Source organism: Marinomonas sp. 63XJN7_9_ISO-PGPR-S23-217, from assembly GCF_056173515.1.
The window spans coordinates 4,484,933-4,600,275 of sequence record NZ_CM149678.1 but is presented as its reverse complement, the minus strand read 5'-3'; the positions used below and the strand labels follow the sequence as shown (position 1 = coordinate 4,600,275).

Below are 115,343 nucleotides of genomic sequence, written 5' to 3'. Positions count from 1 at the left end.
CATTATTTGATTTGTTTTCTTTTTTTTAAAATTTTATGTTAGATAAGTGAGCGGGTGTAAACATAGTGCTAAGAGGCTTTATTCGAGTGTGAATGTCTCTAATATGGTGCCTTTACTTAATCGGAGAGTCTGTTATGTTGAAAAAAACGATTTTAGTCACGATGTCCGTTGCTTCTTTTTCTTGCTTTGCTGCCTCACCAACTGCCCACTCTATTTTTGCTACCATGAATAAGCGCTTGAGCTATATGGAGGATGTGGCTTTGTATAAAGCACAGCATCATAAGGCGATTGAAGATCTGCCTAGAGAAGCGATTGTGATCAAAAAGGCGGGAGCGTCGGCGAAGCAATATCATTTAAATGCCCGAAGTGTCGAACGACTGACTAGGGCGCAAATTAACGCTGCTAAAGCCATTCAATATCGTTACCGTGCGGATTTATTGACTAAAACCACCAAGCAGACACCAAAAGATCTGAACAAAGTCGTACGACCCGCTCTCATTAAACTCAATAATGAGTTGAACCAAGAGTTGTCGGCGTATTTAAAAACGGGACACACTATTCGAAACAGTGACTGGCAGCGCTTCCAAGTAACCGTAAACAATCGTTATTTGAGTCGATCTGACAAGCGTATGCTGTTCAATGCGCTTGAACATGTGAAGAGATAGTCGCCGAGACCTTTGCCCATCGCATCGAGCAAAGGTCTCTAGCAATGTCTACTCGATAGTAATAGTCTTAGGTGTGTGATGAACCACTTGAAGTCGGGTACCTGCGATGGCGGTTTTTATGGCCTCAAGAATCGACATTTTTCCTTCGACTGAATGGACTTTGACGTCTCCAGTCTTGGCTAAATCGGTTCTTATAAAACAGCCACTAGCATGGGCCAGTTGCTGGGCCATTTCATCAAAACGCGAAAAATCTTGATTGCTTAAATGGTAGTCATATCTATCGTTGCAGCTTCTGTGTTCTATTAATGCTGGCGATGAAGGAGGGGTAACCAGGTTTTGTTTGGCTTCAGATTCAGAGTGCATGCTAGAGCATCCCGATAACGCTAAGGCGCCAAATAGAAGACTGAGCTTGGTGTTCATAGTGCTTCTCCTTTTTATTTTTCGAGTCGATATAGAGACTCGTTGTGGCTAGGTAACGCTTAAAAGCCTACCATCCATGGCTTCCAAGCGTTACCACAAGATTAATTTTGCCCGTCAAGTAGCGTTGAAGGTTTGCCGTTTAACAAGGCTTTGCCTTGTTTCACACTGATATCTAGGTGATACATACCATCTTTTGTTACCACGGCTCCTTGATCCATCGCTTGCTTGATCAACACGTCCGCTTGATGGCTGACTAACTGATTGTATTCTTGTGTGGTCAGTGAGTGGATGTTGGGGTTGTCGGCAAGTTGATCTTCGATTGCGAATTCGGCTAAGGCTTTGACTAATGCTTTATCCGCATTGATAGCTGTGCTGACGTTAGCATTGGCTAGCCAGTAATCAGGTTGGCTGAGTTGCTCAAAGGTCATTTTGTCATGGGGATTGGTAAGGTGTCCATCGAACTGGGCGTTGAATTTACCGTTCGGTAATGTTCCCTTAACGTTATTAATCACCAGTTCTGGGGTCGTTTTGAAAAATTCACCAATATGATCGTGCATAAAGTGGGTCATTGCTTGGGTTCGATCTGCGGTGTTTTTTGGGTCAAGTTGTTGGTTAAAGGCGACATAATCTTTAAAGAACTGATTGTTTAATTGGTTTAAGGTGACATCCATGGAAAAATCGGAGACGTTTTCATCTTGATAGTCAAGCTGGTTAATATTGGTTTTAAGAGCTAGGTTTCCCACTTGGTTGGCCTTGTTTAATTGACTGTTGGCTTGGAAAACCAATCCTTTAGCAGTGAATAACGGGTCAACCCTTAGCTCTGCCATTTTGATTGTCATGTCACTGTTTTTGAGTCCGCCCGAGGTCAAGTCATTTAGGTCTCCCTCGAAGTTGAGTGTGGTGGTTAAACCTTTCACTTCTAGAGTTGAAGTATCTTGAATGGATGCATGGTCTAGTTTGCTGTCGTATGTCAGATGGTGATTTGCCCAGCTACCATGACCTTGGTAACCACCGAATATAACATTGCTTTTAGACTCTGAAGGCAGTGTTGCGGTAAAAGGCGCGATGGTATCTTGGAAGGTGAGTTTTCCACTAAGGGTTTGGAGACCAGATAGGGTGAACAGCGGTGTGTTTTTGTCCCATTTTATGCTGTTACGTAGGTCGTTTCCTTGGATGTGACCATCGAAAGAAAACAGCGCCAATTTAAATCCCTTATCCATGATAACGGGGCCATAGTGAGCCTGAAGGGTGAGCTCGCTTTTAAAATCACTTTTCTTGAGTTCGTTAGCTAGGCTTGGATCGACTTTTTTCAGATCCACTTCGATTTGTAGCGTGGTTTGAGAACCAAACCAGCCATTTTTTGAACTGACGATGGTGGCATGATAAGGGGGAGTGGCATTGATGGCATTGACCACATCGGTTAATTGTTTTTGGTATTGTGATCCCATTATTTTAGGGGTGATGACAGCCACGGCTGCAACAGCTATAAGGAGAGCGATTAGTAATTTTTTCACTGACAGTTCCTTTGAATTTTCCGTCTTAGATGGCCGCATTTTAGCGAGAATTCATGACCAAAAGGGGATTGTGTCGGTGAGTTTTGAGATTGTTCTACTTTGATTCTCAATCATGTCTAAATATAGAGAATCATTGCTAAATATAGAATGTTGTTGCTCTATGAAAAGGTGCCGTCAAAGGCACCTTTTCATATATTAAATAGTGGGTTCTCTATTGAAGTTTTTTGTTTACCTTCTCTAGGAGGGCGTTTAAATCTTTGCGGCGACCAGCTTCTGCCACGGGGCGGTTTTCTCTTGGGGCCGCTTGTTGAGCTATTTCTAGATATTTTTTGGCTTCTTTATAATCGCCATCGTCGTATAAAAATTCTGCATAGAAGAAGTTATTATCCAATCCTTTTGGGTTAATCGCGATGGATTTTTGTAATAGTTCTTTGGCTTTGCTATCGCTGCCAAATCCAATAGGCCAACCTGGTACTTTATGGTACAAAACGCCTAAGGTAGTGTAGGCGCTGCCTTCGGAGGCATTGGGGTTGATCTTGATGGCATGTTCGAGGTTTTTCTTGGCTTCTTTCGCGAAAGATAATGCGCCGAGCCCTCCTTTTGCCTGCGCCGTACTGGCTTGAATAATACCCAACCAAATATAATCATCGGCATTATTGGGGTTTGCTTTTACCATGGCTTCCACCTTAGTGGCCAAGGCTTTAAAGGCATCAACCTTTTTATCGTTATCTGTCATTTGATAATTGATATGGGACCATTGGTGTTGAATATCGAGCAGAGTGTTGTTGTCTTGAGCCCAAGCGCTGGATAAGAAGCCAAGGGTTATAAGGGCAACAAATAGGGACTTCATAATCATACCTCTTCTTATTGTGTGTTTAAGAAACGTTTTATCACAGAGAGCTTTTTAAAGAGAGCTTTATCTACAATATTAGGAAAAGAGCCGTTAATTTTGACAAAAAGTCGTTCAGGGAAACCAACGAATTGACGGGGATTACCTGTTTCCAACTGTATAATAAGCGCTTGGGCAACCGTTTCAGGTGAGTCAACGGCGTTGCCAAGTTGTTTATTCATCGCCATGGCTTTTGCACTGTTAATTGTTGTTGCGGTGGCGCGAGGGGCAAAATAGGACACCTTGATATTCGTATCCGCTAATTCCCGATAGAGGGCTTCAGAGAAACCGCGTATCGCAAATTTGCTGGCGCAGTAAGTTGCTTGACCCGCAAAACCAATACTGCCAAAGGTGGAGCCGACGTTGACAATATGGGCCTGTTGTTGGTTTAAAAGCGGCAATAGCGCTTGAGTCAATAAAATAGGGGAAATCACGTTAGTGCTAATAGTGTGGGTGATTTCCTCCTCTGAAAGCTGCTCAAATGGGGAAAATTGTCCCACCCCTGCATTATTAATCAGCATGGTGAAGGGGCCAGACTCTGCCATTGTTTGACGGATTTTTTCTCTGTCATCTGCTTGGTTGATATCCGCCACGAGAATATGATGTTGACCCTTAAGGGACTGGGTAAGCGTTTCTAAACGCTGCTTATCGCGGCCTTGTAGAATTAAAGTGGCGCCTCTGTCAGCGAGCTCTTTCGCGATGGCCTGACCAATGCCGCCTGTTGCTCCTGTTAATAGGCAGCGTTGTTGTGCCCAGAGTCCTTTTACACCTTGTTTTTTCATTTAGCCTCCTTGGACTCGGCGTTCATCTGCTGATCTACATGGCCTATTTCGCGAAAAATATTCGCATATAAGGTAAAGAACATATTGGCACTGTGGATGATCATATCTTGTTCTTCTTTATCGGTAATCTGATTCATGAGATTTTCAAAAAAAACAATATGTTCTTGATCCAGAGATCCATGTGAACGCAAATAACTAAACGCTTGTGGGGGTAAGTTTAGCTTATCTTGAATATGTTGTGCGGCATTATCCGCTAAGGCAATGCTTGTTCCTTCCAGTACGAATACCATGCCGAAAAAGCGCAACGGGTTACGCCGCTGAATCGCGTCGTAAGCATAGGCTACCATTAATTCTGTGGATGCATTGGGTTGGCTATGACGGGCCGCGTTTTTATCGCCGCCAGCGGCCGCGATGTCGTTAAGAATCCATTCTTGATGTCCCATTTCTTCTTCGATGTATTCCCCCACGGCCTCACGCAGCCACTCTTTCTCTTCGGGAAGGCGGCTGCCCGTCGCCATTAACAAGGGCACCGTATGTTTGACATGATGATAAGCTTGCGTCAGAAAAGCTAAGTAGTCGTTAAGGGTAATGGTGCCATGAAAACAACGTTCAATAATGGGCGATGTGACCAAATAGTGGCGTGCTGCTTGGGTTTCTTGCTGTAGGCGTTGATAAAGGGTCATCGTATGTCTCCTATGGAAGAGGGTTAGATACACTGTCGTAAGAAGAGACATACAAGGCGTCAATCTCCTGCTGAAAGTGCGTTAATATTTTGTCTCGAATTGGTTTGCCTGTGGCCGTAACCAGCCCATCTACCGATATAAAAGGCTGCGACAAGGTGATCCAATGAACAATCTGCGCATAGTCAGGCAGACTTTGGTTGGTGATTTGAAGGCAGTGCGCGATTTGCTGCTCGCTGATGGCTTCATGGAGGGGGGTTAATAAAGCGCCACAGCAGGGCAGTGCATCCCCAAAGACGAGCACCTCACGAAAACAGCCCGTTGCCATGAGTTCCGCTTCTACCCATTCTGGCGAAATATTACGGCCAAAGGAGTTGATCAACACATTTTTGCGACGACCTTCTATGGTTAAGAAGTGCTTATCCAAGCGGACTAAATCGCCCGTGTGGACTTCCTGAGGATAAAAGCTGTCTGGCTGATTTAAATAACCTAAAAAGAGGTTTCCTGAGACGATGAGTTCATCATCTTCAATGCGTAATTGATTCTGTGGTAAGACTTTTCCGGCGCTCGATAACACCTCTTCTTGGGGGGTATTAAGGGCCACAACGGACGCACATTCTGATAGCCCGTACCCTTGATAAACGGGTAAGCCCAAAGCGCGTGCTTTATTCAGTAAACCTGGGGCTACCTTACCACCTCCGACTGCGATAAATAGCAAAGAGCTTGGGGGTTGCCAACCTTGTAGACAAGCACCGACGAATAGAGACAGCAACTCCGGTACTAAAATGACGCTATGGGGCTGTTGCTGACTGATAAGCGCAAGCATATTCTGTGGCTGAGTGAGTCGGCTTCCGCTAAAGCCGCGATCAGATTGGCTAGCAAGAATAACCGTACCGCCGACCAGCAGCGGCGCATAGACCCCTGCTACGTTCTCTAATAAGGTCGTTAAGGGTAACAAACACAAATGACGAACTTGGGGAATCGCGACGGTTTCTGCCAAAGATTGTGCGACAGTTTGCTGTGATTGAGAGCTTAAACAAACACCTTTTGGGCTGCCCGTGGTGCCAGAAGTAAAGGTAATTTTGTGAGTACCTTGAGGCATGACTGGCGGTGTATCGACTTGAAAGCGCTGCATGAACACCTGTTGAAAAGGCGTCTTGTTTGTTTGCTCCGATGAGTCTTCTGTTAACAGCAGCTCAATACCGCTTTGTGTTAATAAATGGGATGTTTGTGCTGGGCTAAAGAAGCTGGGGACTGGAACGCAGCACAGGCCAGCTTGTTGGCAGGCAAGATCAAATAATACCCATTCCACACAGTTGTCCATAGCGATTGCAAGCGTTTGGATGGATTGCGCTTGTAACCAAGTCTGACGAGCGGTGACAGCGTCTGCCAATTGCTGATAGGTCAGCGACTGTTGGGAGGATTCTAAGGCAATTTTATCGGCCCAATCCGGTGAAGAAAAGTACCACATTATAGCGTCCTCATCTGTTGTAAAAGTGCTGAATGATTGGCTTGAACTAGGCCAAACAGTGCCTGTAACTCGGGTTGCATTAACGCTGTTGCGACAGCTTTTGCCACATCAATAAACATGACTTTTGGCTGACTGGTGTAATAGTTTCCCCAATTGGCCTGATCTTGCAGCTTGCTAGGATCTGCATCCGCTAAAAAGGTGAGTTTGAGTTTGAGTTTCTCTAACAGTTGACGAATTTTATCGGTGCCAGAAAAAACTAAATATTGAATCTCGGAGAGATATAAGCTCATTACCACGGTCATTAATAAAGGCAAGGTAAAACGTTGGTTTTGGCTGTATAAGTTACCCAGTTCGGCTATGGCATGACGTTGTGTCCAAACACCATGTTTTTGCAGCATATTGGTAATGGGAACAGGTAAATATTGCTCAATAAAAAGAGGTTGAGTCGCTCGTCTTACGCCCACTACCGCTCTTAAGCGTTGTGCATGAATCCCTAACAACAATGGCATAAAGTTTGTGACATGGGCTTGGTATTTTTTGGCGAAGCCCTCTTGGACAAAGGTTTCTAGGTTTCTTCTTTTTGGGTCTTCCATGGCAGCAGAAAGAAACTCGTAAGGCAGAGTAGGCGTGGGAATAAGAGATTGCTCTGGCATTACATAGAGTGCATTGGATGACTGCATAATGGTTTCACTTGGCAAGTTAACTCAGGTAAGCGACTCAGATGAAAAGGAAAAGAGTTTGCTTGTTTTTACAGTAAAGGGAGCCCAGTGAAAAAAAGGTTTATGAGAAAAAGTCCGCTTTAATTTGTCCGCTTTAATTTTTAACCAATTGAATTATTTAAATAAAAAATGATGAGAAGCAGAAAAAGAGTGAGCTTTAGAAGATCTTCTTAATAAAAAAGTGAATGGACTTTTTATATAATGAGGGCCTAAATTGAGTGAAAATGGTTATTTTTTTAAGCTATTTTTCATCGTATTAAAGAGAAAGGTCTTTACATGCGTTAGGTGACATTCCGCAGGTTGTCGAGTCTGACGGGTCATAATGATCAGACTTAACGAGATATTTATTTGGCTTTTTCCGACGTTTGTTTGATGAGCAGCTCCCGCATGGTACGGATAAAGACTTCTTTGCTGCGCCCCCGTCGAAAGATCAAAGAGAAAGGGGCTTGATAGCCAAATTCACTGGGGAGAAGGGGTCTAAGTCGCCCCGATTTCACCAGGTGCTGTGCATAATGCTCAGGCAAATATCCCACAAATTTTCCAGACAGAATCAATGTGAGCTGAGCCTCCATGCTTTCCACGGTTGCCGTACTGTGACCAAATCCCCGCTTGCGTAAATCCGCTGTATTCCAGTAGCTTCGTGTCACCAAGCCACATTTGATGACTTGCTCGCGTGTTATCTGCTTGATGTCAAAAAGCGGGTTCAAATCACTGCAATAGAGCCAATGTTGTTCGCGATACAGCTTCTCCTCGACCACGTTATTTACACTGGAAGGGAAGTTACCAATGGCAAGATCGAGCTGATTATTGAGGATGCCTTGCACTTGCTCATACGGACTGCGAATTTGTAAATTCAAATGTACGGCGGGAAAGCGTTCGCAGAATTGACGGATGACTTCCGGCATAGACAAAGATTCGTCCATGACGGTTGCGTCCAAAACGGCGATCCGAAATGTACCGCCTAAGTCACCTTTGAGTGCTTCCGCGTGGCGCTCCAATTCATTCATTTCATCCAGCAGTTTGATGCTCTGATGCAAAAATTGTTGGCCTTTTTCCGTCAGTGAAAACCCTGCGCGACCACGTTGACATAAGGTAAAGCCTACCTGGGCTTCTAAGTCACTCATGTAGTTGCTGATGGCGGAAGTGGTAAGGTTCAGATCTTGCTGGGCACCCGAGTAACCTTGGTTTTGCACCACAGAAACAAAGACTTCTAATAATCGGATATTTATTCGTTTGTCTGGGCGCATAGAGCTCACTCGTTTTAGTTCAGTAAAAGCTGAACTAATTATTTGTGATTTGCTATTTAACGGTCAAGTTCTCTTTTCTAGTATCGAGTTAGGTTATTGAACTGGCGCGGTTTGCATTGCGCTAAAAACGAGGATTTTTGTTTATGTCTAAAGTGTTATACCAACCTCAAAGTGGGAACGAGATGCCTCGCTTTGGCGGCAGAGCGACCATGATGAGGTTGCCATTCGTTGACGTGCTAGAAGGCTTGGATGCCGCATTTATCGGCATCCCATTGGATGTGGGAACCTCTCAACGAGCGGGAACACGCTACGGACCTCGCCAAATACGAGCAGAATCGGTAATGATTCGCCCTTATAACATGGCCACCGGAGCGGCACCATTTGACTCGCTTTCTGTGGCAGACATTGGTGATGTGCCAATCAATACTTACAACCTGCTTAAGTCTGTTGACATCATCGAAAAATATTACGATCAGCTCAACTCTTATCCTGTCATTCCACTGACGTTGGGCGGCGATCACACACTCACTTTACCGATTCTTCGCTCCATCACCAAAAAGCATGGCCCAGTGGGTCTGATTCATGTGGACGCGCACACCGATACCAACGACAACATGTTTGGCGAAAAAATTGCCCATGGCACCACATTCCGCCGTGCCGTGGAAGAGGGCCTGCTGAATTGTGAGCGAGTGATTCAGATTGGACAGCGTGCCCAAGGGTACTCTGCGGAAGATTTCAAATGGGGGGAAAACCAAGGCTTTCGTTTGGTCACTGCTGAAGCGTGTTGGCACAAATCCTTAGCGCCTTTGATGGAAGAAGTCCGTGACATGATGGGAGATCGTCCGGTGTATTTATCGTTCGATATTGATGGCCTAGATCCTGCTTGGGCACCTGGCACCGGTACGCCTGAAGTCGGGGGGTTAACCTCCATTCAAGGGTTGGAAATTGTTCGGGGTTGCAAAGGCTTGAACTTGGTTGGGGGCGACCTTGTGGAAGTATCACCACCGTACGATGTCAGCGGCAATACCTCCCAGCTGGCCGCGAACCTGTTGTATGAGATGTTGTGCGTATTGCCAGGTGTAGAGTACCGGCTATGAAGCACTGACTATGAAGCACAAGCTATGAAGTACCGATAAACCGTCAGAAATGAGAGGCATCGCTTATGGAACTATCATTGTTCAGGACATTATGGGGCGTGCAGCAAGAAATGTGCTCCTATGTGGACGCATTACGCCAAGCAGGGTTTGTTGGCGTGGAAGCGCGAGTGCCTTTAGAGCTTGAGGCTCGACGTACTTTTAAACAATCACTGAAAGAGCTGGAGATGAAATACATTGCGATTTTGTTTTCAGGCGGCGATGTGATTCCAAATCAAGCCGAAAGCCCAGACCAACATTTGGCGCGTTTGGCAGAGCAGTTAGATTTTGCGGCAGAGCTGGAACCTAAGTTTGTTAATGTGCTCCCCGGCAATGATCGCTGGACCATGACGCAACAGGTCGATTTCTTTGGTCGTGCCCATGAGTTGGCCAAAGAAAAGGGCGTATTCTGTAGTTTTGAAACCCATCGAGCGACGTCTCTTTACAGCCCTTGGGTGACGCTTGAGCTGATTCGACAACTTCCCGAGGTGCGATATACCGCTGATATCAGTCATTGGGTGCTGGTATGTGAGCGTTTGCTAAATGATCCTGTTGATGATTTATCACGCTTTATTGAACGTGTTCATCATATACAGGCGCGTGTTGGTTATCCGCAAGGGCCGCAAACGCCACACCCAGGCGCGCCGGAATACAAAGAGGCGTTGCTGTTTCACCAGAATGTTTGGCAAGCCATTTGGCAAAAGCATCTTGATGCTGGCCGGACAGAAACCACCATGACCACCGAATTTGGCGCCGATGGTTACCTTCACCACCTTCCGTTTACGAATGTCCCCGTGGCCGATTTATGGGCTTTGAATGAGTGGATGGCAGTGGAGGAGAGAGCGCATTTTGAACGTTTTATTCATCAACATCATTCTTTGTTAAGTGAGTCCGTCTTATGAATTCGTCTACTCCGTCAGCCTTTACTTCCATCCCTGTTGTGAATATTGCAGGTTTATTCAGTGAGGATTTAGAGCGTCGTCAGAATGTTGCGGAACAGTTAGGTAAAGCTGCAAAAGAAGTGGGCTTTTTGTATGTCACCGGTCATGGTATGGACCCAGTGTTAATTACGGGGTTGCGCAAAGCCGCGAAAGCGTTTTTTGCTCAGTCTATGTCACAAAAAATGAATTATTACATTGGTGCCTCTAAAAGCCACAAAGGCTATGTGCCCGAAGGAGAAGAAATTTATGGGACTGGCAAACCCGATCATAAAGAGGCGTTCGATGTAGGCTTTCCCGCCCCTGAAGATCACCCATTAGTGTTAGCAAACACGCCTTTGATCGGTGATAACGAATGGCCAACTCTACCCGGTTTCCAGCAAGATATTCGTGCCTATTACCACGCTATTTTTGCCCTTGGTCGCCGCCTGTTTTCCGGTTTTGCTTTGGCGTTGGGTTTGCCGGAGCACTACTTCGATGACATGGTTACCTGTCCTCCTTCCAAGTTGCGGCTTATTCATTACCCCTTCAACCCTGATGCACAAGACCGCCCCGGCATTGGTGCCCACACTGATTATGAATGTTTCACGCTTTTGCTAGCAGACCAAGCGGGGCTAGAAGTGATGAATGAAGAGGGTGTTTGGATTGATGCCCCACCAGTGGAAGAAGCGGGAGAAGAAGCCTTTGTGGTGAACATCGGCGATATGTTGGAAGTATTGACTGCAGGGCAATTTGTCGCGACCGCCCACAGGGTGCGTAAAGTGAGTCAGGAACGTTATTCCTTCCCGCTGTTTTTTGCTTGTGACTATCACACGCAGATTCGCCCTTTGCCACAATTCGAAGGGGCAGAGTCGGAACAGGCGTATGAGGCCATCAGTATTGGGGATCACATGTATAGCCAAGCACTGCAAACCTATCGTTATTTGCGAGAAAAAGTGGCTAAGGGGGAGTTGACCTTACCAGAAAAAGCGCGAGGTGTGGCGACATTCGGGCATTTAAAAAAACACGCCAAGTGATAAAGACATCATTCAATAAGACCTTTGCACGATGTCACGAGCGACACCAAGATGCGGCAAAAACAGACGAGAAAGCGAAGTTTATCGCGATAAATGAGCATTTTGAGCCTGTTTTTAACAAAGTATTGGCAAGCGCAGTCGTCGTGCAAAAGTCTCTCAATATAAAACACAAAAGAAACAAGTATCACCAAGGAGCACAATCATGAATACATCGAAAAAAGCGTTAGTCGTCGGTTTAACGTCGATTGCATTAGGCTTAACGAGCTTAGCCGCTTCTGCGACTGAACTACTGTCGCCGGGGACATTAAAAGTTGGCATGGAGGTGACGTACCCTCCTTTTGAGTCATACGACGGTGACAAAATTGTTGGTTTTGACCCAGATGTTGCGGAGTTATTGGCAAAGCAAATGGGAGTCAAAGTGAGCTTTTCTGATACCAAGTTTACGGGCTTGATCTTGGGGTTAGCGTCGAACAAATTTGATGCGGTCATTTCTGGCATGTACGTGACGCCAGCACGTCAAAAGCAAGCGGATGCCATTCCTTACGCCCGTACTGGCGCCTCTATCATGGTATTAAAAAGTGGCTCATTGCGTCCCAAAACAGAAAAAGACTTATGTGGTTTAAAAGTTGGCCTACAGCAAGGGACCACTTGGGTGAAAGCGCTTAATGAGCTGTCTGCCAGCTACTGTAAAGCGAACGGAAAGCCTGCTATTCATGTGATGGAGTTCCCAACAGCACCGGAAGTGGCTCAAGCATTGATGTCTAGAAACGTGCAAGCTCAGCTCGAAATCAATGGCGCTGCCAAAATGATTGTGGAAAAGTCACGTGGGCGAATGGTGATCAGTTCGCCAGATTTGGTTTACCCACAAACCTTGGGAATCTACGTGAAAAAAGGCAATGACCAACTTCGCGATGCGCTGACGAAAGCACTAGCAAAGATTACGGAAAATGGCTCCTTTCCTGCCCTACTTAAAAAATACGATCTATCCCCTGTCTCTAAATGAGACAGGTTTTTATCGGTAGTTAGGAGCTAGTATGAATTTAGATTGGGGATACTTTTTCTCGCTTTTCTCAATGGCATCGTTTTGGCAAGCGAGCATCACGGTTGTAGAAATCAGTACCTTGTCTTGGGGTATTGGCTTGGTACTGGGGTTTTGTGTGGCCTGTGCGAAAATGTCGACATCGCGCTGGCTCTCATTGCCCGCCGCTGTTTATATTTGGTTTTTTAGAAGTGTCCCGTTGCTGGTGGTCTTGGTGTTTGTCTATAACTTGCCGCAATTATTTCCATCGACCAGTGCGTTCTTAGGCGTTCCTTTTATCTCTGGATTACTCAGTCTTGTGGTCACGGAAGCCGCTTACATGGCAGAGATCCATCGGGGTGGCTTATTGTCTGTTGCAAAAGGTCAGCGTGAAGCGGGCCATGCGTTGAATATTGGCTTTCTAGGCATTCAGCGCTTAATTGTGATTCCTCAGGCGTTCCGTATTTCCTTACCGTCTTTGATCAATGAATATATCACCGTGATCAAACTGAGTTCCTTGGTGTCCGTTATCTCGCTACCGGAATTATTGCTCACGGGTCAGCGCCTTTACACTCAGAACTTCTTAGTGCTCGAAACGCTGTTGGCGGTTGCTGTGTATTACGTATTAATTGTGACGGTCTTTAGCTCGATTCTACAATGGGTGGAGAAACGTTTGGACGTATCATCACGCAAACCAACCACCTTGTCCGATGGAGAGTGTGAAGAAGTAAGAAAGGCGGCACTGCCCATGCCGCTTAAGCAAAATCAACGTTCTGCGGGGGCGCCACCAGCATTGAGTCTTAAGAGTTTGCGTAAAGCCTACGGCAATCACGTGGTGCTAAAAGACGTGGATCTAAATATTAATATTGGTGACGTGGTCAGTGTGATTGGACCGTCTGGTTCGGGTAAAACGACCTTGATTCGTATCATTAATCGCTTGGAAACGCTCGACGCCGGTGAAGTGATTCTCTTTGGTGAAGATTTCCTCAAAGGGGGACAGTCACCTGCTCGTAAAACGCTGAAGTCAGGTATGTTGCGGATCGGCATGGTGTTTCAAAGCTTTAACCTGTTTCCGCATATGACGGCGCTTGACAATATCATGATGGCGCCACGTTATCATGGAAAAGCGCCTGACCAAACCACCAACAAGGCGCAAGCTTTGTATTTACTGGATCGAGTCGGCTTGCTCGCTCACGCAAACAAATACCCACATCAGTTATCCGGGGGGCAACAGCAGCGGGTGGCAATCGCTCGGGCTTTGGCGTTGTCGCCAGACATTATCTTGTTTGATGAGCCGACTTCTGCGCTTGATCCAGAAATGGTCAATGAGGTGCTGAAAGTCATCCAAGATCTTGCCAAAGAAGGGATGACCCTAGTTATTGTGACCCATGAAATGGAATTTGCTCTGTCTGTTTCCGATCGTGTGGTTATGATGGAACACGGTATTATTCAAGTGAACGCGGCACCGAGTGATATTGTGGATGAAACACACAAGACACCAGAAATGGTGAGAATGAGAGAGTTTATGGGGAGGCAAGCATGAGCGACATGATAACAACGGATGAGGCGACGTTACGGCGGGATCTCGCGGCGTCCTATCGGTTAGCGGCCATGATGGGATGGGAAGACACCCTGTATACCCATTTCTCAGTGCGCTTACCGGGTGACGGAGATCCCCGTTTTTTGATCAACCCTTTTGGCTTAATGTTTGATGAAATCCGTGCCAGTGATTTAATCGTTGTGGATATGCATGGGCGAGTGCTAGAAGGCAGTGCAGACTATAATTTGGCAGGGTTTACCATTCACAGTGCGGTGCATATGGCGCGTGACGATGCGCACTGTGTGATGCATACCCATACGCTTGCAGGTATGGCGATGGCGGCATGCGATAACGGCTTATTGCCCCTTAATCAGATCAGCGCGGAGTTTCACCAACGTCTTGGTTATCATGATTACGAAGGCGTGGCCTTTAATTTAGACGAGCGAGCACGCATTCAACAATCGCTCGGCGACAATATGGCTCTGGTGCTGCGTCATCATGGTCTGCTTAGCGTAGGGGAAACGGTTGCCGATGCCTTTCAAATTATGTATTACTTAAACAAAGCGTGTGAGATTCAACTCGCAGCCGCGCAAATGGCCAGTCTAACGCCCGTTTCTACTATCCCTGAAACGTTAGCAAGCTATGTATGCGAGCAGTTTAAGAAAGTAGAGCATGAACGTCATTTGGTTTGGCAGGCATGGCTAAGAAAGTTAGACCGTATTGATCCATCGTACCGAGAGTAAACATGAAGATACCTATTTTATTGGTTAACAATGATGCGGCGTTTACCGAGCAATTGATAGCGGCGTTTCAGCAACGACATCCTGAGGTGGATGTTCTACTGCCTGGACAGCCCGGTTCAGACAAGGTGCAGGTAGCCGCCTGTTGGTTCCCAGATGATACGCTTTTAACGAATTATCCTAACATCAAGTTTATCCATGCTTTGTCAGCCGGAGTCGATCATTTGGGGGAATCATTGCTAAGCTCTGGTTTGCCCATTTGTCGCATCGTTGATGAGCGTCAGAAGCAGGGCATGTTTGAGTATGTTCTGTGGGGCGTATTGAATGTTCATCGTTATTTTGATCTTGCCGCTCAGAATCAAAGGCAAAATTGTTGGCAACGGTATAAACAAAAGGCCGCGCAGGATATTCGCGTCTCGGTTCTCGGGCTGGGAGCGTTAGGGGAGTACGTTGCAAAAGGCTTAGCAGACTTGGGTTACAGTGTCTCTGGCTGGTCCCGAAGCCAAAAGGCGATGGCAAATATCACCTGTTATTCGGGGGAAGCCTCTTTGTCCGACATGCTTGGTCAAACCGATATTCTCATTAACTTGCTGCCTTTAAGTCCGGTGACGAAAGGCATCCTAAGTCGCAAGTTATTCGATCAGCTTCCACAAGGAGCCTATGTGATTAACTGTGGTCGTGGTGGTCATGTGAATGAAGCAGACCTGATTCAAGCGGTTACAAGTGGTCATTTGCGTGGTGCCATGTTGGATGTGTTTGACGAAGAGCCTTTGCCAGAAACTAACCCGCTTTGGACAACTCAAGGGATAGTGATTACCCCACATATGGCTTCCGATGCGGGGGAAACCGTCGTAGTGGATCAGGTTGCAGAGAATGCCGCGAGGTTTTTACGAGGGGATGTGTTGCTAAACCCCATCAACCTTGATCATGGCTACTAAACCAAGCGCCATTCGGTTCTTGGTTTTTCTAACAGCCCCATCATTAAGCCGATGGCACGCCGAATAAAAACACCATTAAGCAAAGCAATGACACTACGCTATAGAGAGCCGCTTTTTTGGTGTTCTTTTCGACTGATTTCGTTTGCAGTGCCACAATGGCGGCGACGGCGGATTGTAGTGTATAGAACAGAGCAAATGCCCGTGAGGCATAGGCGATAATGCCATTCACATCGGTGGCCCAGGTTAAGAAAATAGTGACGATCAAAATCAGCATATAAGCATAACGCACGGGAATCTTCTCGCGCGCGATGTCGACCACCAATCCGCCCGCGCCAGAGGTATCAGCAACGGAAGCCGAGAATTGGCTACCAATCGCGGCGACAGAAATTAAGATCGGCAATAGCACTGCCACTGGTGCTACCATACTGGTAATCGCGGTGACATCGGCCCCCATACCTTTATGAAATAAGACGGTCATCAGGGTTAAAAATACTAGGTAAATGGCCGCTGAAATCCACTGGGCGATGCGCATGGTTTTGATACGTAACTCAGCAGGGTGTTCGCTTTGCAAATAACGGGAAGTTTCAAAGCCTTGTACCACGATTAATAGCCCCAGTAAAACACGTAAATCATGTAGGTCGATACTGGAATCCAGAGTGGGCAAATGCCATTGGCCAGACTTTAAAAGTTGAACGTTGTATACCGCGAGTGAGAAAAGCAATCCAGCGATCATGCCAAGGTTTAGGCTCACTGCATAGGTTTCGATTTTCTCTAATTCCCCTAAGCCGCGCCATATTCCCACACCGCAGATAAAGATCAAAATCAGTGTGGTGATAATGTTTGCTACAAGGCCGCTTTCGTAGCCAAAGGCTTTGAGTAAAAACGCTGACAACAGCTGAAGGTAATAGGTGACGGAAATAAAATAGGCGCCTGCCAAGACAATACGTGAGACGAAGGAAACGGCTTGGGCGGGGCCTTTTTGATGTTCGATGGGCTCAAAGTGACGAATATTGAAGCGAATCGCGCTGCCCACTGCATAGGCTAACATAAGCAATAAGCCCATACACAGTACGGCAAAGTACCCCACGGATTCTGCCAGTAACGGTGCCACCACCAAAAAGCCACTGCCCATAATCGAAGCCAATGGCGTGACGGTGGCTTTCCAGCCCTCAGAATGGGCGAGCTTACGGGAAAAGGCCAGAAAGAGAGTGACCACTAGGGCAATGGCAATAATATAAAAATTCAACATCGTGGGTGCCTGTTCCTTTTGTTAAAACTAATGTGCCTCTTTATTCAGAATGTCTTTCATCTGAGCCTTTAGCGAGGGGTCCTGCTGATCCAAATACTGTCGAATACGTTTGATGTAAGCCTCATTTTCATGGGCTGGTACGCCTGTTTTATGAGCATCTGCCACCGACACCATGGCCATTTGATCATGTTTGTTGTAAAGCTCAATGATCTCTTCGGCTTGTTGACGTGAGCTTCCTAGGGCTTCTAAAACAGAACGGCTCATACGTAAGCTGCTGTCGTAGTTTTCACGCACAATATCACGACATCCATAAGACCACAGGTCATAAACGTGATGACGATCAAACGCACGGGAAATAATGTGAACGTGTGGATAGGTGTCAATAACATACTTGACCAGCTTGGATATTTGTTCTGGATTATCAATGGCGACGATCAATATTTTAGCGTCTTTAATGCCCGCCGCCTCTAAAAGCTCTGGACGTGTGGCGTCACCAAAGTAGTTTTTCACACCGAAACGTTGTAAGGCCTTCAAGCGTTTTACACTAAAATCGATGACGGTCGAATCATAACCCGCTAAACGAATGACTCGGTCAATTTGACTGCCAACGCGGCCTGAGCCAGCAATGATGATTTTATTGCTATCTGGAATGTCTTCCTGCTCCCCTGCTGGATGATCGGTTAGATAATGGGGGGTCACTAGTCGGTCGTAAATGATAAACAGCATAGGTGTCAGTAGCATCGACAAGGCTACTACTAGGAGCAACTGATCCGCGATTTCTTTGGGTAAAATGCCATTAGCAACAGTGAAAGACAAAAGCACAAAACCAAATTCGCCGGCTTGCGCCAGACCCAAAGCGAACAGCCACTTATTTGCCCCACGAATATGGAAGATGGCACTGAGTAAGCGAAGAATAAGAACTTTAATCAGGATGAGGCCCACTGTGAGGCCCAAAATGGTCGCAAAATGACTGAACAATAAGTGGAAGTTGATAGCGGCACCGACCGTCATGAAGAACAGCCCTAACAGCAGACCTTTGAACGGTTCGATATTGCTTTCCAATTCATGACGATAGGGGGAGCGGGCCAGCACTACGCCCGCTAAAAATGTGCCTAAGGCAGGGGATAGGCCAACCGCAGACATAAGTAAGGTGATGCCAATGACAAACATGAGAGCGGCGGCGGTAAATAATTCGCGCAGTTGGGCGGTGGCAATAAAGCGCAAAATGGGTGACACCAGAAAATTGCCCCCTAAAATCACTGAACCAATGGCACCTAAGGTGATGAGCGTTTTTTGCCAAGCGTTAAACTCGCCGAGTAAACTGCTGTGATGGCTCGCGCCTGAGCTGGTTAAGGCGTGTTGTAAGTTAGCCAGTAGATCTGGTGTTGCCAGCAGTGGTAAGAGCGCCAGCATGGGAATGACAACAATGTCTTGAGCGAGTAACACGGCAAAAGAAGACTGACCGCCATCAGAGCGCATCAACCCCTTTTCTCCCAGTGTTTGCAACACAATCGCCGTAGAAGATAAAGAAAACAACATGCCGATGGTCAGGGCTATGCGCCAGGGCTGTCCTAGTAACATGGCACTTCCCATGACCAAGAGCGTTGTTAAGATAATTTGTCCACCACCTAAGCCCGCTAGACGGCTTTTCATTTCCCAGAGTTTCTGAGGCTTTAACTCTAAACCGACTAAAAACAGCATCATGACGACGCCAAGCTCTGAGAATTGCTGTATCGAAACGAGATCAACCTGTAGCAATGATAGCAAAGGGCTAATGGCTATGCCGGCTAATAAATAGCCCAATACCGAACCCAGTTTCAGTCGAGCAGCAAGTGGCACCGCGATGACACCTGCTACGAGAAAAATAAAAGCGAGGAGGAGAGTGTCTGTCATTCTAAAGGCTCTAAAAGTAAGGGGTGCGGAAGCTAAGGTCACACCTAAGTGTCTATTATAAAGGGAAATATGGGAACATAATTAGGTTTTATTACTGGAATTTGCGATTCGTCATGAATTATTAGCGATGTGAATCACATGGTGTGATCGTTAGAAAAGTGTTGTGCAGTATTGACCTTAGGTAAAAAAAAGTGGCTATTTGTAGTCACGTAGGGTGGTTCGCTCGCCCTGAGTGGGTGACTCATCTATAATCAACTGCGTGCTTAGCATGGCAAGCATGTCGTTTCTTTATAGCAATTAATATACCTGCCTTATTGCGTCGTTGAGATCGTGTAGGGAGGTACAAGCAAACTCTCTAAAAAACCTGAAACCCATTTGCATTATTCTTGATTTTGCCTGGATATTCATATTGTACTCTAAAATATTTGAACAAATTAACTTACCCGTTTGGGTGTTTGATGTAGAGAACGCTAGGGTGGTTTTCGCCAATGGTGCGGCGCTTGCCGTTTGGAATGCGCCTGATATTGACTCGCTTCGAGCCAGAGATTTGGCTGCGGACATGTCTCCAGCAGTACAGCGCCGTTTAAAGCAATATTTGGTGGACTTTTTAGAGTGTGATGCTGAGTTTTATGAGCAGTGGACTTTATATCCTAATGGTAAACCTGTGAGCTTAAATATCCGTTACACAGGAATTAAATTGGATGATGGACGAATTGCTATGCTGTGTGAAGGCCTGGAAATGCAACGCTCCACGCCTGAAGCCGCCCGTGGACGAGATGCATTGATGCATACGCATTTAATGATTTCCTTACATACCTTAGACGGCAGCAACTTATATTTAAATCCAGCGGCACGTGAGTTTCTCGAGAACAGTCAGCAGGAGTTGTCAAAGCGTTTTGTTTTTAAGCGTGACTATACCCGTTTGATGCAGCAGGTAGAACAACATGGCGAGGGAGATATTACCGCTTTAGTGCATACCGTTTCTGGTAACCGATGGCATGAATTGACGGCAAGGGCGAGTCACGACCCTGTTACTGGTCAGCCATCGGTCTTGATTAGTGCAACCGACGTCAGCAGACTGAAAGAAGCGGAGGCTTTGGCTTCCAAAAGAGCTTTATTGGACTCGTTAACCAATCTACCGAACCGTCATGCTTTGCCCCATATTTTTGACAAATTTATCAGAACGACAAGGCAAAGCAATGAAGTCATTGGGGTGTTGTTTATTGATTTGGACGAGTTCAAGGCCATAAACGACACCATGGGACACGCTGAAGGGGATCGTGTGTTGGTGGAAGTTGCGAAGCGTTTGTCTTCCCTATGTGGTCCTAGTGATTCAGTCGTGCGACTAGGAGGGGACGAGTTTTTTGTGTTAACCGCTCGAGAAAATAACAGTGAAGCATTAGCGGAGTTTGCCCAAAGCTTATTGCAGCTTCTGTCCGCACCGATCACATTAAAAAATCGCGTGAAAAAAGTGACACCAAGTATCGGGATGGCGATCTATCCGTGTCATGGGACCGGACTGGAAGAGCTGATGCAGTCGGCAGATATTGCAATGTATCAGGCAAAGTTACTAGGGCGTAATCAATATTGTTTCTATGATGCTGCCATGCGGGAAGCCTTCGAATATGAGCATACATTGCTGGCCCAACTCAAAGAAGCGCTTAGTAACGATGAATTTGTTTTGCACTATCAGCCAAGAGTCAGTGCCAAGGATAAATCGGTTGCGTCTCTCGAAGCACTATTGAGATGGAATCATCCAGAGAATGGTTTGATGTATCCCGATAGCTTTATTGATTTGTGTGAGCGCTCTGGACAGATGGGGCAGATCGGTGAGTGGGTTTTGCGCGAAGTGATTAAGCAGATTGCCCTCTGGCATGTATTGGGACAAGATGTGGCGGTTTCTGTAAATGTGTCGATCAGCCAATTATTTAAAGAGGACTTTGTTACCAGTTTGGCGCGCATGTTGGATGAAAATGGTTGTGCGCCGAACCGTTTAGAATTGGAGCTGACTGAGTCCGCTTTAACAAAAGGAGATGTAGTGGTTATTAATAATCTCCAGCAGCTTCGCCATTTAGGTGTTAGAGTGTCGGTGGATGATTTTGGTGTGGGGTATTCGAACTTTGCACGTTTAAATGACATTGCTTTTGATTTTATTAAAATTGACCGTAGCCTAATTGCTAGCCTTCCGGATAACCCTCAACTGGTTCAAATGATCATCAGTATTTGTCTGTTAATGCAGGCCCAGATTGTTGCTGAAGGGGTGGAAAATGAGGCCACCGCTCAATGGTTGGCGGACCATGGTTGCGATGAGTTACAGGGATATTTGTTTAGCAAACCTTTGTCCATTGATCAGGCAACAGACTATTTATTAAATCATCCCAAACCATAGAGCACACCGTCTGGATGGTTTGTTGGATAGAGAGCAATCAAGCGAACGTTATAATAACGAGCTTACCGTCTTAGACGAAGAGGCATTATGAAAATTTTTACCTGTCAGCAATGTTCTCAAACGATTTTATTTGATAATACTTTGTGTGAAAGCTGTGGCTCTTCTTTAGGCTTTTTATCTGAGCCAATGACTTTGAGCGCCCTGAAACCAGACGGCTCTGGCTTCAGGGCGTTAGCAGACACCAATATGCCTGCTAAAAAGTGGTATTACTGTAAGAACGCGCAATATTTTGTTTGTAATTGGCTGGTGGATAACCCAGATACCTTGTGTGAAGCCTGTCAGTTGAATCGTCATATTCCCAATTTAGAACGCGTCAAACAACGGGACGAATGGCAAAAACTCGAGTTTGCTAAGCATCGCTTGGTGTACTCGTTAATCAAGCTGGGACTTCCTGTCTTAAATAAAACGGAGAATCCAGAAGATGGGTTGTCGTTTGACTTTATTTCCGAAGAAAATGCAGTGCCAGTAAATGCACAGTCCACAACAGGCCACGCTCTTGGGCAAGTGACCATTAATACATCTGAAGCAAACAGTGCAGAACGAGAGCAAATGCGTGAAGACATGAAAGAGTCTTATCGAACTTTGATAGGGCATTTTCGTCATGAAGTGGGGCATTATTACTGGGATCAGTTAATTGCAGAAAATGACATTGAGTTGGCCAACTACCGGGCTTTGTTTGGGGATGAACGAGCAAGCTACGCTGACGCCTTGCGCAAGCACTATGACAATCCTGTTCAAAATTGGCAGGACAACTTTGTTAGTGCCTATGCGTCTTCTCACCCTTGGGAAGACTGGGCTGAAACCTGGGCGCATTACCTGCATATTGTCGATACCTTAGAAACGGCTAGCGAATTTGGTATTAGTATGTCGCCTCCGAATAATCAGCACCAAGGTTTAGCGGCGACTATTAATATTGATCCTTATTGCCATGCTAATTTTGAGGATATTATTGCCCAATATCTGCCATTAACCTTTGCCGTGAATAACCTGAACCGGAGCATGGGACAACCGGATTTATACCCCTTTGTGCTGGTGCCAAAAGTACGAGAAAAGCTGGCGTTTATTCATCGCATAGTACATGGCAATTAGCCTTTTGATGGGCTCTATCAAAAGGCTATATCAGGTGTCTTTATGCGGCATCGCTATCTGCGTAGCTAGTTAATTCATCCTCATCAATTATGATGTCTTGCTCTTCGTAGAATGCATCTTCATCTGGCTCAATGACAAGGTCCTCAAGGGGTTTTTTAGTCTCCTTCTGAGTGAGCTCCAATGGCTTATTGGAGCTGGTTTTTGAGGGCGTTTTGACGTTCGCTTTTTGGCGTTTCGATGCGGTTTTACGCTTTGTTCCTAATGCCTCTAACAAGTCGTCTTTGTGTTCGGCCAAGTACAGTGATAACGCTTCTTTTTGATGGTGATCATCGGCCAAATGACTGTTATCCAATAATTCGTAAAGTGCGTCGGCTGTGTCTAGCATTTTGTCATAGGCATCGGCGTCGGCTTTTGAGGTAAAGGTCATTTTTTCAATTCCATCACGTGCTACAACGTATTTAATAACAACAGGCATAATCCACCTCGGGAAAAATAATACTGTTTAAATATACAGTACTATTTCTGTCAGTGTCTAGCTTTTTTCTTTTCAATTCTTGCTGCTTTACATTGTTTTTTGATTCGTCTGATAGTGCTAAAGTAGCGCCCTAAACGAAGGAATCCGAACGTTATGCCAATTGAAATTTCACACTTTGATACGACGATCATTAGAGATCATGTAGAAATCGTATTAACCATTGCTTGGGCGCTTATATCTTATGCTGTCCGTCGTTATACGAGACGGGTGATACGTCGTCACCCTACGCTTGAACATGATAAAAAACGTCAACGGATTAACACGCTGGATAATATTTTCAATCTTTTTTTAGTGGTTGGATTTATCTTAATCTGGTCCTCTGAATTACAAAACCTTGCGATCTCTATTGCCGCTTTTATGGTTGCCTTGGTTGTAGCGACGAAAGAGTTTATCTCTTGTATCGTAGGAGCATTTTTTCGTGCCAGCACTCGGCCTTATCAAGTAGGTGACTGGGTAAGGATTGGTAATTTCGAAGGGGAAGTGACCGACAGTGATTGGTTGTCCACAACCTTGTTTGAAGTCGACTTGAAGGGGGGAAGTTATGGCTATACAGGGCGTACAACGGTTGTGCCGAATAGCCTGTTGCTCACGAGTACCGTGCAAAACCTGAATTATATGCGGCGCTATGTCACCCATGTTTTTTCTATCACAAGACAGAATGATGAGGTTAACCTGTTCGAAATAAAACAGGACATTTTAGATAAGTTAAAAGAATACAGTGAGCACTTTCATGGGGTGGCCATTCGTTATAACAGTCTGATTGAAAAACGTCTCGATATTAAAATATCAGGGCCAGAACCACGGGTTCGCATTACCACCTCCCATGAGGGGCATACCCAGTTCACTATATCGCTATTTTGTCCAACCAATGAAGCAATGGATATTGAGCAAAAAGTCACCGAAGACTTTATGCGTTTTTGGTATGAAAAACGGGCTAAAATAGTACAAAAGTCCCAAACAGCTTAGGAGCTTAGAATGATTCGTCGTGTTATTGCAGCCTGTACACTGGTCTTTTTTTGTTTGTTTCTGAGTGGTTGTACAAATGGTATAAGCGTTACACAAGCGCAGCTAAATGAGGCCATTAAGAAAGAAATCGCGCAAGGAAAAGAGCGTCAAATAGCACTTGGTTTAAAGGATAATGGTACCTTGGATATGACACTGAAGGTACAAAGTGTTCAGCTGAATTTAACCGAAAAAGACGGTGGTATGGCGTTAGTCGACATGGTGTGTTTGTTGTCAGGAAAGGTCAACGCCTTTGGACAGAGTTTTACTTTTAGTACTCAGGTGAAACCATCGTTATCGTCAGGGGTGAGGTTGGAGGAGAATCGTATCTACCTTGTTTCCCCCAGAATAACGAACATTGAAGTCTATGGTTCTAAATTCAGCGACCAGTTATTGCGTTCCACATTAGGGTCTCTAAATAGTGATTTTGAAAAAGCGTTAACAAGCTATTTTAATCAACACCCTGTTTATGTGCTGAATCATAATTTAGAGCAGAAGTTGGCGGCCTCTATGATCAAGAACATCACCATTAAGGAAAATGAATTACTGCTGGGGCTGTTTTAAATGGGGCAAGAAGAGACTAGGTGCTCGCCATTTTCTACGGAACTTCTATAATGTTGCGCAAAATACGCAATGGTATTTATCAGGCCGTTTTATTTTAGAGGAAAGAACATGTCAATTGCAGACAATCAAGTTGTCACGTTTCACTACACACTTCGTCATGGTGACGAACTGATCGAAACATCCGCAGGTAAAGACCCCATTTCTTATCTGCATGGTCACAGCAATGTGATTCCAGGTCTTGAAAAAGCCATGGAAGGAAAAGAAGCTGGCGATGAGTTTGAAGTCACGGTTCCTATGGCTGAGGCATATGGAGAGCGTTATGAAGACCGTCAACAACAAGTGCCAGTAAAACACCTCCAAGGAGCTAAGCGTTGGAAGCCAGGTATGGTTGCGATGGTTCAGACCGATCAAGGGGCGCGTCAGGTGACTATTATTAAAGCTGGACTTAAGCATGCCACAGTGGATTTGAATCATCCTCTTTCAGGTAAAGATTTGACCTTCAATGTTGAGATTGTTGAAGCCCGGGAAGCGACGGATGATGAAATAGCACACGGTCATGCCCACGGGGTAGGAGGCCATCACCACTAAGTGTGACGTCGGCTTATCAGGCTCACAATAGTCAAAATAGACCACCAGTCGTGATGTTAATAGGACATTGCTCTGGTGGTTTTTTTATGACGTATCTTACTTGTTGGTAAATCGTTGTTAGAGGTCATGCTTACATTAATCACAAATGATAATCATTATTATTTTATTGACAGATTAATTATTCGCTTCCATTATTGATAATCATTATCATCTCAATAGTGTAGGACAAGATCATGAGCCATTATATAGTGCCTTTCTCCGTGTTCGAGCAAATGATTCAAGATGGACAATGTGCGGATACCCCGCAATTACTTTACCACTATCTTGATATGAGTGAAGAGTACGCTGAGCGACTGAATATAAATGATGCGATGTCTTTGCATCAGCGGGTATTTAATGTTTTGCTTGATACGGTGTGTGACACCAGCTTGGCGATCTACTGGCGCGAGACCTGTTTAGACATGCTGTATCGTCCTTTAGGGAACTTAAAGCGTCTCATTATTACCTACCAAGACGCTAAGTCCTATTTCAAACTGGAGCATGATCTGCGCACGCTGAGTCACTACTTTCTTTCCACTTTACAACAAGAAGGCAATGAATCAAGATGAAAACGCGTATTGAAAAAGACAGCATGGGGGAACTAAGCGTTCCAGAAAATGCCCTGTACGGTGCACAAACACAGCGAGCTATTAATAACTTTCCGATTAGCGGTGAACCGCTACCAGAAGCCTTTATTCGAGCTTTGATTACCCTAAAATCCGCCGCTGCCCGAGCGAATCAGTCCCTTGAATGTATCACACCAGAGATGTCTATAGCCATTCAGGCTGCCTGTGATGAGCTGCTTAATGATAAGGCGTTGATGAGTCACTTTCCTGTCGATGTCTTTCAAACCGGTTCCGGCACCAGTACCAATATGAATGCGAACGAAGTGATCGCGACGCTGGCCACCCGTCATTTGGGTGAAAAAGTGAGTCCGAACGATCACGTAAATTATGGTCAAAGCAGTAATGACATCATTCCAACCGCCATTCATGTGAGTGCTTCAATAGAGTTACTAGGGCATTTAATACCCGCCATTACCCATTTGAAAAAGACGATTGAAGAGAAGGGGGACACTCTGGCTGGCTATACCAAGACAGGTCGTACCCATTTGATGGATGCTATGCCTGTGCGTTTTGACCAAACCTTTCATGGCTGGGCGGCGCAATTGCAAGACAACTTAGATAATCTAAGGTACATAGAAGGTAAGATTACACAACTGGCTCAAGGTGGCACAGCTGTAGGCACTGGTATTAATGCCCATCCAGAATTCGCAGCGGTATTTGCCAAAGAATTATCGGATTTGACCCACATTACCTTTGAGCCAGGAAAGAACTTCTTTGCCTTAATTGGCTCTCAAGACACGGCGGTTGCGTTATCAGGTCAGTTGAAAGCGGTTGCCGTTACCTATATGAAAATTGCCAATGATCTACGCTGGATGAACTCTGGCCCGTTGGCTGGCTTAGGTGAAATTACCTTGCAAGCGTTGCAACCTGGTTCCTCCATTATGCCAGGAAAGGTCAACCCGGTGATTCCAGAAGCCACGGCTATGGTGGCCGCCCAGGTAATCGGTAACGATGCGGCAATCACCATTGGTGGGCAAGCAGGCAATTTTGAACTGAATGTTATGTTGCCGATGATCGCTAAAAACTTGCTTAACAGTATTAAATTATTAGCCAATAGTGCCTATCTTCTGGCAGATAATGCCATTTCGACCTTAACCGTCAACGAAGACAAGCTCAATGATGCCTTACACCGTAATCCTATCTTGGTAACCGCCTTGAATCCGATTATTGGCTACCTTAAAGCGGCAGATATTGCGAAAAAAGCTTACAAAGAAGGCCGACCTGTGGTGGATGTCGCTGAAGAAGATACTGACTTAAGCAGGGAAGAACTGCTTGCTTTGCTTGATCCCGCTAAGCTGACACAGGGCGGAATATAGGGCTTCTTCGCCCTGTCACTTCTAGACTTAGGGCCTCTTAAAAGGTCTTTATTTGGTGCTTCCCTTACCAAATAGAGAAAAAACCAGCGTCACTTTGCTGGTTTTTTTTCCTTTCTATCTGAGTTTTTTTTGCTACTTGCCAATGGGGGAATGGCGTTGATTGATGTGCAAAAAGTGAACTGAATGTGTACTAAATAATAAACTTTTTAAGGGACGTCATAGACCGTTAGTTAAGGATTGACTGTAGATAGAGAGGAGTGAAATAATTTACTTGCCTATGCAACTATTGCATAGGCAAGTAAATTTTATCCACATTCTGATCAAACCAACTATGACGCTAAATAAACAACAAATTAATGAGCAGCTATTTTCCAGTATTGGTTTTTTGCTCAGTAAATCGACCCATATAAAGGACCGTCTTCTCGACCAATATTTGGCTCAAGAAGAGATTACTTCCAGTCAAGCTAAGGTGCTTTTTACGCTTTATTTTATGGGGACCCAGCGCTCTTCCTATATTAGTAAGGCATTGGGGGTTGATGGCAGCTCGGTGACGCGAATGTTGGATCGTTTAGAAAAAAAGCAACTTATTCAAAGAGAGACGGATCCGGAAGACCGTCGTTCTGTTTTGATTCAGTTAACGGAAGAAGGGCGTACTGTGACGGCTAAGACACTCCCCTTAGCTCATGCCGCGATAGACCATTTAACCGACTGTTTATCGACGCAAGAACAGCAAAATCTTCAGCATTGTTTAAGCAAAATAGTCAGCTCTTTTCTCTCAGAAGAGTGCGTCATGTCTAAATACAAGGGTGCAAAATGTTAAAGTTAGCAAAAATTACTACGTTTATGTCGTTATGCTTTCTCTATGGATGTGCGCCACCAGCATACATTAAAACGCACAATACCATGGATGGCGATGCTCTGATTAAACACGCGAGCAACTTACAAACCAAGAATTTGTATTCTGCTAATTGGCCCGCCCAGTCTTGGTGGCTGTCATTGGATGATGCTCAGTTGAATCGGCTGATTGAGCAAGCGTTAAAACACAGCCCTAATATTCAAATGGCCAACGCAAATTTAGAAAAAGCGTCGGCTTATGTGATGGCTGCAGACAGTAAATTTGACCCAGTGGTTTCTGCTAATGCTGGTGTAACTCGCTCACGCTTATCCCGTATAGAAGACCCTGCCTACCAAGGAAGTAAGTACGGAACCGTCTATAATCTTGGCTTAAATATGAACTACTCTTTTGATTTATGGGGTGGGAATAAAGCGGCTTGGGTTGCCAGTGTCAACGAGCAAAAAGCGGCGGAAATAGATCATCAAGCCGCAAAAATCAATTTATCTTCGGCGATTATCCGTACCTATGTACAGTTGGCGAATGCTTACTCTTTAGAAGATCTGGCCAAAGAAGATCTTCAGCGAACACAGCGTATTGTTTCCATTACTCAGCAACTGTTGAAGAATGGTTTAACATCCGACGACCATCTATACACAGCACAAAGTAATGAGGCTTCTGCTAAGCAGGTCTTGAAGCAGCGTATTTTGTCAATTCAGCTGTTGAAAAACGCCTTAGCCACTTTAGTTGGAGAAGGACCCGATCTTGCCAGTACCATAACGCGCCCTAGTGTCGAGATGGGAAGCAAGCTTAATTTACCGCAACAATTGCCTGCCAACTTAATGGCACATCGTCCGGACATCGTGGCGGCAAAATGGCGAGTGGAAGCGGCAAGCAAGGACATCGATGTGGCTAAGACTCGTTTTTATCCCAATGTGAATTTAAGTGCGGCAGCAGGCTTTAAAGCGGTTGCGGGGGATTCATTCTTTGGTGAGCCCAGCCGTTCTTGGAACGTTGGTCCTGCGATTTCCTTGCCTTTATTTACTCAAGATCTAAAAGCCAATTTGATTAATAAAACAGCGTCATATGATGCGGCGGTTGCTCAGTACAATAAGATCATCACCAAAGCATTTGGGGATATAACCGACAACGTTTTATCGATTAAATCCATCAATGAGCAAATCAAAGACGCAGAAAAAAGTCTCCAGTTAGCTTCTAAAAGCTACCATATTACGGAAAAACGTTATCAGTCAGGTATGGGGAGTCAGCTAGAAGTGCTGCTCATTGAAAATCAATTACTGCAAGCTGAATCGGTCGTCACCCAATTAAAAAACCAACTGCAAGAGCAGCAAGTCGCCTTGGTTGAGGCGTTAGGTGGTGGCTTTGAAGATAAATCGACTTCTGTTTCTCAACATTGATGGTGAACCAAATTATGCAAGACAATGACAACACAACAACACCAAAGAAAAGCCAACGTAAGAAGAGTTTAATGATCTTTCTTGGCATTATTATCTTGGGTGCGATCGGAGCAACCGGGTATTACGAAGAATATGTTGTGGGTAATGCAACAACAGACGACGCGTATGTAAAAGGTAACATCGTTTCTATTACGCCAGAAACCGTGGGTACCGTCACAGAAATTGCTGCAGATAACGGTGATTTTGTACAAAAAGGCCAAGTGTTGGTACGGTTCGATCAAACCGATGCTGACCTGCAGTTTGAAAATGCGAAAGCACAATTAGCCCAAGCGGTTCGAAAAGTACGGGCTATGTTCAATAATGTGACGCAAGCTGAAGCCGTGGTTGAAGCGAATAAGATCGCCCTACACAAAGCACAAAGAGACTATGATCGCCGGAAAAACATGGTTAAAGCAGGTGGCTTGTCTCAAGAAGACTTAAGCCATGCAAAAGACATGGTGGAGTCTGCTCAAACCCAACTAAATGTGGCGGAGGAGCAGTTGAAAGCTCAATCCTCCATGATATCAGGTACCACTGTCGAAACGCATCCGATTGTTTTATCAGCCATTTCAGCGTTGAAACAGGCTTATCTAAATAAGCAGCGCACGAGCATTGTGGCCCCTGTCACCGGTTATGTGGCCCGCCGTCAAGTACAGTTAGGGCAGCGTGTCTCACCAAACTCTACTTTAATGGCCGTTGTACCTCTTAATGAAGTGTGGGTCGATGCTAACTTTAAAGAAACGCAATTGGATAGTATGCGTATTGGTCAGCCTGTGACTTTAGTCAGTGATCTTTATGGCGACAAGGTGGTCTACCATGGTTCGGTTGAAAGTTTAGGTATCGGCACTGGCAGTGCGTTTTCTGTGTTACCTGCGCAAAATGCGACGGGTAACTGGATTAAAATTGTCCAACGTTTACCCGTTCGCATCAAGTTGGATACCAATGATCTAGCCGCCCATCCTCTGCGTATAGGCCTGTCGATGAATGTCGATGTGGATACTGCCAATCAAAACGGCAAGTTGTTATCGACGAGTAGCCCTAAAAAGCCGCGTTATGAAACCAATGTCTACCAGAAGCAGATGGAAAACGTCCAGCAGATCATCAGCCAAATTATTAAAGACAATGATCCCCAGCTTAACCATGCACCTAAAAACAAGTCGTAAGGGTGATCTATGAGCCAACAAGAAGGGTTTCGACCAGCGAATATGGCGCTCTGTGTGTTCGCCATTGCGCTGGGGGTATTTATGCAGGTGTTGGATACCACTATTGCCAACGTCGCTTTGCCGACCATTTCTGGCAATATGGGTGTCAGTTTTACCCAAGGCACATGGGTCATTACGTCGTTTACCGTTTGTAATGCCATCGGCTTGCCGATTACCTCTTGGTTGAGTCGTCGGTTTGGTGAGGTGCAGCTCTATATTGGGGCTTTGTTATGCTTTATTACGACGTCATTCATGTGTGGCGTCTCGCAAAACATGGCAGAGATCGTGTTTTTTCGAGCCCTACAAGGTTTATCGGCGGCCCCGCTGTTTCCAATGAGCCAAGTGTTGTTGATGTCGATCTTCCCGCGAGCAAAGCGCGGGATGGCCTTGGCTTTGATCGGCATGGTGGCGGTTGTTGGCCCTATCGTCGGGCCAATATTAGGCGGGTGGTTAACCTATAACTACAGTTGGCCGTGGATTTTCTTTATTAATATTCCCGTTGGTATTTTTTCCATCGTGGTGATTTTGGCTCAATTTAAAGATCGTCCGCAGGAAAAAACCAAACCGAAATTGGATGTGGTTGGTTTAGTGTCTATGGCCCTTGGGGTTGGTGTGCTGCAAATAGTATTAGACAAAGGGAATGACTTAGATTGGTTTGCTAACAATTGGATTATTGCGGGTTCAGTTTTTTCAGCCATCATGTTGATTTTTATGGTGATTTGGGAATTAACTGACGAGCATCCAGCCATTAATCTGCGTCTGTTTGCTAATCGTAACTTTTGTGTTGGTACTATTTTGTTGACGCTCGGCTTTGGTGGTTTTTTTAGTATTAACCTGATTCTTCCCCAATGGCTGCAAACCCAAATGGGTTATACCGCTTTATGGGCGGGGCTGGCTGCGGCCCCTATGGGTATATTACCACTGCTGATGTCACCCCTTCTGGGGAAATTTGGGCATAAACTTGATATGCGTTGGCTAGCAGCTAGCTCATTTGTGGTGATTGGTATTAGCTGTTATTGGCGGGCGCGTTTTAATCTGGATGTTAATTTCGCCACAGTGGCTTTAGTTCAGTTATTTATGGGGTTAGGAATAGGGTTATTCTTTATGCCCATGACGACCATTTTGATGGCGGATCTCAATGGTCATGAAATTGCCGATGGCGCTTCTCTATCGACCTTTGTTCGAACCTTGGGGGCGAGTTTTTCCTCTTCTCTCACCGCATGGATATGGGCACGTAATTCCAGTGTTCATCATTCGTTACTGAGTGAAAATATCTCGCCATATAACCCATTGGTGGCGCAACAACTTCAACACCCAACGGTAGAAAGTTTGTTGCAATTTAATCAAACGGTGACGTCACAAGGGTTAATGCTGTCGACAATTGATCTGTTTGCAATGCTGACAATTTTATTCCTATTCCTCACGCCTTTTATTTTCTTTACCAAAAAAGCGGCGAGTGGTCATTAGAACCGCAACGTAACCGAACGCTCTCATTTCTCGACCCAGAGATTGGGAGCGTTTTACTATCTGACTTACTCTCTCTAATAGATGCCGAAGTTACAGCGTTTTGCTCATAAAGACGCTATGTGGGTCGAGTTTATAATCAGCAAATGGCTCGCATTCTGTAAAACCGTGTTTTTGGTAGAGCCTTCTTGCAGGTTCAAAGAAATTCTGTGAGCCTGTTTCTAAACTGATTTTCGTCATCCCTTGTTCCGTGGCCGTATGCAAAATATGTTGCAGAAGTGAAGAGGCTACTCCTTTATTCCGAGCGATGTTGCTAGTGCGCATGGATTTGATCTCGCCGTGGTTTTCATCTAACTGTTTGAGGGCGCCACAGCCAAGTAATTGGTCATTTTCCCATACCGTCCAAAAGGTAATGTTGGGCTTTTTTAATCCACTTAAATCCAGAGCATGAACGCTTTCTGCGGGAGATGTAGCATGCATGTCGTTTAGATGTTCAGTCAATAACTGTGCGATTTCTGGGCCAGATAAATCATCAACTTGAATGTTCATAGATGTCCTTACGCATTATTTTCTTGGTGTATATGGTTTTCTTATCGAACGGCTTGATTCGTAACAAATATAATGCTTATCTTGGATTCTTCCTACAACTTCGTTAAATCACAAGCAACAATACGACATTTTTGCACTGATGAGCAAAAGAGGAGTCCGAATAACGATGGGTTTGATTTTACGACTCGCCAGCATAAAAGATGCCGACTGTTTATTTGAATGGCGCAATGACCCTGATACAAGAAAGGCAAGTCATTCAACTGAGCGGATTGAAGTGGCTGATCATATGCAGTGGTTAAAAGCGTCCTTGTGCAACCCAAATAGACGCTTGTATGTTGTCGAGAAAAAGCATGTTCCCGTTGGTACCGTTAGAGCGGACTTTGATAACGGTACTTGGACCCTGTCTTGGTCTGTTTCCCCCCGCTATCGAGGTAAGGGAATCGCCTCCCAAATGCTGGCGCTGGCGGTTGAAGAATTTAACGAACCGCTTGTTGCCGAGGTAAAAGCACAGAATATTGCGTCAATCAAAGTGGCGCAACGGACAGGCTTTATTTTGCAGCGGGAGCAGGAGGGAGTGTTGTACTTTCAACGTTGAGTCTGTTCCTGTCTATGATCTATTCATGGTGTGTGATGTCTCAAGCCTCTTTTTAGTCATTCGATTATAAGGCGATTTACTCGTCATCAAAGCGAATGCGCACTTTCGGCTCGTTTGGTTTTTTCTCTTTTGGCAAGCGCAGCGGATCGACCAATTTTTCTAGACCATTGATTTTGATTTCTAATGCCAATTGCAACCATTGTCCCAAATTGCCACTGGGCCATCCTTCATGGGCAAACCAAAGTAAGTAGGCTTCGGGCAAATCGATCAGAATTCGGCCTTGATATTTACCAAATGGCATGGTCTGTCGTGCGACCTGCAGCAGATCTTGTTGAGAAAACATAGTGGGCCCCATTCATATTGTCGTTTGGGCGTATTTAAACATAGGGCCATTTTAAAGGCCAAATCCTAAAATGGCGGATTGTCTTTAAAACATTGGGTCAGGTAGTCGCAGATACTTTGCAGTTTAGGGGAGGTTTGTCGTACCTTTGGATACACCAACCAGACGCCGCTGTAAGGATACTGATATTGTGGTAAGAGAGCGATTAACCTGCCTGACGCTAATTCATCGGCGACATAATAATCCGGTAACTGGGCAATACCTAAGCCTTTTTTGACCGCATCCAACAGAGCTGGCCCCGAGTTGCTGCGCCAATTACTAGAGATTTTCACCTCTTTACGCTGGCCGTCTTGCTGAAACAACCAATGGGTTTTTGAGCCGATTAAGCAGCGGTGTTTATTTAACTCGGATAGGGTGTGGGGCATACCATGTTGATCAACATATTCTCGTGAAGCGCACAAATATTCGGCGCGATCACATAAGCGTCTTGATAAATGGCTGGAGTCTTTTAAGGCACCCATGCGGATAGCAAGGTCATAACCTTCTTCAATCAAATCCACTTCACGGTTGGTCAGATGAAAATCCAATTCTATCTTTGGGTATTTGAGCAAAAAGTCGTTGATGATAGGCGCGATGTAACGCTCGCCAAAGGTGGTCGCACAAGTCATTTTAAAGGGGCCAATCGGAGCTTGGTTAAGAGTGGATATGACTTCTTCGGCGTTACTTAATGCTTCGGGCAAGCTACGGCAATGCTGATAATACAGTTCGCCAGCTTCGCTTAAACGAATACGTCTCGTGGTGCGAAACAGGAGGGTGGTCCCCAGCTCGTTTTCTAAGTGCGTGATTAAGCGGCTGATGTGAGACGCCGAAACGTCGAGTTTGATTGCCGCCGCTGAAAAACTGCCTTGTCTGACGACTTCGACAAAGGCTTCCATCGCTTCCCAGTTCTTCATGTGTCCACTCTCATCTTCACGTGTATTGGTCGTGTTATATTATAACAATATAGCTTTGTATGGGAATTATTATTGCAGTATAACAATAATGATTTTCTAAAATAGGCATTATCGTCTTAATCATTAGCGTCTACACTGTGAAAACTGAAAGGGATGAAGGCTTTTACTGTCCTAAATCCTATCAATCCATTCTAGTTTTTTAGTTAAAACGTTAATGATTAACACAAGACTTGGGAGAAGATAATGAAATGTAAAGCTGCTGTTGCTTGGGGACCAGGCCAACCTCTTAAAATAGAAGAAGTTGATGTGCAAGATCCACAAAAAGGGGAAGTCTTAGTGCGAATGGTCGCAACAGGCGTGTGTCATACCGATGCTTTTACACTTTCCGGTGAAGATCCTGAGGGCGTTTTCCCTGCGATTCTTGGTCACGAAGGCGCGGGTGTTGTTGAAGCCGTTGGTGAAGGGGTTACTAGCCTTAAAGTTGGCGATCATGTTATCCCACTTTACACAGCAGAGTGTGGCGAATGTAAGTTCTGTAAGTCTGGTAAAACCAACTTGTGTAGTGCCGTCCGCGAAACACAAGGTAAAGGCCTAATGCCAGATGGCACGTCTCGTTTCAGTATTAATGGCGAGCCGATTTATCACTACATGGGAACGTCTACTTTTTCTGAATACAGTGTCGTTCCTGAGATTTCACTGGCGAAAATCCACGTTGATGCACCGCTAGAAAAAGTTTGTTTGCTAGGTTGTGGTATCACCACAGGTATTGGTGCGGTATTGAATACGGCGAAGGTGGAAGAGGGCGCAACGGTTGCAGTCTTCGGTCTTGGTGGTATCGGTTTGTCCGTTATCCAAGGGGCACGTATGGCTGGAGCGTCTCGTATTATCGCGATTGATGTTAATGAATCGAAATTTGATATGGCGAAACAATTTGGCGCCACTGATTGTGTTAATCCGAAAAACTTCTCTGATCCCATTCAACAAGTCATCGTTGATATGACCGACGGTGGTGTGGATTACTCATTTGAGTGTATCGGTAATGTACAAGTGATGCGTTCTGCCCTTGAGTGCTGCCACAAAGGTTGGGGTGAGTCGATCATCATTGGTGTTGCAGGCGCAGGCCAAGAAATCTCTACGCGTCCATTCCAATTGGTCACTGGTCGTGTTTGGAAAGGGTCGGCTTTTGGTGGCGTGAAAGGTCGTAGCCAATTGCCAGGTTATGTAGAAGATTACATGAATGGTAAAATCGAGATTGATCCCTTTGTGACTCATACCATGCCCCTTGAGCAAATTAACGAAGCGTTTGACTTAATGCACGAAGGTAAGAGTATTCGTACCGTTATTCTTTTTGATAAGTAAGCTTTTCGATAAAAAGTGACGACCTGTGCATGACGACCGTGTTTACTCATACTTAGTGAACAGTTGGTTTATCGTGCGCAGGTACAAATTTAACGAACAAGTACCCCCATTTATTCACTCCGCTTGCTCAAGTGGTGGGAATGAGAAGGAGAAGAATATGGAATTATTATCCAGTACGAAAAGCTTTGGTGGTTGGCTAAAACGCTATCGCCATGAAAGTCTGTCGGTGAAAGGGGAGATGACGTTTGCTATCTACCTGCCGCCTCAAGCAGAAACGCAAAAAGTGCCTGTTCTCTATTGGTTATCTGGCCTGACCTGTACGGACGAAAACTTCACCCAAAAAGCGGGGGCTTTCCGTAAGGCGGCCGAGTTTGGCTTAGCCATTGTCTGCCCAGATACCAGCCCGCGAGGCACCGAATACCCAGGTGAACATGAAAGCTACGATTTTGGTTCAGGAGCGGGCTTTTATGTGAACGCTACGGTTGCACCTTATTCCAGTACCTACCATATGTACGATTATGTGGTTCAGGAATTGCCACACTTGATCGAAGCAAACTTTCCAGTCACGGAAAAACGCTCTATCTCCGGTCATTCCATGGGGGGTCACGGTGCCTTGATTTGTGCCCTGAAAAATCCAGGCAAATATCAGTCCGTCTCGGCTTTTGCTCCTATTACGAATCCGACAAATTGCCCGTGGGGCGAAAAAGCTTTTACAGGGTATTTGGGGGACGACAAAGCCAGTTGGAACGAATGGGATGCGACATTGCTTGTTGAAAATGCAAGTGAACGCTTACATTTACTGATCGACCAAGGTGAAGCCGACAACTTCCTAGAAGAGCAACTCAAACCAGACGCGCTTCTTGAAGCCTGCGAAAAAGCAGATTACCCGATTACTCTACGTCGTCAACTTGGCTACGACCACAGCTACTTTTTTATCGCCAGCTTTATTGATGACCACCTAGAGCATCATGCTAGCGCTTTGAAATAATGGTTTTTTTCAGTATTTAAAAACGAGCTACGGCTCGTTTCAGGTTACTGATAAACCCCAGTTTTTTGCTGGGGTTTTATTTTTCTGAGTCTTTTGCTCACATTCCTTCCTAAGTGACTCAAGATATCTCATTAGTTACTTAGAGCTCTTTGAGGCCTTTTATTAAGGCTCTGACTATCGATTTCGTCATTTTTTTGAACAAATAAAAGCCTCTAGCTAAGCATTAAGGCTATCTTTTTCATATTTTGGGCGGCTGCCGTTAATAGACATTGAGAAGCTACTTTATCTGTTCCTCGAAATCGTGCATATCGATAGCCATGCAGCTCTTTTGCGTCGGCAAAACTTCGTTCCACGGTTTCCTTTCGTCTGGCATAAATGACTTTGCCTAATGGGGTTAGCCGATGGGCATTGATGCGTTCTTTGCTATCTTCCCAAACATGACGCGTAATGGTTTTGACCGATTTTTTGTTTGTGGTGCAGCGGTGCTTTTCTGGGCAGTTCGCGCAGATCAGGCTATCTGAGTCGTAGTGACGGTAACCTTCTCGAGAAGTGGTTTTGTAAATGAGTTTTTCACCTTGCGGACAGAAGTAGACATCTTGTTCCCTGTCGTACTTGTATTCGCGTTTATAGAAGAAGCCTTTCTTGTGATTAGGACGACGATAGCCCATCACGGCATAGATATGTCGTTCTTCTAACCCATGACAAACTGCCGAGGTAAAGTACCCCGCATCGACTCCGACCGATGTGATGAAAAGCTTAAAGCGTTCTTTGATTCGGTCCAATCGCTCTAAATAAGGGACAGCATCGTGGACATTGCCTGCGGTGACGTGTACGTCAGTAATAATGTTGCAACGTGCATCAACCGTTCGGTGATCTAAGTAGAAGAACCCTTTGGGCTTAGTATCTCGTACCATATAGCCACTCTCTGGATCCGTCGTACTCTGCTTGATTTCACGACTCTCCACCTTGTTTTTTTCAGGTGGTAAAGGCTTTTTTCCATGAACGAGTCGATCCTCCTCAACGGCCTTATCGAGCTCATCCATATACGCCTGTCGGGACTGTTCAACCACTACTTTTTCAAAATGCTTTTTGTTCGCATTGGCTTTAAGGTGTGTGGAGTCCGTATAAAAGGTGTTTCCGCCAACTAACTTGTGTTTTATAGCCTGGAGTACGATCTCATCAAAGATCTTTTGATAGATATCGGATTCCTTAAAACGACGTGTGCGGTTTGCACTCAAAGTGGAAGCATCGGGAATTTTGTCAGTCAGGCCTAAACCTAAGAACCAACGATAAGCGACATTAACTTGAACCTCTCTAATCAACTGACGTTCACTACGAATACCAAAAAGGTAGCCAATAAATAGCAACTTAAACATGAGAGTAGGATCGAGAGCGGGACGACCGTTATCCGCGCAATAAAAATCCTTCACAAGATCATGTAGAAAGGAAAAATCAATAATTCGATCAATCTTGCGAAGCAAGTGATCACTGGGGACGAGCTCGTCGATGGAAACAAACTCTAAAGTAGACTGGGTTTGAGGGCGTTCTTTAAGCATGCCGTTATTATAAAAAATCCCCGCCGAATGGCGAGGACTTTATCAGCAGTCTGAAACGAGCTACGGCTCGTTTTTTTATTTCCTTCCCTTATTTGTTATGGAAGCCGTGTATTGGGAAGTTGTACTGTATATGACTCCAGACTTTACGTCCGTCTTGGCGTACGTGCTATAAAGCGTACAGTTTGTCTATAATTTAGACAGTATTGAGGTGTGTGATGGCTGGAATGACGGCAACAGAAGCACGGAGTAATTTGTATCGATTGATTGATGAAGCGGCAGATTCTCATCAACCTATTGTTATTACTGGCAAGCGTAATAACGCGGTTTTAGTATCGGAAGAAGATTGGTCTGCGATTCAGGAAACGCTGTTTTTATTATCAATACCTAAGATGCGTGAATCAATCCGCGAGGGAATGGAGACTCCCGTTAGTGAATGTGATGAGGAGTTAGATTGGTGACATGGAAGTTGGTTTATACCAAGCAAGCTCAGAAGGACGCCAAGACATTAGCGTCTAGCGGGCTGAAATCAAAAGCTCAAGAGTTACTCAATTTTATTGCGCAGGATCCCTTTCAAAAACCCCCTCCGTTTGAGAAGTTAGTTGGTGACCTTTCTGACGCTTATTCGCGCAGAATTAATATCCAACACCGACTTGTCTATCAAGTGTTAGACGCTGATCAAATGATAAAAGTGCTTCGGCTGTGGAGCCATTACGAGTAGATTTTATTTTAACCTGTTCCTAAAGCTTTAGTAGGTCGTGCTTTAGCGCGACTTAGCTTGATGTTGGGATAAATCCCTACCTACGGTCGAGATCTGTTTTTGGATATTATTCGCCAACTCAATGGCTTAGAGGATAAATGAGTATGATTGTGTATCGTCAAGCGGAAGTGGCTGAGCTTTCAGCGCTGAAAACATTACTATGGGACCAAGGTCCTAATCAATGGAATTATTTGACTGAGGAGGGCGTTGATGCTGAATTCAAATTGATTGAAGAGGGCTCGGCGATGGCGATGGTGGCAGAGGATGCTGATAATAAGCAAATCATTGGTTTTGCAGTGTTAATTGATGGATCCGTTAGCCCTGCCTATTTGACCCAGTATTTTGATCTCCACGCGCTTTGTTTTATCGGCGATGTGGTGGTGTCTCAGGCCTATTCTGGTCAGGGTATTGCGACTAAGTTGCTTGAACTTTGCCTTGAACGAGCGAAAAAGAAACCAGTGCAAGTGGTATTGATTGAGCGACATGAAGAGAACCTAGCCTCGGCGGGGATGATGAGAAAAGCAGGCTTTCAGGTGATTGATACTTTCCACGATCCCGACAAACGCTCATCTGGCTCAAGAAATACCGCTATTTTGGCGTACAAAATACCCTCCTTATAATGTCTGTTGATGCTGAATAAACAAGAGCATAAGTCTTGTATATTCAGCATGTTCTTTTCAAGTGCTGAGAAAAATACTGGATCATTAAAGCCGATTGGGCACTACAGTAAGCGGTAATTGGTAAGGATAGTGTCGTAAAGCAGTAAGAATAGTGCTAAAAGTTATAAAAAAAGAGGAAGTCAACTCCCGCTCACTGTGTCGTTCTGATGAGGGTGATACATTGCTTTTTGGTTGTTTTTTAAACAGTCTTTTTTAGGCTGATCGATGGTAGTCGATCAAACCAAAAGCGCTTGAGCATTCAAGTAACCCAATCCCATTGCTTATTAATCTGCTATCCGTGGAGGAGATGTTATAACGTTTTATCGATTCTGGACTAAACGTCTGGGGTCTTATTTTAAGAGCTGTTACTCCGTGTGTTGAAAATAACGACAAAAATAAATAGATCGCAACGTGGAGAATAATCATGAAAAAAGATGATGAGAATGAATCCCCTTTTATGACAACTCGCAGGGCCCTAATGCGAAATGCGTTGGGTATTGGGGCGATAGGGGCTTTAATGGCCGCTGGTGCAACGCCAGCAATGGCCGCAAGTGGTGAAAAAGAAGGCAACTTTCCAAGACACAAAAAGTGGAGATTTACTTTCGTTAATCATGTGACAACCAATCCCTTTTTTGTTCCAACTCAATATGGTATTGCCGATGCCTGTGCTTTGCTTGGTTGTGATTACCAGTGGACTGGCTCACAGCGGTCCATTGCTTCGGAGATGGTAAATGCGATGGATACTGCCATTGCAGCACAAGTGGATGGTATTGCTGTTTGTCTGGTGGATCAGCATGCGTTTAATCAGCCAGTAAAACGTGCTCTGGAAGCGGGAATTCCTGTGTTTTCTTATAATGCTGATGTCAAAGGGAATGATCGTCTTGCTTATATTGGTCAAGATCTTTATCTGGCGGGTAAAGCACTGGGTGAACGGATTGTCAGTTTAGTGGATTCCGGCGATGTGGTTGGCTTCATTTCGACACCAGGTCAGCTAAATATTCAACCTCGTCTTGATGGCGCTGCCGATGCCATCAAAGAGTCTGGTAAAAAAATTAATTTTAAACAGATTGCGACAGGCCCGACGGTTAACGAAGAAGTGTCTCAAGTGGATTCTTATTATGTCGGACATCAGAATGTTAAAGGCATGTTTGCCGTAGATGGCGGCAGTACCATGGCGATCGCTAAAACCATGCAAAAATTTGGTTTGAAACAAAAGGGTGTTGTCGGCGGCGGATTTGATATGCTTCCTAATACACTGGATGCCATTTATCACGGTGACCTTGATTTTACCATTGACCAGCAACCTTATTTGCAAGGCTTTTATACGGTCATGGAAATGTTCATGTTCAAGATGTCTGGTGGTTTGAGTGGGCCTGCCAATATCAATACCGGTCTGAAATTCGTCACCAAGGACAACGTGGCTCCTTATCTAAAAACGAAAACGCGCTTTGAAGGAAACTCCAGAGAAGAAAAAGTGTTGGAACGTTCTGGTCCCATCGGTAGTTAAAGGTGAGGAGCCGTCATGATGAATGATACAACCCAGGCCGGACAAGGATCTGGCCATCCATCCTTTATGAGGCATGGCTTATTTGGTTTACTGCGCCATCGTGAGACGAGTATTCTGCTGGCTGGTGTTTTATTGGTTATCTATTTTCAGATATCCAGTTCGGCTTTTCTGTCAGGAGATAATATTGCCAATATTGTGCAATATACCGGAACCACGGCGATTATCGCGGCTGGTGAAGTGTTTGTTCTGGTGTGTGGTGAGCTTGATCTGTCCGTCGGCATGGTGTACGCGCTCGCGCCTTTTGTGATGTATTTTGCCGCTGCAGCCGGTATACCCATAGGGATAGCCATTATTCTTGCCTTGTGCGCTTCCGCACTGGTCGGTTTGATTAATGGTCTCATCACCAACTTGTTACGTGTGCCTGCGTTTGTGACCACATTAGGTATGCTTTTCCTGATAAATGGCTTTACCTTGACTATTTCTGGCGGCTTTCCTGTTCAGCCAACGTCTAGTCAATGGGTGACCAACTTCATGGGGGCAAGCCCTTGGGCTGAGGCAATTTGGGCGATTGTGCTGGCTATTGTATTGCAGTTTGTGCTCAAAAAAACGCGCTGGGGATTACATACTATTGCAACTGGCGGCAATCCTGTTGGGGCGGCTGAAGTGGGGATTAAAGTCAAAATGATTAAGACTGGCAACTTTATGTTGTGTAGTGTCTTTGGTGGCTTTGCCGGTATTATCGATGCTTTTCGGATTGGCTCAATTGACCCTTTGTCCGGTGGTTCTCAAATCATGTTTTCGGCCATTGCAGCGGCCGTGATTGGTGGCACTTTGTTAACGGGCGGACTGGGAACAGTATTGGGGGCGCTTATTGGTGCTCTAGTGCTTGGTATTCTCAAAGATGGCTTCACCTTATTGGGGGTGAGTGCTTATACGTTCGATATGATCCTAGGGGCTGCAATTTTAGTGACAATGGCAGTGAATATACGCTTGACGATGATACGAGAGTCAGGAGGATTGTGATGATGAATAAATCAAGTTCTGAGGTATTGAGAGCTGAGCATATTTCAAAATCCTTCGGTCAAGTGACGGCACTTAAGGATATCAATATGCACCTTGCCAAGGGGGAGGTCCTTGGTTTGCTGGGTGACAATGGCGCTGGTAAATCTACGTTGATGAAGATCTTTACAGGTTATCACCAGCCAAGCAGTGGTTCGCTTTATATTAATGGTGAAGAAGTCACATTGCGCTCTGTCTCCCATGCCCGTCGTTTGGGGGTCGAGTGTGTGTATCAGGATCTGGCCCTGATTAATGAGCTGAATGTTTACCGGAATATGTTTTTACAACGTGAGCCCGTGTACGGGGGACCGTTGAAGATTCTGGATGATGCAACTATGCGTAAAGCGGCTATTGAGCAATTAGATAAGATGGGGGTGAATATCCCCTCTGTGGATGTTGATGTGTCGAAGTTATCAGGAGGGCAGCGTCAGGCCATTGCGGTTGCTCGATCTGTGTACCAAAAAGCAGATCTTTTGCTTCTTGATGAACCGACAGCCGCTATGGGGGCGAAAGAATCTGCACTGATTTTAGATGTGATTCAGCGTTTAAAGGAAGAAGCCAATATGGGAATCATCATTATTGCTCATAACTATGCTCAGGTGTTTGATGTATGTGATCGCGTAAACTTGGTCAGAGGGGGCGAAATTGTCTTTGATAAAGCGACGAAAGAGACCTCGGTACAGGAGCTAACAGATATTGTGGTCAATGAATATCGTCAAGCTAGAGCCAATGTAAAAAGTCACTGATGACAACCTAATAATCTTTTCTATACTACTGACCTGAGCAAAGGATTTTGTTCTGGTCAGCTTTTCCTTTTATGGTGTCGCCTGTCGAAGGCGTGATGGCTAGACTCGCTTTCTACGAGTTTTTGATTATTAGCCTGTGAGAATAAAAGCGACGCCAGCGGCGTAAAATACAATAGGGTATATCCACTTAGGCGGGCGCTCACGCAGATGCTGTAGTATCAACGAAAGAACGACCCCTCCAACCATGTATAAAGGCACAACTTGCAGCGACGTGTAGTGTCTCATGTCATCCGGTAGATAATAGAAGTAGAAGGTCTGATAAAACAGCAAAGAAAAGCCGTTAGCGAGAATTTCCAGTATTGGCCCATCGATGCCAGACGCTAGACCTGTCAGCCAGTAGGGGCGCAGTTGGCGTTTTTTGTGCGTTAGCACATAGTGCAGGCAGTATTGGTAAAAGCCATATACAGGCCAAGTAATGAAGTTCAGGGCGGAGGTGTAACCATCATGAATGGGCCAGACATGATATTGCCAGAGTGGTTTTCCCATGACCAGATAATACAGCTTACCAAGAACCACCTCACCAACAATCGCAATGAGGAAAGTCGCGGCCATGGATAGGAGTAGTTGGTAAACATCAATACGAACCCAATGCTTGACGAGTAATGAACTGAGTAGATAAAAAATAGTCACGCCAACGAGGGAACCAGATACCGCTAGTTGTAGCAATTCGTCCATTCGAACTGGATTCCTTGTTTATAGATACATTGCATTATTTCGTTTCTTTTAGTCTGTTTTCCAGTTTGTCGCACAATGCTTCTAATACCGCGATGCGAGCGTAGTGTTTGTTGTTGGCGGCGATCAATGTCCACGGCGCATAATCAGTACTGGTATGAACCACCATGTCGTTAACGGCGCTTTCATAGGCTTGCCAGTGGTTGCGGTTGCGCCAGTCTTCTTCCGTGATTTTATGCTGCTTGTAGGGAATGTTTTCACGGGCTTCAAAACGTTTTAGTTGTTCTTCTTGATCGATATGCAACCAGAATTTTAGCAATAAACTGCCGTGATGGATAATTTGTTCTTCAAAGTTATTAATTTCTGTGTAGGCGCGTCGCCATTCATTCTCGGTTGCGAAGTCCTCTACACGTTCTACTAACACACGTCCATACCAGCTGCGATCATAAATGGTGTGTTTGCCTGAGGCGGGTATATGGCGCCAGAAACGCCATAAATAATGGTGAGCCTTTTCTTCATCTGAGGGAGCGGCGATAGAGATAACTCTGGCGATACGGGCATCCACCGCCTGCATAATACGTCGAATAGCACCGCCTTTACCCGCCGCATCCCATCCTTCGAATACCAAAATAAAACTGATGCCTTTATGATAAGCCTGCCAGCTCAGCCGAGTCAGTTTTTCTTGTAGCATAGCCAAGTGTTTACTGTTGTTATCAGGCTCTTCAGATGGAGGTTGTTTCAACTGGCTTAAGATTGTGGGTTCAGTTATCAGTTCTTCTTTAGGCGTTTTAGGGGCATCTGTTGGGGCTTTTTCAGACGTCTCAGTGGTTTGTGAAGGGGGATTTTTCTTTGTGTCCTCCTCTTTCGGTAGAGTGGCTAGGTGGCTTTCTGCGGTCTCGATGATTTGTTTAACGACAGTGAGATCTCGATAATAATTATCTTCAGATTCAACAACATACCAAGGAGCGATGGCTTGATCAGTTAGCCGAATAGCTCTTTCTGCGGCATGAATATAACGTGGGTAATGGGTCAGAATTTGAAAATCTGCCTGGGAACTTTTCCAGCCTTCTTTCTGGGCGGCTTTGAGTTCTTTTAGGCGTTGCTTTTGTGTTGATTGAGAGGAGTGTAGCCAGAATTTGAGGATTAAGGCGCCATCTCTGGCTAATGTGGTTTCTAGTGCAAGGATGCGCTGCATATGGACATCAAAGGCGACTTTCTTTTGCTTCTTTATCGCTCGTTTGATGAGTTCGCCACTGTACCAAGAACCAAAAAATAAACCGATGCGGCCACGGGCTGGGAAGTTTCGCCAATAACGCCAAAAGCGTGGTCGGCTGGCTTCTGCCTCGGTTTTGGCGCCAAAGCCGTTTACCTCTAATCCACGGGTATCAAACCATTGATTGAGCAGGTTGATAACATCGCCTTTATCTTTGTTGTTAACGCCCTCGAGTAGAATATAGACGGGAACGTTGGCTTGTTGCAGCGCGAATTGGGTAAGTAATAGTTTTTCACGAAGAATGGGCTCTTGCTCTTTATAATCGTGCTTACTGATAGATCGTCCTAACTCGGCTGCTTCAAACATGGATGACTCACTTATTCAGATCGTGAAATGGCTTTATTCCGAAGAGTAGCATAGGTTACTAGATGATATGAAAGGTAATTGAGGTTAAGGATTTTTAGAAGAGCCATCAATAAAACGTTGGTATTGGCTCTAGCTGCTCGATAATGACCTTGGGGTCCACAAAATTCCCTCTAGACGAGTCTTTGTCCACCATCAATATAAAGTGTTGTTGCGTTTATAAATCCATTGCCAATGATGGATAGGATAGCCTGAGCTACATCAATTGGCTGGCCAATGCGCCCAGCTGGGATTTTTTGTGACATTGAGTTAAACAGGTCTTGCCGCTCTTTTAATTCTGGACGAATGGCATCCCATAAAGGTGTTTCTACCCAGCCAGGGGAGACCGTATTGACTCTAATAGGAGAGCATTCGATTGCAAGCCCACGAACTGTAATCCTCCCCTTATTTAAGGGGTAGTGGTCCACTTTATTTATGGACATTTTTCAAGTAATTCTTTCAGTTTCATAATTGTATTCTTCTCTGCAAGTGGTGTGTAAACAATGAGTTTAATACCTGTCTGATCGGAAACGGTGAGGCTGGTATATTCAAATGTCATTGAGCCAGCCACTGGATGTTTTATGCGCTTGTGACCCGAAAAAGGCCGTAGTACATCATGCTTGGACCACCAAAGTCTGAATTCTGGGCTGGCTTTCTTCAGTATGGTAATTAGCCTTTCAAAATCGGGATCTCCGGCATAGCGGGCGCTGTCTGCGCGAAACATCGCAAGCGCCGCTGGTGCGAGTTTGTCCCAATCGATGAGTAAATGGCGGTGTGCTGTATTGGCAAAGATGAGGTGCATGATGTTACGCTCGTCGCCTTGAAGCTTGTCATATTTTCCAAACAAGACCTCGGCGGCGTGATTCCAGGCTAATACATCCCAGCGACGGCCCAGTACATAAGCAGGTTGACCAATCAGACTTGCTAGCATTCGCTTTAAAGGTTCTTCGACTTGTTCTGGCCCTGTCTGAGTTTCTTCCGGTGGTTGTCTATTGCTTAGCACAAATAGATGACGACGTTCCGATGGATCGAGTTTGAGGGCATCGGTCAGTGCCAACAACACTTCAATTGAGGGATTAACATCTCGCCCTTGTTCAAGCCAAGTATACCAAGTGGTGCCAACACCTGTAAGCAACGCAACTTCTTCACGCCGCAGTCCAGGTGTTCGTCTGCGAAATCCTTCAGCTAAACCAACGTCGGCTGGTGTTAGTTTTTCACGGCGGGAGCGCAAAAAGGCTCCAAATTCGCGGCGGCGAGTGTCAAGGTGAAGGGGAATATTGTCCATATTTCATACCATAGTAGTAATCAATACTATGATATTACCGAAACTGTTTATGCTTGCCAATCGCTGCAACAATGCCATCAATTCAATGACATTTAGGAGGGACTGGCATTATGCAGTTAAACGAAAAGACGATATTAATTACGGGCTCCACCGATGGTGTTGGCCAATATCTTGCCAATATTTTGGCAGCACAAGGGGCAATGGTGTTGATCCATGGTCGTCATCTTGAGCGGGGTGAACGCCTTGTTAAGCAGATCACGAGCTATGGTGGACGGGCGTATTTTTATCCTGCAGATTTTTCATCTCTATCACAGGTGAGAAATTTGGCCGATGCCGTAAATCGTGACCATCCGAGTTTAGATATTTTGATCAATAACGCAGGTATTGGAACTGGAGGTCGAAGAGCATCCCGTGAGCTATCTAAAGATGGTTTTGAGCTGCGTTTTTCTGTGAACTATTTAGCAGGGTATTTGTTGACATATCTGCTTCTGCCCAATCTTAAGGCAGTGAGTGATGCTCGTATCGTTAATGTTTGTTCCATTGGTCAACAGGCTATCGATTTTAATAATGTGATGCTAAGCCATGGTTATAGCGGTACGCGAGCTTACTGTCAAAGCAAGTTAGCACAGATTATGTTCACTTTTGATCTTGCTACTGAGCTTCATCGTTATGGCATTACGGTGAATTGTTTACATCCGGCCACTTATATGGATACGGCCATGGTGCGTAAAGACGGCATTTCACCAATCAGTACCGTAGAGGAAGGCGCCGAGGCTATCTACCATCTTGCAGTTTCCAGTGACATGAAAGAGATAAGCGGATTCTACTTCGAAGGATTTCACCTCAATCGAGCTAACTCCCAAGCCTATGACAGTAAGGCTCGAGAATGTCTACGATCATTAAGTCTCGAACTTGTCGGCTTGTCAAAATGAGGAACAATGGCAGGCGATGATCTGCTTTAGCTATCTTAATTTTTAATCTCAACAGTAAGGAAATAATACAATGTCATCACAACATATTGTTATCGTCGGTGGATCTTCTGGTATCGGCTTTGCTACTGCTAGCCAGCTTCTTGCTCTAGATTATAAGGTCACCATTATGGGGCGCAGCAAACAGCGATTAGAAAGGGCGAAGTCCACATTAGCTGGTGATCTTGCTGTATTTGTCTTAGATGCAGCAGATAAGGCTCAACTGTCTGATGCTTTTAAACGTATCGGTGCATTCGATCATCTTGTGTTAGCTCTAGGTAGTGACAAGGGAGCGGGATCATTCGAGTCTGTTAGTTTGGACTCAGTGCGACAAGGTTTTGAGGAAAAGTTTTTTCCACATTTTGCTACGGCTCAAGCAGCACTACCGTCACTACGTAAAGATGGGAGCATCATCTTTATCTCGGCAGTTACCGCACAAGCCGCTATGCCTGGGACAGCTGGGATTGGTGCCGCTAATGCAGCTGTCGCAGCACTAGTTCCTATTCTTGCCGCTGAGCTTCGTCCTCTGCGTGTCAACGGCGTTTCTCCTGGGGTTATTGATACACCTTGGTGGGATTTTCTCACAGAAGAGGAAAAAGCATCGGCTTTCGCTGATTATGCATCTAAGACCCCTGTTGGCCGTGTTGGGCGTCCAGAAGATGTCGGCCAAGCCATCGCGTTTTTGATTGCTAACCACTTTATGTCCGGTGAGGTGATCGTTTGTGATGGAGGATTGCGGTTCGGTGGATAAGGTTGATGTTTAAAATTTAAGACGGAAAAATATCGTTGAATAGCCTGATTCCGGTAAAAAACCGGAATCAGGGTGGAGCAGTTTAATTAAAGTTCTCAGCTTTATGAGATTTTCTCATCAAGCGTTTTTTCTGGTCATTTAATTGTTCTAAACCAGATCTTCGATGATGTTTTTAAATGCTTGGAATTGTGATATGCAGTGATCCAAAGAGGGTACTGAGTACCGAGAGTAATAGATTTTTGGCCAAGAAAAAGCTGTAAAAAACGCTTAAAGGCCACGGTTAGATTCTAGTCTTTGCGTATTTCAGGTTTAACGAACCATTCATAGCCTTTTAGCATGCCATGCCAATAAAAGGGCGGTAAGATTTCTTCTTTTAATAACCAAGCAAAATAAGTGGGTTTGGTACCATCGTTGATCCATTTTGGAAAGGTGGGTAAAAGCTTCCCACCATAGCCAAATTCTGCCAAGACGATTTTGCCGCGCTCAACGGTGAGCGGACAGGAACCATAACCATCGTAAATGGCTTTCATTGGACGATTTTGTAATGCATCGGCAATGTTCTGGGCGACGACCGGAGCCTGTTTACGAGCGGCGGCCATGGTTTTGGCATTAGGCGTGTTGGAAACATCGCCCAGTGACCAGATGTTGGTAAATCGAGTATGTTGTAAGGTTTCCTTATCCACCTCGACCCAGCCAGCTTCATCGGCAAGGGGACTGTTGCGAATAAAGTCGGGTGCACATTGTGGTGGGCAAACGTGCAGCATATCAAATTGGGTTTCAATGATCGTGGGCTCGCCGTTTTTGTCTTTTGCCGCGAAATATGCTCTTTTGTTTGGCCCATCGACTTTCACCAAATTGTGACTGAAGTGAGTGTTGACTTGGTACTTTTTAAGATAGCTTTCAAGAGCGGGTACATAGGCTGGTACGCCAAAAATCACGCCGCCAGCATTATAAAAAGACGTTTTGATGTTCTTGTGATTGCCGTTTTTTAACCAATGGTCGCATGATAAATACATGGCTTTTTGTGGCGCGCCAGCGCATTTTATTGGCATAGGAGGCTGGGTAAATACGGCATTTCCGTCTTTTAAGTTTTTTACCAATTCCCAAGTATAAGGGGCCAAGTCATAGCGATAATTGGAGGTGACGCCATTCTTTCCAAGAGTCTCAGATAGTCCTTCGATGGCATCCCAGTTGAGTTTGATTCCAGCGGCAACCACTAAAAAGCGGTAACTGACTTGCTGACCGTTATCGAGAACCAGCTTGTTTTCGTCGGGTAAAAAAGAGCTAACGGACTGTTGAATCCAAGTACTATTGCGGGGGATGACATGGGCCATTTTTCGGTGAGTTTTGGCCGCTTTGAATACGCCGCCGCCAACGAGGGTCCACCCCGGTTGGTAGTAATGGCTGTTGGCAGGGTCAATCAGGCAGAGTTTGATGTTGGATTGACGCTTTAGCAAGCTCGCAGCGGTTGCTACGCCTGCGGATCCTGCGCCGACAATAACAACATCGTATTGCGGGGAGGGTGATGCGGAGGCAGCCGCTTGGGGTTGAATGGTCGGTTCTTGGCTAGCTTGCCAGATTTGCGTTGAACGATTACCTGTCCGACAGTATGCGTGAACGTTCTGTGCCCCTTTTATCGCCTGTTTGAATGCCTCAACGTCTTCTGGTTGCATTTGGCCTCCAGAAAAGGGGATGTGTATCGCCGAGATATTATTAGCGTTGGCCTGTTCGGCCACTTTGGCAAAGTTAAGTTGCCCTTCCTCCTCGTTGTCAGGTCGATTACAGATGATCAGTGTGACGCCTGATTTTGCTAGGGTATTGACATCGTCTAAACTGATTTGTTCAGACACGGAATAGTGGTCTGTGATGGCTTTGCGCAACATGCTTTTCTCTCTCTTTTTTTGTCGTTATATGTATGTTTGCCGCTCTTTGGTATGCCTGTAATGCGATTGCTCTTTATTGACGTCTTATGTAAAGGCGTTTAATGGAATTTTTAAGTAAGACAAACCATTTTCTTCTGGATTAGGAAGGTGGCCCGCTCTCATATTCACTTGCAGCGATGGTAAAATAAGACGTGGCATGGCTAGGGTTTTATCTCTACTTTCCCGTAAATGGACAAAAGTTGCCTTGTTAATATCTTGTTTGACATGGATATTATGGTCACGCTGAGTCTTGATGTCTGTTTGGTATTCCAGCTCACGTCCATTTGGACAATAGTCGTGACACATATAAATTCGATAGTCCTCTGGGAGGGCGAGGATTTTTTGAATGGAATCATACAGGGTACCAGCATCGCCTCCTGGAAAGTCAGCTCGTGCTGTTCCTGCATCGGGCATAAATAAGGTATCCCCAACGAAAACCGCATCACCTAATACATGGGTAAAGCATGCCGGTGTATGGCCGGGTGTATGCATGGCAGTACATGGCATTTTGCCGATATAAAATTGTTCGCCATCTTTGAATAAATGGTCAAATTGAGAGCCGTCGTGTTTAAACTCCTGGCCTTCGTTAAATACTTTGGCAAAGGTGTCTTGCACAATACTGATTTGCTCACCGATACCTATTTTCCCACCTAATTTTTCTTTAAGGTAAGGCGCGGCGGAAAGGTGATCTGCATGAACATGGGTTTCAATTAACCATTCTACGGTTAGTTTATGGACCGTAACGTACTCAATAATGTCGTCAGCGCTTTTATAAAAAGTGCTGCCAGAGGCATAATCGAAATTCATTACGCTGTCGACAATTGCACAGTTCGACGATTCAGGGTCCTTTACGACATAAGAAAATGTACTGGTGTCTTTTTCAAAAAAAGCCGCCACTTCGGGCTTCATTACTGTGTTAGTTGTCATCTCGCACCTCACTGATTGATCACTGGTCTAATAGCATGCTGATTTATCTTATTAAGATTGATAGAGCAGAAAACATGCCAACGCTTTTTATGTTATTTAGTGAGTTGAAAAATAAAGACTTTTATTTTTTGTGGTGATCGTTTTTATTGAAATAGCATTGACCAACGTCACATCTATTGTCATATTTGTCCTTGGTTTTGACAAAAATGGCGAGGTTTGTGTATGGATATCATTGCGTCTGATTCACCGTCTCTTGAAGGACTTACGAGCATGCTCGAAGGGTACGATTGTCCGGCGATTCTGGTATCGGTGGATTATCAAATTCTCGCGATTAATCAGCATTATCGAGAAGAATTTGGTGAGGTTTTATTACAAACCAAACCGCGTTGTTTTGAGGTATCCCATGGTTATAACGTCCCCTGTGATGTTGCTGGAGAAGATTGCCCGCTTGCGGCAACTCTAGACTCCGGTCGTAAAGAACGAGTTCTGCATATTCACCAAACGCCAAGAGGCAAGGAGCATGTGGATGTAGAAATGCTGCCTATTCATGATAGCCAGGGTAAGTTGTTATTTTTTGTCGAGTTACTGCGAGCTGTGGCCGTAGCCAGTGCTGAAAATGGCAGTAAAACGCTAGTGGGTTCTAGTAAGCCTTTTAATCTCATGTTAGAAAAGGTGACCCGAGTGAGCCAGAGCGATGCATCTGTATTGCTGCTAGGGGAGTCGGGAAGTGGTAAAGAACTCGTGGTACATGCTATCCATCAAGGCAGTGACAGAGCGAAGAATTCGCTTGTTACCTTAGAATGCGCGGGGCTAACCGACTCCTTGTTTGAAAGTGAATTGTTTGGTCATGTTAAAGGCGCCTACACAGGGGCGTATAGCAATCGCACTGGGTTAGTGGAGTTAGCGAACGGTGGAACGCTATTCTTGGATGAAATTGGCGATGTCCCACTGTCGATGCAAGTCAAGCTACTTCGTCTAATTGAAACGGGTTCTTTTCGGCCTGTTGGCTCCTCAAGTACCAAGCATACGCGTTTTAGATTGATCTGTGCGACCCATAAAAACCTCGCCAAAATGGTGAAAGATGGGGCGTTTCGTCAAGACTTATACTATCGAATTAATGTCTTCCCTATTTATGTTCCATCATTGCGTGAACGACGTGATGATCTGGCGTTGTTAATTAGCACATTATTAAAACGCATTAGTCATCGTAAGGAATATCATCTTACGGATTCTGCGTTTCATGTATTAAAGCAATATGACTTTCCTGGCAATATTCGCGAGTTAAGTAACATTCTCAACCGTGCCACCATATTGACGGATACGAATGTCATTGAACGCAGTACGATAGAGGAATGCCTGATTATTGATCAGGAACTTAATCAGGACGTTGCTGGCCAGTCTACGGGGGGGGTGGATGCTAAACAGCTGAATGATTCAGAGAGGGTATGGGTAGATTTGAAAACAGCTGAGCAGCTTTATTTATCTGATTTACTTTCCTTTTATAACCATGACAAGGTGAAAGTAGCTGAAGTGGCTGGCATTAGCTTGCGTTCTCTCTATCGGAAGTTGCAATAGCCAATCAATCTGGCTGATAAGCCTTTGTTTTACCTTTATGGATCTCATTACTTGCTTCGGGGAATATGAAAATCGCTGACATCTCTTATCGCTTCTCTCTTCCCTTACAAATGCCATCAATCTGTCATGAAAACGTAATTAATTGTATAGAAATAATAAATTAAGTTTAATTTTATGGTTATGTTTAATTTTATTTTTTCCTATTGTTTGCTATGGACTAAACATTTAAATCTATTTGTTTAGTTTTTTTTCTTTCTAATAAATTATTTCTGAATCACTAAGCTTATGAATTCATTAGATTTTATTTTTAAATTTTTAATGTTTTGATGAGTTTAGTCGTTTTTATGGTTTTCTTGTTTAGTTATACAAAAATATATTCATAAATAAACAGATATCTCTTCATAGAGTGATAAACAAATAGAAACATACTAAACGGATTTTTTTTATCTAAGATCCAGTTGTGTTTGCAAGACAACCCAAAAGGAAATGGTGGTAATGAGAAAAAGAATTGGGTTATTAATATGTTTTTATGCCTTAACGGCATATGGTAGTGACAATGTAAGCTTAAATTTAGTTGGATATATTCCAGCAAAATGCGGGCTTACCGCCGTCAATAATAACTTAACGCTTTCTTCAACCGGGCTTGCAAGCACTGATCTAATGATTGACTGTAATTCACCCATGCGAGTATCGATGCAATCATTAAATGGTGGCTTGCGCCATCAGCAAAGTACTCAAATAAAAAATTATAGCGTGACGTTTTCTATTGTTGGTAGCAAATACAAAATGTCTGTATCAGCTAATAACTTGAAAACAAGAAAGTTTTTTAACGTTGATAATGTTTTATTTAAACGCACAGGAAAATTGCAGCTCAAACTTTTGGATCCGTTAATTTATGCGGGAAACTATCAGGATGTTTTACGCATAGAAATGACCCCATCTGTTGTATCTGGTGGCGTCTGGTAAAGGTTAATTTTAGACATAATCATTCTAGCCATATTAATGAAGGAATATCAAAAATGAAAAAGTTAATCATACTCTCAGCAATTGCAACATTATCTTCAGGTGCAGTATTCGCAGAAAACGTTTCAGTAAGTGGTACCGTCCCTTCAATTTGTGAAGTGAAAACCGCGAATACATCTGTATTATTCACCACCCTAGCAAAAGATCAAGTCAGCAACGTTGACTTTACTGTTAAATGTAATGATCCAGATGGCGCAACCGTATCGCTTACTTCATCAGAAGGTCATATGCAAACGGTAGATGGCCAAGATGGAACGGGTATTGGTTATAAAGCGGAATTAAAGGCTAATCCATATGACTTTACTTTGACTGCATTAAGTGGCTCCAATGATCAGGTTGCATCTCAAAGTCAACCAGGTTCATCAGCTTTAGCCGCAGGCATTTCTGGAAAAATTAAATTAACGGTTCTACAGGATGCAATTTACTCTGGTAACTATACAGATCAGCTAATGCTATCCATTACAGCGAATTAAAAACCTAATAAAAAAGGCAGTTTTATACTGCCTTTTTTTTCATCTTAGGAAATATTATTATGCGATACGTTATCTTTTTTATTTATACTATTTTTTCCTACTCAGCCTATGCCTTTCAGGTAAAACCGATGGTTTTTGAGGTTCAACCAACAGGTAGCCAATCACAACAAACCATGCGTGTATTAAATGACTCTAATGTTCCTCTGACCATTGAAATATCAGCCTATAATTTATTGATAGGTAAGAGCGGAACTGAAACATTAAAGCCTAATGAAGATGATTTTCTAATTATTCCTTTGACCACCATTATCCCACCAGGAAAAAGTCAATCCGTCATTATCCGCTACATAGGAGATCCTTTGTTGTCAGCTTCTAAAGCGTACCGTATTGCGATAAACCAGGTAGTTGTTGATTTAGGATCACTGAATAAGTCAGGTGTCGGTATGGCTGTTAGCTTTAAAACATTACTGAATGTTGTGCCAAAAGAGGCTGAAGCTAAGTTAGTGATCAAAGGTAAGCAACAGTCAGCTCGTGATTCTTGGAATGTGATGCTTGAAAATAAAGGTAATAAATATATCCGGCTGTCAAAATCAAAATGGATTATAAAAAATAAAGATAAAAAAATGGTGCTCGATGGTGAAGCTCTGAATAAAGCTCTAACAGGTAAACTATTGCTTCCAAATTCAAATTGTGAAGTTACGATTAAAGTTCCATCACAATTTAATGCTGACAATAGTGAATTGGAAGTGGTTCTATAATGTATAAATTAGCGAGAGCGTTCATTTTATTTTTGATGATTTCTGTTTTTCCAGTTTTTGCAATAGAAATAACACCGATGGTGGTAACGCTCTCTCCTGAAAAAACAGCTCCTTTTAGCATTATATATAACGATCTGCCTAGAGATATTGCATTTGATATTCAAGTTTATGAAGTGAAATTTGATAAAGCAGGTATTTCTAAACCAGTACTGATACCGTTAAATAATTCTCCTCTATGGGTTTTTCCACCATCTTTATTTTTAGAATCAGGACAACATCAAAAAATTCAATTTAGATGGGTTGGTGACAAGTTTCCTGCTATGGATAAAACGTATCAAGTCAGTTTGATAGAAGAAGATATCAACAGCATCAGTATAGCTGAAAGTTCAAAGCTGCGAATATTGATGAATTTAAATTTGATCATTCACGTTGATCAAAAAGCACTAAAACCAGATTTAGTGATTGGTAAACCTTATATAGAAAAAGGATATCTGGTTGCCAGGGTCATCAATAGAGGAGCCGGAGCAGCAAGGTTAAGCGATTATAATATTAAAATAAAGAAAAAAGATATTAAGGTAGGAAAGTATTATAAAAATCAATTAAAAGAAAGAGGTTATGATGTTTTTTTTCCTCCCTATTGCTCTGTGTTGATTAAGTTGCCAATACCAAAATCAATTAAAAAAGATGATTTATATGATTTTAATATTGATCTGGTTGGCTGATATGAACATTTTTGTATGTTTTTTTTTAATCTTTTTCTCTATGTCGGTATTTGCAAAAATAAACCCAACAAAAAATAGAATTGAACTGAGTGTTGAGGCTATGGTAAACAAAAATCCAATAGGAAAAATAGCATTAATCGTGGAACCTAATGATGAACTATTGTTCAAATGGAGTGAGGTGAAGCCTGTCTTTTCAAAAATTTTATATCAAAATTATGTTTACATTCTCTCAAGCAGGCAAGAAAAAGGTTTGATATCAGAAGTCGATTTTAAAAAGATCAATATTAAGGTAGATTTTGATCTGAATGATTTTACTCTTAATCTATCCATCCCAGTAGGAATAATTCGACCACAAAGTATAAGTTTGAAGTCAGATCCTAGAGTGTTAAAGCCCACAGATCCTGCTTCATTAAGTGGCTATATGAATTTATATTCGAGTTATTTGTATCAAAATAGTCAATCTGATCATGTAGTTAATGAGCAAGTGGCAGTTCGCTCTGAGATGGTTATCAATATGAATAGATGGGTGTTGGAAAATGATGAGGAATACTATCCAACAGATGAGGCCAATGATCCTAGTATTAAACGTACTGGAACGAGATTAATTCATGATTTTCCATCTAACGGTACAAGGGTTACATTGGGAGATAAGTATACATCGGGAAGCTATTTTCAATCTACTTCTCGTATGTTAGGTTTATCAATTGCTCATAATTACTCGTTAGTATCTGATAGGATTCTTAGACCGAGCGCATCAAGGAGCTTTACGTTAAAAAGCCCTTCTTCAGTCGAAGTAATGGTTGATGATCAAGTAGTCTCTCGCCTAAATCTTTCATCTGGTGTTTACTCTCTAGATGATATTCCTTTAAATGAAGGAAATAATAACATTACGCTTAAAATAACGGATGCTGCAGGAAAAGTTAGTTACATCAAGTTTGATGTGACAACAGGACTGAACTTATTAGCACAAAATGAATTGAAATATGAGTTGTTTCTAGGTGTTCCATCTGAACTCAATAATAGGTTGGAATATTTCTACGATCAGCCATTGATAAGTTCATATCTTAATTATGGTGTTTCAACAAACTGGAGTGTGGGTGCTAATTTTCAGGCTGATAAATATATAAAACAAATAGGATTTAAACATGTTTTTGCTTCTGAAATAGGTTTGTTTGCCTTCGAAGATGCACTTAGTATTAGTGATCAAGAGAAAGGGAAAGCTTATCGGTTAGTGTATAGTACGTTTACTGATAATAGTATAAAGCATAAAGCATTTAGCTTCGCTTACGAACATGCTTCCAAAGGCTTTCAATCTCTTGGATACAGGCCGAATTTGAATGATGGATATAGGTTTAAAGAACATACTTTTCAAGTAAATTACAGCTTTTTTAATACACCTACCTTCCAGACCTCTTTATTTGCTAATGCTTTTCGATCTTATGATCAAAATCAATTTGATAAAAATTTTGGGGTGAATTTCTCTCAAGATCTTTTGAATGGGCAATGGCGTTATAATATAGGTGGTCAATGGGAGCAAGCAAATGGAGAAAATGGATGGAGAGTTAACCTGTCTTTGACCTATAGAATTTCTACAGCGAAGCGACTAAGGTCATTATATCAATCAAAAAGAAATCGAACACGTTTAGAATATACACAAAATAGCAGCCGTAGATATGTGGGAGCATTTAATGTTCGAGCAGGTGTAGAGAAAAATCAACAAGATAAAGCCATGCTTGATTTAAATACTCAATATACAGGAAATCGCTTTTTGACCAGTTTCGATCATGCTAGTTATTATCAACAACTTAATGCTCAATCGTCTCGCCATCAAAGCCGTCTTAGTTTTTCTTCAAGTATTGCGTTTGCTCAAAATGATTGGTCGGTTGGCAGACCTATCTATGATAGCTTTGCTTTAGTCAAAGCACATTCCTCTTTAAAAAATAAAAAGATTGTCTTAGGCCGTTCAAACGATAAATACAAAGCCAGTAGTGGAGATTTCGATACCATTTTATTAAATGATATTAATTCATATGATCATTCTAGTGTAACTGTCGATGTCGATGATATTGCTCCAGGGTATGATATAGGAGCTGGAGTTATCTCTTTCTATCCTCCTTATCGGAGTGGCTACCGTATTGTGATAGGTAATGCCGCTAATATTACTGTTATTGCTACGTTATTAGATGAAAAAAAGACACCTTTTTCTTTACAAGTGGGAACGGCAGTGTGTACCACGGATAAGAAAAAGAAAGAGCATGTTTTTTTTACAAATAGAAAGGGTAAGTTCGCCTTAACGGGACTTATGCCATGTGAATATGAGATCAAATTAAAAAATTCTGATGTCTCTCCTTTTATTATTAATGTTAAAAAAGGTGAGCAGCTGCAAAGAAAAGGAGTGATTTATGTGCACTAAAAAGATAAATAGGCTCTCTATTTTGATATTATCTTTGATTTTTTCACAGACCATTTATGCTGAATGTAATGCTAAACTCGGTGATGTAAAGCATCTATATGACGATTTTGAGAACTACGATTCAGAGCAACATAGTGATGCGAGAAAGCGACTTGGAATCACTGTTCTGAATACTAGTGATTGTCACCCGTTGCATATCATTCTTACAACTGAGAACCAGTCTCAGTTAAAAGGTCAATATCAAATAGTACCTTATCAAATAAGAAGCAATATACAGCAAATTGTTAGCTCGTCAATGACGCGGTTAAATCTTGTCAATTCCTATGCAGAAATAGAGCTTTTTATTCGAAAAGGTACACCTGTGAAAGCTGGGATGTATTCAGATCGATTAAAATTAAAACTCTACAATGAAAATAATCAATTGTTAGACAATCAAGAGTTTGAAATAGAAGAAACGATATCACCAAAAACAAGTCTTTCTATGCTAGGTTACAATAGTTCTGTTAGCGAAATTAATTTAGGTGAACTTGTTTCTGGAAAAAGGTACAATATTCTGCCAACCCTTAAAGTAGTGACAAATTCAGATATTGAGATGCATATCACCTCAGAAAATCATGGCAGATTAGTCCATGATATTTATAAAAATAAATACTCTATTAACTACTTTTTGTATCTTGATGGGGAGTGGATGAATTTAAACCAAGAGAAAATAAAGGTGTTTTCTTACCAGAAGAAGACAAAATTTTTACTCAAGCTTGGCGTTCGCTTAGCAGACTTTACAAGGCAAGCGGCTGGTGAATACAGCGACACAATTCGTTTTCAGATAAGTCCTCTTAATTATTAATTTTATTTAAATTTTTCTTACACCAGAGTCGTGCTTGATTTTTGTTTTTCACTTCAATTTTCTGATAAATCTTATGTAAGTGAACTCGTACTGTCGCTTCAGAAATAAACAAATTATCAGCAATGGCACTACACTCCAGACCAGAGTAAAGTAAATTTAATACCTTAATTTCTTTGCGTGTTAAATTACTAGACCGTAATGTACTTTGTTGTTCGTTTTCAAGTAATTGCCGCATCCAACTGTCGGTTATTGATCTAGGAAACCAAAGTTCTCCTTTTTCAATTGCTTTAAAACCTTGCTCAAATAGTGACTCCTCTGCATCGTCGAAGAAAATTCCTTTCAGATTGGGCCACTCCTTTAATGTTAACGTATCACTATCTTTAGGAACATCAAAAATGACCAGTCCTTTTTGTCCACTCTCTTCCATAAATTTATTCATCAGTTCATAATTAGTAATTACATTAAGTGAATGATAACTGACAAGAAGCAGATTATATTCACTGGCTACATAAAGCAGAGGGCTGTGTTTTGTAAATTCGAAGAATTTGGTATGTCTATTGTTTTTTTTAATATCCTCAATATCCATATATCACATCCACTGATTATTTTTTGCACAATATTTACTATACTATAGTATTTTTTTTATATCAACATAGTTTGTTTTTTTAAGTGAATGTATTTTTACTATTGTTTTGATGATAAAAATTTATTATATCTGTTGATTGAAGATATTTATTCGATTTATATTCTATATCGATGGTAATGTCTTTAGATATGATGTTGTTTTTACTAAAATTTTTTAATGGAATTGAAAATTAGCTTGTTGTTGTATTTTTATTGTGTTTTTTTGTTATTTTGAAAATATAATTTTTTTAAATGGATAACGTATTTTAACGTTTATGAAATAAAACTTATAAAAATTGAACTGAAAGCAGGAACTCAATGAAAATCAAGAAAAAGTCAATTTGAAAACTTGTTTCCTGCTTACCTTACAGAGAGGTGAGACTAAAGTGTTTTTAAAAACGTTAGTAAGCTATAAGTGCTGGCGATATCTCGGCTGAGCTTTTTATTATGTGTATCAAGCCAGGCAAGTAATTTCATCAAAGGCCTAGCTCGATCTGCAACGTACTGAAGCTTTTCTTTGATTTGATACTTGCCGGTTATGCTTAAGTAGCTATCGATCACATGTTGAAAGGTTTCGTGATCGCTGTATGGGCTAATAGACATTAAGAAAAGGAAAACGTCTCGATATTGAATATCAATCAATGCATTGTGTTCAGCAAAGCTGTCTTCGAAGTCAATGGCTGAAACAACCCCTTGTTGATCGATTGTATAATTTTTGATTTGAGCGCCAGCATGATAATGGCCAGCGTTATGAATGCTGGCTAGCACCTTAAGCGCTTTTAAAATGACTTCGGTTCGTTCCGTTTGGCTTAATGCTGTTTTTTTTAAATAGCGACGCAGATCCAGGCCCGTATCTGACAAATAGAGAAAGTGTTCTGTTTGCTCTATGACATTGGCTACAGGCAGCCCAAGCAAAGCCAGTGTCTGTAATTTTTCTGACTCAAATGCCAAGCTTTCTTGCTGGGTCTTAGCCTGCACTGGCATGAGGAGAGTTAACTTGGTGGAATTAGCAATCAAGCGATGAAATAGACTTGAGCGCGTTGCCTCGGGTCTTTTGACCCAAACAGACTGTCCTTGATGTTTAATCCGTTCTATTTTTTGACCTTTTTTGAATATTTTATGGGTCATTAAATCGTCAAAAATAGGCGTATGGCTATCATTCGTTTTAATCTGCATGGTATGACTCTTAGTTTGCAATCCCTGTCTGTTCATAGCGAGCCATTAGTAAACAAATGACCCGTCTAAAAACATAAAAAACAGTGCCCAGAATGGGGCCTAGTGTGATGTTATGTAACAATATTTTAACATTTGGGGTATAAGGGGTAAGGAGACAATGTGTACTTAATGAATAAACAAAAATAAAATTTTCACTTTTTTTTTATTTTTATTGGGGTAAGGCTTGGCTTCCTTGCAGCCTCTGGTGTTGCGCTGATTTTTAAAGATAGGCTTGTTTTTTTCTTGACTGAATGGCCAAGTTTTTTGTAACTATAGGCAGAGAATGTGAAATAAAATGGTAAGCCATTGGTTTTATTGGCTTGTTTTTTGCTTACTTTTTGTTACAAAATTCACTTTTTTTACTTTTGTGTGTAAACAAGGAATATTCATAATGAAAAAAATAGTACAAGTCGCCCTTATGACTGCTCTTACCATGGGTTCGTCTATGGCGTTGGCGGTGTCTCCAAAAGAGACGTTAAATATTGCTTTTGATGCCGGGGCGACCGGTTTTGACCCTGCAAAGGTAGGAGATACTTATTCCAATTGGGTGAATGAAAATATTTATGATTCCTTAATGACCTATGATTACTTAGCCAGACCCTATAAACTGATACCTAATACCATTGAAGCGATGCCGACCATCACCAATGGCGGTAAAACTTATACCTTTAAGATTAAGCCAGGGATTTATTTTGCCCCTGACCCTGCCTTTAAAGGCAAAAAACGGGAGTTAGTGGCGGCTGACTATGTTTACTCCTTTAAGCGTATGTTGGACAAAACCATCAACTCCCCACAAAGTTACCTAGTCGAAGGTCAGTTTGTTGGAATGGATAAATTAGAGAAGGCGGCGGGTAATGGCCCCTTGAATTACGATACCCAGATCGAGGGAATCAAAGCATTAGACAAATACACACTGCAAATCAATCTCACTCATGTGAACTATAATTTTGACACTATCTTAGCCATGCCTTCTTTTGGTGCGGTCGCGCGGGAAGTGATTGAAGCCAATAAAGCCAATACCAACGCTCACCCTGTGGGGACGGGCCCATATGAGCTGAAAGAGTGGAAGCCGGGTAGTAAAATTGAGTTAGTGGCAAACCCCAATTTCCGCAAAGAGGTATTCAACTTTAAAGGGAATCCAAAAGATCCTGTTTCGATGAAAGTCGCCAAAGAAATGCATGGCAAAATCATTCCGCAAGTGAAGCAGGTGAACATCAATATTATTCTTGAAGAGCAGCCCACTTGGTTGGCATTTTTGAATAATCAACTGGATGTTGTGAAGATTCCACAGCCTGCGTTAAGAGACGCCTTGGTAATGAATCCGAAGAATCCAACCGATGTAAAATTAGCTCCAAAATATGCCGATAAAGGCTTTCATTTACAGCCGGTAAAACAATTAGAAATTACTTTTTACTTCTTTAATATGGACGATCCTGAAGTAGGCGGGTATACACCGCAAAAAATCGCCTTGCGTCGTGCGATTGCCATGGCCTTCCCTCGTAATGAAACCATTGCTCGTATCCGCCGTGGACAAGCGGTACCCGTGGAATATGCCATTCCTGAAGGGGTAGCGGGCCATAACCCTAAGTTTAATATGGGGGTGGACTTTAATCCGGCTAAAGCCAATGCGTTGTTAGATGCGGCAGGTTATAAAATTGGCCCAGATGGTTATCGCACGCAACCAGATGGTTCTCCTTTGTCGGTGCAACTGGCGACGGGTTCTGCAGCGATTGATCGCCAGTGGAATGAATACTGGCAGCAAGCCTTTGATTCGTTAAAAATTAAACTGACGTTTAAAGTCGGTCGTTGGAGTGAGCTGGCCAAAGCGAACCGCGAAGGTAAACTGCAAATGTGGGGTTTGGCATGGGGGGCAGATTATCCTGACGGCCAAAACTTTATGCAGATGTTCTATGGGCCAAACAAAGGGGATGCCAACTTCTCGGGTTTTAACTTACCTGCCTACAATAAAGACTATGAAGAGACACTGAAACTACCAAATGGTGAAAAGCGTCAGAAGCTGTATGATAAAATGAATCGTATGCTAGCTCAGTATCAACCCTATATTTTCAACGATACACGTATTTGGAATTATCTAGCTCACCCTGATGTTTATGGCTTTAAGCCTAACGCGCTTACCACATACTGGCGTTATATTGAAATTAAAAAGTAATCATTTCTTTTGATGTATTATGTACTGTAATGCTTTTTATGAAGTTTTCTTCATATAAAGCATTACAGCGTGCGCTTATGTTTCTTTAGGAGTGATGATGCTTTCTTATATTGTGCGCCGTCTGTGGCAAATGATCCCCACTTTACTGGGGGTCATGTTGCTGCTTTTTACTCTCTATACTTTAGTGGGTGGCGATCCATCCTATATTTTGGCAGGCAAGAGCCTGAGTGCCGAGACCATCGCGAGTATCCGGACTCAACTTGGCTTGGATAAAAGTTTACCTGAGCAGTTCTTGATTTTTGTCAAACAAGTGTTGACGATGAATTTTGGAACATCTTGGTCTACCCAACAACCTGTGTCAGAGATTATCCGTACCCGTATTGGTCCATCTGTGATGCTGTTGTTGACTTGGCAGCTCTGTTCTTTATTTTTCTCTTTGTTATTCGCCGCCTCTGTTGCCTATTACAAAGGCAGTATTTACGACAGAGCTGTGACCATTATTTCTACTGTGGCCATGTCGATCAGTATTTTGGTCTATATTATCGCGGGCCAGTATTTCCTTGCTTATAAAATGCAGTGGTTTCCCGTGTATGGCTGGGGGAATGGTTTTTGGCAAAACTTTTTGCTGTATATTCCGCTGCCATTAATCATTGGTGTCGCAGTAAGCGTGGCGCCGGACACGCGTTTTTACCGTAGTTGTTTTATTGAAGAAATGAACCAGGATTACGTTCGTACGGCCCGAGCTAAGGGGTTGTCTGAGCGCAAAGTCATGTTAAAACATGTGATGCGTAATGCGTTGATCCCAATCGTCACCGGCGTGATGTCTTCCTTACCGTATATGATTACCGGCTCTGTCTTAATGGAGCGCTTTTTTGGTATTCCAGGGTTAGGTAACGAGATTTTAAAAGCGGTCAATTCTAGTGATTTCCCCGTCATCAAAGCCATCACCATTTACTTGGTGATTGCCATCATGGTGTTTAATTTGCTGGCCGATCTACTCTATAAGTGGATCGATCCACGTGTGAAACTGAATTAAGGGGAAGACAATGAGTCAAGATAACAATCTCACTCTTGATCAAGAGAAGGTTGAGACGCAAGTGCCTGCCCAAAGCTTGTCTTCTCTTGCGTGGAAGCGTTTAAAACGAGATAAAGTCGGTATGATCAGCTTGCTGATCGTCTGCTTTTATTTACTGCTTTGTGCCGCAGGCTGGATGGGGTTGGCTGGGGAAAATTGGCGCGCTGATGTGGCGGTTCCGAATGCGCCACCGACCTTTGCCACTTGGGAGCCTCGGGGGACTCAGGTGAATACAGTGACTGCTCCCAGTGGAAGTGCAGACCAAGTGGATGACGATAATTCGGCAGCGGCACCTGATCCGCTGGCGGCTTTGATGGCGCAAGCTGATAAGCACGAAAGTCAATATGCAAGCAAAACAACGAAACTAAAAGATACGCTGATTTTAGGGGCGGATGGACAAGGACGAGATGTGTTGCAAAAAGCCATTAAAGGCACCTCGGTTTCTGTTTCTGTTGCCTTACTCGGGGCATTTTGTGCCATTGTTATTGGTACCATTTTAGGCGCGATTGCCGGGTATTTTGGTAAATGGGTGGATGATGTGCTGATGTGGTTTTATAGCATCTTTACCTCGGTCCCCGACATGCTGTTATTGCTGTCTTTTGCGGCGGTGCTATCCCGTGGTATTAGTACTTTGGTTCTTATATTTGCTTTGACATCGTGGACTTATGTGTTCCGTTTGATGAGAGCCGAATTTATGAAGCACAAAGAACGAGACTATATCAAAGCGGCGGACGCCATTGGTGCAGGGAAAACTCGCAAAATGTTTCGTCACATTTTACCTAATGTGAGCCATATTTTGCTGGTGCAATTTTCGATTCTTACCGTGGGGATGATTAAGTCGGAAGTGGTGTTGTCATTTTTGGGCTTTGGAGTGGGCATTAAGCAAACCAGTTGGGGAGCGATGTTGGCGGAAGTGCCATCGGAGCTGATCCAAGGTTATTGGTGGCAAATGCTGACGGTCACTGTGTTTATGTCGGTGCTAGTCACCGCCTTTAGTTTGTTGACCGACAGTCTTCGTGATGCTTTAGACCCCAAAGTGAGTTAGTAGGTAAGAATATGAAAACGCCATTAGTCCGTATTAGTAACCTAAAAATTGACTTCAAAATGGAAGACGGTCGTTATTTTGAAGCCCTTAAACGTATAAGTTTTGATATCCCTCATCATACCGTGTTAGCGCTGGTGGGGGAGTCCGGCTCGGGAAAATCCGTCACCTCGACCGCTTTAATGGGGTTGTTGCCTGAGTCAAATACTGTAATCGATCAGGACAGTTGTATTGAGTTTAATGGTCGCTCGGTATTAGCCATGAGCAAAAAGGAGTTGCGCCGTCTGCGGGGCGGCGATATTGCAATGATCTTTCAGGATCCAATGAGTTCGTTAAATCCCGTATTTACCATCGGTGATCAGATCATTGAAACCTTGCAAGAACACAAGTCCATGAGCAAAAAATCCGCACGGAAAAAGGCCATTGATTTGCTGACAGAGGTGGGGTTACCGAATCCTGAAAGTCGTATTCATGCTTACCCCCATGAGCTGTCTGGTGGTCAGCAACAACGGGTGATGATTGCCATCGCTATCGCTTGTGAACCCAAACTATTAATTGCCGATGAGCCGACGACGGCTTTGGATGTGACCATTCAAAAGCAGATTTTAGAACTGATTACCAAAATGCAGAAAAAGCATGGCATGTCAGTGTTATTTGTTACCCACGATCTTGGGGTCGTCGCGGAGTTTGCGGATGAAGTCGTGGTGATGCGTCATGGCGAAATATGTGAGTCAGGTGGGATTGAAGAGGTATTTCGTCATCCTAAACATCCTTACACGAAGGCGCTGCTAAACTGTCAGCCTAGCTTAACGTATCGTCCAGAGCGTTTGGCGGTGATTGATGATTTTCTTCAGGGAGAGGAGTATCAATTGCCTGCGAATCGCTCCCGTGGTTATCAAGAAGGTAACCCGGTGATCCTAGAAGTGAATAACCTTTGTAAGTACTTTAAAATCAAAACGGGCCTGTTTCGGTATATTGATTTAAAAGCCGTGGATGGAGTGTCGTTTCAATTGCAAAGGGGAAAAACACTCGGCATTGTGGGCGAGTCTGGCTCAGGCAAATCCACCGTTGGGCATACTATTATGCGCTTGCTGGAATCGACCTCAGGCGAGGCGTTATTTGAAGGCAAAGACATCCTCAAGATGTCAAATGAGGATTTTAAGCCTTTGAAACGCCGAGTGCAGATTATCTTTCAGAACCCTTATGCGTCATTGAATCCAAGGTTCACTGTAGGGCAGATTTTAATCGAACCCATGCTGCTCCATCATATTGGTAAGGACAAACAAGAGCGTGAAAAGCTTGCTCGGTCTTTATTGGATAAAGTGGGTTTAGCGGCCAATGCTTTTAATAAATACCCTCATGAATTTTCAGGAGGGCAACGCCAGCGCATTGCCATTGCCCGTTGTCTAACGTTGCAGCCGGATATTTTGATTTGTGATGAGTCGGTTTCAGCGTTAGATGTCTCGGTGCAAGCGCAAGTTCTCAACTTGTTGCAAGATTTGCAAGATGAGTTTCAGATGTCGTACTTGTTTATTTCCCATGACTTATCTGTGGTCAAGCATATTTCCGATCAAATCATGGTGATGCAGCAAGGGAAAGTGGTGGAAATGGGCGATGCGGATAGTGTTTATGCGAATCCTCAGCATGATTACACGCAAAAATTGATTGCTTCTATCCCGCAAAATCCGCAATGGTTTGAAGTGAACTTAGCGCTTTAGAGTCTAGTGACCTTCCCAAAGGGTATTAAAGTGAAAAGGCGAATCCAAAGAGGTTCGCCTTTTTATCGTTCAATAGCTGTCCGAGCTGTCGGGCAGTCTTTTCAAATGAATACTACGGGCTAAACGAATAATAGGACGGATCATCAGTTGTATACTGCCGATTAAAAACAACCAGACGCCAATGGTTAGTATTTCACCGGTATAAAAGAAACACACGCTGCCGATGGCAAACCACATTGCCAGCATCAGGTCATTGATGATGCTAAGTACTTCGTCGTCCCTGAATAATTCTCAACCTATTGAAATGCAATGCCTTTTGTATAATGCTAAGGACTAAAATCTCGCCAATAATGGCGCTTTAGTCTCAAAAAGTTGCAGAATCAGTGAGTTTTTATGAAGCCTCGTCAAACAAAGCAAGATCCGCAGAAGGATTTATTCCGACCTCAGCTAATCGATATTATTAACCCCAACCATGCACTCGTTCGGTTGGCTAAAGTGCTGGATTGGGATCGGTTGGATACCGAATTGGGGACGCATTTCTCGACGGTTGGCGCCGCAGCTCTGCCCACTCGCTTGATGGTAGGGCTACTGTATTTACAACATTTGTATAATTTGTCTGATGAAATGGTCTTAGAGCAATGGCTTGAATCGCCTTACTACCAATACTTTTGCGGCGAAACCTTTTTTCAACATGACTTCCCGTGCCATCCAACCAGTCTTGTTAAATGGCGCAAACGTTTAGGAGAAGAAGGCTGTGAATGGCTGCTTACTCAGACTATACAAGCAGGGTTAAAGCTAAAAGTGATCAAGTCTGCGAGTCTAAAGCGTGTGATTGTCGATACCACGGTACAAGAAAAAAACATCACCTTCCCAACGGATGCCAAGCTCTACAACAAGGCCCGACAGCAGCTCACTCAGGTAGCCAAAGAACAAGGCATCACGTTAAGACAAACCTACGACAAAGCCTGCCATGAGCTAATGCCAAAAATTGGACGCTATGGGCATGCCAAGCAATACAAGCGTATGAGAAAAGCCATTAAACAAGTCAAAGGCTTTTTAGGGCGAGTACTGAGGGACATTGATCGGCAAGTAAAACGACAAGGATTGACACTTACCCAAAAGCAAGAAGACCCCCTTAACCAAGCTTATCGATTACTCAAACAAACTCGCCAGAGCAAACATAAACTCTACAGCCTTCATGAACCCAACGTAGACTGCATCTCCAAAGGCAAAGCGCATAAACGCTATGAGTTTGGTGTGAAAGCCAGTATCGCGGTGACGGCTAAAGAATCCTTTATTGTGGGCGCAAGAAGCTATCCAGGCAATCCTTATGATGGCCATACCTTGAAAGATCAACTTCAACAAGTGGAAACCCTGACAGGAAGAAAACCGGAAACCTGTTTTGTTGACCGAGGATATAAAGGATCGGGCGTGGAAGACATTAAAGTCTTGGTTACAGGTCAAAAACGCGGTGTGCCCAAGAAAGAGAAACGCTGGATGGGAAGACGAAACAGTGTAGAACCCATCATCGGGCATCTCAAATCCGATGGAAAACTCAGACGATGCTTCTTAAAAGGCATACTAGGCGATGCGATGAACGTGATCTTAAGCGCCTGTGGCCAGAACCTACGTAAGCTACTGAAGTGGCTTTATTGCGCCCCATATTTTGGGCCATTTTTAAGGCGATTATGGCTGAAAATAATTTTCCCAACGGAAAGACCTAAAAATAGCATGGCGCTTCTTGCTTGAAACGCCATTATTCAGGGGCGACTACTTCGTAACGTCGGTGAATAATTAACTCATCATGACCGAAGATAAAAATCAGATCGCTTGATTGGTCTTGTCGCATTTGCTTCATAGAGGCCTCTCTTGCTTAAAAGTCATACCACTATAGCAAGTGCTATTTAGTAACTAAAGTTTGACAGAGTATTTGCATCTTGTCTCATTGATTGGGAGGGGGGCTCATTAACTGGTTTTATAACTAATTTGCTCTTATTGAGCCAGAGAAGGGTCGTGTTCTTATAAGGGTTTTACTTTGGTCAGAATAAAAGTCGCCACTGCTATTAAGACGATTGCTACAAGGAAGGGACTACTGTAACCAAAATACTGGGCAAGGGTACCAGCAAGTGCACCCGCCATGACATTGCCCGTGTAAATAGCATTGGTCGACAAGGTGGTCGCTTGACCACTTCGTCCCGGCATAAGATCTTGGAAGTACACCATGCCTAAGCCACCAAGTATGCCAATAAATATTGCATTACCAAATTGTAGTGCAAGCAAAGCGTATTCAGAGGTCACAAAGTACATGCCAAGATAAAAGGCCATAGCAGCCAAGCAGGCGCCAATTAAAAGTGTGCGCATACGGCAATATTGGGTCAGATAGCCGGACAGTAGCATAATAGGAATTTCTAATCCGGCAGCCGTCCCCATCATCCAGCCTGCGAGTTCCTGAGGAAGACCCAGTTGATGGCTAATATAGAGTGGCATGGAAATAATATACATGCTGTTGCAACCCCACATTAGGGTACAGGCGAGAAACAGTTTAAAGGCGTCAAAGTTGGCGCGGATCCCCCTGTGTTCTGCTTTGCGTTCACTAGGGGTATGAGGCAAGTCTGGTAAGGTGACAAGGGCGACTACAAATCCGATGAGGTAAATGCTCATGCCAATAAGAAACAGCGTGGTGAAACCATAAGCGGCAACAATACCAAAACCAACAGCAGGGCCGATGACCCAAGCCAATGACATTTGAGAGCGCATTATGGAGGTGAACATAACGGAGCGTTCACCAGCTCGATCTTTATAATCTCGGGCAATGGCAAAGGTTTGTGGAATAGCGGCCGCGCCTAAGCTTAACAGCACGATTCCCAGAGAAGCGAGAATAAGGTACTGACGACACCAATCAAATAGCAGGCAATTCGTGGCTCCCATTATTAAACAGATTAATACTAGACGCTTGCGGTGGCCCCATCGATCGGAATAGCGAGCAAGTAACTGGCTGAAAACAATGCCGCCACATGCGTTAAAGGTATAAAAAAGGCCCACCGAAAAAGGTGATGCATGAACTTGGTTGGTTAAAAAAAGACTGAGTGTTGGGATGAAAAGTGCGCTGCCTAATCCCGTAAAGAACGTCAGTGTCATAAAGGAGACTAATGTCGCACTTTGCCCTGAACGCCAGTTATGCCAGTAATTGGTACGCATCCATTCACCTCGTTATTCTTCTTGATGGCCTATGTGAGTGTAAAAATTTGACTAACAATGGAGAGGCCGAGCTTTGATCTCATTTGATAACAATGAGCAACAGGTTATTTCAACCTATTACTCATCAATAAGACAATTGGGATTTATATCTGTGTTGTCTATGGTTATAGGCTGTTTGTCGTTATCTTGCTGTCCGCCGCTTGAAACTCTGGCTTGGTAATGCTTTTGATGGCGTTACCCAGTGTGTCGTTATGGTCATCCAACCATTGGTAGCGATCTCGATATAATTTTCGCTTTGAACTTTTTATGTCTTCAATGGCACGGCGTTCAGAGGTTAATGGAATCTCGTAAAACCATTGATCGTGTTCAACACCATCGCTTTCTAGCCACAACTGATCGTAGTTCATATTGACTTGCTCGCCCGCGTTGCTATAACGCTTGGCGTTGTAGACATGAGCGCTATTTTTGACAGCATAAATATGATGCATCTTTAAGTGCTGAGCTAAAAACTGAGCGGTTTCAACCAAGAAGGATTTAGGGCGCAGGCCAAAAAAGGCTTTGGTAAAGGCTTTGGTAAAACCTTGGTCATTATTGTTGCCTTGTATACAACCAATGTAGATATTATGGTTTTGTACGGTAAAGCCCAGTGAGTAATAGGTATGATTCTGTGCGTCTTTGATGTTAACGGCTAATTCGGCTTCTTTACGTAATTTTCCATCGAAATTGAGAGTTAGATAGTATTCCTGTTCATCGATAGGGAGAGAGCGAAGGCGGATTTCTTGTAGATAAATTTGCTCTTGAGCCGATTCGGTAAAGGTGTTTTCAAGCCAAGTATGGTGATCATTGAGTAGCTGGGCGATCTCTGTTTTTTGAAATCCAACACGAAGAAACGGCTTCATGCATTTCATGAGATAGTTAGGTTCGTTGACGAACAGCTTTTCTCGTTGCTTATTGTTAAAAAAACGTTTCATTTCATTAAAAGCGCGGCGATAAATTAGCGCACGAAGAACAAACTTGATGACCTCTTTCGGTTTATTCTTTCTTTTTCTTGAGCATGCTTGAAGGGCGAGTTTTATAACCACAATGAAAGTCCACTTTGCTGTCGTTTGGATGGCGCAATATACATTCTAAAAAAGGCTGAATCAAATTGTCGAGCCGTTTATTCGTGCTCTTTTGGTTTGCCGTATGTAGTTGTTTTTCGTGATAAAAATTATCATTCTTGTTTTTTGATCGAATAGGGCCACTTTTTTCTTTAGTTTTCATGGCGTTAAGTTGTTGCCGTGTACCAAAGTGACGCTGTTTTGCGAGGATTTAAACGAAACAGGTGAGCTCCTCCCACCTGTTTCGTTTCTTGCTGTGATATCAGATATTGTCAATATTATCTCATTTAAGAGAACTGGAACTGTTTGATTTTTTGGTTTAAATCATTGGCCATGTGGGCAATCATTTCGCTGCCATCATTTACTTGTTGAGAGTCATCTAAGACTTTTTCTGAGACTTCACGAATTCCCATTAAGTTACGATTAATTTCCTCGGCCACGGTGCCTTGTTGTTCGGCTGCTTGGGCGATTTGATTACTGCGAGCGGAGGCATCGTCGACTTGGGTGAGCATGTTACCCAGATTTTCGGCAGCAACATGCATTCGGTCCGCACAGTCCTCTGCTTGTTTGGTGCTTTTTTCCATGGCATTCGAGGCGATTTTTGATTGCTGCTGGAGTTTTTCGATAATCGCACGTATTTCAACCGTTGAGTCTTGGGTGCGGCTAGCCAGAGAACGAACTTCATCGGCAACGACGGCAAATCCTCGACCCATTTCACCTGCACGTGCCGCTTCAATCGCTGCATTGAGCGCGAGAAGGTTAGTTTGCTCTGAAATATCACCAATCACCCCTAGAACGGAGTCAATATCATTCGTCTGCTCGGACAGGAGGCTAATAATATCGTTGGCATTTTCAATGTGCTTGGTTAACGACTGGATGTTTTGGTTGGTTTCGTCCAAATCTTTACTGCTTTGACGTGTGATGGTTTGCACCGTCTGAGTTGCCTCGGCTGTGTCTTTGGCATGCTGAGCCACATCTTTGATCGAGTAAGACATTTCATTCATCGCTGTCGCCAGTAATTCCACTTCTTTGAATTGATGATCCATTCCATTGTTAGTATGTTTCGTATTGGCTTGCATCTGTACGCTAACGGCTTGTAGTTCGCTGATAGCGTGATCTACTTCTAACAAGGTTTCACTTAGAGAGGTTGATACATGGTTTGCCGCATCGGCGAGTTCACCAATTTCGTCTTTACGTTCCATTTTTATCTGTTTGGTGAAATCCCCATCAGAAATGTGTTTAAGATGTTCGGTGACGGTTTTAAGCGGATGCACAATACTACGGACAATGGTAACACTGGCGATAAAAGACAAAATTAACAAGACAATTTCGATACTGGCATTCTTTTGAATGGAGGACCAGAAGGTCTTTTCAACGCCACTGTATAAAGTACCGCTGCCAATGACCCAACCCCAAGGTTGATAACCTTTAACATAAGAGACTTTGTCTTCAGCTTTTGACTTTCGAGGATCTTGATATTTATATTCGATAAAGCCTTCGCCATTTTTTCGTACGGTATTAACCATGGCTTGCCAATGGTGAAAACCGTTGGCGTCCGTGACGTCTTTCATGCTCTTACCAATTAAGTTTGGTCTGAAAGGGTGCATCAGTAATTTTTCTTGCATATCGTTTACCCAGAAGTAACCTGAGTTTGATGGACCGAAGCGTAACGACGATAGGGCGTTAAGGGCTTCTTTTTTCGCTCGTTCCTCACCGATAGTTGTCGCTTTTTTCGCGTAATATTCCACTAGCGAGTAGGCGTTTTCCACTTGTTCTTTCACTTGTTGCTGCCGGTCTTGAATAAGCTGTTTATGAAGGTCTGAATAGGCCATGACAGCAAATACAATGAGGAGTGCCACCTGAATAGCGACGAGTCCCCATAGTTTATTCCCTACTTTTACTGAGCTTAGTTTCATGTAATCCCTCTACCGTCGTATCTTGTTATCATTAAAAATAATTATGAGGCAAGAATGGGGGTTGTAAGCTGACCGAAATCAATATAAAGACAAGTTTGTTGGCTTTTTGCTAAGATCCAAAGACGTCATTTTTACTTTAAGAGGAGGCGCTGTGCAGTATTCCATTTTAATCACGGGGTGTTCTAGTGGTATTGGTCTTGAAGCAGCCAAAATGCTGCAAGAGCGTCAATTTCTCGTCGTGGCAAGTTGTCGTCAGGTTGAAGATATAGAAAGGTTAAAGGCACAAGGCATTAAACATGTTGTGCAGTTGGATTTAGCCAATTCTCATTCAATTGAATCAGGCTTACGCGAAACCTTAGAAATAACAGGAGGGCATCTGTTTGCACTTTTCAATAATGGCGCCTATGGCCAACCTGGAGCAGTGGAAGACTTATCTGTCGATACGTTAAAAAAACAGTTTGATGTCAATTTTTTTGGTACCCATGAACTGACCACTCGTGTGTTAAAAATCATGTTGGCTCAGGGATATGGACGTATCGTACACAATAGTTCGGTACTGGGGCTAGTGGCGGCGCCGTTTCGTGGGGCATATAACGCCAGTAAATTTGCTTTAGAAGGTTTAACAGACACATTACGGTTGGAACTGGCGGATACGCCAATTACCATCAGTTTGATTGAGCCCGGTCCGATTGAAAGTCGCTTTAGAGCGAATGCATTAAAAGCCTTACAAGAGAATGTTGATATTGCCAGTAGTCGTCATAAGTCGGGTTACGAGGAGGCGATTACCCGTCTAAGTAAAGAAGGGCCAACCTCATCACAAACCTTGCCGGCCAGTGCGGTGGTTGAGAAGCTGATTCATGCCCTTGAAGCAAAACACCCTAAATCGCGTTATTATGTCACGCTACCGACCTATGCGGCGGGCATCATGAAACGTATTTTTCCCACTTGGTTGTTGGATAAAATTATGCTTCGTCAGGGGGGGTGACCTTTTCATTGGGGGATGGTGTTGTATTTGGGACATGAAATTTTGTCATCCAGTCATGTATGCTGTCTAGATAGTCTCTTTGTGCCTCTGGTTTTGATAAGTAGAGGTCATGATATCCATTATCGATGGCAGCTGTGGTTAAGTTGCAGAAGGTTTTTTGGGCCGCCTCCAGCATACTGTCTACGTCCAAAACCCCATCGCCTTGCTGCGTTTCTTCTACAGTGAGCTTACCAATAGTCGTTTTTGTGGCGTGACACATAAGGGTTGGGATGGACAAGCGCTGTTTGGCTAGATTGCGTTGTGCCAAAATGACTTCTTTAAGCCATTTAAAGGCGAGTGGGAATCCCTCTGCTGGTTTCCAATCGAGCCGATAGTCCCATTGTCCACCAAACTTGGTGTGGATGCTTTTGGCGTAAATTGAAATTTTTTTCGCTCGTAAATAGGAAAAAGGCAACAAAGACACCAGAATGCGAATGGGCCAACTTACTTTATTAAGTACCTCTGGTGGAAAAGGGAGGGCCAAAAAAGGACTGTTTAATATCAGGCCGATAATGTTAGGAAAGTCTTTCTGATAATGGCTTTCTCGTTCTGTGGGGGCATACGGTTGTGCTAGGTAGGTCGATACGATTAAACCACCCGTTGAATGAGCCAGTATAATCACCTCATCAACCCCTTCTTGTTTCATGGTGATTAAGGCTATGTCTAAATCTTGTCCGTATTGTTCAATCGAATCACACCAATTAGGCGGTGTGCTGGGGCGAATAGAGCGTCCGTAGCCCTGTAAATCCACCGCATAAAAGCGGTAGTTTTGGTCTATAAAATAGTCGGCAAGTCCCGTTTGGAAAAAGTAATCTGTGTAGCCGTGAACGTAAAGAATGGCCCGTTTGGCACTGGGGTTGCCAAGGTGATTCACTAGGGTGGTGTGAACGGAGGATTTGGGACCAGGGAAAGCAAAAGTACGTGCCCGAAAATCGGCGCCCAATAGGTCCTCATGGTCGTTAATTAATGTCCATTGCTGTCCTATTGGTCTGCTCATAAGGGCTACCTAATTATTTTTATTAGTGGAATAGATTATCACCTAGTTGATCAATGAACAGCTTGGTTTTTCGTACTGTGATTTCGATGCATTCATCTCGACCTGGGATAAGATCTGAACGAATAAAATTGTGTTCTTTTCTCTCTTCCCCTTCTCCTTTGCTAATGATTGCAGCAACACGGAACTGGCTCCCTTCTTTTATTGGTGCGGGAACAATCTCAAACCCTTTGTATTCCAGTGCGTCTTCTTTTTGTTGCTCCGGGGCCACATCGCCACCAGAAAAAAGGCTTTTTAGGCCAGATAAAATACCCATATTTGTACTCCTTCGATATAGTGCTATTGTCAGGGATTTGACTGAATAGTCAAATGATTGATTTCATAGTCAACGTTGGATAAGTGGTGTTATCAGTAAAAATACGCGACAGTATGCAAAGTAGATAGTACTAGGGTTATTTTATGAGCACAATTTCAGAAGTTGCTAAAAAGGCAGGTGTATCCAACGCCACGGTTTCACGGGTATTAAGCGGCGCAGCACGGGTCAGGGAGGAAACCCGAAATAGGGTGATGGAGGCTATTGATACGTTGTCATATGTGCCAAATCAGGCCGCGCGATCGTTGGCGAGTAATAAAACCTTCACGGTTGGTTTAGTGGCGTCTAATATCGATAATATTTATTACGGTCCTGCGGCTGGTGGTGTTGAAAAAGCCCTCAGAAAAGCGGATCGGCATGCCATTATTGCCAGTGGTAATGATTCGTTATCGGGTGAGCGTGAAGCGGTGGACTTCTTAATTAAGCGCCAAGTGGATGCCTTAGTGCTGGTGACCCGTTACATGAGTGAAGAGGAGCTGGCTGAGATTAATCGTCGTTGTCCCGTTTTTGTTATGAATCAACATTTCGATGGCGACCATGGTCGTAATATTGCCTTTGACAACTTTTCTGGTGGCAAAATGGCGATTCAGTATTTGTTGGATCAAGGGCATAGGCGTATTGCCATTGTAAGGGGGCCGAAAAGTAAATCAGACGCTTCGCAGCGTTATCTTGGCTCTCTGCAAGCGATGGAGGCGGCTGGATTGGCATTAACTTACGAAGTCGAAGGGGATTTTACAATTGAATCAGGCGTGAAACATATGCAGAGTATTCTTCGTCTTGGGGAACGGCCAACAGCCGTGTTTTTGGGTAACGATCTTATGGCGATAGGCGCGTTACATGTGTGTAATGAACATAAGGTTAAGGTGCCCGAAGACATTGCCATTATTGGTTTTGATGATACCTATTTAGCACGCTATACCTCACCTAGTTTAACGACAATACAATTGCCTTTGTTTGATATGGCGAATGCCACGGCTAAGTTGTTGTTGAATACCATTTATGATTGTCAATACGACGTGCAAACCCTGTTTCCCCCCAAATTAGTGTGTCGTAAATCTGCATAAGAAAGAGAGAACATAGAATGTGTTTTGCTAATATGAAATGAAAGCGCTTTCATATTTCTTTATTCCTTGAGGCTAATTTAGTAAAGTGTTGGCTTGAGATGTTCGTATTCGGCTGTTTTAGTCGTCAATCTAATCCATCATCACGAGAAAAGGGAACCTCATGTCAGCCACATCGATTAATACACTGTTAGATGCCATGACACTTGAAGAGCAAGTTTCATTACTATCGGGTCAGGACTTTTGGTCTATTGCCAGTATCCAGAGACTGGATATTGGTGAGTTAAGAGTGACTGATGGGCCAAATGGCGCCCGTGGTAGCGGCTCTCTAATTGGCGGAAATAAATCCGCTTGTTTTCCCTGTGGCATTGCTTTGGGGGCGACGTGGAACCCAGAGTTACTGTATCGCATAGGCTCTGCTATTGCCGATGAGGTCAAGTCGAAAGGCGCGCATGTTTCGCTGGCGCCAACCGTTAATTTACAACGTACTGCAACAAATGGACGTAATTTTGAGTGTTATTCAGAAGATGCGGTCTTAACGGCGTCTTTAGCCGTTCAGTTTATTAAAGGGTTACAGGATAAACAGGTTGGTGCGACGGTTAAGCATTTTGTGGGCAATGAAAGTGAAATTCAACGCACCACCATCAGTTCGGAAATAGACGAGCGAACTCTCCGTGAGCACTATTTGTATCCGTTTGAACAAGCTGTCAAGCAAGCGGATACTTGGGCGATTATGTCGTCTTATAATAAGTTACATGGCGTATATACTTCTGAAAATGAATGGCTTTTATCCAAAGTACTCAGAGACGAGTGGGGCTTTGAAGGGATTGTTATGTCGGATTGGTTTGGTTCGCAGTCGACGTCACCAACCATTAACGCTGGTCTAAATTTAGAAATGCCTGGGCCGAGCCGAGATCGGGGAAATAAGCTGATTGCGGCAGTGAACGAAGGGGCGGTGGATCCTGAACGGATACGTTACCTTGCTCACGGTATGCTGACTTTGCTAGAAAGAGTGGGGGTTTTACAGATGCACACTGAGCGAGAAGAACAGTCTCTTGACCGTCCAGAGCATCGTGAATTAATTCGCGTAGCGGGTGCGGAAGCTACTGTATTGCTAAAAAACGATAACCTATTACCACTCGATCATCCGTCGAGTATTGCGGTGCTGGGGCCGAATGCCGATACCGCACAAATCATGGGGGGCGGCTCGGCCCAACTCAATCCGCATTATGCGATTACGCCTCTTGCAGGTCTGATAGCACAGCTTGGCGAAGAGACCATCGTTTATGCGCAAGGTTGTTCTAATCGTCGCTATGAACCATTGATAACGGGGACATTCCAAGCACACTATTTTACCAATCGTGAATTATCAGGTGACCCTGTTTATACAGAAACGGTTGATCAGTTACACGCTTTTCTGATGGAAGGGTTCGGTGGTGGAAAAGTAGAGAAAAATCATTTCTCTATTTTGCTTGAGGGGGACATCCGAGTCTCAGAAACGGCCAATTATCATCTCGGTGCCTTCAGTGCGGGTTATATTCGAGTGTACTTAGATGAACAGCTGATTATCGATTCTTGGGGAGACAAATGGCAGCGTGGCACAACGTTTTTTGAAGAGGGCAGTGAAGAACGTGTTGAGTCTGTTGCATTGAGTCAAGATCATACTTACCGCTTGCGTGTTGAATTCGCTTGTTTACCCAATAATAAGCTGGGGGTGAGTGGCTATCGAGTTGGGTTAGGCTTGCCGACCTCTGATCGAGATATTGCTGAGGCGGTGGCGCTGGCAAAAAATGCAGACACGGCGATTGTTTTTGTTGGCCGTAATGCTGAATGGGATACAGAAGGGGGCGATCTACCACATATTCGTCTACCAGGACGACAAGATGAATTGATTGACGCGGTGGCCGCTGTCAACTCGAAGACAATTGTTGTGTTACAGACCGGTGGGCCCGTTGAAATGCCTTGGTTGAATAAAGTGAGTGCGGTATTGCAAGCATGGTATCCAGGGCAAGAAGCAGGCAACGCCATTGCGGATGTTTTGTTGGGTAAGCAAGAGCCGAGTGGGCGTTTAGCGCAAACCTTTCCTGTTATCTATGAAGATACTCCTATTGCCGTCGGCGATACACAGGTTTACCCCGGTAGAGAGGGTAAGATTGTCTATCAAGAAGGGGAGTTCTTTGGGTACCGTCATTATGATGAGCATGATATTGAACCTTTGTTTGCGTTTGGTTTTGGTTTGGGATACACCCAGTTCTCTTTGCAAGATGTCCAGGCCGAACAAGGCCATGATGGTTATGAGGTAATGGTCACTCTTAGCAATATCGGTAAGCGAACAGGTCAAACGGTTGTGCAGGCGTATCTTGTCCCGCCCAAAGGGGAGGTAAAGCGTGCCCCGCAAGCCTTGAAAAGCTTTGTAAAAACCTCTTTAGAGCCCGATCAAATGAGCCAAATTGCTTTGTCGATCTCGTTACGAGATTTAGCATTTTATGATGTAGGTGAAGGGCGATGGTGTGTAGCAAGTGGGGTTCATCGGGTTGATATTGGCTTTTCATCACGAGACATAAAACAAAGCGTCAATATTGAGATTGCCGAGCCATTCTTTTTGGAAGAAGGATCTTTTTAGCAGAAGATAGGTCAGTAAAAAACGGTACCAAGTGTGCCGTTTTTTACTGGGAGCAATAATCTGAAATTGCTTTTTATCACAAGACTAAAAATGGAAGCATCTTGATGGTCTAAAATAAAGTATGAATGACTCTGTTACGCCCCTGTTGCTTAGCAAGGTATAAGTTTTGATCTGCTGTCCGCAGAAAATCACTCAGTGATTGGCCTGGTAAAAAGCGGCTGATGCCAATGCTTATCGTGGTCTGTAACTGTAAGTCATGTTGATGGAACCGAGTATTTTCGATGAAACGGCGAAGACTTTCTGCTGTACTATAAACGTCTTGTTCGTACCATTCTCTTAGGATGATAATAAACTCTTCTCCTCCTAGGCGGTATACATCCTCTTCATTCGCATACATTTGCAGATTATCCGCCATTTCTCTGAGTATGTGATTGCCAATTTCGTGTCCGAATTTATCGTTAATATCTTTAAAATGATCAATATCAATGAGCAGCATAAAAGCTTTTATATTGTGTTGATCAATGTGCTCAAATGCTGCATCCAGAGCATATCTGTTTTTTACTCCTGTAAGAGAATCTTCTAAGGCCATATTGCGCAGCCTGAGATTGTCTTTTTGGTGCTGTGACTCGTATATATAGCACAGACACCAAACGCAAAAATGGGCGAAGGTGTAATTGATCATGGCTCGATAGGGTAGAAAGCCCTCGTGCGTGGTTTTCGTATAAATAATATATAAGACGGGAAATACTAGCAGAAGGGATAAAATGAGTCCTACACGCGAGCCAAACATCATGAAATAGACGAACGGTAACAAAATGCTCCAATAAAGAGAGCCTGCGCGAATATCGCCTTGCAGCGGAGTGAGTAGAACGAGAACAGTAATCATCCCCACGAGGGTGTAATGCTGCCATTTTTTATCTTGTTTTTTGAGTGCCTGGATAAAGAAAAACAAGCTAAAGCTGGCGATAATCAGCTCAATAGAGGCTAATAAGTAGAGTTTTAAGTAAACTAGGTTCCACAGGCTATAAAAAAAAGTGATGGCACAGATGAAGAGGCTCAAGCCTTTGTGAACGACGAACGGTAAATTCGGGGCCTGTTGGTTGGGGTGTTTATTCGGATGCATTTCTCTAACTACTCAACTGGTTTTGGAGAGGTCTTTAAATAATATGATTTTTGCATCTCTTGCGCGCATCCTTCGATAAAGAGATCATTATTTTGTGTGTTTATTTTTACCGTATTTATTTTAATAGTAAGCCTTTATTTATGGGATGGAAATGGGTTGCCGCTTGAATGAGGGAGTGAGCTGTTAAGGCTTCAACTCCAAATACGTCGACCTGGGTACCATGTTTTTCACGTAACCAACGTGCCAGTAAATCAAAATCACCATCACCTGAGGCGAGGATTAATTGATCGCTTATGGGACCAAACTCCATGGCATCGATAGTAATCCCAACGTCCCAATCGCCTTTTGCTGAGCCGTCTATGCGCTGGATGTAGGGTTTTAAATTTATATCAAAGCCAATCGCTCGCAATATATTTTGGAATTGACGCTGTTTTTCATCCCCTCTATCGGTTGCATAGGCAATGGCCTTGACGACGGTTTTATCAGCCGTTACTTGTTTCCAGAAGGCATTGTAGTCGAAGTTAGCCCCATATACTTGGCGTGTTGTGTAGTAAATGTTTTGCACATCCACCAAAATAGTGACGCGTTTCATATAAAGCCTATTTGTATACTGCTGGGCTTTAAATTGTACTCGATAATCCATAGAAAAGGCATTGTTCTGGTGTGTTCCGTTATTAGGAAAGCAATAGCTAAGAAAACGATCACTAAGAGAAACAATGGAATCTAAGAGACGACTATGACCAAATTTGAACCAAACTTTAATATGCCGCGTTTCTCGAACGATGAGGAAAGTAAGAAGCATGCCACGATTGCCTATATTTTTATGTTGCTTGGTTTATTTACTGGAGTGTTTTGGTTGGTAGGGGCCATTTGGGCCATGGTTAAGCGGGAGGATGCTCGTGATACGTTTTATGAGGATCATTACCGAAACATTATCAGCACTTTTTGGTGGGGGATAGTGATGACTCTGCTTGGGGTCTTTTTAGCCTTTTTCTTTATCGGCTATCTTGTTCTATTGTTTACTTGGATTTGGTCTGTCTATCGCATCGTCGCAGGAACCGCTCGGATTCTCTCCAATCAACCTTATACACGGTGAAGACGGCTGTCATTTTCGGTCATGGCGTGGCGGCGGATTGGGTTGTCATGGATAGTTTTGCCCCATCATAGAGTTGTTTGTTCTGGCTCAATAGCATGACTTCTTTTAAAGAAAGGGCTTTGCTGGGCGCCATCACTAGAGTTAACGTATTAGGATGGTGCCAAAAGGATAACAACTGATGCACAATGCGTTGTGAGGTGTGGCTGCCTGCTTTGGCCAGTCCCAGTTCGTCTATCGTCTTATCCAAGGTAGCTATAATATTCGTTTGATTTCTCTTTTGTTCAGGAGACTTTTGCAGAGGGAACAGATGATGCATCAGCCCTGTATCGTGAAATCGAATGCTGATCTTATCAAAGGCAATGCTGTCGCCATAGATAATGGGCATAGCGCTCATTTGCCTTAAGGCCATGGAGGCAAATAAATCCGAGCGAAATTCTTGTAGTGATAGTGTGTTAGTTAGTAGGTCTAACCGGCTCATCCAATCTAGTGTTCCAACCTGCTTAATGGTTAAGGTCAATTTTGAGGTTAATTGTTTGCCTATTTTATTGGAAGTAAATAACCCTGATCCCTTTAATTTGTTAATGCCCAATTTGCTTAATAATCGTCGTGAATCGCGCGCTAATGGCTTATTAGGATCAAATTGAAAGCTAACCTGTAAATCAGGGTAGATGAGTGGTAGCCATTTAAATGAGATGCTTCGAAAGGCAAGCCATGGGTAATACTCACTACCAAATGTGGCGTATTCTAAGGTGGGGGTGAGGGTAAAAGGTGAGAACGAGATGGCTTTATAGTGGACGAAAGCGCGTAGCCCGGCGTGTTCTAATCGCTCATCGATGATTTTTTTACTGTAATAGGTCCCCAACGCTTTTACCGCTAAGAAAACTGCTAAAAAACAGCACATGGCACTTAGCGTTATCCATTTCATTTTCTTTGATAACAGCCAAGAAAAGGGAAATCCCATGGTGCTCTCCTTTTTTAGCTCTTATGGAGCGCTAAACGCAAAATATGCTGAGGGCCTGCAGAGCCACCCGTATAACGTTGACCATTATCTTGATACCCCGCTTTTTGATAACAGCGATAAGCGTCAAGATTTTTTTCGTTAACCGTGAGACAAATATGGGAGTAATCGCGGTAATGTGTTTGAGCAAAACGACGAATGGCCTCCATGCTTTGGTAACCGATGCCTCTACCTTGAAAAGCATGGCCAATTAATAACGATCGTAGCCCTAACTCATGGTGTTCTGCAAAGTCATGTTGGCTGGCGTAGTCGAGGTCCAGTAGAAAAAAACCGACGACACTATCGGGTTGTGAGTTGAGGCAAATCACACAAGCTTGTTCTGTGTTTTTGAGGTGTTTTAAGGTTGCATCGACCGAATTAACAAATAGGGATTGCTCTTCAGAAATAGTCAGAGCAATAGCGTAGGGTCGCGTGGAGGCGTCCAAGTGCTTGATTATCATAAATGTTAGCCTATTTTTTTGTTAAGGTGTCTTCTGCAAACTGTGATCTTATAAGAATTCACGTACCATAGACAGATTAGAGTTTATTGAATATTAGGAGCGTATTATCTCTTCATTGATTCCCACACAAAATGACTTGTGGTTTTTGCCGTTAGGTGGAACGGGCGAAATCGGAATGAACATGAATCTCTATGGTCACAACGGACAGTGGCTCATGGTGGATTGTGGTGTCTCATTTAACGAGCCACTCAAAAACGACGATTTACATACCGCCGAAGTGGTGTGTGCTGACCCACGTTTTATCACTCAGCAAAAAGAACGCTTGGCTGGCATTGTCATTACTCATGCCCATGAGGATCATGTGGGCGCGTTACCTTTTTTGTGGAAGCGCTTTAAATGCCCAGTTTATACCACGGCGTTTACGGCGGAAGTATTGCATCGAAAACTGCAACAGGTTGGACTCGCTGGTCAAGTGCCAGTCATCGTTGTTAAAGAAAATGAGACGAAGCAAATCGGTGCTTTCCATGTCACTTGGCTTGCATTGACCCATTCTGTTCCAGAGCCATTTGCAATCACCATCCATACGCCCGCAGGGAAAATATTTCATACGGGGGATTGGAAAATAGACAACCAGCCAATCATCGGCAATGGCTTTTCGCCTAAGCACTTTCAAGCATTGGCTAATGATAATGTATTGGCAATGGTGTGTGATTCTACCAATGCTTTACGGAGCGGACATTCGGAGTCAGAAACTGCTTGTTATGAAGCTTTATTAGCGACTATCGCACCAGAGAAAGGGCGTGTTGTCGTCGGATGCTTTAGTAGTAATGTGGCGAGGCTGATATCGCTTGGACGAGTTGCAAAAGAAACAGGACGCTATATGGCTTTGATTGGTCGTTCGCTTATCAATATGGTCGGTGCAGCCAAAGCGACGGGCTACTGGCCAGATGATTTGCCGTTAATTGATGCGTCGCACTTGGGGTATTTGCCAAAGGAAGAAGTGTTGGCCGTCGTGACGGGGAGCCAAGGTGAGCCAAGAGCTACGCTGAATCGACTTGCTGCTGACTCCTGCTTTGATCTGACAATTGAAGCGGATGATTTGGTTATTTTCAGCGCGATGATGATTCCAGGTAATGAGAAAGCCATCATGGGTTTAGTGGCTCAGTTTAAAGGGCGAAACATTCGTACTCTTCAGCAGCAGGATACGGATTTACCGATCCATGTTAGCGGGCACCCCTGTCGTGGTGAGCTGGCGCAATTATATGGCTGGGTACAACCCAAAATCGCCGTTCCAGTTCATGGGGAGCCTGAGCATTTACGAGCGAATGCTGAAGTGGCAAAACTGAGTCAAGTCGCCAGCCAGCTTGTTGGACAAAATGGCGACTTATATCAGTTTGCTCCGCAGGTTTGCATTCGCCGTCAATTAGTGACAACAGGGCGTATTGCTCTTGCTCGATAGCCTTGATTACATGCTGGCGTCAAGAATAGGGGCAAGTACGGTTTTAGCCGCTCTGCCTGGGATTTCTTTCGCGAGTCTTGGCACTAAGTAGCCGGGCAATTCTGCGGCGACCTTGCCCATTAGTCGTTGGGCTTCTTCGATAGAAATATCAAAATGGGCAGCCCCTTCTACTGGGTCTAAGGTGAACATATAGTAAGGCATAATGCCTGCTTTAAATACCGTCTCACTTAGATTGACTTGCGCTGCGACAGTATCGTTTACACCTTTTAGTAGTACTCCCTGATTTAGCAGCGTGACGCCAGCTTGCTTGAGTTGCTGGGCGGCATGCATGACCTGGTCGTCCACTTCATTGGCATGGTTAATATGCCAAACCATGATGATGTCTAAACGGCTGGCGTTGATCCAATTGAGCATATCTTGGCAGACGCGTTGTGGAATCACCACAGGCAAGCGAGAGTGAATGCGTAAGCGTTTGATTTGTGGAAGTGCTTCGAGTTTACGAACTTTATCCGCTAAAAGGGTGTCTTTCATCATCAAAGGATCGCCACCACTTAATATCACTTCATTAATGTCTGGGTGCGCGGCTAAATAGTCGATTACTGAGTCCCATTCTGCTTGTGCGAGTTGGTTGTCCGCATAAGGGAAATGACGACGAAAGCAGTAACGACAATTTACGGCACAGATCCCCGTTGTAATGACCAATAAGCGCCGCTTGTATTTATGCACAATCGCCTTTTGCGGATTGTGATCGGCTTCCTCTAGCGGGTCTTTGTTATAGCCGGCTACCGTTAACATTTCATGGGTGCTGGGCAAAATTTGGATTAACAGTGGATCGGCAGGATTACCGTACTCAATACGTGATAAGTAAGGGCGGGGGACAAAAAGCTTGAACGCTTGATGTGCCTCTATCCCGTTTTCAATCATGCTCTGGGGGAGGCCAAGCTGCTGAATGAGTTCCGGAAGATGGGTGAGTGCTTGGGAAAGGTGCTCTGACCAAGTAACATCGTTATCAGTTTGAATAGGGATCACGTCAAATATCTGCAAAATTGGGTTAATTTGGGTTATGATTGCTGCCAACTTGTTGGCCAGTTGGGCCAGCGGCTCTTTGATATCTGCGCAAACGTCTTTTTACTAGGCTAAATTAGGATATTGTAAAAATGTTTGCTCAATGTATCAGGCTGACATGATACGTTAGTTGGAGCCTTTTCTCTAAAAAATACACGGTGAGGATGTATGGCTAATATTTCTACCAGCGAAATGCGCGGCGGCACAAAAGTAATGGTCGATGGTGACCCATGTGCTGTATTGGATAACGAACATGTAAAACCCGGTAAAGGTCAGGCGTTTAACCGTCTTAAATTGCGTAACCTGAAATCGGGGCGTGTTTGGGAACGCACATTTAAATCTGGCGATACCCTAGAATCTGCTGATGTGATGGATACGGAGATGGAGTATTTATACACAGATGGTGAGTTCTGGCATTTTATGGCTGTTGATGGTTCTTTTGAACAACATGCGGCGGATGAAACGGCGGTGGGTGAAACGAAAAAATGGCTTAAAGAGCAAGAGAAATATGTGATCACTTTATACAACGGAACACCACTTGCTGTTGCTCCACCTAACTTTATCGAGTTGGAAGTTACAGAAACGGATCCGGGGGTAAAAGGTGATACCGCCAATGGTGGTTCAAAACCAGCCTTTTTGTCTACAGGTGCGATGGTTCGTGTCCCTCTATTTATTAATATTGGGGAAGTATTGCGTGTCGATACGCGAACAGGTGAGTACGTTTCTCGAGCAACCGGTAAGTAATGCTTATGTTTGTTTGAGCGATGTTGTAACGACGAATTCTTACGAAGAAAAAACCCTTAGCGTATCAATGCTAAGGGTTTTTTTTTGCACTAATACAATAATGTGATTTTACCTTCTTGACGGAATCTTTGTAACAGATATGTAACAACTATCAGTAAGTTATCCCTAGTGATGAAAATTTATTAAAATTCTTAAGAAAAGTGAATTTTTGTTTTCAATTCTTGTGAATTTTCATGTTTTAAAAAATATACGGAATGTAATAAGAATCGTCTTATTGTCTAATATATTGTATTTATTGAATTTTTTATGGAAATAAACACATATTTGATGTTTTTTTAGACGTTTTTAAGAAAGTGTTTGCGTACTCATTCTTTACTTCTATCTTCCTTTGTTAGGTGCATAAATTGTTCAAATAGAAGTTTATAGTGTTGTCCTTCATTGAAAGCTTTGTGTTCGTACTAAGGAAGAAAATCATGAAAAAAACAATTTTAGCGTTGGCAATAACATCCGCTACTCTAACGACAGCTGCACACGCTGCTACTGTCTACAAGGCTGATGGTTCTAAACTAGATGTTTATGGTCGAGTCGAAGCTGACATGACCCACGCGGGTAATGGTACGGCTGGAAATGCAACAGACGCGAATGCGCAAGGTAATTTAACAACCAAAGCTCGTATCGGTATTAAAGGCGAAACCAAGGTAACTGATAACTTCGGTTTGTTTGCCAAAGGCGAGTGGCAAGTAGCAGGCCAAAACAGTGATGGTTCTAAATTCACTGCTCGTAAAGCCTATTTTGGTCTTGACTTCAAGAAAAATGGTACAGTAACCATTGGTCAGCAAAATACAGTGGTTTACACCAGCCTTGTTCAAACAGTCGATATTTTCGATCAATGGGGTATGGAAGCGCAAGACGGTATCTACGGTGAAAACCGTCAAGCCAGCCAAGTGGTTTATGCTAACTCTTTTGGTAATTTCGATGTACAAGCGGGTTACCAATTCCGTAACAGCGATGGTAAAGACATTGGCAGTATCAACAAAGGTACGGTTCAGGACAATGCCTATTCCGCTGCCGTTGTTTATCATACCGATATGGGCTTAAATCTTCGTGCGGCTTTTGCCCGTCAAAACTTTGGCCCTGCGAGCAATGGTGCTACTTATGCACTTGATCCATCTACAGGTAAGATTAAGGCAACTCCAGCCGCGACTGGAAATTCGGATGGTAAAATCAATACTTACGGTGTAGGTGCGGATTATACCTTGAATAACTTGTACTTAGCGTTTGTTTACCTGGGTTCTAAAACCGATAACGGTGCAGCAACGAACAGTGACACTAAGCTTAACTCATACGACTTGGTAGGTGCTTACACTATCGACCAATACCGTCTATACACTGGTTACGGCTTCCAAAAGCAAGATCAAGATGGCGCTAATTCGCTTGATACCGTTAAATCTTACAAGTTAGGTGTTGAGTACAACTTTACTTCCAATGCACTTGCTTGGGTAGAATACCGTCATAACGATGGTGCATCTGATATCGCTAATGGCTACGCAAGCAACGAAGTGGCTTTGAGTGGTCAGTATAACTTCTAAGATCTATATTTGCTTTAGTTGATTTTACAATCCCTTATAGATGATGCTTAAAGCAAGAGACGAGATGATATTCATCTCGTCTCTTTTTTTTGCTTTAGATTTCTCGTTCTACTGCTATTTATTGGAGAGAGCCTTGTCCACTGACAAAGGGCCAGCGCCGCTGATAAATAAAGAGACGCAGATTACGACAAGTGTCAGTGCGTATTCATAGCCACCGTTTTGAATGAACAAGCCGTGGGAAATGTGTACGGTGAAGATGGCCACCAGCATGGTAAAACCGATAAAAACGGTCGCAGGACGTACCAGCAAGCCAATCAGTAGGGCTAAACCGCCGAAGAACTCAGCGCTACCTGCTAATGCCGCCATTAACTCACCTGGATGTAGGCCGAGAGAGCTCATATATTGGCCTGTTCCCGCCAAACCATAGCCACCAAACATGCCGAACAGTTTTTGGGAGCCATGTCCCATTAAGACTAAGCCAACTGGAATACGAAGAATCGTGCTAGAAAGGCCCGCTGTTGTCGTGGTGATTTTAGACAGTAAAGTTGAAGACATAAAAAATAATCCTTTTTGTGTTTGAATTGATGCGACTATACCCAGATGAAGCGCATTAAAATAACGGAGATTTTTAATCAAGCAGATCAAAAAAATTGAACATCCTGATGCAAGTGTTCCTAGCTCATCCATAAGTAGCTATCTATAGACGATAACAGAGCGAAGAAGTTTCATGATTGTTAGGTTAAATTTTAATAGGGTACAGCGAATGACCACTACACCATGACTTTGATTGTGATGTGTAAAGGTAGTCCAAAATAATTGAATGTCGGTACAATGGTATTTGTTTTGCTTATAAGCTGTTGTTGGTTAAATCTTTAGGAGAGTAACGACGATGAATTTAGAGTCTATGCGTCACAGTATTGATAACATTGATAATGCCTTGGTGGCTATGCTGGCTGAGCGTTTTAAAATCACCGATGCGGTGGGCCATTATAAGGCTAAGAATCAATTACCAGCAAAGGATGAGGCGCGTGAAGCTCAGCAGTACGAACGCATTGCTGAGCTAGCAGAACAGTACGCTCTGGACCCCAACTTTGCTAAACAATTTTTAGAAGTGATCATGAAGCAGTCTGTAGAGAATCACTTAAAAATCGCAGAGCAATATAAAAAGTAAGACCTGCGGTGCATTTGCATGACAAAACGAAAACCCCTCCCTAACCCTCCCCTTAAATAAGAGGAGGGAACTAATGGTTTTCTTCTTTAAAGTTTAACGATTAACTTGCCTTTATTTTGACCGTTGAACAGTAGATTGATTCCGCTTGTTGCACTTTCTAACCCTTCTAGGACATGGCTACGGTATTTTAGCTCGGCTTTTGCTAGCATTTGTCCTAATGCCTGACTGTATTCAGGAATACGGTGGAAGTGATCTGGCATGGTGAAGCCTTGGATGGTCAGGCGGCGCTTGATAATCCCCATCCAATTCGGGCCAGGGGCTGGATGATTGCTTTGATAATCGGCAATCATGCCACATACGGCAATACGACCATGGGCATTCATATGGTTGAAGATCGGCTCTTGCGCCACCCCACCCGTATTTTCAAAGAATAGATCAATTCCTTTAGGGGCCGCTGTCTCTAGCTTTTCGGAAAAATCATCATCGTGATAGTTCAAGCTATGATCAAAGCCTAACTCATTCACAATCCACTGACATTTTTCTTCGCTACCAGCCACACCTATCACAGTGAGACCTTTATTTTTGGCCATTTGTCCTACCAACGAACCGACAGACCCCGCCGCAGCGGTCACGATGAGGGTTTGACCTGATGTTGGTTTGAGCACTTCGAACAGCCCGTGGTAGGCGGTAATCCCCGGCAGGGCAATCACGCTTAATACTGCCTCAGCAGGTAACTCTTTGGGAATAATGTTTAATCCTTGGCCGTCGCTAAGGGCGTATTCAGTTAATCCCATTAAGCCCATCACACGAGAGCCTACAGGAAGTTTTTCGTTGTTGGATTCGACCACTTCACCAATGCCGCTGGCGCGCATCACATCCCCTAGTTTAACAGGGGGGATATAGCTTTTTTCATCGGCACTCATCCAGCCTCGCATGGCTGGATCGAGAGACAGGTGAGTTAATTTAACCACCACTTCGCCGTTACCTGCTTTTGGTATCTCTTGGGTGGTTAATTCAAACACATCATCGCTAATGGTGGTTTCTGGACGTTTGATTAATTTGATTGAGCGATAGGTCATACTGAGTTCCTTGTAAATTGGGACGATGGAGCAAATGGACTTGATGTTAGTCAATTGATTTCATCGTTCATTTAAGTTGTGGAGGGACTTCTGCACGACGACTGCGCTTTCCAATACTTTGTTAAAAACAGACTCAAAATGCTTATTTATCGCGATAAACTCTGCTTTCTCGTCTGTTTTTGCCGCGTCTTGGCGTCGCTCGTGACATCGTGAAAAGGTCTCATGGAATATATGGTAAGGCCTTTTATGTGAATAAAAAGCCTTGATGAGTGAATGAATTAAGGAGACAGCCTTAGGCGTTTTTTACTGAGTGTTTAAGTTTTTCGATGGTATTTGGTGTCAGACTGAGCTCGGCAATCATTTGTCCGAAATCATCGGGGTCTCGCTTAATGGTAAAGCCAAGGCGCTTACAAAATGTCAACATACGTTTGTTTTCAGCTAGCACAATGCCTTTCATAAGATGAATGTCTTTGTCAGCGGCGACTAAGATAAGTTGTTTCATTAAGTAAGAGGCGAGGCCTAGCCCTTGATAATCGTCGCCGAGAACAACGGCAAACTCACAACTGTGATCGTCAAAATTATCAATATAGCGGGACGTGCCGATCAATGTGTCTTGACCATTGATGGTATGCACCGCCATAAAGGCCATTTCTCTGTCATAATCAATGTGTGACATGCTCGCAAGCATTCTGGGAGTGAGCTCTTCAATATTTGAGATAAAACGCAGATAGCGGGTTTGTTTCGACATGCTCTTCACAAATTGAGCAATCATTGGCGCATCTTCGGGACGCACGGGTCGTACGGTGACATTGAAATTATTTCGCAAAGTCAACTGTTGTACCCATTGGCGAGGGTAGGGTTGGATCGCCAGGTGTTCATAGCGACGTAGATGATGACAAGAGGTGAGTGTCGCAAAAGCTTCCCCATTGAGTTGGCCGTGTTTATTGATGTATAGCTTGCTGAGTTGCAGTGTCTGACATTCTGGTAATTCGCAGGCTAAACTGGAAACATTTAATAAGAAGCGTTCAATGTGTGGATGTATTTGTTTCTTGTTGTCTGAGGTGAAAGAGTGTTGCGATGGTAATGGGAGTAGTTGCGTTAATAAGTCTCGTACCAATAGTGTATTGAGAGGTGGTAAGCCAACCACTTCACTTTTTTGCGGGGCGCCTTGTTCAGATCCGCCAAGGGCCACGCCTATGGCCGTGCCAAAAATAGGATCTTGGAAAATACGCACATGCAAAGCGGCATGAATGACGCTGTCAGTACGCGAAAAAGAGACCATTTCTAGATGGAAGAGAGACAGAATTGCTTTTAACTCATCCCCTTCCAGTCGTGTTTTGTTGGCGGCCACATGATCTTGTAGCCGTTGTCTGGCTTGTTCGACATTGAATGTCTCATCCGCAGCATTACTGTCTGGGGATTGTTTGGCAAGGCGTTGATTACGCTGGAATTGTTCTAGAAATTGGAAGCCCTCGAGTGCCGTTTCGGGAGTCCGAAAAGTGGGGATGCCCGCTTCGTTGATACGGGTGCGCATGGTGACCATTTCGCCGCCCCCCAGTAAGCATACCATCACTAATTTTTTCTGTTGTCGATGTAGCTCAATCACTTGCTCGTAGAACGAAGAGAGATCGATTAGGGCGGTGGGGCTGAGCATGAGCAACACCGCGCAACATTGTTCATCCTCCAGTGCAGTACGTGCCATATCGACAAAAACATCGCTGGCGCAACTGGCCCAAACCGTACTGACGGGGCCGACATGACCACGACCAGAAACAATGTTTTCGAGTTTGTGTCGTAGGTTTTCTTGGGGGGCTAACAGGGCAACATTCAGCTCCGATGCCCGTTGTGATGCCAGTTCACCTGGTCCTGCGCCATTACCAATAATCATCAACGAGCCTTCTTTGATGCGTCGAGCATTGGTCATGACAGAGGCGGCACCGATTAGGTCATTCAGCCGACGACCACGAACCGCGCCGGTACGATTAAGCGCCGCATCTAAAACTCGAGGATCGGCACCAAGGTTATGTTCGGTAACAACGGCGACGGGTTTACTGCGACTGGCTGCTCGTAAACTGCTAAGAAAGCGAGTAGGTTTCCCGACGCTTTGTAGATACATCAAGATGGCCTGGCTTTCAAAGTCGTTGGACAGGTAATCGAGGATTTGTGATGGCATGACGTCAACAGGAGCCCCCATGGAGACCACTTGAGAAAAGCCGATGCCTTGCCAGGTCGACCAATCCACCAAGGCGCTTGCGACCGTACCAGATTGGGACATCAGGGCTAACCGACCGGGAATAGGTTGAGTTAAGCCAAGCCAAGCAAATAAGCCTTGTTTAGGGCGACAGATACCAAAGCTGTTAGGACCTAATAGTCGTACCTTATGCTGACGCAGACAATCTCGTAACACGGCTTCGCTCGTCCCTGTCCAAGACAGCATTAATAGGGTGTGAATGCCCATTTTGGCGCAAGCGGCAACGATATTTTCGATAGACTCGTTTGTGGTGCCGGCATGAATGGCAAGATCATAGGGTTTATTCAGCTCATTCAATGTGTGCTTTTGTTCAAACATCTTCCCTTCAGAGGCGTCGGGAGCGACGCCAACCAAGCAAGTGTCTGGGTGTTTGTTCGCAGAGGCTAGGGCTTTTAGTAGGGCCAATAAAATCGGATCGCATGGATCTTCCCCAGTCAACACGACCACAGAGCGAGGGGCAAGAAGCGATTGTAGGGCGTGTTGTGGCAAGAGAACCTCCAAATGAGCTTTATTTAGCAACCGTAAAGCCTGCAGGCGTAGGCGGTATTACTGTAACGGTATTATTATAAACTTTATGACACAATAGACCTTTGTAGCATAGTCTATTGGCTATAAATTATGCTTTGATCTATGTAGCGTTTTGATCTTACACATTAGTGCCGCCATTTAAAAAATAATAAAAGGTGAATGTTGCCGACGATGATGTGACTATCGTTGTACAGTGTTCTCTAAAACATGGAAGAGATATGACCACCGCTTACCTAACTCACTATCATTGTGATAAACACCATATGGGTGACGAGCACCCAGAATCGCCGATGCGTTTAGCCGCGATTCAAGACCGTCTCATTGCCGGACAATTGTTGGATTTTTTGCGTTTGGTTGAGGCAAAGCCTGCTACGCTCGAACAGATCATCGCCGCCCATGATATGGACTATGTGAATGCGATTTTTGCCAAAGCACCGAAAAAAGGTTCAGTGGAATTAGAGCCAGAAACCTTGATGATGCCCCATACTCTAGAAGCGGCAACACATGCTGCTGGGGCCTTGGTTCAGGCGGTGGACTTGGTGATGAGTGGCGAGATGAACAATGCGTTTTGCTCCGTTCGACCACCAGGGCATCATGCTGAACATGATCGCGCCATGGGTTTTTGCTTTTTCAATAATATTGCGGTTGGGGCAAAGCATGCCTTGGATAAACACGCCTTAAGTCGCGTTGCTATTGTCGACTTTGATGTTCACCATGGTAATGGTACAGAGCAGATTTTTTCAGGAGACAATCGAGTGCTCTATGCCTCGAGCTACCAGCATCCGTTTTATCCTTACAGCGACCCAGGGGATTCTCACGATAATATTCTTCATATGCCGTTAGAGGCGGGTTCGACAGGAGAGGTGTTCCGTCAAATGTATACCGAGCGACTTTTTCCAGCATTGGAAGCGTTTCAACCAGAACTCATTATGATCTCGGCAGGGTTTGATGCGCATAAAGCGGATCCGATGGGGCAGCTTCGCTTGGATGACAGTGATTATACTTGGGTGACGGATCAGCTTATGTCGGTAGCTGACCGCCATTGCCAAGGACGTATCGTTTCGGTGCTGGAGGGTGGCTATAACTTAGACGCACTGGGCCGTGCAGCTTATTGTCATATCCGTAGTTTAATGGGGATGTAGAGGTTGGTATCGACCGTGACGAATGGCTCCAAGATTAACTGAAGAACAGCATTTTAATGGAAACTGCCATCGTCATAATGACCATGGCGATTTTAATCAGCGTTTTGCCGTTATTGATGACGAGTTTTGCACCTATCATGCCGCCAATCACCTGACCAAGAAACATGGCAATACCTATTTCCCAAATGATCGAGCCAGACATGATGAAGTAAATCAACGCGGCTAAGTTACTGCAAAAGTTTAAAAGTTTGGCATAGGCAGTCGCTTTGACCAAGTTGTAACCAAGCAGTAGGGTAAAAGAAATAGCGAAAAAAGCACCCGTACCTGGGCCAAAGAAGCCATCGTAAAAGCCAATGACGGAGGCCACAAACACACTATAAACGAGTCCTGTAATAAGCTGCTTTCTATCCAAAGCGCCAAGGTTAGGCGAGAACAAAAAGTACAAGGAAAAGCCGATCAATAAAAAGGGAATAAAAACCGCTAGAAAGCTGCTGTCTATTTTTGTGAGCAATATACTACCCAAAAAAGAACCGATAAAGCTGGTGGCGATCATCAGCTTAGCGCTTTTCAAATTGATGTGTCCCATGCGAATAAAATGAAGGGTAGATGCCATAGAGCCCCCCACGCCGCCCACTTTATTAGAGGCAATTGCTTGAGCAGGGGGAACCCCACAAAGCAATAAGGTTGGAATGGTAATTAGCCCACCCCCGCCAGCAATAGCATCAATGCAACCTGCTATCATGGCTACGAAAAAAAACAGTGTAAGTAGTTCGATGGAAAAGGTCATTCCTTGTCCTTATAGGATGTTTAAAAAAAAGTTTACACCGCATTTCCCCTAGGGTTTCAAGCTGATTTGTAGAGCAAAGCGGTGTTTTTGAATCCATTATTGTTTAGCTTAAGACACTAAGGATATGATTCATTGCTTGGTATCTTGGGGCGCAGAGGGCGTGGAAGCGACTGTCTTGGATTGGGCTTCTTCCTGAGTCACTTGGTTTATCCACATTCCAATGGTGTCCAAAGCGCGTGGTGCATAAGCATCACGCCCCATTAAAATAAACAACCCTTTACGCCAGAGAGGCCATTCTGAGGGCAGTTGATAATTAAACCATTGCGATTTTAATAAACCATGGGTGGCATGTTTGATAATCGCGGTGACTTGTTCTTGGTCAGGATGAAGCTTTTGATTGTAGATCGCTTGATTATAAAGTGGATCGACATTTTTATCGTCAGCTCCCCAAAGCGCCAAGACAGGCCCCTGCATTGAGCCAAGGTATGGAGTGGCATCGCTATCGTAATTGCGGGCGACAAAATCAAAACGATCTGGGTTCATTTTAGGTCGCAGGCCTGGGTTAGGAGCGTCTGGGTTTGCAAAGGTTGCATCGTTTTCTTTTAGGTTCTCGGCCACTCGTTGCGAGACTTGCGTGGGGCTTAGGCCTTGATCCTCTAACTGACGCTTAGTGAAATAGGCGCCTTGGTGACGCCAACTGACCGCACCGCCTACGATCACAGTAAAAGCAGGCTTCATTTCGTTATCAGTAATCGGTAAGACCCAGCCCGCCTGCGAAAATCCCAAAAAGCCAATTGGACTGTTTTTTAGGGCGGGCAGAGAATGTATCTTGTTGTATGCTGCTCTCACCTCGTCGCTTCGGTCAGACATGGATTGTTGCAGCCAAGCACCAGTACTTTGGCCTACTCCAGGTTTGTCCCAGCTAAACACACCAATACCATCCTTTAATAAACTGTTCACTAAAGGCAAATAGTTGGAGTTCTCAAAACGTGTCTGTGCACCATCGCCATGAACGATCAGGGCAATAGGGGGAGATGTGACATTTTTGGGCAGAACTAAAGAGCCTTGCAAGGTATTATTACCGGAAGTAAATGAGACATTGGTGACCTTTGCATTGCTTAGATCAAAATCTTTGAAGCCAGAAAACAACAAGATTGCCCCAGCGATGATTGTAATCAAGACGATCAGAACAACAAAAACTTTTGTTTTACGTTTCACCATTATGAGCTTCCAATCCAAAAGAAAAGACCAGTGCTCACTATAGATAATATTGTCAATAGATCAAAGAGATGGATGTAAATTCTATACAGATTATTTATGGACGGCGTTTTATTTCATTTATTAGTTCACATAATCGACTCAATTGCTGAAAGGCGGTATTGTCTGCTTCCTTTTTGCCCAGCGACCAACCACAGTTAATACGAAAGCAATCGTGGTAGGCATCGTGAGTGCTAAAACAGGCGCCACTACGAATATCTATATGCAATGTCTGGGCTTCTTGTTCCAGTTTTTGAGTATTTACATTAGGAATTTTGACCCATAAAACGAGGCCACCATCGGGTAGGCTAACCAATGAGTCGTCAGGCAAGTGCTCAATCAAATATTGTCGATAAGCATGAACTTGATGATGCAATGTGAGACGAATTTTATTCACATGCGAACGGTATTCACCGGTTGACATAAATTCTGCAAGACAGGCTTGCATTAAGCCATTTACCCCAAAGCAAGTATGTGACGAGTGTTGTAGATATCGAGTGAGGTAGCGCCCAGGTAAGCTCCAGCCAAGTCTTAATCCTGCTGCTAATGTTTTCGAGACCGAGCCACACCAAACCACATAACCTTCTTTGTCCCAATACTTAGCGGGTAGCGGAAGGTGTTTTTGATGAGATAGTTCAAAATACACATCGTCTTCTATCATGGGAATTTGGTACTTAGTCGCGAGTGTCACTAAAGCTTGTTTTTGTTCGACAGGCAAGCTCTGACCTGTTGGGTTGATATGGGTGGTGCTAAATAGCGAGGCTTGAACCTCCCCCTGTTTCATTACTTTCTCGAGCAATGCTAAATCCATCCCCTGGCTAGTATAGGGAATTTCAATAATGTTTCTGGATAACGCCGCTAATAAATCAAGCAAACCACTAAAACATGGAGAGCTGATAGCAATGGTATCCCCAGCTTTGGTGAGGCTTTCAATAGCAATGCGAATGCTATCAATACACCCGTGAGTGATCACACAGTCATTTGGTGAAAAAGGGAAGTGATCTTGAAGGAAATGCTGAGCAAGGGCATGTCGTAATCGGCTATCTCCTTGTGTTTCAGGGTATTGAAAGAGGCGGCTTTCTGAGCGTCTGGTGACTCGTTTGATACAGCGTTGTAATTCGGCGAGAGGTTGTAACTCAGATGAAACCCGACAAGTGCCAAGGGGATTAAAAAAAGCAACCGTTGGGCTGTAGCCTTTGTCTGGCGCGAATTGCTTTGGGTCACGGCGTTGTTTGTCAATCAGATTAGGGGCAGGAAAAGCGACATCCTGCCATTGACTGGCGACAAAATATCCCGATTGAGGTTGAGAAAAAATGTAGCCTGCTTGTTGCAAATACTCATAGGTTTTTGTTGCTGTGGTCATACTGATTTGGTGCTGTTTGGCCAAGACACGAAGGGCAGGCAAACGGCTCCCTATGGGAAGCTTTTGCGAGCGAATGTCGGCAATAAATTGTTGAGCCAGTGTTTCGTAGAGTGTCATGGTCGAGAATACCGATTAGCAAGCTGTCTTAAGATTGTACTCTTATTTTTGTTAAAAATTGAATCTGTTCTCTTCTCCTTCTTTCTCCAATACTGATTCCCATTATTTGGTTAACTGGAGAGAAGAATGAAATTAAAAGATGTCTTTTTATTGGTCGCTTTGATGGCACTGTGGGGATTCAATTTCAGTGTGATTAAGCTGGGTACCAACGAGATTGATCCATTGGTACTCACAGCACTGCGCTTCACTTTTGCGGTTTTCCCCGTGATTTTCTTTATCAAGCGGCCTGAGGTGAAATGGCGCTATTTGTTTGGCTATGGGTTGAGCTTTGGTGTTGGTGTTTGGGGCATGACCACTCTCTCCATTTATGCAGGTTTGTCGGCAGGAATGGCATCACTGTTGTTGGATATGAGTGTGGTGAGCAGTTTGCTGGTGGGCTGGTTGTGTTTGAATGAAACGATTACACGCCATAAGCTATGTGGAGCAGGCTTAGCACTGTTTGGTTTACTCTTGATTATGCTTTCTAAAGGGGAATCAGTGACGGTGCAAGGCGTTATTCTTGTTCTCGTGGCATCCGTCTTTTGGAGTGTCAATGGCTTGATTGTGAAACGTGCCAATACTCAATCGGTTTTTGCTTTTAATGTTTGGGCCATGATGTTTGCGCCACTGCCTTTATTGGTATTAGCGATGTTGAGCCATGGTGTGCAAGCCGTCACGCTTTTACCTGAGCGGTTCAATGGATGGGCCCTGTTTTCTATTGTATTTCAAGCCTATCCAACGACCTTACTAGGGTATTGGTTTTGGAATAAAATGATGATGACCTATTCTATGTCGAGCGTGGCTCCGATGACCTTGCTTGTACCGGTATTTGGTATATTAGGTGGCTATTGGTTTTACGGTGAAGTGGTGTCCTTCAATGAAGTGATGGCGGCTGGCTTCATATTATTAGGTCTCTTTATCGGACAGATGAAAGCTAAACCCTCACTCAATGTCAACTTGGCTGATGGCGTTTAGGCTTTGGAGAAAATCGTTATGCAAGAAATACACTACGGACTGATTCTGTTGGCAGCTCTGGTGGCGATGGCAAGCCCAGGTCCTGCCACTCTTGCGATTGCTAATACCTCGATGAGCCATGGTCGAACCTCTGGCTTGCTGTTAGCGTGTGGTATTTTGACGGGCTCGCTCTTTTGGTCCTGTGCTGCGGCGCTTGGCATGGGGGCCGTCATGTATGCCAATGTTTGGCTATTCGATATGCTTCGCTATTTGGGTGGTGTCTATTTGTTGTATTTAGCCTACAAATCGTTTTTATCTATGGGGCAAAAAGAGATAAAACTTGAACCCAATAGAAGAGAGGGAGGGAAAGGGAACCGTCTCTATTTACGCGGCCTAATGATCCATTTGACTAACCCAAAAGCGATTTTACTTTTAGGTTCTATTTATGCTTTGGGTGTCCCGAAAAACAGTCATGTTTTGGCGCTTCTTCCCTTGATTTTACTATTAGGGTTACAAAGTGCCATAGTGGTTTTTGGTTACGCATTGCTGTTCTCTAACCCTAAAATTCGTGGTACTTATTTCAAATTAAAACGTCTGTTTGATGGTGTATTTACTGTCTTTTTTGGGATGGCGGGGCTGAAACTGTTATGGAGCCCATTAAGTGATTAGTTGTATCGGCGAGTATGGTGATGTGGAGGAGGTTATATCCGCGTTATTTCTTTGTTAGGTTTGCTATGATGTCTTTTATTTTTCTGAGTATTTGTTATGTATGATTCTGCCCTTTGGCAGCCCAGTGCTAACCTTGAAACACTAAGAAAGCGCGCCCGCTTATTGCAATGTATTCGTACCTTTTTTGAGGCACGAGAGGTGATGGAGGTGGACACTCAGAGTTTGTCCCTTGCCAGTATTACCGACCCTCATATTGAAGTGTTGACCTGTGAGGCTAGAACGCAAGGGCAAAATCTGATCTATTATTTACAAACGTCCCCTGAGTTTGCTATGAAGCGTTTGTTATGTGCGGGCTCTGGTTCGATTTACCAGCTTGGTAAAGTGTTTCGTGCTGAAGAAATAGGCCGTCGTCATAGCATTGAATTTACTATGTTGGAATGGTATCGGGTGGGCTTGAATCATTGGCAGCTGATGGATGAAATTCAAGCGTTATTAAAGACCATCATCAAGGTGGTTGGTTTACCAAAAGACCCCCCATTAACGAAAGACGAGGTGTTTGAGTGTGAGCGCCTGAGTTATCAAGCGGCTTTCTTGCGTCACACAGGGCTTGATCCATTGTCGTGTGAATTAAGTGCATTACAGGAGTATGCCCATCAACAGACCGAATACGGTTTGCAAGAAACGGATCGAGATACCTTGTTGGAGTTGGTGTTTGCGTCTGTGGTGGAACCTGCTATCGGGCAACATCTGCCATGTTTTATTCACAGTTATCCAGCAAGTCAGGCCGCATTGGCGACCACACATTTGAATGAACAAGGACAAGAAGTTGCTGCGCGCTTTGAACTCTATTGGCAAGGTATGGAGTTGGCGAATGGCTATCATGAATTGACGGACCCAAAGGAACAGGCAAAACGGTTTGCGGATGATAAACGAACACGCAAACACATGGGGTTAGCTGATCGGCAGTTTGATGAACGCTTGATTTCGGCATTGGAGGTTGGCATGCCAGAATGTTCAGGTGTTGCCTTAGGTGTAGACCGTTTGCTGATGCTACTAACGGGGCAACAGCACATTGAACAGGTTATTCCTTTTGCTCATCAACGTGCTTGAAAATAGGGGAAATGAGGGACTTAACGAGAGCATGGGCCTACTTGAGTGCTAAATGGCGAGATTTAATCGCTATTTGGCGGATAGATTACGCATCAATTCTGAATTGATATCGAATAAGAAAAATAGGATATCTGCTTGAAAGATCGTCACATAATGTTTCGTACTCGTCTAAAAAATGGTTTTTTTGGTGGTGGGCCAAAACGACTTATTTGGCTGTATTTATTGGCTTTATTGCTTGTCGTGTGGGTTGTCTTAAAAGGTGGTGATGCGCTTCGTCATCAGCAAATCAAAACACTGCGTTATGAGGTGGCTGATCAGTTAAATCAGCTGGTAAGCGTGTTAGAAAATGCGATTGTGAAGTATCAACACATGCCAACGTTGCTGGCATCTAATGATAGGGTCAAACAGGCTCTACTTCACGAAACCGACAAGGATATTGAGCAGCTTAATCGAGAGCTCAAGCAAATCAATCTTATCACAGAGGCCTCTGACAGCTACATTATTAATAGGCAGGGCTTGACCATTGCCGCTTCCAATTATCAAAAGAAAACCAGTTTTGTTGGCAAAAATTTTGCCTTTAGACCCTACTTTAAGGAAGCCATGTCTGGCAAGGCAGGCCGCTATTATGCGCTTGGAACCACATCGAATCGTCGTGGTTATTACTTTTCCTACCCTGTCTACAGTGGCGACAAGATTATTGGCGTGGCAGTCGTTAAAGTGGATCTCACACAGTTTGAGAAACGCTTCAATAATCAAAGTTATGAATTTTTGCTGATTGACCCAGATGGGATCGTCTTTAGTAGCTCCCATCCAGATTGGTTGTACCATTTGTTAGGGGAGTTATCTCATCAGGAACTACAACGCATCGCCGAGAGCCAGCGCTATAAAGACAAGGATATTGAAAAGCTTGCGATTGCTTACAGCAAACCCTTCGATAGCAAAGCCTCCATTATTGATGTGCTAGAAGAGGTGACATCACCAAATGGTAAGGTGCAGCTAGAGCGACATGCTTATTTACAGATGAGTCGTCCGATTCAGTTATTGAATTTCCGCGTCGCGATTTTTGCGCCGCTAAAAACCATTAATGAAGACATCGCTCTGTGGCGCGCTATTTTTGTCGGCGGGGTGATTATTACTGCCTTGCTACTTGGCTTAGCGACCCTGCGCTCTCGCATGTTACGGGAACGTTCTGACGCCAATGAAATGGCCCGTCATAATCAAGCTTATATTCGTGAAGTCATTCAGAATACACAGGCAGGCTTAGTGACTTTAGATGACAGTTATCAAATAGAGTCCTTTAACCCGGCCATTGAGAGATTATTAGGGCAATCATTGGCCCCATTAGTAGGCCAGCCCCTGAGTGTTGTGTTTCAGCCTACTGACAATCACCAAGGAGATGAGCAAAACGTAGAATCCATGGGAGTTAAGGTGCTCACTCAAGAGGGGACGCTGTGTTATTTAGCACATGATAAGAGGATGTCGACACAGGATATCTCGGTGGAAAAGAGTATTCCTGTGGAAATGACTTTATGTGAAATGCAACTGCCTAACCGTCGTAGCTTTTTGGTCACTTTCCACGATATGACGGAACGTAAGCGTTATGAGCAAGAAATTACCCATGCGAGAAATGCCCTAGAAGCGCGGGTAAAAGAAAGAACATCCGAACTAGAAGAGGCAAACAGTCGGCTTCGTCGTGAAATCGAAGAACATGAAGGTACCCAACGGGAGCTGATTCAGACGGCAAAGTTGGCAGTGCTGGGGCAGTTAAGCGCGGGGCTGAATCATGAGTTAAATCAGCCATTAACCGCCATTCGAGCGTTTGCCGAAAACGGTTTGACTTTTTTAGAGCGTAATAAATACCCGCAAGCGAAAGCCAACTTAGAGCAAATCAGCCAGCTGGGTCGTCATATGGGAGATATTATCGCTCGCTTTAAAGTATTCGCGCGAAAAGGGGATGTACAGCAAGGGCCGATTCGCGTTCATGAAGCGATGCTCGCTGCCGTGCGCATTATGGCATCACGGTATAAAAGTGCAGATATTGCCATTGAGTTACCCGAAGACAGAGGCTTGATCGTCGTGGGGGATACGGTATTTTTAGAGCAAGTGTTGGTTAACTTACTCGCGAACGCCGCCGACGCTATTCAGGAAGCTGCCAAGGCTGATAAACAGGTTCGTGTGCTTATAAAAGAAAGCGCGGATAAGGTGTTGATTGCCATTCAGGATACTGGCAAAGGGCTTAGTGAAGAGGCGCAAAAGCATTTGTTCGAGCCCTTTTTTACTTCTAAGGCATCAGGGGTGGGGTTAGGGCTTGGTTTGTCCATTAGCCAGCGTATAGTTGAGGCCATGAACGGGCAAATCCAAGCAAAAAACCTAGACTCTGGAGGGGCTGAGTTTTGTGTTACGCTAACACGTTTTCAGCCAATATCTACTTAAACCAATATCCATTAGAGCCAAATGAAGTAGTGTCAAAACCAGCGTTAATCGATGAGAATAAAACCAAAGTAACCATCAAGGAAATGTAATGACAGAGCACAATCGAGTGATATTGATCGACGATGAAGAATCCGTCCGTATGGCGATTTCGCAAACATTAGAGTTGGAAGACTTTGAGGTTAGTGCGTTTGCCAGTGCGCAAGGGGTGATTGATCAGTTGTCAATTGATTGGCCGGGTATTATTGTCAGCGATATTAACTTACCGGGAATGAGTGGTTTAGAACTGTTTGAAGCCGTCAAAAAGATTGATAAAGAGATTCCCTTTATTCTGATAACGGGCCATGGTGATATTAGTATGGCCGTTAATGCAATACGTGATGGCGCTTATGATTTTATCGCAAAACCCTTCTCCAATACGGACTTTTTAGAAGTGGTACGTCGTGCCACCGAAAAGCGCCGTTTAACCGTTGAAAACCGCCAATTACGTTTAGAACTGGTCGCGCAAAATGCACCAGGCCCGCGCATTGTCGGCAATACTCCAGGCATTCATCGTTTACGTCAGGTCTTACTTCAAGTCGCCGATACGGGGGCCGATATTTTGATTCAGGGTGAAACAGGGACAGGGAAAGAGCTGGTGGCGCGTTTTATTCACGAGCACAGTTTGCGTCGCGGTAAAGCCTTTGTGGCGATTAATTGCGGGGCGGTGCCAGATTCTATTATGGAGTCTGAATTATTTGGCCATGAAAAAGGTGCGTTTACCGATGCGAAAACTCAACGTATAGGTAAACTGGAGCATGCCAATGGCGGCACTTTATTTTTAGACGAAATTGAAAGTATGCCCATGTCTATGCAGATTCGTCTATTGCGAGTCTTGGAAGAGCGTCGCTTGGAGCGTTTGGGATCCAACACAGGGATTGATTTAGACTTACGTATTTTAGCGGCCACCAAAGTGGACTTAAAACACTTAAGTGAAAGTGGTACCTTCCGAGAAGATTTATACTACCGACTTAATGTTGTCCGTGTGGATATTCCTCCACTGCGTGATCGAAAGGATGATATTCCTTTGCTTTGGCAGCATTTTTCATTAGTGGCCACTGCTCAATATAAGCGAGAGTCTGAGCCGCTATCCGCAGCACGAATGCATAGCCTGTTAAGTTATGATTGGCCTGGCAACGTACGGGAGCTTCGTAATCTTGCAGAGCGCTATGTCTTGATGGGAGAAGCGGGGTCTTTTGAGTTTGACCAGATCATTATCAATGAAAACAATCCTGGGGTGATGACGTTACCCGAGCAAATGGAGCGTTTTGAAAAAACGCTCCTAGAACAAGAACTACTGCGTCAGAAAGGGTCTATCAAGGACACCATGGATGCCCTTGGCCTGCCGCGAAAAACACTTTACGACAAAATGCGCAAATACGGCCTAGATAAAGACATTTATAAGTAGTAGGCCGATACGTTAAGAAGAAGCTGCAGCGGCTTCTGCCTGTTCAGAGGGGATATGTCTTAGGTAGCCAGCAATGATTATCGCGACTAAAAGCAGTGCTGCGACAAAGATAACAAGGCCTTTCCAACCTAAATCTGAGTAAATATAGCCATTGATATAGCCAACAACGGAGCCACCAATATAATAGAAAAATAGATAAATTGAGGTTGCTTGGCCTCTATCTTTTTCTGCATATTTGTTTACCCATCTTAAACTAATAGAATGGCATCCAAAGAAACAGCAGGTAAAAATGATGACCCCTGCTAAAACGGTATATATGCTGTTTGATAGTGATAATACAATGCCAACAATCATTGCTATAAATAGGCCAATGTAAACGGGGCAGCTGCCTAACTTATTGGACAGTCTTCCTGCTTGTGGTGCACTTATAACACTTAAAGCAAAACAAATAGAGATAAGGCCAGCATGAGCACGAGATAAGTTAAATGGAGATTGAGTAACATGGAACGTTAAAAAACTATAAAGTGATGTAAAGACACCAAAAATAATGAATCCAATGAAGTATACAGGCAGGATTTTTTTATTCCTTAAATGAAACCCCATACCATTCACAATGTTTTTTAATTTTAAACTGTGTGTTGGATTAAAGTTTTTAGAAGAAGGAAGTAAGAACAGTACTAAGCATGAAATCGCAAATAGTAGTGATGAAAACCCTAAGAAAATATTATGAAGTTGAGTGTGTGCAATCATTTGGCTAGCAAACACCCTACCAGACATGCCTCCCATTGAATTACCGAAAACAAAATAGCCGGTGACAATACTGGCCACAGCAGAGGGGATTTCTTCACTAATATAAGCTGTTGCTGCAGCTGCGATACCACTTAACGTTAGACCAAGCAGCCCCATCATGGCAACAAGAAGATCCCAAGAGTGGATAAAAGAGCATAGACTAGTGATAACTGCGCCGGAAAAGAGTGCCGTGACAATGAGTCTTTTTCGTCCAAAACGATCTGATAAGCTCCCGGTGACTAATAGACCAACAGCCAGCATAGCCGTTTCAACCGATAGAATTTCACTAATATGATCGGTGGGAATGTGGTACAGCTTCGATAGTGTCGGCAGCAGAGGTTGAATAAAAAATAAAGAAGCTAGTTCTGATAAGCCTGATAAGGCTAATGCTATCGTTATTATAATATAGGACTTTTTGAAAGGCGTATTACTGGATGTATCAGACATATCTGTAACCTTTTATTGTTTTATTGTTAATAAAAAAGGTGAGGAGGCGGGGGAGCAACCTCACCAATGAGTTTTAAAATATTTTATCTATTGGTGTTAAAATGTAAGGGTCTAAAAAGCCTTCCGGATAGTCGATGTGCATGATATGGCGCATGACTAATAAAAACACCACTAAGCAAAAAGAGATGATTAACGATTTAAGCCATGAGGCTTTTGCTAAATAGGATAAAAATAGCAATGAGAAAATAAATGTAGTGGAGATAAATCCTAAATAGTAGTATCCACAGGCGATGAAAAAGAAGCCAATAATATAGCAAGCCTCTAACCTTATATTAGTGGCCACTTTTTGATGCTTCACTTTATAGCGTTGAATCAGCAATGAGATGCAGGAGAAAAGTACAATCGCGATAGCAATCAGAGGAAATGCCTTGGTTAATGTGGACATGTCCCATATTTTAAATAAAGCATATGCCCCCGCGCTGGTAATGAAAAGAATCAGTATCAGATCGGTAACAGAGGTGACTGGTAACGCTTTTTCTGTGACTTGATCCTCGTCTTTTTGTGCTTTTCTTCTGCTTTTGAGAATAGGAGGAAGAACAAAGCCCAATAGGATCAACAAAGCAATAATAATTACGCCAGGACGTTCAAACCATGAGTAACCATAGAACTGAATACTTTGGAAAAAGTAATTTTCCGCACCAGATGACAGTACAAAACCAATTAAAAACGCTGGGCGTGGCCATCCTGCATCCTTCATTAAGACACCTATAGTCGCAATGACACCAAGGACGATGAAGTCGCCTAGGCTGCGAGTCGCTTGATAAGCGGCAAACAGAATAAGTGTTAAAATGATGGGAGCAAGTATTGAGAATTTAACGTAGGTCAGCAGTGAAATCGGGCGTGTAAAACAAATACAAAAAACCGCACCCAAAATGTTCGCTAAGGCTAAAGACCAAATGATGGTATATGTTAGGTCCAGATGAGTGGTAATCATTGAGACGCCTGGTTGTAAACCAAGCAATAACATACCGCCTAAAAATACCGCCGCTGACCCTGAGCCAGGTATGCCAAATAATAACGTTGGAATCATACTGCCAGAGGCACAGGCGTTATTGGCAGATTCAGGTGCGATAACCCCCCTGATATCACCTTTACCAAATTGTGAACTGTCTTTACTCGAATTCATGGCAAAGCTGTAAGTCATCCAATCGACAACGGAGCCGCCCAAGCCTGGAATGGCCCCAACAAGGCTACCAAAAATAGATGATTTACCAACGAGTGGAAGGTTCTGAAAAACGTCTTTTATCCCTTGTTTTAGGCCATGTCCTAATTTGTTGGGAGTGGACGCGATCGCTTTATTTTGCACGAGCAGGCTAATGATTTCTGGTAAGGCAAAAATGCCTAAACCGACAACAACCAAAGGAATGCCATCGTAAAGATAATCGATGCCAAGGGTAAATCTAAACTCGCCTGTAGCGGGGGCTGAACCAACAGAGCCAACCAGTAAGCCAAATCCACAAGCAGCCAAACCTTTAAAAATGTTGCCGCCAGATAGCGCCGCCACCACACTTAATCCCAATAGGGTCAGCATAAATAATTCGGCGGAAGAGAAAGACAGTACAATCGGTCGTGCAACTAGAATGAACACACTGAGAACGATAGCACCTACCACACCACCTATCATTGAGCACATGAAAGCAGCAGATAAAGCACGCGCTGCTTGGCCCTTTTTCGCTAGTGGAAAGCCATCCATGACCGTGGCTTGGGAAGAACTCGATCCAGGAATTCCCATTAAAACGGAGGTGAACGTATCGCCCGTAGGTATTACTGCAACCAGTCCCATTAGCATTCCTAAGCCAACAGATGGTTCCATTCCGTATATGAATGGTAACAGTAAGGACATACCAGCAATACCACCGAGTCCTGGAATAATACCTACCACAAGACCAACTAGGACCCCACCTAATAAGTAGATAAAGTGCGTAAAAGATAAGATTTGGTCTAAGGCACTAAGAAGCACGGTCATGAATAACTCCTAATGACAGCATTGGATTAGAGTGAATAATCAAATTTCTGTTTTAGCCATTTGGCTACCCAAGCGTAGAGCTCAGGAGAAATTTTGGTGGCTTCTTGAAGGTGTTTAGCGGCATTGATACCCACAATATTTTTGTAGGGGCCAATTTGCACTATAGAGTCTTTAATGAAGTCAGGATCTTTCAACATCTCTTTAATCCCTTTTTGATACGCCTGAATAATGTCGTTTGGTGTATTTGAGGGAATAAAAATCACTTTTTGGAAAGCAAAACCTGCCGCTAAGAACTTAGAGTAAGCGGTATATTCATTACCAGATGGCTTCTTGCCATATTTCTGGAAATAGACCTCTTGGAATGTGGGTAAATTTGGAAAAGCTGGATCGCGTACTATCTTTCCATCTTCGTTCATCACCCCTAATGAGAATAAAGGAATCGCTTTGTGGTTTTTAACCAAGTCTTCTACTGAGTTGAGATAAGCCGAAGTGGTCTGGAAGTCGATTTTTGCTTCACCACGTTCGAAAGCCAGACGGCCTGCGCCACGGCTCTTCATACCGAATACTGGTTTCACATCAAGACCAAGCATTTCAAAGGCCATTAGCACTGGCAGCTCAAGTCGAGTTGGACCTTGGGATCCAAAAGGAAGTGTGACGCCATTTAGTTTATCAATATCGGCAGCGGACTTAACGCCAAGGTTAGGCTGAACATAGACAACACCACCTGTTGGACTGGCCATTAATGGCATCCATTTATCGAAGTTGTAGCGGACGCGCTTGTCACCCAGCATGTACGGAAAAAGTGTTGATGCCGAGGTACCTAAAATATCGGAACCATCGCTTCTAGCACGTTGATAAAATAAGTTGGTACCCGTAATGGAGCCACCACCTGGTTGATTTTTAATAACAACTGTTGGGTGAGTGGGAATATACTTTGTCAAATAGGGAGCGATAAAGCGTGCCCAAACATCTGTACCACCACCAACACCAAAGGGTATGGTCCAATTAATGGTTGAGGGAATGTCTGCCGTCTCAGCTTTAACAGTCGTAGTTAGCAAACTACCAAAGATTAAAGTTGAGGCACATAAGAGCTTCAGGTGCTTTTTCATATTATTATCCTTTTTTGTTTTTATATAATTTTTATCTTAGTCGTTGAGATAGTTTAGTTTGCTAATCGAGATAAATGATGCCACTTAATATTCGTTTAGCAGTTCGAATGAGTGACACGCTTGCGATGACAGTCCTGTCTTCAGCGTTACGTGTGACACCCAGTTCTATTGTTCCTGAGGGATGTTCAAGAACAAAAGAAGAATCGTCGGTGCTATTATTGATCAGTTCTGATGCAATGGTACCGAGCGTACAACAGGCGGTTGTAATGGCGATGCTGCCTGTGACAGCTAACGCCTTATGACATTTATTTGGTACGAAATAGCGTGCTGAAATGGTGCCACCGTGCAAAGCGGGTGACAGCAAAATAGGTTTAGGGATTACGGAGTTAGATACATCGCCTAGGCCCATTAATCGACCAGCTTGTAGGCGAATATTCTCTAATCGGCTCATGAATTCCACATCATTATCAAACTCTGATGGGGATTCATAACCTGTCTTTTTAAGGTCTGCAGCTTTAATCAAAACCACGGGAGTGGCCGCATCGAGACAGGTAACGGGGACCGAGTCAATAATATCTATTTTGTTCCCTGTTGGTAGTAATTTGCCTGTTTTAGAGCCTTCAACGTCGATAAAGGTTAAATGAATAGGCTCCCCTGGCGAGTTAGTACCAGCGATAATGGTGTTTCCAGAATATTTAACTTTGCCATTAGGTGTTGATACTGTGGCATGTATAATCTTGCCAGTATTGACATTATGAATGCGTACGATTGTTTTATCGTTTGAGGCTGGGAATAGCCCTGTTTCGATCGCATAAGGTGCGACACCTGCTAGCATGTTTCCACAGTTTGGCGCGAAGTCTACTTTCTTCTCGAGTATGCCCACTTGAGCAAATAAATAATCCACATCCGCTTCTGGATGGGTTGAGGGGCCTACCATGGCGACCTTGCTTGTTAGGCTATTGCCCCCACCGATGCCATCTATCTGAAGTTCATGACCAGATCCCATTATTTTCAAAAGAACATCCGCACAGGCCTCTCTCTCTTTGGGTAGGTCAGAAATGTTCAGGTATGGGCCTCGAGAGGTGCCACCACGCATAATCATGCAGGATATGGTTTGTGACATTATAAAAAACCTTGTTGTTATTGGTACTGGCGCTAAGATCTCATAAGGTTAATTGGTGCATCAAATGCAAAAATAAGTTATAAATGATGCAAAATTGTTATCAGTGGTAAGATCATGCATCAAATAGAGTTCAAAGATTTGGTTATTTTTATTCGGATTGCGGAGACGGGAAACTTTCATGATGCAGCGGAATTAACCTTTCTTTCGCAGCCTGCATTAAGCCGAAGAATGCAAAAATTAGAGTCTTTGCTTGGGGCGCAATTGTTCGAAAGAACAACGAGAAAAACCTGGTTAACATCGGTCGGCAGAGAGTTTTTACCCAAGGCCAGAAGGATGGTGGAAGAGTTTGAAATGTCCATTTTGGGCATTAAAGACATGGCATCCCAGCAAAAAGGTAAGGTCATTATTGCGTGCATTCCAACTGCTGCGTTTTATTTTTTGCCCAGTGTTATTAATGTGTTTAACGAACGTTATCCTGGTATTCGTATTCAAATATTAGACGAGAGTGCCAATCAGGGGCTGGAATCCGTTATTCGAGGGGATGCCGATTTTGGCATCAACATGGCTATTGCACAGCACCCTGAGGTGGTTTTCACACCGCTTCTCGATGATCCTTTTGTGGTTTGTCTGAGGAAAGATCACCCATTGTGCGAGTTGGATGAAGTGTCTTGGGCTGATATGGAACCCTATAAATTAATCAGTGTTGGACGAGCCAGCGGTAATCGTATTTTATTGGATAAATCGTTAGCCAGAGATCAGGTGAAATTAAACAGTTTTTATGAGGTTCAACACCTTTCAACCTCATTGGGGTTAGTGGAAATGGGATTAGGCATCTCCATTGTACCGAAATTAGCCATGCCGTTGAGTTCGGCATCAACGCTGACTTTCAGGCCGCTCAAAGGGCAGAAAATTGATCGTTCAATTGGCTTGGTCAAGCGTAGTTCTACTTCCGTATCGCCTGCCGCCGAGCTATTTATCAATATACTGTTAGAACACTGGAAAGCCGTTGATCTTATTTAGAGATCACTACCCCCATTATGACGGCTCGTCATTATGGGGGGATTGTAAGTAAGGGAAGGAGCGTTTTTCATTAATCTCCTAAAACCAAGCCCTCACGTCTTGGGTCTGCTCCGCCGTAGAGCTTACCCGATTGGATTTCAATGCCTTGCGCCCCGGAATTCAAATCTTTTATGGCGACTTTATAGCCCATTTTCTCTAATGGCCCTTTTAGAGCTTCTGCTTTTGTGCCTTCCTCCAGTTCAAAAGTACCAAAACGATTGATGGCGTTGGGCAAAGAAATGGCTTGCTGAATGTTCATGCCCCATTCCAGATTCGCAATCAGCGTTTTAACGACATAACCAATGATGCTGGAGCCTCCTGGTGAGCCGATCAGCAAGTAAGGTTTATCCTCTTTCATAACGATGGTAGGCGACATGGAAGAGCGTGGGCGTTTACCAGGTTCTAATCGATTGGCGATTGGGTAACCATTTTCGTATGACTTAAAAGAGAAGTCTGTTAGCTCATTATTGAGTAAAAAGCCATCGACCATCAGCTTTGAGCCAAAGGCGCTTTCAATGGTGGTGGTGATAGAAACGGCGTTGCCATCTTTGTCGATAATGACAATATGACTGGTACTGGGAAATTCAATAGCGATATCGTCTGCCTGTTTGACTGGATGACGCCATTCAGGTTCTCCCGCTGCAACGTGATCAAGCGCTTTGCCAGGGGTGATAAGTTGGGCACGGGCCTTTAAATAGCTCGGGTCTAGTAGGCCCTGTGGCATAGGGACATAATCCGTATCGGCCATGTATCGACCTCGATCCGCAAACGCTAAACGTGACGCATCGCCTATAATTTGCCAAGCTTCGGGTGAGTTGGGATCCATCTTAGCGAGATTAAATTGTTCAGTGATGCCCATGATTTGTCCAACGGTTAAGCCGCCTGAGCTGGGTGGCCCCATGCCGCAAATATTGTATTGTTTATAGGGCAGACACACGGGCTTTCTTTGTTTGACTTGGTAGTTAGCCAAGTCCGCTTCGGACAGAACCCCTGGATTATCCACCACATGGTTGACCTGCCGAACGATGTCCTTGCCAATTTTCCCATGATAAAAAATATCAGGGCCATGCATGGCTAATTCACTTAAGGTTCTGGCATAGGCCAAATTTTTCAGGCGTTGTCCCGCTTGGATGGGGCTGTTATCCAAGTTGAAAAAGTACGCTTTGGTTTCTGGGTAGCGAGATAGATGCGCTTTGTTGCTTTCAACAGAGTGGGCGAGTCGAGGCGAAACAATAAAGCCATCGAGGGCTATTTTTTCTGCTGGTTTTAATAGGTCCGACCAAGGTTTTCGACCATAGCGTTTGTGCAATTCGGCCATCAATTTAATGGTACCAGGAGTCCCAACAGAGCGCCCTCCGACTACTGCATCATAGAATTTGAGCGGCTTGCCATTGTCGTCTTGAAACAGTTCTGGAGTGGCTTTCATGGGGGCGGTTTCGCGCCCATCAAAGGTGGTGAGCTGTTTGTTTTTGGCATCGTAGTAAACGGCGAAAGCGCCACCACCTAAACCAGAAGACTGAGGTTCTACAAGGCCCAATGTCATTTGCACGGCGACCAGTGCATCAATGGCAGAGCCTCCCGATTTGAGCACATCGTAACCCACTTGAGTGGCGATAGGGTTGGCGGTTGCTACCATCTCGTGTTGAGCTGTGACCAGTTTTTTTTCAGAGATGGCGCTTGTTTGCTCTGGAGCAACGGCATCGGTCACTTGACCAGAGGCAAAGAGGCTCTGACTAAGAAAGAGTGATGAAAGCAGTAACAATCGTTGCGGTGTCTGTCGTTTGTACATTTGGCTGTCCTTATGTATACAGTTGAGAGAGTGTTTTTTATCTGTTTGCCATTTATTTGTTGTTATTTGTAGATACACGTTTTTAAACCGTACTCAAATCAGAACAAATAATGCGGATAATAGAAAGACCATAAGCGCTCTTTTATGTTTCGTATATTTGATGAATATTGAGGCTAATGGGTAATGAATTGGACTTTTGACTGGACAGTCTTGTCAGATGGCAGATCATTTTGTTAACTATAACCTTGGTAAGACTGATTACTTGATAGAATGCATTATGTTGCAGGAGAGTCACTATGTACGTAGCAATGAACCGTTTTCGTATTGCAGTAGGACGTGAAGAAGAATTTATTAATATTTGGCGTAGCCGAGATACCCATTTAAAAGACGTGCCAGGCTTTGATTCATTTAATTTATTGCAAGGCGAAACCAATGAGGAGTTCACTTTGTTCGCTTCTCATACCATTTGGGAAAGCGAGCAGGCGTTCCGCGACTGGACTAAATCTGAGGCCTTTCGTAAGGCCCATGCGAATGCAACGTCATCTAGGGGCCTGTACCTTGGTCCACCAAAGTTTGAAGGCTTTTCAACCGTTCTTTAACAAAAGTTACTTGGTTGCGTGTGTCTGGGGGAGGGGATTAGTTGACCGCTATAGCATATGTCTAAGGAGTAGGTGGTTGCATTCCCTCTTAAGTAATTCGAGTATTATTAACGGTGCTTTTTGGTTTAGATCCAGTTTGCCACATCCCCTAAAATGATGTTATTAATTCACCGCTTTAATTTTTACGTACTGAAAAATAACGGTATTTATAACGATAGGGAAGTTTTACCATGCTAAAAAAGGGACTTTTTCTTGTGCTGCTATCAGGCATCATGTCATCGGCTTTATTGGCATCCGAACACGCTCATTGGAGCTATGAAGGTCAGCAAGGACCTGATCATTGGAGTGCCTTGTCGGGTGATTTTTCAATGTGTTCGCAAGGGAAAAATCAATCGCCTATTAATTTAACCAAGATGATTGAGGCTAAGTTGCCGCCTTTATCTTTTTCTTATGGTTATGGTGGTAAGGATGTGGTTAATAATGGTCATACGATTCAAGTAACCTATCAAAAGGGCAGTGTATTGACGCTGGCGGGCCATCACTATGAATTAAGGCAATTTCATTTTCATGCGCCGAGTGAAAATACCATAGAAGGCCACTCCTATCCGATGGAAGCGCATCTCGTTCACGCCGATAAAGAGGGCAATCTTGCGGTTGTTGCCGTAATGTTTAAGCAAGGAAAAGCCAATCCCACTTTGGAAAAAATTTGGCGTGAAATGCCAAAGAAAATGCTACAAGAAAAACACTTATCGCAAAGTGTGAACGCGATGGGGTTGTTACCCAAAGACAAAACCTATTATCGATTCAATGGCTCCTTGACGACGCCCCCTTGCTCTGAAGGCGTTACTTGGTTAGTCATGAAACATTATATAGCCGCATCCAAAGCTCAGATAGAGGCATTTGAACGTACCGTTGGCGTACCCAATAATCGTCCGGTACAGCCTATAAATGCACGGGTTATTCTAAAATAAAATTGGCTCAACGGAACATAAGATTACAAAATAAAAGGAATAAAGATAGCTATTCCTTTTATATGTCTATAGTATGCACTTTCCAGCTAGAAAGAAGTCTCTAATTATTAACTCTGATCTACGTAGTTTTATTCATAATTCTCGTCCTGAAAGTTTTTAAGTAACAGTCTATTTTTTGCATTTCCAGCCATCATATGTGGCTATTACTAATATATCAGGTGATTATTATGTCTACCCCTATTCAAGGTACTGTTAAGTGGTTCAATGAAACAAAAGGCTTTGGCTTTATCGAGCAAGAGTCTGGCCCAGATGTGTTCGCACATTTTAGCGCTATTGTCAGCTCAGGTTTCAAAACCTTGGCTGAAGGCCAAAAAGTAGAATTCATTGTGACGACTGGCCCTAAAGGCCCACAAGCAGAAAATATTACTGCGCTATAATATTTAGCGAATTTTATTTTAAAAAAGAGCAAGTCTTTTCAAGACTTGCTCTTTTTTTTTGTAAGGTTGAATTTGATTGAAAGGCGAAATGCATTTTACCTTTTATAAAAAATGCCACTCATATTTTTGGGTGGCATTTTTTATTGAACTGCTTGCTGTATTACATCGGTAAAGGAATATTGTTAACGCTGAGCTGTCCATCTTTAATGGATATCTCTGTTCTATACTGGTCTTTCTCTTTTTTGATCAAACCTTGTTGTACGAAATTCCCTATTATCATCTGTGCTTGTTGTTTGACTTGTGGTAATTGGACTGGCACTTGCGCTTGCTTGGCGACAAATTGTTGCGCTAGTTTATCGGCAAGTGGTGCATCAACCAGAATATTTGCTGTAGAAATGGTGTAATACTTCCAAAATTGTGGGTTAAATAAGTCCTCTACTTTAGGATCATTAATATCGGCAAGCTTACTGGTTAGGCTAGATTTAAAACTGCCTTCGGGCAAAGTACCACTAAAATCAGAAATATTGAATTCAGGCTTACTGGCTAAAAATGGCCCAAGATTGTCTTGTAAAACCGCAAGGGTTTTTTGGTTGGTAGGATCCATTCCGTCTGGAGTGTTATTAAGTTCTTTGTAGATTTTGGTTAAGACACCACTGTTTAAATTTTTGAGCTCTGTCACAAGCGAGAGATTGGTAACTTGAACCGAAGGGAGACTAAACGAGTCTGCGCCATAACTGATTTTTATGTCACCTAGCTGTGTTTTCTTATCCAGATTTGAGTAGGTGTTAATAGAGAGACCTTTTATTGCCATCTGCGATGCTACTTGGATGTCTCCGACTTTCAATGTCATATCGCTGTCACGTAAACCACCATTATTCAGGTCAACACTGGT

106 protein-coding genes (1 of these 106 cut by a window edge) are annotated in these 115,343 nt (G+C 43.8%); 60 read left to right on the top strand and 46 right to left on the bottom strand.

The features are described from left to right. Positions 1–134 precede the first annotated feature (134 nt). The gene (aroQ, locus tag AC0VYI_RS21455) at positions 135–665 is read left to right on the top strand and encodes a gamma subclass chorismate mutase AroQ (RefSeq protein ID WP_475445457.1); all 531 of its coding nucleotides are present in this window, start codon (positions 135–137) and stop codon (positions 663–665) included. A 48-nt stretch (positions 666–713) separates the two neighbouring features. Here aroQ and AC0VYI_RS21450 read toward each other — a convergent pair whose 3' ends face one another. From AC0VYI_RS21450 to AC0VYI_RS21415, 8 genes are all read right to left on the bottom strand, one after another. After that, positions 714–1,085, bottom strand: coding sequence for a hypothetical protein (locus tag AC0VYI_RS21450; protein ID WP_475445456.1), 372 nt, complete (start codon positions 1,083–1,085; stop codon positions 714–716). A gap of 101 nt (positions 1,086–1,186) precedes the next feature. Continuing rightward, entirely contained in the window at positions 1,187–2,599 is a 1,413-nt protein-coding gene (locus AC0VYI_RS21445; protein ID WP_475445455.1) for a DUF945 family protein, read from the bottom strand. Positions 2,600–2,810: 211 nt separating this feature from the next. Beyond that, positions 2,811–3,449, bottom strand: a complete 639-nt coding sequence (locus AC0VYI_RS21440; RefSeq protein ID WP_475445454.1) for a tetratricopeptide repeat protein — start codon at positions 3,447–3,449, stop codon at positions 2,811–2,813. A 14-nt stretch (positions 3,450–3,463) separates the two neighbouring features. Then, complete coding sequence (locus AC0VYI_RS21435) at positions 3,464–4,270, bottom strand: SDR family oxidoreductase (RefSeq protein ID WP_475445452.1); 807 nt, start codon at positions 4,268–4,270, stop codon at positions 3,464–3,466. After that, on the bottom strand, positions 4,267–4,953 hold the full coding sequence (locus AC0VYI_RS21430; RefSeq protein ID WP_199477863.1) for a TenA family transcriptional regulator: 687 nt from the start codon (positions 4,951–4,953) through the stop codon (positions 4,267–4,269). The genes AC0VYI_RS21435 and AC0VYI_RS21430 overlap by 4 nt, the downstream gene beginning before the upstream one ends. Positions 4,954–4,963: 10 nt before the next feature. Then, positions 4,964–6,421, bottom strand: a complete 1,458-nt coding sequence (locus AC0VYI_RS21425; protein ID WP_475445450.1) for an AMP-binding protein — start codon at positions 6,419–6,421, stop codon at positions 4,964–4,966. Further along, on the bottom strand, positions 6,421–7,101 hold the full coding sequence (locus AC0VYI_RS21420; RefSeq protein ID WP_475445449.1) for a thermostable hemolysin: 681 nt from the start codon (positions 7,099–7,101) through the stop codon (positions 6,421–6,423). The genes AC0VYI_RS21425 and AC0VYI_RS21420 overlap by 1 nt, the downstream gene beginning before the upstream one ends. Before the next feature lie 383 nt (positions 7,102–7,484). After that, positions 7,485–8,387 (bottom strand): LysR family transcriptional regulator, encoded by a 903-nt coding sequence (locus tag AC0VYI_RS21415; RefSeq protein WP_475445447.1) that lies wholly within the window; start codon positions 8,385–8,387, stop codon positions 7,485–7,487. 143 nt (positions 8,388–8,530) lie between these two features. On the opposite strand from AC0VYI_RS21415, the gene speB reads away from it, so the two are divergent. The 7 genes from speB (at position 8,531) to AC0VYI_RS21380 (ending at position 15,710) form a co-directional block, all read left to right on the top strand. Next, entirely contained in the window at positions 8,531–9,484 is a 954-nt protein-coding gene (gene speB / locus AC0VYI_RS21410; protein ID WP_475445445.1) for an agmatinase, read from the top strand. A gap of 65 nt (positions 9,485–9,549) precedes the next feature. After that, complete coding sequence (locus AC0VYI_RS21405; protein WP_475445444.1) at positions 9,550–10,422, top strand: sugar phosphate isomerase/epimerase family protein; 873 nt, start codon at positions 9,550–9,552, stop codon at positions 10,420–10,422. Then, the gene (locus tag AC0VYI_RS21400) at positions 10,419–11,474 is read left to right on the top strand and encodes an isopenicillin N synthase family dioxygenase (RefSeq protein ID WP_475445443.1); all 1,056 of its coding nucleotides are present in this window, start codon (positions 10,419–10,421) and stop codon (positions 11,472–11,474) included. Before AC0VYI_RS21405 ends, AC0VYI_RS21400 begins: the two co-directional genes overlap by 4 nt. A 202-nt stretch (positions 11,475–11,676) precedes the next feature. Then, positions 11,677–12,477: an ABC transporter substrate-binding protein gene (locus AC0VYI_RS21395; RefSeq protein ID WP_199477870.1), complete on the top strand. Its 801-nt coding sequence runs from the start codon at positions 11,677–11,679 to the stop codon at positions 12,475–12,477. A gap of 31 nt (positions 12,478–12,508) precedes the next feature. Beyond that, a complete protein-coding gene (locus AC0VYI_RS21390) occupies positions 12,509–14,035 on the top strand; it encodes an amino acid ABC transporter permease/ATP-binding protein (protein WP_475445440.1) in 1,527 nt (508 codons plus the stop codon). Beyond that, positions 14,032–14,775 (top strand): class II aldolase/adducin family protein, encoded by a 744-nt coding sequence (locus AC0VYI_RS21385; RefSeq protein ID WP_475445439.1) that lies wholly within the window; start codon positions 14,032–14,034, stop codon positions 14,773–14,775. Before AC0VYI_RS21390 ends, AC0VYI_RS21385 begins: the two co-directional genes overlap by 4 nt. A 2-nt stretch (positions 14,776–14,777) precedes the next feature. Beyond that, positions 14,778–15,710 (top strand): 2-hydroxyacid dehydrogenase, encoded by a 933-nt coding sequence (locus AC0VYI_RS21380; RefSeq protein ID WP_475445437.1) that lies wholly within the window; start codon positions 14,778–14,780, stop codon positions 15,708–15,710. A gap of 43 nt (positions 15,711–15,753) precedes the next feature. Here the strand turns inward: AC0VYI_RS21380 and AC0VYI_RS21375 are convergent, their stop codons facing one another. Together AC0VYI_RS21375 and AC0VYI_RS21370 are read right to left on the bottom strand one after the other, a co-directional pair. After that, positions 15,754–16,959, bottom strand: coding sequence for a hypothetical protein (locus tag AC0VYI_RS21375; RefSeq protein ID WP_475445435.1), 1,206 nt, complete (start codon positions 16,957–16,959; stop codon positions 15,754–15,756). A gap of 27 nt (positions 16,960–16,986) precedes the next feature. Next, positions 16,987–18,852 (bottom strand): cation:proton antiporter domain-containing protein, encoded by a 1,866-nt coding sequence (locus AC0VYI_RS21370; protein WP_475445434.1) that lies wholly within the window; start codon positions 18,850–18,852, stop codon positions 16,987–16,989. A gap of 409 nt (positions 18,853–19,261) precedes the next feature. On the opposite strand from AC0VYI_RS21370, the gene AC0VYI_RS21365 reads away from it, so the two are divergent. Further along, complete coding sequence (locus AC0VYI_RS21365; RefSeq protein ID WP_475445432.1) at positions 19,262–21,241, top strand: putative bifunctional diguanylate cyclase/phosphodiesterase; 1,980 nt, start codon at positions 19,262–19,264, stop codon at positions 21,239–21,241. A gap of 87 nt (positions 21,242–21,328) precedes the next feature. Continuing rightward, positions 21,329–22,390, top strand: coding sequence for a zinc-binding metallopeptidase family protein (locus AC0VYI_RS21360; protein WP_475445430.1), 1,062 nt, complete (start codon positions 21,329–21,331; stop codon positions 22,388–22,390). 40 nt (positions 22,391–22,430) lie between these two features. Here AC0VYI_RS21360 and AC0VYI_RS21355 read toward each other — a convergent pair whose 3' ends face one another. Next, positions 22,431–22,865 (bottom strand): YebG family protein, encoded by a 435-nt coding sequence (locus AC0VYI_RS21355; RefSeq protein WP_475445428.1) that lies wholly within the window; start codon positions 22,863–22,865, stop codon positions 22,431–22,433. A gap of 153 nt (positions 22,866–23,018) precedes the next feature. Here AC0VYI_RS21355 and AC0VYI_RS21350 point away from each other — a divergent pair, with 153 nt between their 5' ends. The 9 genes from AC0VYI_RS21350 to AC0VYI_RS21310 all read left to right on the top strand — a co-directional run bounded on the left by AC0VYI_RS21350 (position 23,019) and on the right by AC0VYI_RS21310 (position 32,018). Next, positions 23,019–23,891 (top strand): mechanosensitive ion channel family protein, encoded by an 873-nt coding sequence (locus AC0VYI_RS21350; RefSeq protein ID WP_199477878.1) that lies wholly within the window; start codon positions 23,019–23,021, stop codon positions 23,889–23,891. A 9-nt stretch (positions 23,892–23,900) separates the two neighbouring features. Next, on the top strand, positions 23,901–24,491 hold the full coding sequence (locus tag AC0VYI_RS21345) for a DUF1439 domain-containing protein (protein WP_475445426.1): 591 nt from the start codon (positions 23,901–23,903) through the stop codon (positions 24,489–24,491). Positions 24,492–24,599: 108 nt separating this feature from the next. Continuing rightward, complete coding sequence (locus AC0VYI_RS21340; protein WP_199477880.1) at positions 24,600–25,079, top strand: FKBP-type peptidyl-prolyl cis-trans isomerase; 480 nt, start codon at positions 24,600–24,602, stop codon at positions 25,077–25,079. A 233-nt stretch (positions 25,080–25,312) separates the two neighbouring features. Then, on the top strand, positions 25,313–25,687 hold the full coding sequence (locus AC0VYI_RS21335; RefSeq protein ID WP_199477881.1) for a hypothetical protein: 375 nt from the start codon (positions 25,313–25,315) through the stop codon (positions 25,685–25,687). Beyond that, the gene (locus AC0VYI_RS21330) at positions 25,684–27,060 is read left to right on the top strand and encodes a class II fumarate hydratase (protein WP_199477882.1); all 1,377 of its coding nucleotides are present in this window, start codon (positions 25,684–25,686) and stop codon (positions 27,058–27,060) included. Before AC0VYI_RS21335 ends, AC0VYI_RS21330 begins: the two co-directional genes overlap by 4 nt. Positions 27,061–27,391: 331 nt before the next feature. Continuing rightward, positions 27,392–27,880, top strand: coding sequence for a MarR family winged helix-turn-helix transcriptional regulator (locus AC0VYI_RS21325; RefSeq protein WP_475445424.1), 489 nt, complete (start codon positions 27,392–27,394; stop codon positions 27,878–27,880). After that, complete coding sequence (locus AC0VYI_RS21320) at positions 27,874–29,310, top strand: efflux transporter outer membrane subunit (RefSeq protein ID WP_199477884.1); 1,437 nt, start codon at positions 27,874–27,876, stop codon at positions 29,308–29,310. Before AC0VYI_RS21325 ends, AC0VYI_RS21320 begins: the two co-directional genes overlap by 7 nt. Positions 29,311–29,324: 14 nt before the next feature. Beyond that, a complete protein-coding gene (locus AC0VYI_RS21315; RefSeq protein ID WP_475445422.1) occupies positions 29,325–30,512 on the top strand; it encodes an EmrA/EmrK family multidrug efflux transporter periplasmic adaptor subunit in 1,188 nt (395 codons plus the stop codon). 9 nt (positions 30,513–30,521) lie between these two features. Beyond that, positions 30,522–32,018, top strand: coding sequence for a DHA2 family efflux MFS transporter permease subunit (locus AC0VYI_RS21310; RefSeq protein ID WP_475445421.1), 1,497 nt, complete (start codon positions 30,522–30,524; stop codon positions 32,016–32,018). Positions 32,019–32,108: 90 nt separating this feature from the next. On the opposite strand, the gene AC0VYI_RS21305 is transcribed toward AC0VYI_RS21310, so the two are convergent. After that, the gene (locus tag AC0VYI_RS21305) at positions 32,109–32,564 is read right to left on the bottom strand and encodes a GNAT family N-acetyltransferase (protein WP_475445419.1); all 456 of its coding nucleotides are present in this window, start codon (positions 32,562–32,564) and stop codon (positions 32,109–32,111) included. 166 nt (positions 32,565–32,730) lie between these two features. Here AC0VYI_RS21305 and AC0VYI_RS21300 point away from each other — a divergent pair, with 166 nt between their 5' ends. Further along, positions 32,731–33,159 carry a GNAT family N-acetyltransferase gene (locus tag AC0VYI_RS21300; protein ID WP_475445417.1) on the top strand — a complete coding sequence of 143 codons (429 nt, stop codon included), beginning with the start codon at positions 32,731–32,733 and terminating at the stop codon, positions 33,157–33,159. 76 nt (positions 33,160–33,235) lie between these two features. Here the strand turns inward: AC0VYI_RS21300 and AC0VYI_RS21295 are convergent, their stop codons facing one another. After that, a complete protein-coding gene (locus AC0VYI_RS21295) occupies positions 33,236–33,502 on the bottom strand; it encodes a DUF3820 family protein (protein WP_199477888.1) in 267 nt (88 codons plus the stop codon). A 65-nt stretch (positions 33,503–33,567) separates the two neighbouring features. After that, on the bottom strand, positions 33,568–34,452 hold the full coding sequence (locus AC0VYI_RS21290; protein ID WP_475445416.1) for a LysR family transcriptional regulator: 885 nt from the start codon (positions 34,450–34,452) through the stop codon (positions 33,568–33,570). Positions 34,453–34,695: 243 nt separating this feature from the next. Between AC0VYI_RS21290 and AC0VYI_RS21285 the strand changes: the two genes are divergently transcribed. Both AC0VYI_RS21285 and fghA read left to right on the top strand, forming a co-directional pair. Continuing rightward, complete coding sequence (locus tag AC0VYI_RS21285) at positions 34,696–35,811, top strand: S-(hydroxymethyl)glutathione dehydrogenase/class III alcohol dehydrogenase (protein WP_199477890.1); 1,116 nt, start codon at positions 34,696–34,698, stop codon at positions 35,809–35,811. A 157-nt stretch (positions 35,812–35,968) separates the two neighbouring features. Further along, entirely contained in the window at positions 35,969–36,799 is an 831-nt protein-coding gene (gene fghA / locus AC0VYI_RS21280; protein WP_475445414.1) for an S-formylglutathione hydrolase, read from the top strand. 212 nt (positions 36,800–37,011) lie between these two features. On the opposite strand, the gene AC0VYI_RS21275 is transcribed toward fghA, so the two are convergent. Further along, the gene (locus AC0VYI_RS21275; RefSeq protein ID WP_475443365.1) at positions 37,012–38,355 is read right to left on the bottom strand and encodes an IS1182 family transposase; all 1,344 of its coding nucleotides are present in this window, start codon (positions 38,353–38,355) and stop codon (positions 37,012–37,014) included. A 215-nt stretch (positions 38,356–38,570) separates the two neighbouring features. Between AC0VYI_RS21275 and AC0VYI_RS21270 the strand changes: the two genes are divergently transcribed. The 6 genes from AC0VYI_RS21270 to AC0VYI_RS21245 all read left to right on the top strand — a co-directional run bounded on the left by AC0VYI_RS21270 (position 38,571) and on the right by AC0VYI_RS21245 (position 43,083). After that, entirely contained in the window at positions 38,571–38,813 is a 243-nt protein-coding gene (locus AC0VYI_RS21270; protein ID WP_475445412.1) for a type II toxin-antitoxin system Phd/YefM family antitoxin, read from the top strand. After that, complete coding sequence (locus tag AC0VYI_RS21265; protein WP_475445411.1) at positions 38,810–39,073, top strand: Txe/YoeB family addiction module toxin; 264 nt, start codon at positions 38,810–38,812, stop codon at positions 39,071–39,073. Before AC0VYI_RS21270 ends, AC0VYI_RS21265 begins: the two co-directional genes overlap by 4 nt. Positions 39,074–39,210: 137 nt before the next feature. Beyond that, entirely contained in the window at positions 39,211–39,732 is a 522-nt protein-coding gene (locus AC0VYI_RS21260) for an N-acetyltransferase family protein (RefSeq protein WP_475445409.1), read from the top strand. Between the two features lie 463 nt (positions 39,733–40,195). After that, entirely contained in the window at positions 40,196–41,278 is a 1,083-nt protein-coding gene (locus tag AC0VYI_RS21255; RefSeq protein WP_475445408.1) for a substrate-binding domain-containing protein, read from the top strand. 15 nt (positions 41,279–41,293) lie between these two features. After that, a complete protein-coding gene (locus AC0VYI_RS21250; RefSeq protein WP_475445406.1) occupies positions 41,294–42,301 on the top strand; it encodes an ABC transporter permease in 1,008 nt (335 codons plus the stop codon). Then, the gene (locus AC0VYI_RS21245) at positions 42,301–43,083 is read left to right on the top strand and encodes an ATP-binding cassette domain-containing protein (protein WP_475445405.1); all 783 of its coding nucleotides are present in this window, start codon (positions 42,301–42,303) and stop codon (positions 43,081–43,083) included. Before AC0VYI_RS21250 ends, AC0VYI_RS21245 begins: the two co-directional genes overlap by 1 nt. 129 nt (positions 43,084–43,212) lie before the next feature. Here AC0VYI_RS21245 and AC0VYI_RS21240 read toward each other — a convergent pair whose 3' ends face one another. The 4 genes from AC0VYI_RS21240 to AC0VYI_RS21225 form a co-directional block, all read right to left on the bottom strand. Then, a complete protein-coding gene (locus tag AC0VYI_RS21240; RefSeq protein ID WP_475445403.1) occupies positions 43,213–43,818 on the bottom strand; it encodes a hypothetical protein in 606 nt (201 codons plus the stop codon). Between the two features lie 34 nt (positions 43,819–43,852). Next, entirely contained in the window at positions 43,853–45,394 is a 1,542-nt protein-coding gene (gene pap, locus AC0VYI_RS21235) for a polyphosphate:AMP phosphotransferase (RefSeq protein ID WP_475445401.1), read from the bottom strand. 170 nt (positions 45,395–45,564) lie between these two features. Next, complete coding sequence (locus tag AC0VYI_RS21230; protein WP_475445399.1) at positions 45,565–45,873, bottom strand: SDR family oxidoreductase; 309 nt, start codon at positions 45,871–45,873, stop codon at positions 45,565–45,567. Next, positions 45,864–46,715, bottom strand: coding sequence for a helix-turn-helix transcriptional regulator (locus tag AC0VYI_RS21225; RefSeq protein WP_475445397.1), 852 nt, complete (start codon positions 46,713–46,715; stop codon positions 45,864–45,866). The genes AC0VYI_RS21230 and AC0VYI_RS21225 overlap by 10 nt, the downstream gene beginning before the upstream one ends. 110 nt (positions 46,716–46,825) lie before the next feature. On the opposite strand from AC0VYI_RS21225, the gene AC0VYI_RS21220 reads away from it, so the two are divergent. Both AC0VYI_RS21220 and AC0VYI_RS21215 read left to right on the top strand, forming a co-directional pair. Further along, positions 46,826–47,647, top strand: a complete 822-nt coding sequence (locus tag AC0VYI_RS21220; RefSeq protein ID WP_475445396.1) for an SDR family NAD(P)-dependent oxidoreductase — start codon at positions 46,826–46,828, stop codon at positions 47,645–47,647. 70 nt (positions 47,648–47,717) lie between these two features. Then, positions 47,718–48,434 carry an SDR family oxidoreductase gene (locus tag AC0VYI_RS21215; RefSeq protein WP_475445395.1) on the top strand — a complete coding sequence of 239 codons (717 nt, stop codon included), beginning with the start codon at positions 47,718–47,720 and terminating at the stop codon, positions 48,432–48,434. 287 nt (positions 48,435–48,721) lie between these two features. Here the strand turns inward: AC0VYI_RS21215 and AC0VYI_RS21210 are convergent, their stop codons facing one another. Both AC0VYI_RS21210 and AC0VYI_RS21205 read right to left on the bottom strand, forming a co-directional pair. Further along, the gene (locus AC0VYI_RS21210; RefSeq protein ID WP_475445394.1) at positions 48,722–50,317 is read right to left on the bottom strand and encodes a bifunctional protein tyrosine phosphatase family protein/NAD(P)/FAD-dependent oxidoreductase; all 1,596 of its coding nucleotides are present in this window, start codon (positions 50,315–50,317) and stop codon (positions 48,722–48,724) included. Between the two features lie 84 nt (positions 50,318–50,401). Beyond that, positions 50,402–51,283, bottom strand: a complete 882-nt coding sequence (locus AC0VYI_RS21205) for an MBL fold metallo-hydrolase (RefSeq protein WP_475445392.1) — start codon at positions 51,281–51,283, stop codon at positions 50,402–50,404. A 222-nt stretch (positions 51,284–51,505) separates the two neighbouring features. Between AC0VYI_RS21205 and AC0VYI_RS21200 the strand changes: the two genes are divergently transcribed. From AC0VYI_RS21200 to AC0VYI_RS21170, 7 genes are all read left to right on the top strand, one after another. After that, complete coding sequence (locus AC0VYI_RS21200; protein ID WP_475445390.1) at positions 51,506–52,858, top strand: sigma-54 interaction domain-containing protein; 1,353 nt, start codon at positions 51,506–51,508, stop codon at positions 52,856–52,858. Between the two features lie 495 nt (positions 52,859–53,353). Next, positions 53,354–53,824 (top strand): hypothetical protein, encoded by a 471-nt coding sequence (locus tag AC0VYI_RS21195; RefSeq protein ID WP_475445389.1) that lies wholly within the window; start codon positions 53,354–53,356, stop codon positions 53,822–53,824. A gap of 53 nt (positions 53,825–53,877) precedes the next feature. Beyond that, complete coding sequence (locus AC0VYI_RS21190; protein ID WP_475445388.1) at positions 53,878–54,354, top strand: hypothetical protein; 477 nt, start codon at positions 53,878–53,880, stop codon at positions 54,352–54,354. Positions 54,355–54,413: 59 nt separating this feature from the next. Then, positions 54,414–55,112: a fimbrial biogenesis chaperone gene (locus AC0VYI_RS21185; RefSeq protein ID WP_475445387.1), complete on the top strand. Its 699-nt coding sequence runs from the start codon at positions 54,414–54,416 to the stop codon at positions 55,110–55,112. Further along, positions 55,112–55,834 carry a hypothetical protein gene (locus AC0VYI_RS21180; protein WP_475445385.1) on the top strand — a complete coding sequence of 241 codons (723 nt, stop codon included), beginning with the start codon at positions 55,112–55,114 and terminating at the stop codon, positions 55,832–55,834. The genes AC0VYI_RS21185 and AC0VYI_RS21180 overlap by 1 nt, the downstream gene beginning before the upstream one ends. Then, on the top strand, positions 55,806–58,247 hold the full coding sequence (locus AC0VYI_RS21175) for a fimbria/pilus outer membrane usher protein (protein WP_475445384.1): 2,442 nt from the start codon (positions 55,806–55,808) through the stop codon (positions 58,245–58,247). Before AC0VYI_RS21180 ends, AC0VYI_RS21175 begins: the two co-directional genes overlap by 29 nt. Then, a complete protein-coding gene (locus AC0VYI_RS21170; RefSeq protein WP_475445383.1) occupies positions 58,237–59,091 on the top strand; it encodes a hypothetical protein in 855 nt (284 codons plus the stop codon). Before AC0VYI_RS21175 ends, AC0VYI_RS21170 begins: the two co-directional genes overlap by 11 nt. Here AC0VYI_RS21170 and AC0VYI_RS21165 read toward each other — a convergent pair. After that, entirely contained in the window at positions 59,081–59,677 is a 597-nt protein-coding gene (locus AC0VYI_RS21165) for a LuxR C-terminal-related transcriptional regulator (protein ID WP_475445382.1), read from the bottom strand. The two genes, AC0VYI_RS21170 and AC0VYI_RS21165, sit on opposite strands and share 11 nt — an antisense overlap. A 419-nt stretch (positions 59,678–60,096) precedes the next feature. After that, positions 60,097–60,891 (bottom strand): BUD32 family EKC/KEOPS complex subunit, encoded by a 795-nt coding sequence (locus AC0VYI_RS21160; RefSeq protein ID WP_475445381.1) that lies wholly within the window; start codon positions 60,889–60,891, stop codon positions 60,097–60,099. Positions 60,892–61,321: 430 nt separating this feature from the next. Between AC0VYI_RS21160 and AC0VYI_RS21155 the strand changes: the two genes are divergently transcribed. The 4 genes from AC0VYI_RS21155 (at position 61,322) to AC0VYI_RS21140 (ending at position 66,935) form a co-directional block, all read left to right on the top strand. After that, complete coding sequence (locus tag AC0VYI_RS21155) at positions 61,322–63,100, top strand: ABC transporter substrate-binding protein (protein WP_475445380.1); 1,779 nt, start codon at positions 61,322–61,324, stop codon at positions 63,098–63,100. A gap of 97 nt (positions 63,101–63,197) precedes the next feature. Beyond that, entirely contained in the window at positions 63,198–64,136 is a 939-nt protein-coding gene (locus AC0VYI_RS21150) for an ABC transporter permease (protein ID WP_067013125.1), read from the top strand. A gap of 10 nt (positions 64,137–64,146) precedes the next feature. Further along, on the top strand, positions 64,147–65,220 hold the full coding sequence (locus tag AC0VYI_RS21145) for an ABC transporter permease (RefSeq protein WP_475445378.1): 1,074 nt from the start codon (positions 64,147–64,149) through the stop codon (positions 65,218–65,220). An 11-nt stretch (positions 65,221–65,231) separates the two neighbouring features. Further along, positions 65,232–66,935 carry an ABC transporter ATP-binding protein gene (locus tag AC0VYI_RS21140; RefSeq protein WP_475445376.1) on the top strand — a complete coding sequence of 568 codons (1,704 nt, stop codon included), beginning with the start codon at positions 65,232–65,234 and terminating at the stop codon, positions 66,933–66,935. 69 nt (positions 66,936–67,004) lie between these two features. Here the strand turns inward: AC0VYI_RS21140 and AC0VYI_RS21135 are convergent, their stop codons facing one another. Then, positions 67,005–67,196 carry a YrhK family protein gene (locus tag AC0VYI_RS21135; protein WP_475449840.1) on the bottom strand — a complete coding sequence of 64 codons (192 nt, stop codon included), beginning with the start codon at positions 67,194–67,196 and terminating at the stop codon, positions 67,005–67,007. Positions 67,197–67,328: 132 nt separating this feature from the next. On the opposite strand from AC0VYI_RS21135, the gene AC0VYI_RS21130 reads away from it, so the two are divergent. Next, on the top strand, positions 67,329–68,684 hold the full coding sequence (locus AC0VYI_RS21130) for an IS5 family transposase (RefSeq protein WP_475445374.1): 1,356 nt from the start codon (positions 67,329–67,331) through the stop codon (positions 68,682–68,684). Between the two features lie 270 nt (positions 68,685–68,954). On the opposite strand, the gene AC0VYI_RS21125 is transcribed toward AC0VYI_RS21130, so the two are convergent. The 3 genes from AC0VYI_RS21125 to AC0VYI_RS21115 form a co-directional block, all read right to left on the bottom strand. Next, on the bottom strand, positions 68,955–70,133 hold the full coding sequence (locus tag AC0VYI_RS21125) for a sugar efflux transporter (protein WP_199477579.1): 1,179 nt from the start codon (positions 70,131–70,133) through the stop codon (positions 68,955–68,957). 164 nt (positions 70,134–70,297) lie between these two features. Further along, positions 70,298–71,215, bottom strand: coding sequence for a VirK/YbjX family protein (locus tag AC0VYI_RS21120; RefSeq protein ID WP_475445372.1), 918 nt, complete (start codon positions 71,213–71,215; stop codon positions 70,298–70,300). Positions 71,216–71,520: 305 nt separating this feature from the next. Further along, the gene (locus AC0VYI_RS21115; protein WP_475445370.1) at positions 71,521–73,149 is read right to left on the bottom strand and encodes a methyl-accepting chemotaxis protein; all 1,629 of its coding nucleotides are present in this window, start codon (positions 73,147–73,149) and stop codon (positions 71,521–71,523) included. A gap of 151 nt (positions 73,150–73,300) precedes the next feature. Here AC0VYI_RS21115 and AC0VYI_RS21110 point away from each other — a divergent pair, with 151 nt between their 5' ends. After that, complete coding sequence (locus tag AC0VYI_RS21110; protein ID WP_199477576.1) at positions 73,301–74,134, top strand: SDR family NAD(P)-dependent oxidoreductase; 834 nt, start codon at positions 73,301–73,303, stop codon at positions 74,132–74,134. On the opposite strand, the gene AC0VYI_RS21105 is transcribed toward AC0VYI_RS21110, so the two are convergent. Together AC0VYI_RS21105 and AC0VYI_RS21100 are read right to left on the bottom strand one after the other, a co-directional pair. Continuing rightward, positions 74,112–75,170: an alpha/beta hydrolase gene (locus AC0VYI_RS21105; RefSeq protein ID WP_475445368.1), complete on the bottom strand. Its 1,059-nt coding sequence runs from the start codon at positions 75,168–75,170 to the stop codon at positions 74,112–74,114. The two genes, AC0VYI_RS21110 and AC0VYI_RS21105, sit on opposite strands and share 23 nt — an antisense overlap. 22 nt (positions 75,171–75,192) lie before the next feature. Then, entirely contained in the window at positions 75,193–75,483 is a 291-nt protein-coding gene (locus tag AC0VYI_RS21100) for an HlyU family transcriptional regulator (protein ID WP_199477574.1), read from the bottom strand. A 143-nt stretch (positions 75,484–75,626) separates the two neighbouring features. Here AC0VYI_RS21100 and AC0VYI_RS21095 point away from each other — a divergent pair, with 143 nt between their 5' ends. Then, positions 75,627–76,604, top strand: a complete 978-nt coding sequence (locus AC0VYI_RS21095; protein ID WP_475445366.1) for a LacI family DNA-binding transcriptional regulator — start codon at positions 75,627–75,629, stop codon at positions 76,602–76,604. Positions 76,605–76,764: 160 nt separating this feature from the next. Continuing rightward, positions 76,765–79,224, top strand: coding sequence for a glycoside hydrolase family 3 C-terminal domain-containing protein (locus tag AC0VYI_RS21090; protein ID WP_475445364.1), 2,460 nt, complete (start codon positions 76,765–76,767; stop codon positions 79,222–79,224). A 109-nt stretch (positions 79,225–79,333) separates the two neighbouring features. Here AC0VYI_RS21090 and AC0VYI_RS21085 read toward each other — a convergent pair whose 3' ends face one another. Both AC0VYI_RS21085 and AC0VYI_RS21080 read right to left on the bottom strand, forming a co-directional pair. Next, the gene (locus AC0VYI_RS21085) at positions 79,334–80,347 is read right to left on the bottom strand and encodes a GGDEF domain-containing protein (protein ID WP_475445362.1); all 1,014 of its coding nucleotides are present in this window, start codon (positions 80,345–80,347) and stop codon (positions 79,334–79,336) included. A gap of 115 nt (positions 80,348–80,462) precedes the next feature. Then, a complete protein-coding gene (locus AC0VYI_RS21080) occupies positions 80,463–80,939 on the bottom strand; it encodes an NYN domain-containing protein (RefSeq protein ID WP_475445361.1) in 477 nt (158 codons plus the stop codon). 144 nt (positions 80,940–81,083) lie between these two features. Here AC0VYI_RS21080 and AC0VYI_RS21075 point away from each other — a divergent pair, with 144 nt between their 5' ends. Further along, entirely contained in the window at positions 81,084–81,443 is a 360-nt protein-coding gene (locus AC0VYI_RS21075; RefSeq protein ID WP_475445359.1) for a DUF4870 family protein, read from the top strand. Between the two features lie 19 nt (positions 81,444–81,462). Here the strand turns inward: AC0VYI_RS21075 and AC0VYI_RS21070 are convergent, their stop codons facing one another. Together AC0VYI_RS21070 and AC0VYI_RS21065 are read right to left on the bottom strand one after the other, a co-directional pair. Beyond that, positions 81,463–82,404, bottom strand: coding sequence for a hypothetical protein (locus tag AC0VYI_RS21070; protein WP_475445357.1), 942 nt, complete (start codon positions 82,402–82,404; stop codon positions 81,463–81,465). Positions 82,405–82,418: 14 nt separating this feature from the next. Continuing rightward, positions 82,419–82,901 carry a GNAT family N-acetyltransferase gene (locus AC0VYI_RS21065; protein ID WP_475445355.1) on the bottom strand — a complete coding sequence of 161 codons (483 nt, stop codon included), beginning with the start codon at positions 82,899–82,901 and terminating at the stop codon, positions 82,419–82,421. 175 nt (positions 82,902–83,076) lie between these two features. Between AC0VYI_RS21065 and AC0VYI_RS21060 the strand changes: the two genes are divergently transcribed. Beyond that, positions 83,077–84,360, top strand: a complete 1,284-nt coding sequence (locus AC0VYI_RS21060; RefSeq protein ID WP_475445353.1) for a ribonuclease J — start codon at positions 83,077–83,079, stop codon at positions 84,358–84,360. Positions 84,361–84,366: 6 nt separating this feature from the next. On the opposite strand, the gene epmB is transcribed toward AC0VYI_RS21060, so the two are convergent. After that, positions 84,367–85,389, bottom strand: coding sequence for an EF-P beta-lysylation protein EpmB (gene epmB / locus AC0VYI_RS21055; RefSeq protein ID WP_475449839.1), 1,023 nt, complete (start codon positions 85,387–85,389; stop codon positions 84,367–84,369). A gap of 204 nt (positions 85,390–85,593) precedes the next feature. On the opposite strand from epmB, the gene efp reads away from it, so the two are divergent. Both efp and AC0VYI_RS21045 read left to right on the top strand, forming a co-directional pair. Continuing rightward, positions 85,594–86,169: an elongation factor P gene (gene efp, locus AC0VYI_RS21050; protein WP_199477565.1), complete on the top strand. Its 576-nt coding sequence runs from the start codon at positions 85,594–85,596 to the stop codon at positions 86,167–86,169. Positions 86,170–86,642: 473 nt separating this feature from the next. Continuing rightward, positions 86,643–87,758, top strand: a complete 1,116-nt coding sequence (locus AC0VYI_RS21045) for a porin (protein ID WP_475445351.1) — start codon at positions 86,643–86,645, stop codon at positions 87,756–87,758. Positions 87,759–87,872: 114 nt separating this feature from the next. Here AC0VYI_RS21045 and AC0VYI_RS21040 read toward each other — a convergent pair whose 3' ends face one another. Next, complete coding sequence (locus AC0VYI_RS21040) at positions 87,873–88,313, bottom strand: DoxX family protein (RefSeq protein WP_199477563.1); 441 nt, start codon at positions 88,311–88,313, stop codon at positions 87,873–87,875. Between the two features lie 334 nt (positions 88,314–88,647). Between AC0VYI_RS21040 and AC0VYI_RS21035 the strand changes: the two genes are divergently transcribed. Next, positions 88,648–88,929 carry a chorismate mutase gene (locus tag AC0VYI_RS21035; protein WP_199477562.1) on the top strand — a complete coding sequence of 94 codons (282 nt, stop codon included), beginning with the start codon at positions 88,648–88,650 and terminating at the stop codon, positions 88,927–88,929. Between the two features lie 86 nt (positions 88,930–89,015). Here the strand turns inward: AC0VYI_RS21035 and AC0VYI_RS21030 are convergent, their stop codons facing one another. After that, positions 89,016–90,008: an NADP-dependent oxidoreductase gene (locus AC0VYI_RS21030; RefSeq protein WP_475445349.1), complete on the bottom strand. Its 993-nt coding sequence runs from the start codon at positions 90,006–90,008 to the stop codon at positions 89,016–89,018. Positions 90,009–90,300: 292 nt separating this feature from the next. After that, positions 90,301–92,748 carry a bifunctional acetate--CoA ligase family protein/GNAT family N-acetyltransferase gene (locus AC0VYI_RS21025; protein WP_475445347.1) on the bottom strand — a complete coding sequence of 816 codons (2,448 nt, stop codon included), beginning with the start codon at positions 92,746–92,748 and terminating at the stop codon, positions 90,301–90,303. A 257-nt stretch (positions 92,749–93,005) separates the two neighbouring features. On the opposite strand from AC0VYI_RS21025, the gene AC0VYI_RS21020 reads away from it, so the two are divergent. Next, positions 93,006–93,929, top strand: a complete 924-nt coding sequence (locus AC0VYI_RS21020; protein ID WP_475445346.1) for a histone deacetylase family protein — start codon at positions 93,006–93,008, stop codon at positions 93,927–93,929. A 34-nt stretch (positions 93,930–93,963) separates the two neighbouring features. Here the strand turns inward: AC0VYI_RS21020 and AC0VYI_RS21015 are convergent, their stop codons facing one another. The 3 genes from AC0VYI_RS21015 to AC0VYI_RS21005 all read right to left on the bottom strand — a co-directional run bounded on the left by AC0VYI_RS21015 (position 93,964) and on the right by AC0VYI_RS21005 (position 97,453). Beyond that, positions 93,964–94,716 (bottom strand): TSUP family transporter, encoded by a 753-nt coding sequence (locus AC0VYI_RS21015; RefSeq protein ID WP_475429525.1) that lies wholly within the window; start codon positions 94,714–94,716, stop codon positions 93,964–93,966. Positions 94,717–94,845: 129 nt separating this feature from the next. Next, entirely contained in the window at positions 94,846–95,937 is a 1,092-nt protein-coding gene (locus AC0VYI_RS21010; protein WP_475445345.1) for an alpha/beta hydrolase family protein, read from the bottom strand. Between the two features lie 94 nt (positions 95,938–96,031). Next, entirely contained in the window at positions 96,032–97,453 is a 1,422-nt protein-coding gene (locus AC0VYI_RS21005; protein ID WP_475445343.1) for an aminotransferase-like domain-containing protein, read from the bottom strand. A 126-nt stretch (positions 97,454–97,579) separates the two neighbouring features. Between AC0VYI_RS21005 and AC0VYI_RS21000 the strand changes: the two genes are divergently transcribed. The 5 genes from AC0VYI_RS21000 (at position 97,580) to AC0VYI_RS20980 (ending at position 104,102) form a co-directional block, all read left to right on the top strand. After that, entirely contained in the window at positions 97,580–98,467 is an 888-nt protein-coding gene (locus AC0VYI_RS21000; RefSeq protein ID WP_475445342.1) for an EamA family transporter, read from the top strand. A gap of 18 nt (positions 98,468–98,485) precedes the next feature. After that, positions 98,486–99,115, top strand: coding sequence for a LysE family translocator (locus AC0VYI_RS20995; RefSeq protein ID WP_475445340.1), 630 nt, complete (start codon positions 98,486–98,488; stop codon positions 99,113–99,115). Positions 99,116–99,211: 96 nt separating this feature from the next. Continuing rightward, positions 99,212–100,225: an EF-P lysine aminoacylase EpmA gene (gene epmA / locus AC0VYI_RS20990; RefSeq protein WP_475445339.1), complete on the top strand. Its 1,014-nt coding sequence runs from the start codon at positions 99,212–99,214 to the stop codon at positions 100,223–100,225. 135 nt (positions 100,226–100,360) lie between these two features. Continuing rightward, positions 100,361–102,658: an ATP-binding protein gene (locus AC0VYI_RS20985; RefSeq protein WP_475445337.1), complete on the top strand. Its 2,298-nt coding sequence runs from the start codon at positions 100,361–100,363 to the stop codon at positions 102,656–102,658. 88 nt (positions 102,659–102,746) lie between these two features. Further along, on the top strand, positions 102,747–104,102 hold the full coding sequence (locus AC0VYI_RS20980) for a sigma-54-dependent transcriptional regulator (protein ID WP_475445336.1): 1,356 nt from the start codon (positions 102,747–102,749) through the stop codon (positions 104,100–104,102). A gap of 12 nt (positions 104,103–104,114) precedes the next feature. Here the strand turns inward: AC0VYI_RS20980 and AC0VYI_RS20975 are convergent, their stop codons facing one another. The 4 genes from AC0VYI_RS20975 to AC0VYI_RS20960 form a co-directional block, all read right to left on the bottom strand. Continuing rightward, positions 104,115–105,338, bottom strand: coding sequence for an MFS transporter (locus tag AC0VYI_RS20975; RefSeq protein WP_475445335.1), 1,224 nt, complete (start codon positions 105,336–105,338; stop codon positions 104,115–104,117). Between the two features lie 73 nt (positions 105,339–105,411). Continuing rightward, positions 105,412–107,364 (bottom strand): tripartite tricarboxylate transporter permease, encoded by a 1,953-nt coding sequence (locus AC0VYI_RS20970; RefSeq protein ID WP_475445333.1) that lies wholly within the window; start codon positions 107,362–107,364, stop codon positions 105,412–105,414. A 26-nt stretch (positions 107,365–107,390) separates the two neighbouring features. Beyond that, positions 107,391–108,473 carry a type 2 periplasmic-binding domain-containing protein gene (locus tag AC0VYI_RS20965; protein ID WP_475445331.1) on the bottom strand — a complete coding sequence of 361 codons (1,083 nt, stop codon included), beginning with the start codon at positions 108,471–108,473 and terminating at the stop codon, positions 107,391–107,393. 61 nt (positions 108,474–108,534) lie between these two features. Beyond that, entirely contained in the window at positions 108,535–109,596 is a 1,062-nt protein-coding gene (locus tag AC0VYI_RS20960) for a 4-oxalomesaconate tautomerase (protein WP_199477547.1), read from the bottom strand. Positions 109,597–109,710: 114 nt separating this feature from the next. Here AC0VYI_RS20960 and AC0VYI_RS20955 point away from each other — a divergent pair, with 114 nt between their 5' ends. After that, a complete protein-coding gene (locus AC0VYI_RS20955; protein WP_475445329.1) occupies positions 109,711–110,616 on the top strand; it encodes a LysR family transcriptional regulator in 906 nt (301 codons plus the stop codon). 70 nt (positions 110,617–110,686) lie between these two features. Here AC0VYI_RS20955 and ggt read toward each other — a convergent pair whose 3' ends face one another. Further along, complete coding sequence (gene ggt, locus AC0VYI_RS20950) at positions 110,687–112,444, bottom strand: gamma-glutamyltransferase (RefSeq protein WP_475445327.1); 1,758 nt, start codon at positions 112,442–112,444, stop codon at positions 110,687–110,689. 296 nt (positions 112,445–112,740) lie between these two features. Between ggt and hmuQ the strand changes: the two genes are divergently transcribed. The 3 genes from hmuQ to AC0VYI_RS20935 all read left to right on the top strand — a co-directional run bounded on the left by hmuQ (position 112,741) and on the right by AC0VYI_RS20935 (position 114,451). Then, positions 112,741–113,043: a heme-degrading protein HmuQ gene (hmuQ, locus tag AC0VYI_RS20945; RefSeq protein WP_475445325.1), complete on the top strand. Its 303-nt coding sequence runs from the start codon at positions 112,741–112,743 to the stop codon at positions 113,041–113,043. Between the two features lie 230 nt (positions 113,044–113,273). Continuing rightward, on the top strand, positions 113,274–114,014 hold the full coding sequence (locus AC0VYI_RS20940; RefSeq protein ID WP_475445323.1) for a carbonic anhydrase: 741 nt from the start codon (positions 113,274–113,276) through the stop codon (positions 114,012–114,014). 227 nt (positions 114,015–114,241) lie between these two features. Further along, positions 114,242–114,451, top strand: coding sequence for a cold-shock protein (locus tag AC0VYI_RS20935; RefSeq protein WP_067013201.1), 210 nt, complete (start codon positions 114,242–114,244; stop codon positions 114,449–114,451). Between the two features lie 160 nt (positions 114,452–114,611). Here the strand turns inward: AC0VYI_RS20935 and AC0VYI_RS20930 are convergent, their stop codons facing one another. Then, positions 114,612–115,343: the 3' portion of a YdgA family protein gene (locus AC0VYI_RS20930; protein ID WP_475445322.1), read on the bottom strand. It continues 603 nt past the right edge of the window; the window shows 732 of its 1,335 coding nt (coding positions 604–1,335); its start codon lies beyond the right edge, outside the window; its stop codon occupies positions 114,612–114,614.

Coding starts and splice junctions, on each gene's coding strand:
- aroQ (WP_475445457.1), top strand. CDS start 135: ATGTTGAAAAAAACGATTTTAGTCACGATGTCCGTTGCTTCTTTTTCT.
- AC0VYI_RS21450 (WP_475445456.1), bottom strand. CDS start 1,085: ATGAACACCAAGCTCAGTCTTCTATTTGGCGCCTTAGCGTTATCGGGA.
- AC0VYI_RS21440 (WP_475445454.1), bottom strand. CDS start 3,449: ATGAAGTCCCTATTTGTTGCCCTTATAACCCTTGGCTTCTTATCCAGC.
- AC0VYI_RS21435 (WP_475445452.1), bottom strand. CDS start 4,270: ATGAAAAAACAAGGTGTAAAAGGACTCTGGGCACAACAACGCTGCCTA.
- AC0VYI_RS21430 (WP_199477863.1), bottom strand. CDS start 4,953: ATGACCCTTTATCAACGCCTACAGCAAGAAACCCAAGCAGCACGCCAC.
- AC0VYI_RS21425 (WP_475445450.1), bottom strand. CDS start 6,421: ATGTGGTACTTTTCTTCACCGGATTGGGCCGATAAAATTGCCTTAGAA.
- AC0VYI_RS21420 (WP_475445449.1), bottom strand. CDS start 7,101: ATGCAGTCATCCAATGCACTCTATGTAATGCCAGAGCAATCTCTTATT.
- AC0VYI_RS21415 (WP_475445447.1), bottom strand. CDS start 8,387: ATGCGCCCAGACAAACGAATAAATATCCGATTATTAGAAGTCTTTGTT.
- speB (WP_475445445.1), top strand. CDS start 8,531: ATGTCTAAAGTGTTATACCAACCTCAAAGTGGGAACGAGATGCCTCGC.
- AC0VYI_RS21405 (WP_475445444.1), top strand. CDS start 9,550: ATGGAACTATCATTGTTCAGGACATTATGGGGCGTGCAGCAAGAAATG.
- AC0VYI_RS21400 (WP_475445443.1), top strand. CDS start 10,419: ATGAATTCGTCTACTCCGTCAGCCTTTACTTCCATCCCTGTTGTGAAT.
- AC0VYI_RS21395 (WP_199477870.1), top strand. CDS start 11,677: ATGAATACATCGAAAAAAGCGTTAGTCGTCGGTTTAACGTCGATTGCA.
- AC0VYI_RS21390 (WP_475445440.1), top strand. CDS start 12,509: ATGAATTTAGATTGGGGATACTTTTTCTCGCTTTTCTCAATGGCATCG.
- AC0VYI_RS21385 (WP_475445439.1), top strand. CDS start 14,032: ATGAGCGACATGATAACAACGGATGAGGCGACGTTACGGCGGGATCTC.
- AC0VYI_RS21380 (WP_475445437.1), top strand. CDS start 14,778: ATGAAGATACCTATTTTATTGGTTAACAATGATGCGGCGTTTACCGAG.
- AC0VYI_RS21375 (WP_475445435.1), bottom strand. CDS start 16,959: ATGTTGAATTTTTATATTATTGCCATTGCCCTAGTGGTCACTCTCTTT.
- AC0VYI_RS21370 (WP_475445434.1), bottom strand. CDS start 18,852: ATGACAGACACTCTCCTCCTCGCTTTTATTTTTCTCGTAGCAGGTGTC.
- AC0VYI_RS21360 (WP_475445430.1), top strand. CDS start 21,329: ATGAAAATTTTTACCTGTCAGCAATGTTCTCAAACGATTTTATTTGAT.
- AC0VYI_RS21355 (WP_475445428.1), bottom strand. CDS start 22,865: ATGCCTGTTGTTATTAAATACGTTGTAGCACGTGATGGAATTGAAAAA.
- AC0VYI_RS21350 (WP_199477878.1), top strand. CDS start 23,019: ATGCCAATTGAAATTTCACACTTTGATACGACGATCATTAGAGATCAT.
- AC0VYI_RS21345 (WP_475445426.1), top strand. CDS start 23,901: ATGATTCGTCGTGTTATTGCAGCCTGTACACTGGTCTTTTTTTGTTTG.
- AC0VYI_RS21340 (WP_199477880.1), top strand. CDS start 24,600: ATGTCAATTGCAGACAATCAAGTTGTCACGTTTCACTACACACTTCGT.
- AC0VYI_RS21335 (WP_199477881.1), top strand. CDS start 25,313: ATGAGCCATTATATAGTGCCTTTCTCCGTGTTCGAGCAAATGATTCAA.
- AC0VYI_RS21330 (WP_199477882.1), top strand. CDS start 25,684: ATGAAAACGCGTATTGAAAAAGACAGCATGGGGGAACTAAGCGTTCCA.
- AC0VYI_RS21325 (WP_475445424.1), top strand. CDS start 27,392: ATGACGCTAAATAAACAACAAATTAATGAGCAGCTATTTTCCAGTATT.
- AC0VYI_RS21320 (WP_199477884.1), top strand. CDS start 27,874: ATGTTAAAGTTAGCAAAAATTACTACGTTTATGTCGTTATGCTTTCTC.
- AC0VYI_RS21315 (WP_475445422.1), top strand. CDS start 29,325: ATGCAAGACAATGACAACACAACAACACCAAAGAAAAGCCAACGTAAG.
- AC0VYI_RS21310 (WP_475445421.1), top strand. CDS start 30,522: ATGAGCCAACAAGAAGGGTTTCGACCAGCGAATATGGCGCTCTGTGTG.
- AC0VYI_RS21305 (WP_475445419.1), bottom strand. CDS start 32,564: ATGAACATTCAAGTTGATGATTTATCTGGCCCAGAAATCGCACAGTTA.
- AC0VYI_RS21300 (WP_475445417.1), top strand. CDS start 32,731: ATGGGTTTGATTTTACGACTCGCCAGCATAAAAGATGCCGACTGTTTA.
- AC0VYI_RS21295 (WP_199477888.1), bottom strand. CDS start 33,502: ATGTTTTCTCAACAAGATCTGCTGCAGGTCGCACGACAGACCATGCCA.
- AC0VYI_RS21290 (WP_475445416.1), bottom strand. CDS start 34,452: ATGAAGAACTGGGAAGCGATGGAAGCCTTTGTCGAAGTCGTCAGACAA.
- AC0VYI_RS21285 (WP_199477890.1), top strand. CDS start 34,696: ATGAAATGTAAAGCTGCTGTTGCTTGGGGACCAGGCCAACCTCTTAAA.
- fghA (WP_475445414.1), top strand. CDS start 35,969: ATGGAATTATTATCCAGTACGAAAAGCTTTGGTGGTTGGCTAAAACGC.
- AC0VYI_RS21275 (WP_475443365.1), bottom strand. CDS start 38,355: ATGCTTAAAGAACGCCCTCAAACCCAGTCTACTTTAGAGTTTGTTTCC.
- AC0VYI_RS21270 (WP_475445412.1), top strand. CDS start 38,571: ATGGCTGGAATGACGGCAACAGAAGCACGGAGTAATTTGTATCGATTG.
- AC0VYI_RS21260 (WP_475445409.1), top strand. CDS start 39,211: ATGAGTATGATTGTGTATCGTCAAGCGGAAGTGGCTGAGCTTTCAGCG.
- AC0VYI_RS21255 (WP_475445408.1), top strand. CDS start 40,196: ATGAAAAAAGATGATGAGAATGAATCCCCTTTTATGACAACTCGCAGG.
- AC0VYI_RS21250 (WP_475445406.1), top strand. CDS start 41,294: ATGATGAATGATACAACCCAGGCCGGACAAGGATCTGGCCATCCATCC.
- AC0VYI_RS21245 (WP_475445405.1), top strand. CDS start 42,301: ATGATGAATAAATCAAGTTCTGAGGTATTGAGAGCTGAGCATATTTCA.
- AC0VYI_RS21240 (WP_475445403.1), bottom strand. CDS start 43,818: ATGGACGAATTGCTACAACTAGCGGTATCTGGTTCCCTCGTTGGCGTG.
- pap (WP_475445401.1), bottom strand. CDS start 45,394: ATGTTTGAAGCAGCCGAGTTAGGACGATCTATCAGTAAGCACGATTAT.
- AC0VYI_RS21230 (WP_475445399.1), bottom strand. CDS start 45,873: ATGTCCATAAATAAAGTGGACCACTACCCCTTAAATAAGGGGAGGATT.
- AC0VYI_RS21225 (WP_475445397.1), bottom strand. CDS start 46,715: ATGGACAATATTCCCCTTCACCTTGACACTCGCCGCCGCGAATTTGGA.
- AC0VYI_RS21220 (WP_475445396.1), top strand. CDS start 46,826: ATGCAGTTAAACGAAAAGACGATATTAATTACGGGCTCCACCGATGGT.
- AC0VYI_RS21215 (WP_475445395.1), top strand. CDS start 47,718: ATGTCATCACAACATATTGTTATCGTCGGTGGATCTTCTGGTATCGGC.
- AC0VYI_RS21210 (WP_475445394.1), bottom strand. CDS start 50,317: ATGTTGCGCAAAGCCATCACAGACCACTATTCCGTGTCTGAACAAATC.
- AC0VYI_RS21205 (WP_475445392.1), bottom strand. CDS start 51,283: ATGACAACTAACACAGTAATGAAGCCCGAAGTGGCGGCTTTTTTTGAA.
- AC0VYI_RS21200 (WP_475445390.1), top strand. CDS start 51,506: ATGGATATCATTGCGTCTGATTCACCGTCTCTTGAAGGACTTACGAGC.
- AC0VYI_RS21195 (WP_475445389.1), top strand. CDS start 53,354: ATGAGAAAAAGAATTGGGTTATTAATATGTTTTTATGCCTTAACGGCA.
- AC0VYI_RS21190 (WP_475445388.1), top strand. CDS start 53,878: ATGAAAAAGTTAATCATACTCTCAGCAATTGCAACATTATCTTCAGGT.
- AC0VYI_RS21185 (WP_475445387.1), top strand. CDS start 54,414: ATGCGATACGTTATCTTTTTTATTTATACTATTTTTTCCTACTCAGCC.
- AC0VYI_RS21180 (WP_475445385.1), top strand. CDS start 55,112: ATGTATAAATTAGCGAGAGCGTTCATTTTATTTTTGATGATTTCTGTT.
- AC0VYI_RS21175 (WP_475445384.1), top strand. CDS start 55,806: ATGATTTTAATATTGATCTGGTTGGCTGATATGAACATTTTTGTATGT.
- AC0VYI_RS21170 (WP_475445383.1), top strand. CDS start 58,237: ATGTGCACTAAAAAGATAAATAGGCTCTCTATTTTGATATTATCTTTG.
- AC0VYI_RS21165 (WP_475445382.1), bottom strand. CDS start 59,677: ATGGATATTGAGGATATTAAAAAAAACAATAGACATACCAAATTCTTC.
- AC0VYI_RS21160 (WP_475445381.1), bottom strand. CDS start 60,891: ATGCAGATTAAAACGAATGATAGCCATACGCCTATTTTTGACGATTTA.
- AC0VYI_RS21155 (WP_475445380.1), top strand. CDS start 61,322: ATGAAAAAAATAGTACAAGTCGCCCTTATGACTGCTCTTACCATGGGT.
- AC0VYI_RS21150 (WP_067013125.1), top strand. CDS start 63,198: ATGCTTTCTTATATTGTGCGCCGTCTGTGGCAAATGATCCCCACTTTA.
- AC0VYI_RS21145 (WP_475445378.1), top strand. CDS start 64,147: ATGAGTCAAGATAACAATCTCACTCTTGATCAAGAGAAGGTTGAGACG.
- AC0VYI_RS21140 (WP_475445376.1), top strand. CDS start 65,232: ATGAAAACGCCATTAGTCCGTATTAGTAACCTAAAAATTGACTTCAAA.
- AC0VYI_RS21130 (WP_475445374.1), top strand. CDS start 67,329: ATGAAGCCTCGTCAAACAAAGCAAGATCCGCAGAAGGATTTATTCCGA.
- AC0VYI_RS21125 (WP_199477579.1), bottom strand. CDS start 70,133: ATGCGTACCAATTACTGGCATAACTGGCGTTCAGGGCAAAGTGCGACA.
- AC0VYI_RS21115 (WP_475445370.1), bottom strand. CDS start 73,149: ATGAAACTAAGCTCAGTAAAAGTAGGGAATAAACTATGGGGACTCGTC.
- AC0VYI_RS21105 (WP_475445368.1), bottom strand. CDS start 75,170: ATGAGCAGACCAATAGGACAGCAATGGACATTAATTAACGACCATGAG.
- AC0VYI_RS21100 (WP_199477574.1), bottom strand. CDS start 75,483: ATGGGTATTTTATCTGGCCTAAAAAGCCTTTTTTCTGGTGGCGATGTG.
- AC0VYI_RS21095 (WP_475445366.1), top strand. CDS start 75,627: ATGAGCACAATTTCAGAAGTTGCTAAAAAGGCAGGTGTATCCAACGCC.
- AC0VYI_RS21090 (WP_475445364.1), top strand. CDS start 76,765: ATGTCAGCCACATCGATTAATACACTGTTAGATGCCATGACACTTGAA.
- AC0VYI_RS21085 (WP_475445362.1), bottom strand. CDS start 80,347: ATGCATCCGAATAAACACCCCAACCAACAGGCCCCGAATTTACCGTTC.
- AC0VYI_RS21080 (WP_475445361.1), bottom strand. CDS start 80,939: ATGAAACGCGTCACTATTTTGGTGGATGTGCAAAACATTTACTACACA.
- AC0VYI_RS21075 (WP_475445359.1), top strand. CDS start 81,084: ATGACCAAATTTGAACCAAACTTTAATATGCCGCGTTTCTCGAACGAT.
- AC0VYI_RS21070 (WP_475445357.1), bottom strand. CDS start 82,404: ATGGGATTTCCCTTTTCTTGGCTGTTATCAAAGAAAATGAAATGGATA.
- AC0VYI_RS21065 (WP_475445355.1), bottom strand. CDS start 82,901: ATGATAATCAAGCACTTGGACGCCTCCACGCGACCCTACGCTATTGCT.
- AC0VYI_RS21060 (WP_475445353.1), top strand. CDS start 83,077: ATGAACATGAATCTCTATGGTCACAACGGACAGTGGCTCATGGTGGAT.
- efp (WP_199477565.1), top strand. CDS start 85,594: ATGGCTAATATTTCTACCAGCGAAATGCGCGGCGGCACAAAAGTAATG.
- AC0VYI_RS21045 (WP_475445351.1), top strand. CDS start 86,643: ATGAAAAAAACAATTTTAGCGTTGGCAATAACATCCGCTACTCTAACG.
- AC0VYI_RS21040 (WP_199477563.1), bottom strand. CDS start 88,313: ATGTCTTCAACTTTACTGTCTAAAATCACCACGACAACAGCGGGCCTT.
- AC0VYI_RS21035 (WP_199477562.1), top strand. CDS start 88,648: ATGAATTTAGAGTCTATGCGTCACAGTATTGATAACATTGATAATGCC.
- AC0VYI_RS21030 (WP_475445349.1), bottom strand. CDS start 90,008: ATGACCTATCGCTCAATCAAATTAATCAAACGTCCAGAAACCACCATT.
- AC0VYI_RS21020 (WP_475445346.1), top strand. CDS start 93,006: ATGACCACCGCTTACCTAACTCACTATCATTGTGATAAACACCATATG.
- AC0VYI_RS21015 (WP_475429525.1), bottom strand. CDS start 94,716: ATGACCTTTTCCATCGAACTACTTACACTGTTTTTTTTCGTAGCCATG.
- AC0VYI_RS21010 (WP_475445345.1), bottom strand. CDS start 95,937: ATGGTGAAACGTAAAACAAAAGTTTTTGTTGTTCTGATCGTCTTGATT.
- AC0VYI_RS21005 (WP_475445343.1), bottom strand. CDS start 97,453: ATGACACTCTACGAAACACTGGCTCAACAATTTATTGCCGACATTCGC.
- AC0VYI_RS21000 (WP_475445342.1), top strand. CDS start 97,580: ATGAAATTAAAAGATGTCTTTTTATTGGTCGCTTTGATGGCACTGTGG.
- AC0VYI_RS20995 (WP_475445340.1), top strand. CDS start 98,486: ATGCAAGAAATACACTACGGACTGATTCTGTTGGCAGCTCTGGTGGCG.
- epmA (WP_475445339.1), top strand. CDS start 99,212: ATGTATGATTCTGCCCTTTGGCAGCCCAGTGCTAACCTTGAAACACTA.
- AC0VYI_RS20980 (WP_475445336.1), top strand. CDS start 102,747: ATGACAGAGCACAATCGAGTGATATTGATCGACGATGAAGAATCCGTC.
- AC0VYI_RS20975 (WP_475445335.1), bottom strand. CDS start 105,338: ATGTCTGATACATCCAGTAATACGCCTTTCAAAAAGTCCTATATTATA.
- AC0VYI_RS20970 (WP_475445333.1), bottom strand. CDS start 107,364: ATGACCGTGCTTCTTAGTGCCTTAGACCAAATCTTATCTTTTACGCAC.
- AC0VYI_RS20965 (WP_475445331.1), bottom strand. CDS start 108,473: ATGAAAAAGCACCTGAAGCTCTTATGTGCCTCAACTTTAATCTTTGGT.
- AC0VYI_RS20960 (WP_199477547.1), bottom strand. CDS start 109,596: ATGTCACAAACCATATCCTGCATGATTATGCGTGGTGGCACCTCTCGA.
- AC0VYI_RS20955 (WP_475445329.1), top strand. CDS start 109,711: ATGCATCAAATAGAGTTCAAAGATTTGGTTATTTTTATTCGGATTGCG.
- ggt (WP_475445327.1), bottom strand. CDS start 112,444: ATGTACAAACGACAGACACCGCAACGATTGTTACTGCTTTCATCACTC.
- hmuQ (WP_475445325.1), top strand. CDS start 112,741: ATGTACGTAGCAATGAACCGTTTTCGTATTGCAGTAGGACGTGAAGAA.
- AC0VYI_RS20940 (WP_475445323.1), top strand. CDS start 113,274: ATGCTAAAAAAGGGACTTTTTCTTGTGCTGCTATCAGGCATCATGTCA.
- AC0VYI_RS20935 (WP_067013201.1), top strand. CDS start 114,242: ATGTCTACCCCTATTCAAGGTACTGTTAAGTGGTTCAATGAAACAAAA.